The sequence below is a fragment of the Lentzea sp. NPDC036949 genome, assembly GCF_055608075.1.
This window is the reverse complement of record NZ_JBVJRA010000005.1, coordinates 168,727-280,513: the sequence shown is the minus strand read 5'-3', so window position 1 is coordinate 280,513 and position 111,787 is coordinate 168,727. Positions and strand designations below refer to the sequence as shown.

The 111,787-nt window shown below is 71.3% G+C and carries 109 protein-coding genes, 5 pseudogenes and 1 riboswitch (2 of these 115 running past the window's edge); of the genes and pseudogenes, 63 read left to right on the top strand and 51 right to left on the bottom strand.

What is annotated here, in order from left to right:
- A protein-coding gene (locus ACZ7CD_RS16830) for a DUF4231 domain-containing protein (protein ID WP_470379191.1) crosses the window boundary here: on the top strand, window positions 1–369 show its 3' end. The gene continues 834 nt to the left of window position 1, outside the view; only the last 369 of its 1,203 coding nucleotides appear in the window; its start codon lies off the left edge, out of view; the stop codon is at window positions 367–369.
- Entirely contained in the window at window positions 366–782 is a 417-nt protein-coding gene (locus tag ACZ7CD_RS16825; protein WP_360386813.1) for an SLATT domain-containing protein, read from the top strand. The genes ACZ7CD_RS16830 and ACZ7CD_RS16825 overlap by 4 nt, the downstream gene beginning before the upstream one ends.
- Window positions 783–1,051: 269 nt before the next feature.
- On the opposite strand, the gene ACZ7CD_RS16820 is transcribed toward ACZ7CD_RS16825, so the two are convergent.
- Window positions 1,052–1,735, bottom strand: coding sequence for a DUF2306 domain-containing protein (locus ACZ7CD_RS16820; RefSeq protein ID WP_470373297.1), 684 nt, complete (start codon window positions 1,733–1,735; stop codon window positions 1,052–1,054).
- 91 nt (window positions 1,736–1,826) lie between these two features.
- Between ACZ7CD_RS16820 and ACZ7CD_RS16815 the strand changes: the two genes are divergently transcribed.
- The 6 genes from ACZ7CD_RS16815 to ACZ7CD_RS16790 all read left to right on the top strand — a co-directional run bounded on the left by ACZ7CD_RS16815 (window position 1,827) and on the right by ACZ7CD_RS16790 (window position 11,463).
- Window positions 1,827–2,042 (top strand): RNA-binding S4 domain-containing protein, encoded by a 216-nt coding sequence (locus tag ACZ7CD_RS16815; RefSeq protein WP_360386817.1) that lies wholly within the window; start codon window positions 1,827–1,829, stop codon window positions 2,040–2,042.
- Window positions 2,043–2,418: 376 nt separating this feature from the next.
- Window positions 2,419–3,921 carry a sugar transferase gene (locus ACZ7CD_RS16810; protein ID WP_360386819.1) on the top strand — a complete coding sequence of 501 codons (1,503 nt, stop codon included), beginning with the start codon at window positions 2,419–2,421 and terminating at the stop codon, window positions 3,919–3,921.
- A 67-nt stretch (window positions 3,922–3,988) separates the two neighbouring features.
- Window positions 3,989–4,846, top strand: a complete 858-nt coding sequence (locus tag ACZ7CD_RS16805) for a COG1361 family protein (RefSeq protein ID WP_470379190.1) — start codon at window positions 3,989–3,991, stop codon at window positions 4,844–4,846.
- A gap of 277 nt (window positions 4,847–5,123) precedes the next feature.
- Window positions 5,124–9,089, top strand: coding sequence for a DUF4082 domain-containing protein (locus tag ACZ7CD_RS16800; protein WP_360386824.1), 3,966 nt, complete (start codon window positions 5,124–5,126; stop codon window positions 9,087–9,089).
- Window positions 9,090–9,106: 17 nt separating this feature from the next.
- Complete coding sequence (locus ACZ7CD_RS16795; RefSeq protein ID WP_470379189.1) at window positions 9,107–10,264, top strand: glycosyltransferase; 1,158 nt, start codon at window positions 9,107–9,109, stop codon at window positions 10,262–10,264.
- Between the two features lie 2 nt (window positions 10,265–10,266).
- Window positions 10,267–11,463 carry a glycosyltransferase family 4 protein gene (locus ACZ7CD_RS16790; RefSeq protein ID WP_458434445.1) on the top strand — a complete coding sequence of 399 codons (1,197 nt, stop codon included), beginning with the start codon at window positions 10,267–10,269 and terminating at the stop codon, window positions 11,461–11,463.
- Window positions 11,464–11,475: 12 nt separating this feature from the next.
- Here the strand turns inward: ACZ7CD_RS16790 and ACZ7CD_RS16785 are convergent.
- Both ACZ7CD_RS16785 and ACZ7CD_RS16780 read right to left on the bottom strand, forming a co-directional pair.
- Window positions 11,476–12,297, bottom strand: a pseudogene (locus ACZ7CD_RS16785) (APH(3'') family aminoglycoside O-phosphotransferase).
- A gap of 60 nt (window positions 12,298–12,357) precedes the next feature.
- On the bottom strand, window positions 12,358–13,821 hold the full coding sequence (locus ACZ7CD_RS16780; RefSeq protein WP_470379188.1) for an oligosaccharide flippase family protein: 1,464 nt from the start codon (window positions 13,819–13,821) through the stop codon (window positions 12,358–12,360).
- 245 nt (window positions 13,822–14,066) lie between these two features.
- On the opposite strand from ACZ7CD_RS16780, the gene ACZ7CD_RS16775 reads away from it, so the two are divergent.
- Window positions 14,067–15,014, top strand: a complete 948-nt coding sequence (locus ACZ7CD_RS16775; RefSeq protein ID WP_360386834.1) for a right-handed parallel beta-helix repeat-containing protein — start codon at window positions 14,067–14,069, stop codon at window positions 15,012–15,014.
- Between the two features lie 17 nt (window positions 15,015–15,031).
- Here the strand turns inward: ACZ7CD_RS16775 and ACZ7CD_RS16770 are convergent, their stop codons facing one another.
- Both ACZ7CD_RS16770 and ACZ7CD_RS16765 read right to left on the bottom strand, forming a co-directional pair.
- Window positions 15,032–16,414 carry an O-antigen ligase family protein gene (locus tag ACZ7CD_RS16770; protein WP_360386837.1) on the bottom strand — a complete coding sequence of 461 codons (1,383 nt, stop codon included), beginning with the start codon at window positions 16,412–16,414 and terminating at the stop codon, window positions 15,032–15,034.
- Between the two features lie 4 nt (window positions 16,415–16,418).
- A complete protein-coding gene (locus ACZ7CD_RS16765) occupies window positions 16,419–17,189 on the bottom strand; it encodes a GumC domain-containing protein (protein WP_360386839.1) in 771 nt (256 codons plus the stop codon).
- An 88-nt stretch (window positions 17,190–17,277) separates the two neighbouring features.
- Here ACZ7CD_RS16765 and ACZ7CD_RS16760 point away from each other — a divergent pair, with 88 nt between their 5' ends.
- From ACZ7CD_RS16760 to ACZ7CD_RS16750, 3 genes are read left to right on the top strand one after another with little or no spacing between them, the layout of a single operon-like run.
- Complete coding sequence (locus ACZ7CD_RS16760) at window positions 17,278–18,411, top strand: glycosyltransferase family 4 protein (RefSeq protein WP_470379187.1); 1,134 nt, start codon at window positions 17,278–17,280, stop codon at window positions 18,409–18,411.
- A 27-nt stretch (window positions 18,412–18,438) separates the two neighbouring features.
- A complete protein-coding gene (locus tag ACZ7CD_RS16755) occupies window positions 18,439–19,704 on the top strand; it encodes an MFS transporter (protein ID WP_470379186.1) in 1,266 nt (421 codons plus the stop codon).
- A complete protein-coding gene (locus ACZ7CD_RS16750; RefSeq protein WP_470379185.1) occupies window positions 19,701–20,681 on the top strand; it encodes a hypothetical protein in 981 nt (326 codons plus the stop codon). The genes ACZ7CD_RS16755 and ACZ7CD_RS16750 overlap by 4 nt, the downstream gene beginning before the upstream one ends.
- Window positions 20,682–20,712: 31 nt before the next feature.
- Here ACZ7CD_RS16750 and ACZ7CD_RS16745 read toward each other — a convergent pair whose 3' ends face one another.
- Window positions 20,713–21,429: a polysaccharide deacetylase family protein gene (locus ACZ7CD_RS16745; RefSeq protein ID WP_458433383.1), complete on the bottom strand. Its 717-nt coding sequence runs from the start codon at window positions 21,427–21,429 to the stop codon at window positions 20,713–20,715.
- A 44-nt stretch (window positions 21,430–21,473) separates the two neighbouring features.
- Here ACZ7CD_RS16745 and ACZ7CD_RS16740 point away from each other — a divergent pair, with 44 nt between their 5' ends.
- From ACZ7CD_RS16740 to ACZ7CD_RS16725, 4 genes are all read left to right on the top strand, one after another.
- On the top strand, window positions 21,474–22,424 hold the full coding sequence (locus ACZ7CD_RS16740) for a glycosyltransferase family 2 protein (RefSeq protein WP_470379184.1): 951 nt from the start codon (window positions 21,474–21,476) through the stop codon (window positions 22,422–22,424).
- Window positions 22,421–23,248, top strand: a complete 828-nt coding sequence (locus ACZ7CD_RS16735) for a glycosyltransferase (protein ID WP_470379183.1) — start codon at window positions 22,421–22,423, stop codon at window positions 23,246–23,248. The genes ACZ7CD_RS16740 and ACZ7CD_RS16735 overlap by 4 nt, the downstream gene beginning before the upstream one ends.
- Before the next feature lie 65 nt (window positions 23,249–23,313).
- Window positions 23,314–24,642 carry a glycosyltransferase family 4 protein gene (locus ACZ7CD_RS16730; protein ID WP_470379182.1) on the top strand — a complete coding sequence of 443 codons (1,329 nt, stop codon included), beginning with the start codon at window positions 23,314–23,316 and terminating at the stop codon, window positions 24,640–24,642.
- Window positions 24,642–25,937, top strand: a complete 1,296-nt coding sequence (locus tag ACZ7CD_RS16725; protein ID WP_360386859.1) for a UDP-glucose dehydrogenase family protein — start codon at window positions 24,642–24,644, stop codon at window positions 25,935–25,937. Before ACZ7CD_RS16730 ends, ACZ7CD_RS16725 begins: the two co-directional genes overlap by 1 nt.
- Window positions 25,938–25,952: 15 nt before the next feature.
- Here ACZ7CD_RS16725 and ACZ7CD_RS16720 read toward each other — a convergent pair whose 3' ends face one another.
- From ACZ7CD_RS16720 to ACZ7CD_RS16710, 3 genes are all read right to left on the bottom strand, one after another.
- On the bottom strand, window positions 25,953–26,576 hold the full coding sequence (locus ACZ7CD_RS16720) for a PIG-L deacetylase family protein (RefSeq protein WP_470368627.1): 624 nt from the start codon (window positions 26,574–26,576) through the stop codon (window positions 25,953–25,955).
- Between the two features lie 100 nt (window positions 26,577–26,676).
- Window positions 26,677–27,444 (bottom strand): enoyl-CoA hydratase/isomerase family protein, encoded by a 768-nt coding sequence (locus tag ACZ7CD_RS16715; RefSeq protein ID WP_360386865.1) that lies wholly within the window; start codon window positions 27,442–27,444, stop codon window positions 26,677–26,679.
- A 10-nt stretch (window positions 27,445–27,454) separates the two neighbouring features.
- Entirely contained in the window at window positions 27,455–28,411 is a 957-nt protein-coding gene (locus ACZ7CD_RS16710) for a magnesium transporter CorA family protein (protein WP_470379181.1), read from the bottom strand.
- A 69-nt stretch (window positions 28,412–28,480) separates the two neighbouring features.
- Here ACZ7CD_RS16710 and ACZ7CD_RS16705 point away from each other — a divergent pair, with 69 nt between their 5' ends.
- A complete protein-coding gene (locus ACZ7CD_RS16705) occupies window positions 28,481–29,800 on the top strand; it encodes a serine/threonine-protein kinase (protein ID WP_360386871.1) in 1,320 nt (439 codons plus the stop codon).
- 79 nt (window positions 29,801–29,879) lie between these two features.
- Here ACZ7CD_RS16705 and ACZ7CD_RS16700 read toward each other — a convergent pair whose 3' ends face one another.
- Window positions 29,880–30,065, bottom strand: coding sequence for an MbtH family protein (locus tag ACZ7CD_RS16700; protein ID WP_470379180.1), 186 nt, complete (start codon window positions 30,063–30,065; stop codon window positions 29,880–29,882).
- Window positions 30,066–30,292: 227 nt separating this feature from the next.
- Between ACZ7CD_RS16700 and idi the strand changes: the two genes are divergently transcribed.
- Window positions 30,293–30,877, top strand: a complete 585-nt coding sequence (gene idi, locus ACZ7CD_RS16695) for an isopentenyl-diphosphate Delta-isomerase (RefSeq protein ID WP_360388326.1) — start codon at window positions 30,293–30,295, stop codon at window positions 30,875–30,877.
- Here idi and ACZ7CD_RS16690 read toward each other — a convergent pair.
- Both ACZ7CD_RS16690 and ACZ7CD_RS16685 read right to left on the bottom strand, forming a co-directional pair.
- Complete coding sequence (locus tag ACZ7CD_RS16690; RefSeq protein WP_470368888.1) at window positions 30,863–31,849, bottom strand: ribonucleotide-diphosphate reductase subunit beta; 987 nt, start codon at window positions 31,847–31,849, stop codon at window positions 30,863–30,865. The two genes, idi and ACZ7CD_RS16690, sit on opposite strands and share 15 nt — an antisense overlap.
- 53 nt (window positions 31,850–31,902) lie before the next feature.
- Window positions 31,903–35,268: a ribonucleoside-diphosphate reductase subunit alpha gene (locus ACZ7CD_RS16685; RefSeq protein WP_470379179.1), complete on the bottom strand. Its 3,366-nt coding sequence runs from the start codon at window positions 35,266–35,268 to the stop codon at window positions 31,903–31,905.
- A gap of 103 nt (window positions 35,269–35,371) precedes the next feature.
- Window positions 35,372–35,581, bottom strand: a riboswitch (cobalamin riboswitch).
- 63 nt (window positions 35,582–35,644) lie between these two features.
- Here ACZ7CD_RS16685 and ACZ7CD_RS16680 point away from each other — a divergent pair.
- Window positions 35,645–35,812: a hypothetical protein gene (locus ACZ7CD_RS16680; RefSeq protein WP_360386879.1), complete on the top strand. Its 168-nt coding sequence runs from the start codon at window positions 35,645–35,647 to the stop codon at window positions 35,810–35,812.
- On the opposite strand, the gene ACZ7CD_RS16675 is transcribed toward ACZ7CD_RS16680, so the two are convergent.
- Complete coding sequence (locus tag ACZ7CD_RS16675; RefSeq protein WP_360388331.1) at window positions 35,778–36,326, bottom strand: LysE/ArgO family amino acid transporter; 549 nt, start codon at window positions 36,324–36,326, stop codon at window positions 35,778–35,780. The genes ACZ7CD_RS16680 and ACZ7CD_RS16675 overlap by 35 nt on opposite strands.
- Before the next feature lie 99 nt (window positions 36,327–36,425).
- Here ACZ7CD_RS16675 and ACZ7CD_RS16670 point away from each other — a divergent pair, with 99 nt between their 5' ends.
- From ACZ7CD_RS16670 to ACZ7CD_RS16650, 5 genes are all read left to right on the top strand, one after another.
- Window positions 36,426–37,283 carry a LysR family transcriptional regulator ArgP gene (locus ACZ7CD_RS16670; protein ID WP_360388334.1) on the top strand — a complete coding sequence of 286 codons (858 nt, stop codon included), beginning with the start codon at window positions 36,426–36,428 and terminating at the stop codon, window positions 37,281–37,283.
- A gap of 134 nt (window positions 37,284–37,417) precedes the next feature.
- Entirely contained in the window at window positions 37,418–38,125 is a 708-nt protein-coding gene (locus ACZ7CD_RS16665; protein WP_360386882.1) for a DUF998 domain-containing protein, read from the top strand.
- Complete coding sequence (locus ACZ7CD_RS16660) at window positions 38,050–38,460, top strand: type III secretion system chaperone family protein (RefSeq protein ID WP_360386884.1); 411 nt, start codon at window positions 38,050–38,052, stop codon at window positions 38,458–38,460. The genes ACZ7CD_RS16665 and ACZ7CD_RS16660 overlap by 76 nt, the downstream gene beginning before the upstream one ends.
- Window positions 38,460–39,026: a TIGR03086 family metal-binding protein gene (locus ACZ7CD_RS16655; protein WP_458433376.1), complete on the top strand. Its 567-nt coding sequence runs from the start codon at window positions 38,460–38,462 to the stop codon at window positions 39,024–39,026. The genes ACZ7CD_RS16660 and ACZ7CD_RS16655 overlap by 1 nt, the downstream gene beginning before the upstream one ends.
- 20 nt (window positions 39,027–39,046) lie before the next feature.
- Complete coding sequence (locus ACZ7CD_RS16650; protein WP_360386889.1) at window positions 39,047–39,376, top strand: condensation domain-containing protein; 330 nt, start codon at window positions 39,047–39,049, stop codon at window positions 39,374–39,376.
- Window positions 39,377–39,695: 319 nt separating this feature from the next.
- On the opposite strand, the gene ACZ7CD_RS16645 is transcribed toward ACZ7CD_RS16650, so the two are convergent.
- Together ACZ7CD_RS16645 and ACZ7CD_RS16640 are read right to left on the bottom strand one after the other, a co-directional pair.
- Complete coding sequence (locus tag ACZ7CD_RS16645) at window positions 39,696–40,391, bottom strand: class I SAM-dependent methyltransferase (protein ID WP_470368625.1); 696 nt, start codon at window positions 40,389–40,391, stop codon at window positions 39,696–39,698.
- Window positions 40,379–41,053 (bottom strand): NAD-dependent protein deacetylase of SIR2 family, encoded by a 675-nt coding sequence (locus tag ACZ7CD_RS16640; RefSeq protein WP_360386894.1) that lies wholly within the window; start codon window positions 41,051–41,053, stop codon window positions 40,379–40,381. Before ACZ7CD_RS16640 ends, ACZ7CD_RS16645 begins: the two co-directional genes overlap by 13 nt.
- Before the next feature lie 181 nt (window positions 41,054–41,234).
- Between ACZ7CD_RS16640 and ACZ7CD_RS16635 the strand changes: the two genes are divergently transcribed.
- Window positions 41,235–42,917 (top strand): cellulase family glycosylhydrolase, encoded by a 1,683-nt coding sequence (locus tag ACZ7CD_RS16635; RefSeq protein WP_470379178.1) that lies wholly within the window; start codon window positions 41,235–41,237, stop codon window positions 42,915–42,917.
- Between the two features lie 60 nt (window positions 42,918–42,977).
- Here ACZ7CD_RS16635 and ACZ7CD_RS16630 read toward each other — a convergent pair whose 3' ends face one another.
- Window positions 42,978–44,459, bottom strand: a complete 1,482-nt coding sequence (locus ACZ7CD_RS16630) for a glutamate-cysteine ligase family protein (protein WP_360388337.1) — start codon at window positions 44,457–44,459, stop codon at window positions 42,978–42,980.
- Window positions 44,460–44,851: 392 nt separating this feature from the next.
- Here ACZ7CD_RS16630 and ACZ7CD_RS16625 point away from each other — a divergent pair, with 392 nt between their 5' ends.
- The gene (locus ACZ7CD_RS16625) at window positions 44,852–47,662 is read left to right on the top strand and encodes an AfsR/SARP family transcriptional regulator (protein ID WP_470368624.1); all 2,811 of its coding nucleotides are present in this window, start codon (window positions 44,852–44,854) and stop codon (window positions 47,660–47,662) included.
- On the opposite strand, the gene ACZ7CD_RS16620 is transcribed toward ACZ7CD_RS16625, so the two are convergent.
- From ACZ7CD_RS16620 to ACZ7CD_RS16590, 7 genes are read right to left on the bottom strand one after another with little or no spacing between them, the layout of a single operon-like run.
- Complete coding sequence (locus ACZ7CD_RS16620; protein WP_360386902.1) at window positions 47,643–48,440, bottom strand: carbohydrate ABC transporter permease; 798 nt, start codon at window positions 48,438–48,440, stop codon at window positions 47,643–47,645. The two genes, ACZ7CD_RS16625 and ACZ7CD_RS16620, sit on opposite strands and share 20 nt — an antisense overlap.
- A complete protein-coding gene (locus ACZ7CD_RS16615; protein WP_360386904.1) occupies window positions 48,437–49,243 on the bottom strand; it encodes a carbohydrate ABC transporter permease in 807 nt (268 codons plus the stop codon). The genes ACZ7CD_RS16620 and ACZ7CD_RS16615 overlap by 4 nt, the downstream gene beginning before the upstream one ends.
- Window positions 49,243–50,457, bottom strand: coding sequence for an ABC transporter substrate-binding protein (locus tag ACZ7CD_RS16610; protein ID WP_360386907.1), 1,215 nt, complete (start codon window positions 50,455–50,457; stop codon window positions 49,243–49,245). Before ACZ7CD_RS16610 ends, ACZ7CD_RS16615 begins: the two co-directional genes overlap by 1 nt.
- A complete protein-coding gene (locus ACZ7CD_RS16605; RefSeq protein WP_360386909.1) occupies window positions 50,454–51,182 on the bottom strand; it encodes an amidohydrolase family protein in 729 nt (242 codons plus the stop codon). The genes ACZ7CD_RS16610 and ACZ7CD_RS16605 overlap by 4 nt, the downstream gene beginning before the upstream one ends.
- Window positions 51,179–51,922, bottom strand: a complete 744-nt coding sequence (locus ACZ7CD_RS16600) for an amidohydrolase family protein (protein WP_360386911.1) — start codon at window positions 51,920–51,922, stop codon at window positions 51,179–51,181. Before ACZ7CD_RS16600 ends, ACZ7CD_RS16605 begins: the two co-directional genes overlap by 4 nt.
- Before the next feature lie 34 nt (window positions 51,923–51,956).
- Window positions 51,957–52,598, bottom strand: a complete 642-nt coding sequence (locus ACZ7CD_RS16595; RefSeq protein WP_360386914.1) for a 4'-phosphopantetheinyl transferase family protein — start codon at window positions 52,596–52,598, stop codon at window positions 51,957–51,959.
- The gene (locus ACZ7CD_RS16590; protein ID WP_360386917.1) at window positions 52,599–53,417 is read right to left on the bottom strand and encodes a metallophosphoesterase family protein; all 819 of its coding nucleotides are present in this window, start codon (window positions 53,415–53,417) and stop codon (window positions 52,599–52,601) included.
- Between the two features lie 659 nt (window positions 53,418–54,076).
- Here ACZ7CD_RS16590 and ACZ7CD_RS16585 point away from each other — a divergent pair.
- A pseudogene (locus tag ACZ7CD_RS16585) lies at window positions 54,077–54,475 on the top strand (transposase); the annotation flags it as partial.
- Between the two features lie 372 nt (window positions 54,476–54,847).
- On the opposite strand, the gene ACZ7CD_RS16580 reads toward ACZ7CD_RS16585, so the two are convergent.
- From ACZ7CD_RS16580 to ACZ7CD_RS16550, 7 genes are all read right to left on the bottom strand, one after another.
- Complete coding sequence (locus ACZ7CD_RS16580; protein WP_360386920.1) at window positions 54,848–56,023, bottom strand: histidine kinase; 1,176 nt, start codon at window positions 56,021–56,023, stop codon at window positions 54,848–54,850.
- Window positions 56,024–56,035: 12 nt separating this feature from the next.
- On the bottom strand, window positions 56,036–57,781 hold the full coding sequence (locus ACZ7CD_RS16575; RefSeq protein WP_458433371.1) for a sodium/solute symporter: 1,746 nt from the start codon (window positions 57,779–57,781) through the stop codon (window positions 56,036–56,038).
- Window positions 57,778–58,179, bottom strand: a complete 402-nt coding sequence (locus ACZ7CD_RS16570; protein ID WP_360386926.1) for a DUF485 domain-containing protein — start codon at window positions 58,177–58,179, stop codon at window positions 57,778–57,780. The genes ACZ7CD_RS16575 and ACZ7CD_RS16570 overlap by 4 nt, the downstream gene beginning before the upstream one ends.
- Window positions 58,176–59,087: a LytR/AlgR family response regulator transcription factor gene (locus ACZ7CD_RS16565; protein ID WP_470379177.1), complete on the bottom strand. Its 912-nt coding sequence runs from the start codon at window positions 59,085–59,087 to the stop codon at window positions 58,176–58,178. The genes ACZ7CD_RS16570 and ACZ7CD_RS16565 overlap by 4 nt, the downstream gene beginning before the upstream one ends.
- A 312-nt stretch (window positions 59,088–59,399) precedes the next feature.
- Window positions 59,400–59,687, bottom strand: coding sequence for a hypothetical protein (locus tag ACZ7CD_RS16560; protein ID WP_360386932.1), 288 nt, complete (start codon window positions 59,685–59,687; stop codon window positions 59,400–59,402).
- A gap of 397 nt (window positions 59,688–60,084) precedes the next feature.
- Complete coding sequence (locus ACZ7CD_RS16555; protein WP_360386935.1) at window positions 60,085–62,571, bottom strand: DEAD/DEAH box helicase; 2,487 nt, start codon at window positions 62,569–62,571, stop codon at window positions 60,085–60,087.
- 10 nt (window positions 62,572–62,581) lie between these two features.
- The gene (locus ACZ7CD_RS16550) at window positions 62,582–63,931 is read right to left on the bottom strand and encodes a glutamine synthetase family protein (RefSeq protein WP_360386938.1); all 1,350 of its coding nucleotides are present in this window, start codon (window positions 63,929–63,931) and stop codon (window positions 62,582–62,584) included.
- A 375-nt stretch (window positions 63,932–64,306) separates the two neighbouring features.
- Here ACZ7CD_RS16550 and ACZ7CD_RS16545 point away from each other — a divergent pair, with 375 nt between their 5' ends.
- Complete coding sequence (locus ACZ7CD_RS16545; RefSeq protein ID WP_245816540.1) at window positions 64,307–64,822, top strand: MarR family winged helix-turn-helix transcriptional regulator; 516 nt, start codon at window positions 64,307–64,309, stop codon at window positions 64,820–64,822.
- Window positions 64,823–64,921: 99 nt separating this feature from the next.
- On the opposite strand, the gene ACZ7CD_RS16540 is transcribed toward ACZ7CD_RS16545, so the two are convergent.
- Together ACZ7CD_RS16540 and ACZ7CD_RS16535 are read right to left on the bottom strand one after the other, a co-directional pair.
- A complete protein-coding gene (locus tag ACZ7CD_RS16540) occupies window positions 64,922–66,271 on the bottom strand; it encodes a pyridoxal phosphate-dependent decarboxylase family protein (protein ID WP_360386942.1) in 1,350 nt (449 codons plus the stop codon).
- A 42-nt stretch (window positions 66,272–66,313) separates the two neighbouring features.
- Window positions 66,314–68,428 (bottom strand): glycosyl hydrolase family 95 catalytic domain-containing protein, encoded by a 2,115-nt coding sequence (locus tag ACZ7CD_RS16535; RefSeq protein WP_470379176.1) that lies wholly within the window; start codon window positions 68,426–68,428, stop codon window positions 66,314–66,316.
- Between the two features lie 289 nt (window positions 68,429–68,717).
- Here ACZ7CD_RS16535 and ACZ7CD_RS16530 point away from each other — a divergent pair, with 289 nt between their 5' ends.
- From ACZ7CD_RS16530 to ACZ7CD_RS16515, 4 genes and pseudogenes are all read left to right on the top strand, one after another.
- Window positions 68,718–69,404, top strand: coding sequence for an energy-coupling factor ABC transporter permease (locus tag ACZ7CD_RS16530; RefSeq protein WP_360386948.1), 687 nt, complete (start codon window positions 68,718–68,720; stop codon window positions 69,402–69,404).
- Window positions 69,401–69,682 carry a PDGLE domain-containing protein gene (locus ACZ7CD_RS16525; RefSeq protein WP_360386950.1) on the top strand — a complete coding sequence of 94 codons (282 nt, stop codon included), beginning with the start codon at window positions 69,401–69,403 and terminating at the stop codon, window positions 69,680–69,682. Before ACZ7CD_RS16530 ends, ACZ7CD_RS16525 begins: the two co-directional genes overlap by 4 nt.
- A pseudogene (gene cbiQ, locus ACZ7CD_RS16520) lies at window positions 69,679–70,317 on the top strand (cobalt ECF transporter T component CbiQ); the annotation flags it as partial. The gene ACZ7CD_RS16525 and the pseudogene cbiQ, both read left to right, overlap by 4 nt.
- Window positions 70,306–71,094 (top strand): energy-coupling factor ABC transporter ATP-binding protein, encoded by a 789-nt coding sequence (locus ACZ7CD_RS16515; protein WP_470379287.1) that lies wholly within the window; start codon window positions 70,306–70,308, stop codon window positions 71,092–71,094. The pseudogene cbiQ and the gene ACZ7CD_RS16515, both read left to right, overlap by 12 nt.
- On the opposite strand, the gene ACZ7CD_RS16510 is transcribed toward ACZ7CD_RS16515, so the two are convergent.
- Window positions 71,073–71,588 (bottom strand): TetR/AcrR family transcriptional regulator, encoded by a 516-nt coding sequence (locus tag ACZ7CD_RS16510; RefSeq protein ID WP_360386953.1) that lies wholly within the window; start codon window positions 71,586–71,588, stop codon window positions 71,073–71,075. The genes ACZ7CD_RS16515 and ACZ7CD_RS16510 overlap by 22 nt on opposite strands.
- A gap of 78 nt (window positions 71,589–71,666) precedes the next feature.
- Between ACZ7CD_RS16510 and ACZ7CD_RS16505 the strand changes: the two genes are divergently transcribed.
- Window positions 71,667–72,083 (top strand): nuclear transport factor 2 family protein, encoded by a 417-nt coding sequence (locus ACZ7CD_RS16505; RefSeq protein ID WP_470379175.1) that lies wholly within the window; start codon window positions 71,667–71,669, stop codon window positions 72,081–72,083.
- Here ACZ7CD_RS16505 and ACZ7CD_RS16500 read toward each other — a convergent pair.
- A complete protein-coding gene (locus tag ACZ7CD_RS16500) occupies window positions 72,054–72,806 on the bottom strand; it encodes an RDD family protein (protein ID WP_470373312.1) in 753 nt (250 codons plus the stop codon). The two genes, ACZ7CD_RS16505 and ACZ7CD_RS16500, sit on opposite strands and share 30 nt — an antisense overlap.
- 19 nt (window positions 72,807–72,825) lie before the next feature.
- On the opposite strand from ACZ7CD_RS16500, the gene ACZ7CD_RS16495 reads away from it, so the two are divergent.
- Window positions 72,826–73,833: a stage II sporulation protein M gene (locus ACZ7CD_RS16495; RefSeq protein WP_458433365.1), complete on the top strand. Its 1,008-nt coding sequence runs from the start codon at window positions 72,826–72,828 to the stop codon at window positions 73,831–73,833.
- A gap of 11 nt (window positions 73,834–73,844) precedes the next feature.
- On the opposite strand, the gene ACZ7CD_RS16490 is transcribed toward ACZ7CD_RS16495, so the two are convergent.
- The 6 genes from ACZ7CD_RS16490 to ACZ7CD_RS16465 all read right to left on the bottom strand — a co-directional run bounded on the left by ACZ7CD_RS16490 (window position 73,845) and on the right by ACZ7CD_RS16465 (window position 79,371).
- On the bottom strand, window positions 73,845–75,134 hold the full coding sequence (locus ACZ7CD_RS16490; RefSeq protein WP_458433364.1) for a DUF58 domain-containing protein: 1,290 nt from the start codon (window positions 75,132–75,134) through the stop codon (window positions 73,845–73,847).
- A 1-nt stretch (window position 75,135) separates the two neighbouring features.
- Entirely contained in the window at window positions 75,136–76,098 is a 963-nt protein-coding gene (locus ACZ7CD_RS16485) for an AAA family ATPase (RefSeq protein WP_458433363.1), read from the bottom strand.
- Complete coding sequence (locus ACZ7CD_RS16480) at window positions 76,095–77,126, bottom strand: DUF4350 domain-containing protein (protein WP_470368614.1); 1,032 nt, start codon at window positions 77,124–77,126, stop codon at window positions 76,095–76,097. Before ACZ7CD_RS16480 ends, ACZ7CD_RS16485 begins: the two co-directional genes overlap by 4 nt.
- Window positions 77,123–77,722, bottom strand: a complete 600-nt coding sequence (locus tag ACZ7CD_RS16475) for a DUF4129 domain-containing protein (protein ID WP_470379174.1) — start codon at window positions 77,720–77,722, stop codon at window positions 77,123–77,125. The genes ACZ7CD_RS16480 and ACZ7CD_RS16475 overlap by 4 nt, the downstream gene beginning before the upstream one ends.
- Entirely contained in the window at window positions 77,709–78,686 is a 978-nt protein-coding gene (locus tag ACZ7CD_RS16470) for a DUF7847 domain-containing protein (RefSeq protein WP_470379173.1), read from the bottom strand. Before ACZ7CD_RS16470 ends, ACZ7CD_RS16475 begins: the two co-directional genes overlap by 14 nt.
- An 82-nt stretch (window positions 78,687–78,768) precedes the next feature.
- Window positions 78,769–79,371 carry a uridine kinase family protein gene (locus ACZ7CD_RS16465; protein ID WP_360386979.1) on the bottom strand — a complete coding sequence of 201 codons (603 nt, stop codon included), beginning with the start codon at window positions 79,369–79,371 and terminating at the stop codon, window positions 78,769–78,771.
- A 37-nt stretch (window positions 79,372–79,408) separates the two neighbouring features.
- On the opposite strand from ACZ7CD_RS16465, the gene ACZ7CD_RS16460 reads away from it, so the two are divergent.
- Both ACZ7CD_RS16460 and ACZ7CD_RS16455 read left to right on the top strand, forming a co-directional pair.
- The gene (locus ACZ7CD_RS16460) at window positions 79,409–80,758 is read left to right on the top strand and encodes a replication-associated recombination protein A (protein WP_360386981.1); all 1,350 of its coding nucleotides are present in this window, start codon (window positions 79,409–79,411) and stop codon (window positions 80,756–80,758) included.
- Between the two features lie 58 nt (window positions 80,759–80,816).
- Entirely contained in the window at window positions 80,817–81,452 is a 636-nt protein-coding gene (locus ACZ7CD_RS16455) for a maleylpyruvate isomerase N-terminal domain-containing protein (RefSeq protein WP_470379172.1), read from the top strand.
- Between the two features lie 258 nt (window positions 81,453–81,710).
- On the opposite strand, the gene ACZ7CD_RS16450 is transcribed toward ACZ7CD_RS16455, so the two are convergent.
- On the bottom strand, window positions 81,711–82,289 hold the full coding sequence (locus ACZ7CD_RS16450) for a GNAT family N-acetyltransferase (RefSeq protein ID WP_360386986.1): 579 nt from the start codon (window positions 82,287–82,289) through the stop codon (window positions 81,711–81,713).
- A gap of 300 nt (window positions 82,290–82,589) precedes the next feature.
- Here ACZ7CD_RS16450 and ACZ7CD_RS16445 point away from each other — a divergent pair, with 300 nt between their 5' ends.
- Genes ACZ7CD_RS16445 through ACZ7CD_RS16415 form a run of 7 tightly spaced genes read left to right on the top strand, consistent with a single transcriptional unit; the run spans window position 82,590 to window position 88,966 of the window.
- Window positions 82,590–82,994: a DUF948 domain-containing protein gene (locus tag ACZ7CD_RS16445; RefSeq protein WP_360386989.1), complete on the top strand. Its 405-nt coding sequence runs from the start codon at window positions 82,590–82,592 to the stop codon at window positions 82,992–82,994.
- Window positions 82,991–83,260 (top strand): hypothetical protein, encoded by a 270-nt coding sequence (locus tag ACZ7CD_RS16440; RefSeq protein WP_166046713.1) that lies wholly within the window; start codon window positions 82,991–82,993, stop codon window positions 83,258–83,260. Before ACZ7CD_RS16445 ends, ACZ7CD_RS16440 begins: the two co-directional genes overlap by 4 nt.
- Before the next feature lie 56 nt (window positions 83,261–83,316).
- Window positions 83,317–85,986 carry an alanine--tRNA ligase gene (gene alaS / locus ACZ7CD_RS16435; protein ID WP_360386992.1) on the top strand — a complete coding sequence of 890 codons (2,670 nt, stop codon included), beginning with the start codon at window positions 83,317–83,319 and terminating at the stop codon, window positions 85,984–85,986.
- Window positions 85,973–86,461, top strand: a complete 489-nt coding sequence (gene ruvX / locus ACZ7CD_RS16430) for a Holliday junction resolvase RuvX (protein ID WP_458433357.1) — start codon at window positions 85,973–85,975, stop codon at window positions 86,459–86,461. The genes alaS and ruvX overlap by 14 nt, the downstream gene beginning before the upstream one ends.
- Window positions 86,458–87,663, top strand: coding sequence for an endolytic transglycosylase MltG (gene mltG, locus ACZ7CD_RS16425; protein WP_360386998.1), 1,206 nt, complete (start codon window positions 86,458–86,460; stop codon window positions 87,661–87,663). Before ruvX ends, mltG begins: the two co-directional genes overlap by 4 nt.
- Complete coding sequence (locus ACZ7CD_RS16420) at window positions 87,663–88,481, top strand: shikimate dehydrogenase (protein ID WP_470379171.1); 819 nt, start codon at window positions 87,663–87,665, stop codon at window positions 88,479–88,481. The genes mltG and ACZ7CD_RS16420 overlap by 1 nt, the downstream gene beginning before the upstream one ends.
- A gap of 17 nt (window positions 88,482–88,498) precedes the next feature.
- Entirely contained in the window at window positions 88,499–88,966 is a 468-nt protein-coding gene (locus tag ACZ7CD_RS16415; protein ID WP_470379170.1) for a DUF6985 domain-containing protein, read from the top strand.
- Between the two features lie 3 nt (window positions 88,967–88,969).
- On the opposite strand, the gene ACZ7CD_RS16410 is transcribed toward ACZ7CD_RS16415, so the two are convergent.
- The 3 genes from ACZ7CD_RS16410 to ACZ7CD_RS16400 are packed head-to-tail and all read right to left on the bottom strand — an operon-like array spanning window position 88,970 to window position 91,381.
- Window positions 88,970–89,356, bottom strand: coding sequence for a hypothetical protein (locus ACZ7CD_RS16410; RefSeq protein ID WP_360387007.1), 387 nt, complete (start codon window positions 89,354–89,356; stop codon window positions 88,970–88,972).
- A complete protein-coding gene (locus tag ACZ7CD_RS16405; RefSeq protein ID WP_470379169.1) occupies window positions 89,353–90,696 on the bottom strand; it encodes a sensor histidine kinase in 1,344 nt (447 codons plus the stop codon). The genes ACZ7CD_RS16410 and ACZ7CD_RS16405 overlap by 4 nt, the downstream gene beginning before the upstream one ends.
- A gap of 10 nt (window positions 90,697–90,706) precedes the next feature.
- The gene (locus tag ACZ7CD_RS16400) at window positions 90,707–91,381 is read right to left on the bottom strand and encodes a response regulator transcription factor (protein WP_458433353.1); all 675 of its coding nucleotides are present in this window, start codon (window positions 91,379–91,381) and stop codon (window positions 90,707–90,709) included.
- A 103-nt stretch (window positions 91,382–91,484) separates the two neighbouring features.
- Here ACZ7CD_RS16400 and ACZ7CD_RS16395 point away from each other — a divergent pair.
- Window positions 91,485–91,976 (top strand): annotated as a pseudogene (locus tag ACZ7CD_RS16395) (phosphatase PAP2 family protein); the annotation flags it as partial.
- Window positions 91,977–92,195: 219 nt separating this feature from the next.
- On the opposite strand, the gene ACZ7CD_RS16390 reads toward ACZ7CD_RS16395, so the two are convergent.
- From ACZ7CD_RS16390 to ACZ7CD_RS16380, 3 genes are read right to left on the bottom strand one after another with little or no spacing between them, the layout of a single operon-like run.
- Entirely contained in the window at window positions 92,196–92,462 is a 267-nt protein-coding gene (locus ACZ7CD_RS16390) for an HPr family phosphocarrier protein (protein WP_360388343.1), read from the bottom strand.
- A 33-nt stretch (window positions 92,463–92,495) separates the two neighbouring features.
- Window positions 92,496–93,860: a PTS transporter subunit EIIC gene (locus ACZ7CD_RS16385; protein ID WP_458433352.1), complete on the bottom strand. Its 1,365-nt coding sequence runs from the start codon at window positions 93,858–93,860 to the stop codon at window positions 92,496–92,498.
- Window positions 93,857–94,612, bottom strand: a complete 756-nt coding sequence (locus tag ACZ7CD_RS16380; protein WP_360387019.1) for a GntR family transcriptional regulator — start codon at window positions 94,610–94,612, stop codon at window positions 93,857–93,859. Before ACZ7CD_RS16380 ends, ACZ7CD_RS16385 begins: the two co-directional genes overlap by 4 nt.
- Before the next feature lie 111 nt (window positions 94,613–94,723).
- Here ACZ7CD_RS16380 and ACZ7CD_RS16375 point away from each other — a divergent pair, with 111 nt between their 5' ends.
- The 7 genes and pseudogenes from ACZ7CD_RS16375 (at window position 94,724) to aroQ (ending at window position 99,264) form a co-directional block, all read left to right on the top strand.
- Window positions 94,724–94,960 carry a PTS sugar transporter subunit IIB gene (locus ACZ7CD_RS16375; RefSeq protein WP_360387022.1) on the top strand — a complete coding sequence of 79 codons (237 nt, stop codon included), beginning with the start codon at window positions 94,724–94,726 and terminating at the stop codon, window positions 94,958–94,960.
- Entirely contained in the window at window positions 94,957–95,412 is a 456-nt protein-coding gene (locus tag ACZ7CD_RS16370) for a PTS sugar transporter subunit IIA (RefSeq protein ID WP_470368607.1), read from the top strand. The genes ACZ7CD_RS16375 and ACZ7CD_RS16370 overlap by 4 nt, the downstream gene beginning before the upstream one ends.
- A 146-nt stretch (window positions 95,413–95,558) precedes the next feature.
- Entirely contained in the window at window positions 95,559–96,011 is a 453-nt protein-coding gene (locus ACZ7CD_RS16365; protein WP_458433351.1) for a prepilin peptidase, read from the top strand.
- A 13-nt stretch (window positions 96,012–96,024) separates the two neighbouring features.
- Window positions 96,025–97,224 carry a chorismate synthase gene (gene aroC, locus ACZ7CD_RS16360; RefSeq protein ID WP_470379168.1) on the top strand — a complete coding sequence of 400 codons (1,200 nt, stop codon included), beginning with the start codon at window positions 96,025–96,027 and terminating at the stop codon, window positions 97,222–97,224.
- Window positions 97,221–97,746: pseudogene (locus ACZ7CD_RS16355) on the top strand (shikimate kinase); the annotation flags it as partial. The gene aroC and the pseudogene ACZ7CD_RS16355, both read left to right, overlap by 4 nt.
- A 25-nt stretch (window positions 97,747–97,771) precedes the next feature.
- The gene (aroB, locus tag ACZ7CD_RS16350) at window positions 97,772–98,836 is read left to right on the top strand and encodes a 3-dehydroquinate synthase (protein ID WP_470379286.1); all 1,065 of its coding nucleotides are present in this window, start codon (window positions 97,772–97,774) and stop codon (window positions 98,834–98,836) included.
- Entirely contained in the window at window positions 98,833–99,264 is a 432-nt protein-coding gene (gene aroQ / locus ACZ7CD_RS16345; protein WP_458433349.1) for a type II 3-dehydroquinate dehydratase, read from the top strand. The genes aroB and aroQ overlap by 4 nt, the downstream gene beginning before the upstream one ends.
- Before the next feature lie 4 nt (window positions 99,265–99,268).
- Here aroQ and ACZ7CD_RS16340 read toward each other — a convergent pair whose 3' ends face one another.
- On the bottom strand, window positions 99,269–100,201 hold the full coding sequence (locus ACZ7CD_RS16340) for a hypothetical protein (RefSeq protein WP_470379167.1): 933 nt from the start codon (window positions 100,199–100,201) through the stop codon (window positions 99,269–99,271).
- 29 nt (window positions 100,202–100,230) lie between these two features.
- On the opposite strand from ACZ7CD_RS16340, the gene ACZ7CD_RS16335 reads away from it, so the two are divergent.
- Window positions 100,231–100,608, top strand: a complete 378-nt coding sequence (locus ACZ7CD_RS16335) for a VOC family protein (protein WP_470368603.1) — start codon at window positions 100,231–100,233, stop codon at window positions 100,606–100,608.
- Here ACZ7CD_RS16335 and ACZ7CD_RS16330 read toward each other — a convergent pair.
- Entirely contained in the window at window positions 100,594–100,998 is a 405-nt protein-coding gene (locus ACZ7CD_RS16330; protein WP_458433346.1) for a B-4DMT family transporter, read from the bottom strand. The two genes, ACZ7CD_RS16335 and ACZ7CD_RS16330, sit on opposite strands and share 15 nt — an antisense overlap.
- A 35-nt stretch (window positions 100,999–101,033) precedes the next feature.
- On the opposite strand from ACZ7CD_RS16330, the gene ACZ7CD_RS16325 reads away from it, so the two are divergent.
- The 4 genes from ACZ7CD_RS16325 to ACZ7CD_RS16310 all read left to right on the top strand — a co-directional run bounded on the left by ACZ7CD_RS16325 (window position 101,034) and on the right by ACZ7CD_RS16310 (window position 103,982).
- Window positions 101,034–102,110: a M24 family metallopeptidase gene (locus ACZ7CD_RS16325; RefSeq protein WP_360387049.1), complete on the top strand. Its 1,077-nt coding sequence runs from the start codon at window positions 101,034–101,036 to the stop codon at window positions 102,108–102,110.
- Between the two features lie 30 nt (window positions 102,111–102,140).
- A complete protein-coding gene (efp, locus tag ACZ7CD_RS16320; RefSeq protein WP_360387052.1) occupies window positions 102,141–102,710 on the top strand; it encodes an elongation factor P in 570 nt (189 codons plus the stop codon).
- Window positions 102,710–103,129 (top strand): transcription antitermination factor NusB, encoded by a 420-nt coding sequence (gene nusB / locus ACZ7CD_RS16315; RefSeq protein ID WP_360387054.1) that lies wholly within the window; start codon window positions 102,710–102,712, stop codon window positions 103,127–103,129. Before efp ends, nusB begins: the two co-directional genes overlap by 1 nt.
- 244 nt (window positions 103,130–103,373) lie before the next feature.
- Window positions 103,374–103,982, top strand: a complete 609-nt coding sequence (locus ACZ7CD_RS16310; RefSeq protein WP_470379166.1) for a dihydrofolate reductase family protein — start codon at window positions 103,374–103,376, stop codon at window positions 103,980–103,982.
- Here ACZ7CD_RS16310 and ACZ7CD_RS16305 read toward each other — a convergent pair.
- Window positions 103,961–104,644: an HD domain-containing protein gene (locus ACZ7CD_RS16305; RefSeq protein ID WP_470379165.1), complete on the bottom strand. Its 684-nt coding sequence runs from the start codon at window positions 104,642–104,644 to the stop codon at window positions 103,961–103,963. The genes ACZ7CD_RS16310 and ACZ7CD_RS16305 overlap by 22 nt on opposite strands.
- An 85-nt stretch (window positions 104,645–104,729) precedes the next feature.
- On the opposite strand from ACZ7CD_RS16305, the gene ACZ7CD_RS16300 reads away from it, so the two are divergent.
- Window positions 104,730–105,545 (top strand): sigma-70 family RNA polymerase sigma factor, encoded by an 816-nt coding sequence (locus ACZ7CD_RS16300; protein WP_470379164.1) that lies wholly within the window; start codon window positions 104,730–104,732, stop codon window positions 105,543–105,545.
- A 135-nt stretch (window positions 105,546–105,680) separates the two neighbouring features.
- Here the strand turns inward: ACZ7CD_RS16300 and bldD are convergent, their stop codons facing one another.
- Window positions 105,681–106,169 carry a transcriptional regulator BldD gene (bldD, locus tag ACZ7CD_RS16295; protein WP_030471611.1) on the bottom strand — a complete coding sequence of 163 codons (489 nt, stop codon included), beginning with the start codon at window positions 106,167–106,169 and terminating at the stop codon, window positions 105,681–105,683.
- Window positions 106,170–106,426: 257 nt separating this feature from the next.
- Here bldD and pyrR point away from each other — a divergent pair, with 257 nt between their 5' ends.
- The 6 genes in view from pyrR to carB are tightly spaced (at most 1 nt apart) and all read left to right on the top strand, a layout consistent with a single transcriptional unit that may run on beyond the window.
- A complete protein-coding gene (gene pyrR, locus ACZ7CD_RS16290) occupies window positions 106,427–106,999 on the top strand; it encodes a bifunctional pyr operon transcriptional regulator/uracil phosphoribosyltransferase PyrR (RefSeq protein WP_360387067.1) in 573 nt (190 codons plus the stop codon).
- Window positions 106,996–107,928: an aspartate carbamoyltransferase catalytic subunit gene (locus ACZ7CD_RS16285; RefSeq protein ID WP_470379163.1), complete on the top strand. Its 933-nt coding sequence runs from the start codon at window positions 106,996–106,998 to the stop codon at window positions 107,926–107,928. The genes pyrR and ACZ7CD_RS16285 overlap by 4 nt, the downstream gene beginning before the upstream one ends.
- Complete coding sequence (locus ACZ7CD_RS16280) at window positions 107,925–109,205, top strand: dihydroorotase (RefSeq protein ID WP_458433341.1); 1,281 nt, start codon at window positions 107,925–107,927, stop codon at window positions 109,203–109,205. The genes ACZ7CD_RS16285 and ACZ7CD_RS16280 overlap by 4 nt, the downstream gene beginning before the upstream one ends.
- The gene (locus tag ACZ7CD_RS16275; protein WP_470373318.1) at window positions 109,202–109,708 is read left to right on the top strand and encodes a PH-like domain-containing protein; all 507 of its coding nucleotides are present in this window, start codon (window positions 109,202–109,204) and stop codon (window positions 109,706–109,708) included. Before ACZ7CD_RS16280 ends, ACZ7CD_RS16275 begins: the two co-directional genes overlap by 4 nt.
- Window positions 109,705–110,817 carry a glutamine-hydrolyzing carbamoyl-phosphate synthase small subunit gene (gene carA, locus ACZ7CD_RS16270; protein ID WP_360387079.1) on the top strand — a complete coding sequence of 371 codons (1,113 nt, stop codon included), beginning with the start codon at window positions 109,705–109,707 and terminating at the stop codon, window positions 110,815–110,817. The genes ACZ7CD_RS16275 and carA overlap by 4 nt, the downstream gene beginning before the upstream one ends.
- A 1-nt stretch (window position 110,818) precedes the next feature.
- Window positions 110,819–111,787, top strand: partial view of a carbamoyl-phosphate synthase large subunit gene (gene carB, locus ACZ7CD_RS16265; RefSeq protein WP_470379162.1) — the 5' portion only. It continues 2,334 nt past the right edge of the window; the window shows 969 of its 3,303 coding nt (coding positions 1–969); it begins with the start codon at window positions 110,819–110,821; its stop codon lies beyond the right edge, outside the window.

Genomic DNA, 111,787 nt, shown 5'->3' with positions numbered 1-111,787 from the left:
TTCCACGAGCTCGACGCGGAGGCGGAGTCCGAGCAGAACCGGTACCGGCTGCTCGCGGTCCTCGCGATCGCCGGCGGGCTCACGACCACGGTGTTCGGCGCGCTGCAGACGTGGCTGAACGAGACGCCGTGGCCCGGTGTGCTCGTGGTCGCCGGTGGCGCGTTCGCCGCGGCGATCACGATCGTGGCGCGCAAGCGGGAGTCGCTCGACAGGTACCTGACCGCCCGTGCCCGCGCGGAACGGTTGCGGGCGCTGTACTTCGCCCACCTCGCCGCTCCCGCTCCCGGCACGCAGGAGGAGCGGCAGGACCGGGTGGCGGACCTGGAGGCCGCGGTCAGCGACCGCAAGCACGAGGTGGTGCGGACATGAGCGACGAGCAGCGCCAGGCCCAGTTCGTCGAGGCGTACCTGCGGCACCGGTTCTCCGACCGCCTCGACCACTTCGAACGCGGCCGCAGGCGGTACTCCAGCGCTCGCACGTGGACGGTGGCGATCGCCGCCGCGCTGTTCATCGCGGCCGCCGCAGCGGCCGCGGCCGGGATGGCGGACGGACCGCGCCGCGCGGTGTGGGGCTTCGCGGCCACAACCCTTGCGGCACTTGCCACCGCGGTCACCGCGTACGAGGCGACGTTCGGCTTCCGCCGGCTGGCGCGGGAGAACGCCGCGGCATCCGTTGCGCTGCAACGGCTCGCCGTGGACGGTCCCACGCCCGACGACGTGGACGACGAGCGCCTCGTCGCATTCGTGACCGAAGTGGAGTCCGTGCTCAGGTACGGGCGCTGATTCCCGGTAATTGATCAAAAACAGCCGCGGAAAGCGTTTTCGCGTTTTGCACGCTCCGTGGACGATCGATTACGGAAAGCACTAGTTCTGGTGTTTCGGTGATCCCGTTGTCATGATGACCACATCCCCCGATGCGGAAGCAGGCACGACATGACTTGGGCGCGTACCCCTTTGGCTGAGCCTGACACCGGCACCTTCGCCGAGGCCAAGGCTGCGGAGAAGGAGCACAGCACGATCCAGAACAGCAAGGCCGCGCGCACCGTGGCGTGTCACGCGACCGACGCCCTGGACTGCGCCGACCTGCTCGAGATGCTCGGCCTGTCGGCCGTGGAGGGCAAGGCGCGGGTGTAGCCCCGCGACTGGATCCACCACTCGGCGACCAGCAGGTTCACCACGAACGACAGCCAGTTCGCGGTGGCGAAGACCAGCAGCCCGTCCGCCTCGGGCAGCAGGCCGCCGAGCAGCAGTCCCCACAGCCTGCCGGTCACGGCGGCGCCCGTCAGCGCGAACCCGCGGATCATCCAGATGCGGTGAGCGCCGAACTGGCGCCGCCGTGCCGTCCGCAGGCCCAGGACGGCGCTCGCGAACCACAGGACGGACAGCAGCGCCAGCGGCCCCGAGGACGCCAGCCCGTAGAACGACAGCTGCGCGCACACGACGCCCAGCAACGACGACGGCAGGACCGCGCCGAAGTACACGCGGCCCAGCACCCGGTGCACCCGCGGGTGCCTGGCCCGCAGCCGCGGCCAGAACTGCGAGACGCCCGCGAGGACCGCGACCGTTCCGGTGAAGATGTGCGCGACAAGCAGGCCGTAATGCACCGGCCCGTGCAGTTCCGGCCGCGCCTGCGCCACGTCCAGGGTGACGTAGGCGCTCGCGGCGAACGCCGTGATGCCCACCGCGACCAGTCCCGACACCGCCAACCAGGCGGTGTACCCCCACGAAGTTTTCATGACCGTGAGCCTGTCAACGACGTCACCCGTTCGCCCTGGTGCGCGCCCCCGAGCGAGCAGTGGGGACGGCCCTACTGGGATGATGCGGCTCATGCGGACGGTGGAGATCTCGGAAGAGCCGATCAGGCTAGGACAGTTCCTCAAGCTGGCCCAGCTCGCGGACGACGGCGCGCACGCGAAGGAGCTCATCGAGGACGGAGAGGTCCACGTCAACGGTGCCGTGGAGCTGCGCAGGGGTGCGCAGCTGCGCGCGGGTGACGTGGTGGTGGTCGGCCGGGAAGAGGTGCGCATTTCCGTTCGGCCGTAGGTGATTGCTCCGTTCGGCGGTAATACAACGCTCAAAACAGGTCGAAGCACCAGAGTCTGAAGACCTTTTTCCGACCATCGGCTCATGCCGCGCGTGACATTTGTGTCCGTTGTGGACTTGGCCAATCGTCTTGTGGCTGCTCGGTTTCCAGATGGTGAGACGCACGTCACGTCCGCCATTCGGGCGCGGAGGAAACTTTTTTCCACAGCCTGTAACGCGGACGCCGGAGCGGGCGAATCACGGTTTGCAAGCTCCGGGATTTCCGGCACCGCCCTGTGGGAGGGGCTGTGCGGTCTGCGCGGAGCACCAAAGGTCCTCGGGGTGACCTGCGCACCTGCACGTCCGGAATCACCGCTGAGCCGGGGAGATCACAACGATGAGTGAGCAGGTCCGCTCTGCCCGTGACGCTGTGCACGGGCGGGGCTCGACGCTCAGTCCTGAACGCAGCCACGAACACAGACAGACGCACCCGCCGATCGCACGGTGGGAGACGCGCTACCGCTACGCCGTCATCACGGCCGACGTGCTGACGACGGTGCTGGTCGTCGTGGCGGTGGGCGCCGTCATGCACTCGCGGCACGCCGCCTTCGGCCCGCTTTCCCTTGCCCTGCTGGACATACTCACAGTAGTCGTCGTGGTCGGCTCGCTCACCCTCAACCGGGTCTGGACGCCGGCCGTGCTCGGTCAGGGGGCCGAGGAGTTCCGGCGGCTCGGCCGGGGCTTGTTCGGGGCGGTGGTCGCACTCGGTCTGGGTGCGCTCGCCGTCGACATCCCCGGCGCCCGCCTGTGGGTGTTCGTCGTGGTGCCCGCCATCGCCCTGGTGGCCTTCCCCCTGCGCTACCTCCTGCGCCGGCCGCTGCACAGCGGTCGCGGTGAAGGCAGGTTCATGCTCTCCGTCCTGGCCGCGGGCAACCTGGAAACGGTCGAGGACCTCATCCACCGCACCCGCCGCATGGCCCACCTGGGCTGGCGCGTGGACGCGGTCTGCACGCTCGACGGCCGCGGCCGCGTCGGTCCCGACGTCGACGGCGTGCCCGTCGTGGGCCAGCTGCGCGAGCTCGCCGACCAGGTCCGCCGCGGCGGCTACCGCATCGTCGCCGTCACCCCCGACGCCTACTGGACTCCGCGCAGGCTGCAGCAGCTCGCCTGGGCGCTGGAGGGTTCCGGCACCGAGATGGTCGTCTCGCCGGGCCTGATGGAGGTCGCCGGTCCTCGCCTGCACATGAGCGCCGTGCTCGGCATGCCGCTGCTCCGGGTGAGCGAACCGGCGCTGACCGGGTTCCGCCGCCTCGTCAAGGGCGTCGTCGACAAGGTCGGCGCGTTCCTCCTGCTGCTCCTGCTCGCACCGCTGATGTTCGCGGTCGCGGCGTTCGTGATGATCGACAGCCGCGGTCCGGTGTTCTACCGCCAGAAGCGCGTCGGCAAGGACGGCGTCCCGTTCACGATCATCAAGTTCCGCACGATGGTCACCGACGCCGACGCGTTGCGCACCAGGCTCGCCGCGGCCAACGAGGGCCACGGACTGCTGTTCAAGATGAAGAAGGACCCGCGCATCACCAAGGTTGGCTCGTTCCTGCGGCGCTACTCGATCGACGAGCTGCCGCAGCTGCTCAACGTGCTCACCGGCGCCATGTCGCTGGTCGGCCCCCGCCCGCCGTTGCCGGAGGAGAGCGCGAGGTACTCCTCCGACGTGCGGCGCCGGCTGCTCGTCAAGCCGGGGCTGACCGGGCTGTGGCAGGTGAGCGGGCGCAGCGACCTCTCCTGGGAGGAGTCGGTGCGGTTGGACCTGCGCTACGTCGAGGACTGGTCCCTCGCCCTGGACGCGGTGATCCTGTGGAAGACGTTCAGGGCCGTCTTCGGCGGCCACGGCGCGTACTGAGGTGCCCAAGGCCTCCGGGGGGAGGGGAGTGGATCGGTCTGGAACAACGACGAGCCGGAGGAGAACAATGTTTCGGCGAACGCTGGCGATCACGACGATCGCCGGACTGCTCGGCGCCGCTGCGGCGGTGCCGGCCACGGCGGCCCCGCCCGAGGTGGAACTGACCTCGAGCGCGGCCGTGGTGCGACCGGGCGAGCAGTTCACGGTGACGGTGAAGCTCACCAACATCAACGGTTTCACGGTCCTGCAGCCCTCTGCCAGGTTGTTCGGCGCCCCGCGGGCCATCGCGGAGTACACGACCCTGGTGGGCTGCACCGGTGCGGCCAGCTGCACGACGCTGACCGGACCCAGTGGCCCGACGGGCTACCGCGCGGCACTGGCCGAGGCGCTCGGCGGCTACCAGTCCGCGACCGTCACGTTCACCCTCGCGGTGAAGCAGGACGCGGTCGGCGGTACCGGCACGCTCCAGGCGCAGCTGTCCGGCAGCAACTACGCGACGTTCCCCGTGGACGGTCCACAGTTGACCGTCCACACGGAAGCGGACCTGCAGGTGGCCAGGGTCACCGGTACGCCCCGGCTCGGAATCCTGGTGCCGCGCATCGACTTCACCGTCGACGTGACCAACCACGGCCCGAACGCGTTGCTCAGCGGCGTGGTGACCACGACGTTGCCGCCGGGCATCACCGGGGTGAACGGCACGTGCACCGCCAGTGGCAACACGGTGGCCTGCCCGGTGCCGCGCCTCGAACCCGGTGCGAGCACGAAGCTCGCGTTCTCGGTCCCGGTGCGGCTGCTGAACATCGGGCTGGACTACGAGTTCCGCGCGGCCCGCACTGGTTCGGACCCGATCGACCCGAACACGGGCAATGACGCCGCGAGTACACAGTGCACAGTCGTCAGCCTGGTCCTGGTCAGCTGCCGGTAGTTGATCGCTCCCCGTCAATGCGTTGTGACACAAGTGATTCCGCTGATCGGACTAATCACGACCGTTGGGCCGCTCAGCGGAATTCCTTGTAACGAACGCAGGTATCGTCCCGAAGTTCACTGTGGAGAGTCGCCCTGGGCTGGTGGGAGAGCCGGTTGGAGGTGCGGCGGCGGTGTGCTCGTGGCAACCATCGTCTGGGGCAGCAAGCAGGAAGAAGAGGTAGACGCCCATGTCCTTGTCCGATCCCAGGAGTCGCCTGAGATCAATGGGTGCGAAAGTGACAGCCGCAGCGGTGCTGGCCACCGCTGTGGTCGTGCCGGCCGTGGTGCTCGCCCCGGCCGCGCAGGCAGCGCCGTGCGACGCACCGGTGGTGAACAAGGTCGCGTGCGAGAACACCAGGACCGGTGACGCGAACTGGTCGCTCAACTCGCTCGACGACTCGATCGTCGGCTACACGACCGACATCAGCTCGACTCCTGGCGGACAGGTCAAGTTCAAGGTCAAGACGGACGCGTTGTCCTACCGGATCGACATCTTCCGCCTCGGCTACTACGGCGGTGCCGGCGCCCGCCTGGTCAAGCAGCTCGACCGCACCACCCCGCAGAGCCAGCCGGTCGACTGCCTGCCCGACTCGGCCGTCGCGCTGGTCGACTGCGGCAACTGGGCCGTCTCCCTCACCTGGGACGTGCCCTCCGACACCGTGTCCGGCCTCTACTACGCCGTGCTGCACCGCAACGACACCGGCGGTGAGAACGAGATCGCGTTCGTCATCCGCGACGACTCCAGCCGGTCGAAGATCTTCTTCCAGACCTCCGACGCCACCTGGCACGCCTACAACCGCTACGGCGGCAACAGCCTCTACTACGGCTCCGGTCCCGGTGACGGCGGCTCGGCCTACGCGGTGAGCTACAACCGCCCGATCGCGAACACCGGTGACGAGAACTTCATCTTCAACGCCGAGGTGCCGATGCTGACCTGGCTGGAGAAGAACGGCTACGACGTCAGCTACACCACGAACGCCGACACCGCTCGCCGCGGCAACCTGATCCTCAACCACAAGGTGTTCATGGCCGTCGGCCACGACGAGTACTGGTCGAGGGAACAGCGCACCGCTGTGGAGAACGCACGGGCCGCCGGCGTGCACCTCGCGTTCATGACCGGCAACGAGGTCTTCTGGAAGCACCGCTGGGCCCCCAGCCTCGGCTCCTCGCCGACGGACTGGCGGACCGTGGTGACCTACAAGGAGACCAAGGCCAGCGCCAAGATCGACCCGAGCCCTGAGTGGACCGGCACCTGGCGCGACCCGCGGTTCACCACCTCGCCCAACGGCGCGAACCCGGAGAACGCCCTGCTGGGCCAGATCTTCACGGTCAACGGCCGCCGCGACGACTCCCTGGTCGTCCCCGCCGCCTACGGCAAGATGCGGCTGTGGCGCAACACCCCGCTCGCGTCCATGACGACCGGCGCCTACTCCTTCAAGCCGGGCACCCTGGGCTACGAGTGGGACTCCGTCGAGGACAACGGCTTCCAGCCGCCGGGCGTGGCGCAGCTGTCGCGCACGACGGTGACGATGGACGGCCAGTACGTCCTGCAGAACCACGGTGACCTCTACAGGAGCGGCACGAAGACGCACGCGTTGACGCTGTACAGGCACTCCTCCGGCGCGCTGGTCTTCGGCGCGGGCACCGTGCAGTGGGCGTGGGGCCTGGAGGACGAGCACGCGTTCCGCACCGACGAGCCGACCTCGGACGTCCGGATCAAGCAGGCGACGGTGAACCTGCTGGCGGACATGGGCGTCCAGCCCACCACGCTGGAGCCGAACCTCTTCGCCACGACCGCGAGCACCGACACCGCACCGCCGTCGGTCGCGTTCGGCACCACGAACTCGCCGACCGTCGGCACCGGCTACACGTTCAACGGCACGGTGATCGACTCGTCGGGCCGCGTCGCCGGCGTCGAGGTCTCGGTCGACAACGGCGCCACCTGGCACCCGGCCAACTGGACCGCGGGCACGGCGTCGTGGAACTACACGCACACCTTCTCGGCCGCCGGTCCCAAGACGCTGAAGGTCCGCGCGGTCGACGACTCCGCGAACCTCTCGGCCGCGGTGAGCCGCGACGTCACCGTGCTCGCCCGCGACTGCCCGTGCACCATCTGGACGGAGAACGCCACCCCGGCGGTGCCGTCGACCAACGACGGCGGCGCGATCGAGCTCGGCGTGAAGTTCCAGTCCAGCGTGAACGGGTACGTCCGCGGTGTCCGGTTCTACAAGGGCACCGGCAACACCGGCGTGCACACCGGCTCGCTGTGGTCGGCCGGCGGTGAGCGGCTGGCCACCGGCACGTTCGGCGCGGAGACGGCGACCGGCTGGCAGACGCTGACGTTCCCGACCGCCGTGCAGGTCTCGGCGAACACCACCTACGTCGCGTCGTACTTCGCGCCCAACGGCCGCTACGCCGGTGACGCCGACTACTTCACGAGCGCGGCGGTGGGCCTGGAACCGCTGTCGGCGGCCAAGGGCGTCTCCGGCAACCCGAACGGCGTGTTCCGCGGCGGGTCGTCCGGCTTCCCGACCGACAGCTACCGCAACGCCAACTACTGGGTCGACCCGATCTTCGCGCTCGACCCCGGTCCGGACACCCGCGCCCCCGGCACGCTGTCCACGGACCCGCTGAACCAGCAGGGCAGCGTCTCGCTGACCCCGGCGGTCAGCATCACCTTCGACGAGCCGGTGACGCCGAGCTCGGCGCAGATCCTCGTCAACGGCCCCAACGGCGGTGTGTCCGGCACGATCTCGGTGGCGGCCAACAGCATGAAGGCCACCTTCACGCCGAACAACCCGCTGTTGCCGGGCACGACCTACGACGTGTCCGGGAAGGCGACCGACCTGTCCGGCAACACGCCGAGCCCGACGCTGTGGTCCTTCACCACCGGTACCCCGCGCGGCGCCACGTGCCCGTGCACGGTGTGGGACGACTTCGCGGCGCCCGCCGTCAACGCGGTGAGCGACACGGGCGCGGTCGAGGTGGGCACCAAGATCCGCTTCGACGGCCGCGGCCAGGTGCTGGGCGTCCGGTTCTACAAGGGCTTCGGCAACTCCGGCACGCACACCGGTTCGCTGTGGTCGGCGAGCGGGCAGCGGCTCGCGACCGGCACGTTCAACGGGGAGACGGCGAGCGGCTGGCAGACGCTGACGTTCGACCAGCCCGTCGACGTGCAGGCGAACACCACCTACGTGGTGTCCTACTACGCGCCGAACGGCCGCTACTCCGCCACCAACGGCAGCTTCAACTCCAGCCACGACTACTACTCGCTGCACGCGCTGAAGTCCGGTGTGGACGGCCCGAACGGCGTGTACCGCTACGGCACCGGCGGTGGTTTCCCCACCGGCACGTACAACTCGACGAACTACTGGGTCGACGTGATCTGGCGCAACGGCGCGAACGGCGACAGCACGCCGCCGATCCTGACCGCCAGGACGCCCGCGCCGGGAGCCACCGGTGTCGCGCTGAACACCACCGTCACCGCCACCTTCAACGAGCCGGTCGACGTGGCGTCGGCGCAGCTCTCGCTCAAGGACCCCGGTGGGGCCGGCACCTCCGGCGCGTTCGCCGTCTCCGGTGACGGCAAGACGGTGACCTGGACGCCGGACGCCCCGCTCGCACCGGGTACGCAGTACGCGGCCGAGCTGCGGATCCTGGACGTCAACGGCAACGCCACGACCAGCCCGGCCACGTGGTCGTTCACGACGACCTCGGCCGCGACCTGCCCGTGCTCGTTGTTCAGCGCCGCCGCCCTGCCCGCGGTGACGTCGTCCAACGACAACAACGCCTACGAGCTGGGCGTGCGGTTCACCGCGGCGGTCAACGGCCAGGTGTCCGGCGTCAAGTTCTACAAGGGCGCGGGCAACACCGGCACGCACACCGGGTCGCTGTGGGCGTCGAACGGCACCAGCCTCGCGACGGGCACGTTCGTGAACGAGACGGCGACCGGCTGGCAGACGCTCGTGTTCGACACCCCGGTGCCGATCACCGCCGGCCAGACGTACGTGGCCTCGTACACGACGACCGTCGGCCGCTACTCCGCCGACGCCGGGTACTTCAACCGGTCGGCGGTCAGCAGTCCGCCGCTGGCCGCGGCAGCATCTCCGAACGGTGTGTTCCGCGGTGGCACGGGCTTCCCCGGTGACACCTTCGGCGGTGCGAACTACTGGGTGGACGTCGTGTTCACCCCGGGAAGCTGACACAGGAGTTGATCTGAGTGACGCCACGACCGCTGGTCGTGCTGTTCTCGGGAGTGACGTGGGACGGCGTTCGGGGTTCCGAACGCCAGCTCACCGAAGCTCTCACGGCCCACGCGGACGTGCTGTGGGTGGACCCGCCGGTCTCACCCGTGACGCCCCAGCGGTACCGGGGCATCGGCAGCACCCGCCGGTCGTGGCGTCCCTCCGTGCGCGAGGCCCTCCCCGGCGTCACGCGCCTGACCCCGATCGCGCTGCCGGGCCTCACCAGGCCCGGCATCCGCGCGACCACGTGGCCGCTGGTGCGGGCCCAGGTGAAGCAGCACCTCCCGCGCAGGCCGCACGCCGTCATCGCGTGCTCCTTCGACGACGTGCTCGGCCGCTGGGACGCGCTGAACGTGTTGTACGGCACCGACGACTGGGTCTCCGGTGCCGCGTTGATGAACCAGGACGCGTCCCGGCTGCGCGCGCAGGAGAAGGCGGCACTGGCCCGCACGGACGTGGTGCTCGCGGTGACACCGGAGCTGGCCGCGCGCTGGCGTGAGCTCGGCGCGGACCCCGTGGTCGTGCCGAACGGCTGCGACACGGCGGCCTACCGCGGCATCGAGTCCGTCGTCCCCGCCGGCCTGCCCGACGGGTTCCCGGACGAGGTCGCCGGTGTGGTCGGGCAGCTGACCGACCGGATCGACATCCGGTACCTCGAAGCCGTGGCGGACACCGGGATCGGGCTGCTGCTCGTCGGACCGCGCGACCCGGCGTGGGAGCCGGAGCGGTTCCCCGCCCTCGTCGCCCGCCCGAACGTGCACCACCCCGGCGCGGTCCCGTTCGCCGAGCTGCCGAAGTGGTTGCGGCGCATGGACGTCGGGCTCACCCCGTACGCGGACACGGCGTTCAACCGCGCCTCGTTCCCGTTGAAGACGCTGGAGTACCTCGCTGCCGGGCGCTCTGTCGTCGGCAGCGCACTGCCCGCGACGCTCCGGCTCGCTGCCGAGTCGCCCGACGTGGTGGCGGTGGGGGACCCGGTCGAGCTCGCCCGCGCGGTGCTGACCGCGCTCAGGGCGCCGCAGGACCCCGCGCGCCGGCAGCGCTTCGCCGAGCAGCACTCGTGGCAGGCCCGCGCGGCGGTGGTGGCCGGCGCCATCGGCCTGCGCGTCGCGGAAGGTTCCCGGCAGAGGTGAGCATGCGGGTCGTCGTCTACCCCCACAGCATGGAGCTCGGGGGCTCCCAGCTGAACGCGCTCCAGCTCGCCGCGGCCGTGCGCGACCGCGGGCACGAGGTGGTCGTGGTGTCCGAACCGGGGGAGCTGGTGCCGCTGGTCGCCGCGCACGGCCTGGAGCACGTCGAGATCCCGTTGCGGCGCAAGCGCCCCGACCGCCGGGTGGTCTCGACGATCAACCGGCTGGTGCGCTCGCGCGGCATCGACGTCGTGCACGGCTACGAGTGGCCGCCCGCGTTCGAGGCCCTGTACGGCGCCGGGATCCGCCGCACGGCCGCGCCGATCGCGACCGTGATGTCGATGTCGGTGGTGCCGTTCTTCCCGCGCTCGATCCCGTTGATCGTGGGCACCGAGCAGATCCGCCAGGAGGCCGTGGCCGCCGGGCACCACCGCGTGACGCTGCTGGAACCGCCCGTCGACACCGACGGCGACCACCCGGGGTTCGCCGACGGCGGGTTCCGCGCCCGGCACGGGCTCACCGACGCGCCGCTGGTCGTGGCGGTGTCGCGGCTCGTGCCGGACCTGAAGCTGCCGGGCCTGCTGGCCGCGTGCGACGCGGTGGCGGAGCTCGACGACGCCCAGCTGGCCATCGTCGGCGACGGTCCGGCGCGGTCCGAGATCGCCGAACGCGCGGAGAAGGCCAACGCGCGCGCGGGCCGTCGTGCGGTCGTGTTGACCGGTCAGCTCGCCGACCCCCGGCCCGCGTACGCCGCCGCCGACATCGCGGCCGGCATGGGCGGCTCTGCGCTGCGCGCGCTGTCGTTCGGCAAGCCGTTGGTGGTGCTGGGGCTCGACGGGTTCAGCGAGCTGGTCACCGAGGAGAGCCTGCCGGGGTTCCTGTCGGGCGGTTGGTGGGGTTTTGGCGGGGACGGGGTGCCGTCGCTGACGGCTGCTCTGCGGCGGCTCGTCGAGTCACCGCGGCTGCGCGCCGAGCTGGGGGAGTTCGGGCGCAAGCTCGTGGTCGACCGGTTCAGCCTGCGCCGTGCCGCCGAGCTGCAGGAGCAGGAGTACGAGATCGCCGCGCGCACGGCCGGCACCGACCTGCTGGACGTCGTGCGCTCCACGAGCGGTCTGGCGGCGTACAAGGTGCGCCGCAAGGTCGAACGGTTGCGCGGCCGCGTCGCCGTGGACGACGCCAACGCGGCCGCGACCCGCCGCTGACCGGACCGCGGGCTACCCCCAGGTGAGCGGGTCCAGGTGGAGGTAGAACCGCTGCCGGTCGACATCGAGCGCGATGCCCTAGCCATCGGCGAAGGCGTCGTCGGCGGCGATCGCCCGGTCCTCGTCCTCCCACGTCTCCCTGGCGTTGGCGAGCAGCAGGCCGATGTCGGCGTACCGGTCTGCCCGGCCGAGGCGTCCGAGGTCGATGAAGCCCGCGACGCCGGCCGTGCCGGGGTCGAGGATGATGTTGGGCAGGCACAGGTCACCGTGACAGACGACGGTGTCGGCGGCTTCCTGCTCAAGGCGGCGGTCGACCTGCACGGCAAGCCTCGCGAGCAGTTCTGCAGGAGCCGCCTGCTGCTGCTCGACCGGCAAGAACTCCGGGTTGACCGCACCCCGCGCGACGACGTCCCGGGCGACGGCGAACATCTGCCCCAGGTCCCGGGTGAACGGGCAGTCGCCTGCGGGCAACGCGTGCAACCCGCGCACGGCCTCCGCGATGGACGGCCACGCCCGCCGAAGCGCGTCGGCCGGCATGCTGTCGGCGGGCACCCCGCGGACAGCGCTGGTCACCAGGCAGGCGGCGTCGGCGTCGGCGACCCATTCGAGCACCACCGGGCCCGGGACACCGCTGCTGCTGAGCCAGTCGACCCGGTCCCGTTCCCAGGCCAGGAGGTCCTGCTGCTCTGCGGGTACGCACTTGGCGTACCGCGAGCCGTCGGCACTGCGCAGGACACGAGCGCCCGACTCCCCACCCGTGACGGGCTCCCACGTGCCGGGAAGCCGCCGGACGAGCAGGGACTCCCACTCGGGAACCGGTGACCTCCCAGCCATGAAGATCATCCTAGCCAGCGCCCTCCACCGGATCACCGCGCGCAACGCGGTCGGGAGCGGTCAGCCGAGGTGTTTGACGAGGTTGCGCAGCGGCCACACGACGGCCAGGTGGACGGCACCGCCGAGGCCCGCGCCGAGCAGCAGCTGGAGGACCGACGGTTCGGTGAGCCACCGGACGACCAGCACCACCGCGGCCAGCAGCGCGCAGCCGAGCGCCGGCCGTGCGACCGCCGCGAGCAGCACGCGCAGGCGCACGCCGGTGCGGGTCACGGCGAGCGTGTACGCGGGCAGCACCAGGAACACCGCGATCAGCGCGTGCATCGCCGACACCCCGCGGATGCCGTCCCACATCGCCCCCAGCGGCAGCAGCGCGACCAGCACCACGAGCCAGCCCGCCTGCAACCACATCGTGCGGGAGGGCAGGTTCAGCGCGACGAGGTAGTCGTAGGCGAGCTCGGTGACCACCCGCACGATCGCGAGCACCACCAGGAACTGCAACGCGGCGGCCGACCCGGCCCAGTTGTGCCCGTACAGCGTCGTCACCGTCGGCAGCGCCAGCAGGCCCAGCAGCGCGCACACCGGCAACGCGCCGGCCATCAGCAGCGTCGTGAACCTGGCCAGCAGCGCCTCGCGTTCGGCCGGCGAGTCCTGGACGCGGGCGAACGCGGCCAGCGACACCCGGCGGATCACCACCGAGAACATGTTCACCGGCCAGCTCGACAGGTTGAACGCCTGCAGGTACAGGCCCAGCGCCACCGCGCCGAGCAGCGAGCCGGTGATCACGAAGTGCACGTTCAGCATCGCGAACACGAGCAGGCTCGCCCCGGCCAGCGGCAGGCCGAACGTCATCAGCTCACGGGCCTGCCTGCGGTCGAAACCGGGCTTCGGCCACAGCGCGACGAGCCGGAACAACAGGATGGCCGACAGCGCGTTGCCGACGAGCCTGCCCCACGCGAGGCTCCACGCCCCGTGGTCGGCCAGCGCCAGCGCCACGGTCACCCCGGTCGTGAGCACCAGGTTCGACATGTCGACCGCGAGCCGGGCGCCCTGGCGGAACTCGCGGTTGGTGAACTGCGCGGCCGCGGCCGTCGCGCCGTCGATCAGCACCGACAGGCACAGCAGCCGCACCACACCGGTCGCGTCGGGTGCCCCCAGCGCCTCGGAGAACGCGGGCGCGGCGAACCAGCACAGGGCGTAGAGCAGGCCGCTGGACGCGATGGAGATCGTCGTGACGGTCGGCGCGATCTCCCTCGGGTCGCCGGGCCAGCGCACCAGTGCCAGGCTGACGCCGAGCTCGTTGATCGCGAGCAGAGCGCCGAGAGCGACCAGCGCGACCGCGAAGACACCGAAGTCCTCCGGCACGAGAACCCGCGCGAGGAGGATTCCTGTGAGCAGCGTTCCAATTTTGCCGAACACCGTGTTCAGGAAGCTCAAGCCGAGTGCGCGGCGGACCTTTCCGCCTGAAGTGGATTTCGCCAGGTGGTCGGCGTCTTTTGTGGTGGTGATCGGTTCTTCGCCGGTCATGCGTACTCCCCGCGCAACGGGTCATCAATTATTCCTATGGCTCGGGAAATTGGTTGCGGGGGTTTGGCAACCGCCGGGCCATGGGGTAAGAAGTGCCGTGCTGCCGCGAAGTCGCGGTTGGACGGACGTGGGTGACATTGGTCGGTGTCCGCCGTGTACTGCACAATGATCACGCGAAGGAATTCTTCATGAGAACTGCCCGTGATAGGGCCGTGACCTGTGGGAACAATGGTCGGCCGGCACGGTTGTCCGTTGTTGTGGTGATCGCGGCCGCGCTGGCGCTCGCCGGCTGCAAGGCCGGAGCGGGAGCGGAGGAGGGCGACCCCACCGGTGCCGCGCCGACGTCCACCGAGACGTCCTCGCCGGCCCCGGCCAGCTCCAGCAGCGCCGCACCCAGCAGCACCCAGTCGTCGGTCGCGCCGCCGCTGCCGACGACCACGACGCCCAAGCCCCCGTCGACCCCCACACCGCCCGCCGCGGGGGGCTGGCCCGGTCCCGACAACACCGGCTGGGCGCACACCGGCGTCAAGCTCGCCCCGCTGCCCTGCAAGGGCGGCGAGTACCTGATCGACAAGGCCGGCACGGTCATCGACGGCAAGCAGATCCCCTGCTCGGTGCGCGTCACCGCGAACGACGTCAAGATCACCCGCAGCCAGGTCAGGGCGACCGGCCAGTGGGGCGTCTACCTCGTGGACAAGTTCACCCGGCTCACCGTGCAGGACGTCGAGATCATCGGCTCCGACGACTGCGAGTACGGCGTCGGCTACGGGGGCGTCACCTCGGTGCGCATCAACATCAGCGGCTGCTCGGACGGCGTGAAGATGGACACCGGCGCGAGCCTGGTCGACTCGTGGATCCACGACCTGAGCAAGGGTCCCGGCGACCACAACGACGGCATCCAGATCACCGGTGGCTCCAACATCACCATCCGCCACAACCGGATCGAGAACCCGAAGAACCAGACGTCGGCGATCCTCGTCGGCGGTGAGTTCGGCTCGCCGTCGAACATCCTGATCGCGAACAACTTCCTCAACGGCGGCAACTACACGATCTACCTCGACCCCAAGGGCACCAACCGGGTCATCCGCGACAACGTCTTCACGAAGGGCTTCGTCTACGGCCCTGCCCGGCTCGACGGCCAGGTCGAGTGGGTGAACAACACCTACGAGGACGGGTCGGCCGTCAAGAACTGACCGGCTCGCGGCAGCGCTCACGGCGACGTCCCCTCCCGCACAGCGCGGGAAGGGGACGTCGCCGTCTGCGGCAGCGGAGGCACCGGCGCCGAGGCCATCGTCGCGGCCGCGGCCTTCTGCATCCGCAGCAGCGCGCCGGCGCACCCGAGCAGCACGAACATCAGCCCGCTCGCGATCTTGAACGCGAACGTGTCGTACGTGGCGCTGGAGACGCCGAGCATCGCGATGCAGGCGAGCAGCGACTGGCACAGGTCCCGCACGTGCGGGTCGGTGCTCAGCCGCCGGGCCGCCGCTGCCGCGTAGATGCCGGCGATGAACAGGAACAGGAACGCGAGCATGCCGACGAGGCCGTTCTCCACCAGCGAGCCGAGGTACTGGTTGTCGATCGGCCCGTACCTGGTGGGCAGGTAGGTGCCGAACCCGCGGCCCAGCCACAGGTTCTGCTCGATCGTGGCCTCGGTGCTCGCGTAGTCGTCGGTGCGGCCCTGGATGCTCGGGTCGTTGGAGATGTTGCGGAACAGGCTCAGCAGCGTGCCGACCAGGCCGGGCACGAACGCGCGCAGCACCGTCAGGAAGCCCAGTGCGGCGAGGATCGTGTGCAGTTGCTGCTTGGCGGGCCACGTCGGCAGCAGGATGATGCCCGCCACCAGCAGGCCCAGGATCGCCGAGCGGGACAGCGACACGACCGCGCCCATCGCGAGCATCAGCACGCAGAACCACCAGCGGCGGCTGGGTTGCCTGCGCTTCTTCGTGCGGAACGCGTAGTGCGCGGCCAGCGGCACGGCGAGACCGCACACGACGCCGAACTCGATGGGGTGGCCCGCCGTTCCGCCGGGGCGGCGGAACGCGGCACGGGCCAGCACGGCCTCACCGGTGCCGACCGAGCGCAGGCCCGGCACCATCGCCATGTACTTGGTGAGGTCGAAGCCGGTGAAGAACTGCATCATGCCGATGACCGCCATGATCGTGCAGGCGATCACCACGAACTTCAGCACCCTGTCGAGGCGGTCCAGGGTGCGGACGCCGTCGATGATCAGCAGACCGGCCGCCATCAGCGAGACGATCGTGACGAAGCTCAGGTCGGCCGACTTCAGCTCGTCGTAGGGCATGTGCCGCAGGGTCACGTACCCGTAGGTCGCGATCTGCGACGAGGCGAAGAGGAAGATCGCGGTGCGGACACCGCTGCGCCCCTTCGCCATGCCGAGGTTGTCGACCATCTGCGCGCACAGCCAGCACATGCCGAGGCCGAAGCCCAGCAGCATCGACGGCCGGATGTCGAGCGGGATGCCGGCGAGCACCAGCCGGGACGGCACGAGCACCAGCACGGCGATGTAGACCACCGAGAGGGTGGCGCCGTCGGTTCGGGTGAGCGTGCGGGGGTGGACGGGTGTTCTCGGCATCGGCTCAGCCCGGCCGGGCGATGCGCACCGTCGGGTTCGCCTCGTTGGAGAGCTTGTGGTGCTGGGGCGCGGCCGGGGTGGCGCGCCGCTCGCCCTCGTCGGACGGCCACTTCGGGTCGTCCGGCTTCCTGGGCTCCGGCTTGCGCGCCTCGGGCTTCTTGCGGCGCAGCATGAAGCTCTCGATCATGTACGCCGACGTGAGGCTCGCCGCGAGGCCCAGCGCGAGTGCCGCGCCCGCCGCCCGCAGCTTGCCGCCGACGAGCAGTGTCGCCTCGGTCGGCGCGACGACGGTCTCGACGTTGATGAACGTCGACTCCGGCGCGCCGAGCTTGCGCTGCCGCTCGACGAGCTCCTGGCTCAGCCGCTTGAACGCCCCGTCCACGGTGGCACGCGCGGCCTCCGGGGTCGGCGCCTTGCAGACGACCTGGACGAAGGGACCGCGCAGACCGCCGTCGCCCGCCTCGCACTCGATGTCCGGGTTGTTCCGGGTCAGCTGCGCGTAGACCGCCGGGTCGAGCAGCACCTGGGTCAGCAGCTGCGCCGTGGTCGTGAGGCTCGCGTCGAACGCCAGCAACGGGTTGATGATCCCGGAGGGCTTCGACGGGTCGAGCGTGGCGCCGGCCTTCGGCACCGTCAGCAGGTCCGTGCCGGTCGACTCGTACTCCGGCGGCACCGATGCGAACACGACCCCCGCACCACCGAGGGACAGCAACAGCACGGGCAGAGCGACGTACCACCGGCGGAGGAGGACCTTGATGGTCTTCCAGAAATCCATGCTCACCTCAAGTCGCGGGGCAGTCGCCTGTACGAAACGGTAATCGCGTCGCCCCGGCTCCCCGTTACCCGCCGCTATGGTGTGCCCCATGCGCCTCGGATTCGCCTGCGCGTGGGACCCCCGTCCGGAAGGGACGTGGTCGCACACCCCCTGGAACCTCAGAAACGCGTTGCGCCAGCGTATCGAGGTCGTCGACGTCGGGTTGACCTACCCCGGGGCGGTGCGCGCCGCCTTCAAGGCCGTCAACGCCCGGCGCGTCGACGGCCGCTGGGTGTCGATGTGGAAGCACTCCGCTCTCGCACGCCGTTACGGGGAGCGGAGCCTCGACCGGAGCCTGCGCGCCAACCCGTGCGACGTGGTGCTGCAGATCCAGGACCTCGCACCGGTCAGCGCGCCGTTCCTCATCCTCCAGGACCTGAGCTACGACGTGCTTTTCGACCACATGGACGAGAACGGGCGACTTGTCCACTTCCCGTCGCTGGCACGCGGTGACCTGGAACGGCTTCGCGACCGCCAGCGCGGGATGTACGAACGCGCCGCCGGGGTCGTGGCGATGAGCCGGTGGTTCGCCGACCACCTGGTGAACGTCTCGGGTGTGCCACGTGAACGGGTGCACGTCGTGAACCCCGGCGCGTCGGCCGCGTGGACCGGTCAGGAGGTGCCCGAAGAGGTGCGGCAGCGCCGGATCGATGGACCGCGACGGCGGCTTCTCCTGGTCGGCAAGGACTTCTTCACCAAGAACGGCCCGCAGGTGCTCGGCGCCGTCGCCCGGCTGCGGGCCGAGGTCGACCCCGGGATCACGCTCACGGTCGTCGGCCCCGCCCAGTGGCCGCTGCCGGGGGAGGTCCCGCCGGGTGTGACGTTCCTCGGGCGCCAGCCGATCGACGCGATGGCGGGCATCTACGACGACCACGACGTGTTCGTCATGCCGTCGCGCTTCGAGGGCTTCGGCATCGCGCTCGTCGAGGCGCTGGCCCGCGGCCTGCCGTGCGTGGCCCGCAAGGCCTTCGCCATGCCCGAGATCGTGGAGGACGGCCGTAACGGCGCCCTCGTCGCAACCGATGACCCAGCAGAGCTGGCTGGCGCTGTCGCACGCCTGCTCGCGGATGACACCGTGTTCACTCGAACGGCCGCCGAGGCGGCTGCCGTTCGCGAGCACTACTCGTGGGAACGCGCAGCTGACGAGGTTGTCGCGGTCGCGCGGCAGGTGGTCCGCACCTAGGTTCCCGCAGCGGAGGAGAGACGCTCGATGTACCTGGCCTCCGCGCGCACCAAGCCGGTCGAGGCGGCCGGCGGCACCGGCGTCGCCGGGAAGGTGCCCGGCACGGTCGTCGCACTGGGCGCTGTGAGCCTCCTCACCGACGTGTCCGCGGAGATGGTCACCGCGTTCATGCCGGTTTACGTGCTCTACGTCCTGCAGCTCGGGTATGTCCAGTTCGGACTGCTCGACGGTTTGTACAGCGGTGCCACCGTCCTTCTCCGGTTGGTCGGCGGCCACCTGGGTGACCGGCTGGGCAAGTACCGGGCGGTGGCGCTGGCGGGGTACGGGATCTCGGCACTGTCCAAACTGCTCTTCCCGTTCGCCGGCGCCTCGACCGCCGCGATCGGTGCCGTCGTGGCCACGGACCGCGCGGGCAAGGGCCTGCGCACCGCGCCGCGCGACGCGCTGATCTCCCTGGCCACCCCGGCGCCCGTGCTGGGCAGGGCGTTCGGCCTGCACCGGGCGATGGACACGTTCGGCGCGATGCTCGGCCCGCTGGTGACGTTCCTCATCATGATCCAGCTCGGCGCCGACCCGAGCCTGGTCTTCGGCGTGAGCTTCTGCTTCGCGCTGGTCGGCGTGATCGTGCTGGTGACGTTCGTGCCCGGCCCGCCGCGCACCGCCGTCGCCGCGCCCCGGCCGGAGATCCGCTGGCGTGATGGTCTGCACCTGTTGCGCGGCAAGAGGTTCCGCGGCGCGTCGGTCGCGGCCACCGTGCTCGGGTTCGCCACGATCAGCGACGCGTTCGTCTTCGTCGTGCTGCAGAAGACCGCCGGGGTGCCGACGAGCCTGCTGCCGTTGCTGCCGCTGGGCACCGCGCTGGTGTTCCTGCTGGCCGCGCTGCCGCTGGGGCGCGTGGCCGACCGGTTCGGCCGCTGGCGGATGTTCGCCGTCGGCCACGTCGCGTTGCTGGGCGTGTACGCGCTGCTCGTCCTCGGCGGTCGCGGAATCGCGGTGGTGTGCCTGGTCCTGCTGCTGCACGGCCTCTTCTACGCCGCTACCGACGGTGTGCTGATGGCGCACGGAGCGGAGCTGGTGCCCGAGTCGATCAGGGCGAGCGGGCTCGCGATCCTGCAGACCGGCCAGGCCGTCGCCCGGCTGCTCTCGTCCGTCCTCTTCGGAGTGTTGTTGACCTTCCTCGACATGCGCTGGGCCGTGCTCGTGGCCGCCGTCGCGCTCCTCGCCGCACTCGGGACCGCGCTGGTCCTCACCGGCCGCGGCCGCACCAGCGCCGACGCGGAGGTGGCGGCGTGACCGCGCTCGCCCGGCACCGCGTCGCCATCGGCATCGCCGCCATCGTGCTGGTGCTGCTCGGCGGCGGCGGGTTCGTCGCCTGGACCGTGGCCGAGCGCGACGACGCGCGGGCGAGCGCCGCGCCGCCGGTGCAGGGCGGACTGCTGTTCGTCGACCTGGAGAGCTACGACGGCCAGGTCGACCAGGTCGCGCTCGCCGACCCCGGCGGCAAGCGCACCCCGACCGCGCTGCGGTGCCAGCGGGTCTACGTGGCCGCGGGGACGACGGTCTGCCTGCGGCTCGCGGGCATCGGGCCGTCCTACGAGGCCGCCGTCCTGGACGCGGACGGCGAGGTGCTCCGCACGGTCGCGCTGCCGGGCACGCCGAGCCGGGCGCGGGTCTCCCAGTCGGGCAAGGTGGTCTCCTGGACGACGTTCGTCACCGGCGACTCCTACTCCGTGCCGGGCGGCTTCTCCACCAGGACCGGTGTGCTGGACCTGGCCTCCGGCACGCTCGTCGAGTCGCTGGAGACCTTCCGGTCCACCGTCGGCGGCCAGGTCATGACCGCCGCGGACATCAACTTCTGGGGCGTCACGGTCGCCCAGGACGACCGCACGTTCTACGCGACGATGGCCACGGCCGGCCGCACGTGGCTGATGAAGGGCGACCTGGTCGCGCGGACGATGACCGACGTCCGGCAGACCGCCGAGTGCCCGTCGCTGTCACCGGACGGCACGAAGGTCGCCTACAAGAAGCGGACCTCGCGCACCGGGCCGTGGCGGCTCGCGGTGGCCGACCTGCGCACGAACGCCGAGACCGTCATCGAGGGCACGACCGGCATCGACGACCAGGCCACGTGGCTGGACGGCGACACCCTGGCCTACGCCGCGACGAACGGTGACGAGAAGCGCTCGTCGATCTACGAGGTGCGCGCCGACGGTTCCACCGCGCCGAAGGTGCTGATCACCGCCGCCGCGTCCCCGGTGCCCGTGCGGTAGCCCCTGGCGCCCTCGGCGGTGAGGTTCACCGTCAGGAGCGGAACCAGGCCCGCTTCACCGGCCGGCCGTGCGCGAGGGCGTCGCGCAGCGAGACGCCCTTCAGGCCGCGCTCGGCCAGGCCGGTGCACACCAGCCGGGCGAGCTCGCCGCGGTCGAACGTCGGAGCGGGCCCGTCGTCGACGCCGTCCTCCGGTCCCGCGTAGCCGTCGTGCATCAGCACGACCGCTCCACTGTGGACCTCCCGCAGCGTCCGCTCGGCGATCGTGGCGGCCGGGTCGTCCTCCCAGTCGAACGCCGCCACGTCCCACACCACGGAGTCCATGCCGGTGGCGCGGATCGCCGCGTACGTCGCCGGCCGCTGCGCGCCGTACGGGGGGCGGAACCAGCGCACCTCGGTGCCGAGGACGTCCTCCAGGAAGTGCTTGCCGTCGGCCGTGCGGGCGCGCACCTCCTTGGGTGCCAGTGTGGTGAGGCGCACGTGGTCGACGCCGTGCAGCGCGATCTCGTGGCCAGCGGCCTGCACCTCGGCGAGCAGTCCCGGGTGCTTGCGCGCCCGGCCCGTCAACACGAAGAACGTTGCCGTGCAACCGGAGTTCGCCAAGGATTCCAGCACCCGTTCGGTCGCGCCCGGCTGCGGCCCGTCGTCGTAGGTGAGCACGACGTGCGGTTGCGGCGAAGAGACCTGTCGCACTGAGCCGATCGGAGCAGTGAGCGGCAGGACGAGGCGCCGGGCGAGGCGACGGATCATGCCGTCACTGTAACGACTCCAGACGGGCTCTCGATCCAGTTGACATGACGAGTGGCTCCGACCTGGTGAGTCTGTCGATCTTGATGGTGTCCTACAACGCCGCCGACCACCTCGAAGCCACGTTGCGTTCGCTGCAGGGGTCTGCGGCGCCGTCGGACCCGTTCGAGGTCCTGGTGACGGACAACGGTTCCGCGGACGGCGCGGCCGAGGTGGCCGAGCGGTTGCTGGGCACCGGCGCGGTCGAGCGCATGCACCGCAACACCGGCTTCGGCTTCGCGGTCAACCGCACGGCGAAACGCGCCAGGGGCGACTACTTCCTGTTGCTGAACCCGGACGCGCACCCGAGGCCGGGCGCGATCGACGCGGCGCTGACGGTGCTGAGGGCACGGCCGCGCACGGGCATCGTCGGTGGGCGCTGCGTCACACCCGACGGGGAGCTCGACCCGCGCAGCTGCTTCGGCCGCATCACCGCCTGGAGCCTCACGAGCGGCATGCTCGGCCTGTCCAGCGCCTTCCGCGGCTCCGCGTTCTTCGACCCCGAGTCGCTGGGCGGCTGGCAGCGCGACGACCAGCGCCCGGTCGACGTCATCAGCGGCGGGTTCCTGCTGATCTCCCGCGAGACCTGGGAACGGCTCGGCGGGTTCGACGAGACCTACCGGATCTACGGCGAGGACCAGGACCTCTGCCTGCGCGCCGCCGCACTCGGCTTCTCGCCGTGCATCGCACCGGCCGCGGAGTTCGAGCACGCCGTCGGCGCCTCCTCCGCGCACCGGGTGAACCGCGACGTGCTGGTGCTCACCGGCCGGGCGACGGTCGTGCAGCGCCACGTGCCGGCGCGGCGGTACGGGCTCTTCGCGCTGCGGGCAGGCGTGGCGTTGCGCGCCGCGGCCGAACGGGTGCTGCGCAGGGGCCCGCGCTGGAGCGAGGTGTGGCGCCGCCGCGCGGAATGGGCCGGCGGCTGGGGCGCCCGCACCGACGTGGCGGGGTCCGCGTGACGCGGCCGGTCGCCGGTGTGGTCATCCCGGCGCACAACGAGGAACGCGGCATCGCGCGGTCCCTGTCCTTGCTGGGCGGGGAGTTCGACGTCGTCGTCGTGGCCAACGCGTGCACCGACGCCACCGCCGGCGTGGCCCGCGCGGCGGGCGTGAAGGTCGTGGAGACCCCGGTGGCGGGCAAGGTGCACGCGCTCGCCCTGGGTGACGAGGTGTGCGCCACGTTCCCGCGGGTGTACCTGGACGCGGACGTCGACCTGACCGCCGAGTCGTTGCGCGCCATGGTGTTCGAGCTCACCTCCGACGACACGGCCCTCGCGTGCGCGCCGGTGCCCGAGCTCGACCTCACCGGCTGCTCCCGCGTCGCCGCGGGTTTCCACCGCACCATCGCGCGGCTGCTCGCCCAGCGCCGCGGGCTGTCCGGCACCGGCGCCTACATGGTCACCGAACGCGGTCACGCCCGGATCTTCCCGATGCCCGACGTCGTCAACGACGACGGGTACGTGCAGCGCAGGTTCTCCTTGGCGGAGAAGAAGATCGTCCCGTCGGCGCGCGCGGTCGTGCGCCCGGCCAGGACGGTGGGGGCGCTGGTGCGCCGCCGGGCCAGGGTGCGGCTGGGCAACCGGCAGCTGGACGCGCTCGGTCACACCGGCCACGAGCCGCCGCTCGCCCTGGGGCAGCTGCGCGGCCTGGTCCGGTCGCGCGAGGTCGCACGACTCGACGCGCTGTGCTTCCTGTCGGTGCTCGCCGTGGAGAAGGTGCTCGCCCGCTGGCGCCACCTGACCGGTGTGACCGGCGAATGGTCCACCGACCGCACCACGAGGTAACGCACACCCGTTGGTGGAACGACTACCTGAGCGTTGGCCCGGTCCCCCGGTGAGAGGTCTTAGCTGTGAGCGCACCGCACGTGTTGATCATCGTGCAGAACCTGCCCGTGCCGTTGGATCGGCGGGTGTGGCTCGAATGCCGTGCGCTGACAGCGGCCGGCTACGAGGTGTCGGTCATCTGCCCCAAGGGACCGGGTGACCCCGCCTACCAGCTCCTCGACGGGGTGCACCTCCACAAGTACGCCCCGCCACCGCAGGCGGAGGGTGCTCTCGGCTACGCCTGGGAGTTCCTCTACTGCTGGGTGCGCACCGCGGTGCTGAGCGTGAAGGTGCGCATGCGCCGCCGGTTCGACGTGATGCAGGCGTGCAACCCGCCGGACACGTACTGGGCGCTCGCGCTGCTGTGGCGGCTCGGCGGCGTGAAGTTCGTCTTCGACCACCACGACCTCAACCCCGAGGTCTTCCTGTCCCGCTTCGGCGAGCCGGCCGGGTTCGCAGGCAAGCTGCAGTACCGGGTCCTGAAGTGGCTGGAGCGGCGCACGTTCCGCACGGCCGACCGGGTGACCTCGACCAACACCTCGTACCAGAAGATCGCGTGGACCCGCGGTGACGTGCCGCCCGAGCGCACGACGGTGGTGCGTTCGGGCCCGGACACGACGGTCATGCGGCCGGTCGAGGGCGTGGACGAGCTGCGCCGCGGCGGCAAGCACCTGGTCGCCTACCTGGGCATCATGGGCCCGCAGGACGGTGTCGACGGCGTGCTGGAGGTGGCCCGCAGGGTCGTGTTCGACCACGGCCGCAGCGACGTCCGGTTCGCCCTGCTCGGCTTCGGCGACTGCCTGGAGGACCTGCGGAAGCAGTCCGCGGCCTGGGGTCTCGACCCGTACGTCGAGTTCACCGGCCGGGTCGGTCCCGAGCAGATCACCCGCTACCTGTCCACGGCCGCCGTGGGACTGGGGCCGGACCCGTTGTCGCCGCTGAACGACGTGTCCACCATGAACAAGACCATGGAGTACATGGCCTACGCGCTGCCGGTGCTGTCCTACCGGCTGACCGAGAGCGTGGTGTCGGCGGGCGACTGCGCCGTCTACGTCGAGCCGGGTGACGTGGAGGCGTTCACGTCGGCGCTGCTCGACCTGCTCGACGACGCGGAGCGCCGCGGCCGGCTCGGCTTCGAGGGCCGCCGCCGCTGCGAGGCCGAGCTCGACTGGCGCCCGCAGGCTGAGGCGTACGTCTCGGTCTTCGACGGACTCACCGGATTCGTGTCGCGCGGGCCCTTCCCGGACGGTAGACCTGACCTGGCCGCCGGTACCGACCAGTGGGGCAACAAGATGATCGACGTGAGCGACGACGCCGTTCTCCGCGCGTTCGCCGTGAACCGAACGGGAGAATGATGTTCGTCAGAAGGATCGCTGTCGTCGGCACCGGCTACGTCGGCCTGACCACCGGTGCGTGTCTCGCGTCACTGGGGCACCGCGTGGTGTGCGCGGACGTCGACGAGGCCAAGGTCGAACGGCTCTCGCGCGGCGAGGTCGACATCCTCGAACCCGGTCTCGCGGACCTGGTGAGCGGCGGCCTGGCCTCTGGCCGGCTCTCGTTCGTCGTCGGCGCGTCGGCCGCGGTGGCCGACGCCGAGGTCGTGTTCCTCTGCGTGCCGACGCCGATGGGCGTGGGCGGCATCGCGGACCTGCAGGCCGTCGAGTCCGTTGTGGACGAGACCCGCGACCTGCTGCCGTCGGGCTGCGTGATCGTGAACAAGTCGACGGTGCCGGTGGGCACCGCGGTCCGCACGGCCGAGCTGCTGCGCCGCGACGACGTGGCCGTCGTGTCGAACCCGGAGTTCCTGCGCGAGGGCTCCGCCGTGCACGACTTCCTGAACCCGGACCGCATCGTCGTCGGCTGCGACCAGCAGGACGCGGCCGAGCGCGTGGCCGCCCTGTACGCCCGCCTGGGCGCGCCGACCGTGCTGACCGACGCGGCCTCCGCCGAGCTGGTCAAGTACGCGGCGAACTGCTTCCTCGCGATGAAGCTCTCGTACGTCAACGCGGTCGCGGAGCTGTGCGAACGGCTCGGCGCGAACATCACCGACGTGACCGAGGGCATGGGCTACGACAAGCGCATCGGCCAGTCGTTCCTCTCGCCCGGTCCCGGCTGGGGCGGCTCCTGCCTGCCCAAGGACACGCACGCGATGCTCCAGGCCGCGGACGCCGCGGACTTCGAGTTCCGGCTGCTGCGCGCCACGATCGACACCAACGAGCGCCAGCGCACCCGGATGGTCGAGAAGGTCCGCCTGGCGGTCACCGGCAAGCGCGGCGGCTCCCTCTCGCACGTCCGCCTCGGTCTGCTCGGACTCACGTTCAAGGCGGGCACCGACGACCTGCGCGACTCGCCGGCCCTGGCCGTGGCGGCGCTGCTCAAGCAGGCCGGTGCCGAGCTCGTGGGCTACGACCCGGCACTGAGCGGCGGCACCGACCTCGGTGCGGTGTCCGTTGTGGACGACGCCTACCAGGCGGCGAAGGACGTCGACGCGCTCGTGGTGCTCACCGAGTGGCCGGACTTCCGCTCGCTCGACTGGGCCCGCCTCGCCGAGACGGTCCGCCAGCCGGTGGTCGTCGACACCCGCAACATCCTCGACCCGGACGTCATCCGCAGGGCGGGCTTCACCTGCACGTCCCTCGGCCGCCGCTGAGGTCCTCCCCGGACCTCAGCGCGGCAGGTCCGGCCCGCAGTTCGTCACGCCGGCGAACAGGTCGGTCTCCGGCAGCGGGGCGTTCGTGGTGTCCAGGTCGCGGAAGTAGTGCTCCTGGACCGCGAACGCCCCTTCCGCGTACCGCCCCGGGTAGCACTGCACGGCCTTGCGCTTCACGTCGGCCACGTCGTCGATGTCGATCGTCGTCGCACCCCCGCCGGCGGTGAGGTAGAGCTTGGCGGGGATGCCGGTGCGGTAGACCGCCGACTTCGCCACCCGGACCGCGTGCACGTGGTCGCGGTGAGCGCCGTGGTGCGTGACCACGACCTGCGGCCGGTAGCGCTCGACCAGCGCCGCGACCCGGCCGGCGGCGATGTTCACCGGGATGGCGCAGAACCCGCCCTGCCCCACCTCACCGTCCTCACCGGAGTCGAGGTAACCGAGCGCCTCCAGGTCCGTGACGCCCAGTACGTCGGCAGCGGCCTGCAGCTCCGGGTTCTGCGCAGGGCCGGTGCAGGTGACCAGGACCGTGCGGACGCCCTGGCGGGAGTACAGCGCCAGCGCGCCGCCGGTGGTCGCCGACTCGTCACCGGAGTGGGCGTGCAGGACGAGGAGGGTGCGCGGTACGGGTAAGTGCACGCCGGGGAACGTACCCGAGGACCGGGTCGTGGCCCGGTCGCCGCGCTGGAGCGCTGTTCCCCGGGGCCCTGCCCGGACTCCGGCTCCACCGCGACCCGCGTCAGCGGCCGATGAACGTCGCCCTGCCCGGCCCGTCGGTCAGGAAGCTGTGCACGGCGTTCGGCAAGTCCTCGGTGTCGAACAGGGCCGCCGCGATCGTCGTCACGTGCGCGTCGGCCTCCGGGACGCCACCGTGTTCGAAGTGGGCGAGCACCTGCTTCGTCGCCGCGTGCGCCTGGGTCGGGCCCACGGCCAGGCCGTGCGCGAACCGTTCGGCGGCCAGCGCGAAGCCCTCGTCGGGCAGGACGCGGTTGACGACGTTCCAGCGCTCCAGCGTCTCGGCGGAGTACAGGTCGCCGGTCATGACGAGCTCCTTGGCGCGGCCGACACCGGCGCGGGCGGCCAGGCGCTGGGTGCCGCCCATCGTCGGGGTGAGGCCGACGACCTTCTCGACCAGGCCGAAACGGGCGCTCTCTGCGGCGAGGACCAGGTCGCAGGCCACCGCCAGCTCGAACGCCCAGGTGAGGCAAAGGGAGTGGGCGGCGAAGACGGTGGGGATCGGCAGCGCGGCCAGGCGCTGGGGGAGCAGCATCATGCGGTCGAACAGGGCCTGGGCGTCGGAGCGGTACTCCTGGGCGGCGAACAGGGAGACGTCCACGCCGCCGGAGACGACCCTGCCGGCCGCGTTGACCAGCAGGCAGCGGGCGTCGCCCAGCTCGTCGAGGGCGTCGTGGAACTCGGCGTCCAGCTCCAGGGTGTAGAGGTTGAGCGGGGGTGCGTCGATCGTGATGATCGCGAGCTCGTGCTGACGGGTCAGGTGGATCTTCACGGGTGCAGCCTCACAGCCAGTCGCGGCGTTTGAACATCAGGTACAGGTAGTAGGAGAGGGCCAGGATGCCCGCGGTGGCCACCCAGAAGCCCCACCGCTGGTCGTAACCGGGGTACGGGACGTTCATGCCGTAGAAGCCGGAGATGGCGGTCGGGACGGCGATGATCGCGGCCCAGCTCGTGACCTTCTTCATGATCGAGTTCAGGCGGTTGCCCTGGACGGCCACCTCGGCCTCGCGCAGGTTCGTCACGAGCTCGCGCAGCGACTCGGTCAGCTCCGCGGTGAACAGGGTGTGGTCCTTCACGTCCAGGTAGTACGGCATCAGCTCGTCGGAGACCAGCGCGTGCTCGCGGTGGACGAGCGAGCCGAGGATCTCGCGCATCGGCAGGGCCACGCGGCGCAGCTGGACCAGGGCGCGGCGCAGCTTGAGGATCTTGCGGCCCTGGTGGGGGCGTTCCGCGTAGATGCTGTCCTCGACGTCCTCGACGTGGTCCTCCAGCTCCTGCGCGGCGGCGTGGTGGCCGTCGACCACGTCGTCGAGCAGGCCGTGCAGCAGGAAGCTGACCCCGGCGGAGGCGAGGTCGGCGCCCGCGTCCCAGCGGCGCAGCACGCCGTCGAGCGGGTAGGACTCGTCTTCCCGGACGGTGACCAGGACCCGCGGGAGCACGAACACGTCGACCTCGGTGGTCCTGACCTCGTGCTCGGCGTAGGTGACGGCGTGCATCGCGAGGAACAGGTGGGTGGGGTAGCGGTCGACCTTCGGGCGCTGGCGCTCGGCGAGGGCGTCCTCGATCGCCAGGTCGTGCAGGCCCAGCTCGTCGCGCAGCAGGCGGACGTCGGGCTCCGAGGGCGCGCACAGGTCGAACCACACCACGGCCGAGGGATCTTCCAGCAGGTGTGCGACGTCGGCGACCGGGAAGTCCTGGTCGACCAGTTCGCCGTTGCGGTACAAGCGGGTCCGGCCCATGGGTGACAACGATACGTAGATCCGCTCAGATGTGAGGTTCCGGCCCGAGTTCCCGCTACCCTCGAACCGGTGAAGGTGGACCAACCTCAGCGCATCGGCGACTACCTGCTGCTGGGCAGGCTCGGTCGTGGCGCCATGGGAACCGTCTACCTGGGCCAGAGCAGTGACGGAAGGCAGGTCGCGGTCAAGGTCGCGCGGGCAGAGCTCGCTGACGACCCGCGGTTCCGCGAGCGGTTCCGGCGCGAGGTGCAGATGGCGCGGGCGGTGGGCGGTACCGGAACGGCGGCCGTGCTCGACGCCGACACACGGGCACCGCGGCCGTGGATGGCGACCGAGTACGTGCCCGGCCCGACGCTGCAGGAGGCAGTCGAACGGCACGGGCCGCTGCCGGAGCACCACCTGAGACGACTCGCCGAGGGCCTGGCCGACGCGCTCACCGCGATCCACGGCGCCGGGCTCGTGCACCGCGACCTCAAGCCGGCGAACGTGCTGCTCGGCGCGGACGGCCCGCGGGTCATCGACTTCGGCATCTCCCGCGCGATGGAGCACACGGCGCTGACCGAGACCGGCATGGTCTTCGGCACGCCGGGGTTCCTGTCGCCGGAGCAGATCACCGGCCAGGAGGTCGGCTGCCCCAGCGACGTGTTCGCGCTGGGAGCGGTGCTGGTCTACGCGGCCACCGGCAGGGGACCGTTCGGCGAGGGCCCGACGGCGACGCTGCTCTACCGGGCCGCGCACGGCGAGCCGGACCTCGACGGGCTGCCCAAGTCGTTGCGGCCGCTGGTGCAGCGGTGCATGCACCGCGACCCGGCCAAGCGCCCGGAGCCCACCGAGGTCACCCGGCTGCTGGCGCAGGTCGCGAAGCCGCCGACGACGAAGCTGCCCGCCCCGATGACCCCGGCCGCCGCCACGTTCTCGACGTCGCGGATCGTGCCGTTCAGCTGGGGCGTGGTGAACCTGGCCGCCGCGCTGCTCGCCGCCGCCATCGCCGACCCGGCCGCCCAGGCGAACGGGGCGACGCAGCTGCTGGCGCTGGCCGCGTTCTGCGTGCTGGTGGTGCGGGCCGCGCGGTTCTTCGGCGCGTCCGCGCGCCGCAAGGTGGTCGTGGAGATCAGTCGCGAGGGCATCGCCACCACCCGCAACGGCAAGTTCCACCAGTACTGGTGGTACGAGCTGGCGCGCGTGCGGGTGGTGCCGCACAAGAAGCGCCCGTGGGTCGTGGTCTGGCTCAAGGACCCGGCGCCACGCCGGTTCTTCGGCGCCCACCACGGCGGGGTGCGGGTGTTCCCGATCGCCCACGAGCGCTCGCGCCGCCGCCGTGACCGCGAGGTCGCCGAGCTGCGCGCCGCACTGGCCTGGTACCTGCCGCGCTCCTACGACGGGCGCTGATCGGTCCACCCGCAGGTGGTCGTCACGGTGTCCGGTACGCCGGGTGGTGACGTGGACCACATCAGGGTCGCGGGTGCGACTAGGCGGCCATCGGCAGATCGGCGCGGAGCACGGCGACGAGGTCCTCGCAGGACTGCCGGCTGGCCACGCCGTGCACGACCTGCCAGCCGGCGGGCACCTGCAGCACCGCCGGCCAGATCGAGTACTGGCCCGCCGGGCTGACCAGCACCAGGAACATGGTGTGAGCCGAAGCGAACGGGGTCATGCGTCCAGGGTGACGTGGACCACCTCGGGCGGCGCTCGGCGCGCGCTCAAGTCGCCGCCGGGTTGCCGCTGCGCGGAGTCCTCACGGCCACCGGGTGTCGGCGTGCCACACTGCTGCGCGCCGCGTTGCCCTGCCGCCCGCAAGCCACCCACGTTCCCTCGACGACAACGATGTCGGCGCCCAGGTTCCGGTGCCCCGCCCGAGTGTGGTTACGTGTGGTCGTGACTGTGGAACAGGTGGTCCTGCTCGGCGAGGACGGTTCGGCGATCGGCGTCGAGGACAAGGCTGTCGTGCACCACGCGGACACGCCGCTGCACCTGGCGTTCTCCAGCTACGTCTTCGACTCGGCCGGCAACACCGTGCTCACCCGCCGGGCGCTGCACAAGAAGACGTTCCCCGGCCTGTGGACCAACACGTGCTGCGGCCACCCCCTGCCGGAGGAGGACATGGCCGAGGCGGTGCGGCGGCGGCTGCGCGACGAGCTCGGCATGGACGTCGGCGTGCCCGAGCTGGTCCTGCCGGCATTCCGCTACCGGGCGGAGATGGACGGTGTCGTCGAGAACGAGATGTGCCCGGTGTTCCGGGTGCTGTCCGACGCCGAGCCGGTGCCGAACCCCGACGAGGTCGACTCGACCGAGCGCGTGCCGTGGAGCGTGTACGCCTCGAGCGTCCTGGACGGGACCCGGCCGGTGTCGCCGTGGTCCCGCCTGCAGGTCGCCGAGCTCGTGGAGCTCGGGCCCGATCCGCTCGCGTGGCCGGTGGCGGACCGGGCCGGGCTCCCTAAGGCCGTGGTGCTGTCACCACTGCAGTGAGCCGCCGTTCTGGTACTCGATGACGCGGGTCTCGAAGAAGTTCTTCTCCTTCTTGAGGTCCATCATCTCCGACATCCACGGGAACGGGTTCTCCGCCGGCTCCCACACGGGCTCGAGCCCGAGCTGTGCGCAGCGGCGGTTCGTGATGAACCGCATGTACTGCTCGCACAGCTCGGAGTTCAGCCCCAGGATGCCGTTCGGCATGGTGTCGCGGCCGTAGGCGATCTCCAGCTCGCAGCCCTCCGCGAGCATGGTGCGCACCTCCGCCTGGAACGCGTCGTCCCACAGGTGCGGGTTCTCGAGCTTGATCTGGTTGATCGCGTCGATGCCGAAGTTCAGGTGGATCGACTCGTCGCGCAGGATGTACTGGTACTGCTCGGCGACGCCGACCATCTTGTTGCGCCGCCCCAGGGACAGGATCTGCGCGAACCCGGTGTAGAACCACATGCCCTCGAACACCACGTAGAACGCGACGAGGTCCTTGAGGAACGCCCGGTCGCGGTCGGGTGTGCCGGTGCGGAATCCCGGGTCCTCCAGGTGCCGGGTGAACTGCAACGCCCACGCGGCCTTGTCCGTGATGGACGGGATCTCCCGGTACATGTTGAACAGCTCGCCCTCGTCGAGGCCGAGCGAGGTGCAGACGTACTGGAACGTGTGGGTGTGCACGGCCTCCTCGAACGCCTGGCGCAGCAGGTACTGCCGGCACTCGGGGTTGGTCAGGTGCCGGTACACGGCGAGCACGATGTTGTTGGCCACCAACGACTCCGACGTGGCGAAGAAGCCGAGGTTGCGCTTGATCATCAGGCGCTCGTCCGCGGTGAGGCCGTCCTTCGACTTCCACAGGCCGATGTCGGCCTGCATGGACACCTCGGTCGGCATCCACGCGTTGTTGCAGCCGGCCAGGTACTTCTCCCACGCCCAGTGGTACTTCAGCGGCAGCAGCTGGTTGACGTCCGCACGACAGTTGATCATCGCCTTGTCGTCCACGCCGACCCGCGCGGCACCGGCGTCGATGATGTGGTCGGTCACTGGCAGGCCTCGCAGTCGGTGTCGGTGGTGGAGCAGGCGACGGGGGAGACGGCGTTGAGCTTGCCGTCGGTGCCCTGCAACGTGGACTTCTCCACGTGCGTCGCGCTCTGCGTCCGCAGGTAGTACGTGGTCTTGAGCCCGCGCAGCCACGCCAGCCGGTAGAGCTCGTCGAGCTTGCGGCCGCTCGGCGCGGCCAGGTAGAGGTTGAGCGACTGCGCCTGGTCGATCCACTTCTGCCGGCGCGAGCCCGCCTCGACCAGCCAGGCGCTGTCGACCTCGAACGCCGTGGCGTACAGGGCCTTCAGGTAGGGCGGCACCCGGTCGATCGCACCGAGGCTGCCGTCGTGCAGCTTGAGGTCGGAGACCATCTGCTCGTCCCACAGCCCGCGCTGCTTGAGCGCCCGCACCAGGTGGGGGTTGACGACGGTGAAGTCGCCGGACATGTTCGACTTCACGTAGAGGTTGCGGTACAGCGGCTCGATCGACTGGTTCACGCCGGCGATGTTCGCGATGGTCGCGGTCGGCGCGATGGCCATGACGTTCGAGTTCCGCATGCCCTGCCGCACCTTGGCCCGCAGTGCGGCCCAGTCCATCGTGGACCCGCGGTCCTGCTCCAGCTCGTCCGCGGCGCGGTGCCGCGCGAGGATCTCGACCGAGTCGATCGGCAGGACGCCCCGCGACCACAGCGACCCGTCGAACGACCGGTACGCGCCGCGTTCCCGGGCCAGGTCGGCGGACGCCTCGATGGCGTAGTAGCTGATCTCCTCCATGCTGCGGTCCGCGAACTCCACGGCCTCCTGCGACGCCATCGGCGTGCCGAGCGTGAACAGCGCGTCCTGGAACCCCATCAGCCCGAGACCGACCGGCCGGTGCCGCAGGTTGGAGTTCCTGGCTTCCGGGATCGTGTAGTAGTTCACGTCGATCACGTTGTCGAGCATCCGCACGGCCGTGCGCACCGTCTTGCGGAGCCGGGCGTGGTCGATGCCGTCCTCGGTGACGTGCCGGGCGAGGTTGACCGACCCCAGGTTGCACACCGCGACCTCGTCGACCGCGGTGTTCAGGGTGATCTCGGTGCACAGGTTCGACGAGTGCACCACGCCGCTGTGCTGCTGCGGTGACCGCAGGTTGCACGGGTCCTTGAACGTGATCCACGGGTGGCCGGTCTCGAACAGCATCGTGAGCATGCGCCGCCACAGGTCCACGGCCTGGACCCGGCGGAAGACCTTGATCCCGCCACCGTCGGCCTTGGCCTCGTAGGCGCGGTACTTCTCGGCGAACTCGGCGCCGAACGCGTCGTGCAGGTCCGGCACCTCGTCGGGGGAGAACAGCGTCCACGTGCCGCCCGCGCGGACCCGGCGCAGGAACTCGTCCGGCACCCAGTTCGCGGTGTTCATGTCGTGGGTGCGGCGGCGTTCGTCGCCGGTGTTCTTGCGCAGGTCGAGGAACTCCTCGACGTCGATGTGCCAGGTTTCGAGGTAGGCGCAGACCGCGCCCTTGCGCTTCCCGCCGTTGTGGGCGAGGCCGGCCGTGGTCAGGTAGGACTCGTCGGTCTCGACCTCGAGGTCGAACACCTCGGGGACCACCTCGGTCTCCCGCACGTCGCGGACGCGCGAGAACACCATGCCCCGGTGCTCGACCCAGTCTGGCTCGGTGGTCGGGCGGCAGCCGGCGAGTTCGGCGATGCCCTCGACGGCGGGAACCCCGACGTCGAGGTCCTCGCCGGCAGAGGGGATGCCGAGGCGCAGCAGCTGGTAGCGGGCACCCGCGGCGAGCGACCGCGACGTCGTGGTGAAGTGGACCTCGACGCCGCGGGAGGCACCGCCGCTCGACTCCAGCAGGCCTTGCAGGAGCTTCCGGGTCTGGGCGTGCGGCAGGTGGGAGAACCTGCGGGCGATCCGCTTCCGGCGGTCGTCGTCGTAGAGGTCCTCAGGCGTGAACGGGAACGCGGAGGCACCCACCTCGGGTTCGGAGGCCCAGTGGATCCACACGCGGGTGTCGTCGCGGCCGTTCTCCCGGAAGGGGACACCGCGCGCCGACAGGTGCTCGCGGACGAAGTCCAGGTGCGCGTCCAGCCCGGGTTTCCCGGAGACACCCCACCGCACCCCGTCCTCCGACAGGTGCCCGCCACCGAGCAGGACGCCGTACAGACGAGCATCGTCCTCGCTGAAACCGGCGACGGGCACGACCTCCCGCGGAACCACCCTGGCGACGAGGTCACCCTTCTCCAGCCGACCGGCGTCCACCCACTCCGGCCGCACCTCGTCGCCGGCGAGCTGCTTGAGCGTCCGCGCGTTCTCCTGGCCGAGCGGCACGCCCCTGACGGCGTACAACGGGTGTCCGGCGGTGACCCTGAGGGGTGCGGCGGAGTGCTCGACCTCCACCTCGACCATCGGGTCGACCTGGTCGTAGAGCATGACGTCGGTGACCTCGCGGTAGGTGCCGCTCACCCCGAGCACGAGGTCGCCGGCCACGACGTCCCTGATCGCCTTGACGCCGTCGGCGGTGTGGACGCCGGTGTCCGGTGCGAAGCACTGGTTCACGGCCACGGCCGTGTCGTTCGCGATCTTCAGGAACGGCACCACGCCCTGCGACGTGCCGTTGGTGCCCCTGATGTGCGCGCCGATGCCGCGCACCGGCGTCCAGTCGTTGCCCAGGCCGCCCGCGAACTTCGAGAGCAGCGCGTTGTTGCTGATGCCGTGGAAGATGCCGCCGAGGTCGTCGGCCACGGTGGTCAGGAAGCACGACGACAGCTGCGGCCGGGTCGTCCCGGAGTTGAACAGCGTCGGTGTCGAGCACATGAAGTCGAACGACGACAGCAGCTCGTAGAACTCGACCGCGCGGGCGTCGGGGTCGTCCTCCTCCAGGGCGAGGCCCATGGCCACGCGCATGAAGAACGCCTGCGGCAGCTCGTAGCGGCGGCCGTCGCGGTGCAGGAAGTAGCGGTCGTACAGGGTTTGCAGGCCCAGGAACTGGAACCGGAGGTCACGGGACGGGTCCAGCGCCGATCCCAGGCGGGCCAGGTCGAACGAGGTCAGCCGGGGGTCGAGCTGGCCGCAGTCGACGCCGTGCCGCACGAACGAGGCGAAGTACGACGGGTAGCGCTCGGTCATCTCGGCGTGCGACAGCGGGACGCCGCACGCCTCGGTGCGCAGCCGGTCCAGCAGCAGGCGGGCGCTGACGCAGGAGTAGTCCGGGTCCTGCTCGACCATCGCGCGGGCGGCCATGATCGGCGCCAGGGCGAGCTCGGCGTCGGTGATGCCGTGGTACAGGTTCCGCTTGGTCTCGGTCAGCACCGCCTCGGCCGATGCGTTCGGAAGATCGGCACAGGCTTCCTCGATGACCACTGAAAGGCGGTCGGGCACGCTCTCTCCTCGCGAGCTGGGCCCAGGAGGAAAAGCGCATGCGCGCACCGTTCACCGGTGCACACAGCCGCCCTCCCTCGGGGCACCGTGTCGTGCGCGCAGGCTTGCGCGCACCCCGGTGGCAGGTCTTCGGACTCGTGGGCGTCGAACTCGCGCCTACCGGCCGTCGCTTCCCAGGTCTCGCGACCCAGTGCTTCGTTGACGGCTTTCGTTCCCACTCACCGCTGCGGGGCAGTCCCGGACTCGCACCGGGTTCCCTCTTGCCTCACCGGCCCGTTGTCCGGGCCGGTGAACCACCAGTGCGGCAGATACTACATGTGGTGGTGGGTCCTTGATCACCACCCAACATGCGTGTCCCCTGGGTAGGGTGGTCGGCGTGGGTGAGGTTCGGCCGCGGGTCTTCTACGGTGCTCTGCTCAGTGCGGGGCTCGCCTCCGCGTCGCTGTTCGCGGGAGCCGCGGCGCCGGTGACGAGCGGCGTGCTGGCCGGCTGCGCGGTCGCCGCGCTGGTCACGTCCCGGCGATCAGCGCGACCCCGAGGCTGATCATCACGGCGGCGATCACGCCGTCCAGCACGCGCCACGCGCGCGGCTTCGCGAACAGCGGGCTGAGCAGCCGGGCGCCGAACCCGAGCGCGGCGAACCAGGTGATGCTCGCCGTCACCGCGCCGACGCCGAAGAGCCAGCGGCCGGCGGCGATCGACCCGAGCAGCAGCACGGTGTCGAGGTAGACGTGCGGGTTGAGCCACGTCAGCGCGATCGCGGTGAGCACGGGCCGGTGCCGGGCGCCGGTGTCGGCGTGCAGGGCCTGCGGGCGCAGTGCGCGCCGCGCGGCCAGGAACCCGTACCCCAGCAGGAAGAGCCCGCCCACGACCGCGGCGACGGTGACCGCCTGCGGCCACCGGGTGACGATCGCGCCGAACCCGGCGACGCCCACGGCGACCAGGACCGCGTCCGACACGGCGCACACGGCGACCACCTTCGCCACCGCCTCGCGGCGAAGTCCTTGGCGCAGCACGAAAGCGTTCTGGGCGCCGATCGCGACGATCAGGGTCATCATGGTGCCGAAGCCGAGCAGCAGGTCTGTCACGCGGTCCACGCTATTGACGCGTTCTTGATGAGGCCAGCTGAAGATTCTTACGTACCATTAGCGCTCGTGATGGACCTCGACCTGGTGCGCACGCTGCTCGCGGTGGTGGACAGCGGCACGTTCGACGCCGCCGCCACCGCGTTGCACGTCACGCCTTCCGCTGTCTCGCAACGCATCAAGGCGCTCGAACAGCGCACGGGCCGGGTCCTGCTGGTCCGCGCCCGCCCGGTGCGGCTCACGCCGTCCGGTGAGGTGATCGTCCGCTACGGTCGGCAACTGCTGGCGCTCGACCAGGACCTCGGGGCGGCGCTCGGCGAGGACGCGGTCGTGCGGGTGCCGATCGCGGTGAACGCCGACTCGCTCGCCACCTGGTTCCTGCCCGCGCTGCACCGCGTGCCGCCCGAGCTGCGGATCTCGTTCGACCTGCACCGCGAGGACCAGGACCACACGACGGCGTTGCTGCGGCAGGGAGCGGTGATGGCGGCGGTGACGTCGTCGCGCGACCCCGTCGCCGGCTGCTCGGTGCGCAAGCTCGGCCACATCCGCTACGCCGCGATGGCCGCCGAGTCCTTCGTGAACCGGCATGCGGCCGGGCCGTTGAAGTCGTGGCTGCCGGACGCCCCGGTCGTGGTGTTCGACCGCAACGACGACCTCCAGGACCGCTTCGTCCGCACCCTGACGCGGGGCCGCGGCGCGTCCGAGCACCGCCACCACGTCCCGTCGTCCGAGGTCTACGTGCGCGCCGTCGCCACCGGCCTGGGCTGGGGCATGGTGCCGCCGCAGCAGGTGCTCGACGGCCTGGTCGACCTCGCTCCCGGCCGCACGGTCAGCGTCCCGCTGTACTGGCAGCAGTGGAAGCTCGACTCGCCCGCACTCACCGCCGTGGCCGAGGCGGTGGTGGCCGAAGCCGCGCAGGCGCTGCGCTGAGTCCCCGGGGTGGGGCGACGCGCCGCCGAACCGGGCTCGCGCTCCCGGCCGGGAACCTGTCCGGCGCCTGAGAGCACCCTGTCGGCTTCCTGAACCCAGGAACCCCGGGGGTTCACCCGCTCGTTGACCGGTTTGTGCTGATTCCTCGCCTCGCCGCCACCGGCGGTTCGCTCGCGGTCGTCGCGACCGTCGCCATGGTGGGCCTGCTCGACCTGACCGTCGGCGCGCTGCACCGCACGATCAGCGAGTACGCCCTGGGCGACTACCGCCCGGTGTTCGACGTGGCCGTGCTGCTGCTGGTCGCGGGCTCGGCCGGCATCCTCACCGCGCTGGTCCACAAAGGACTGACCCGGTGGCGGTCGGCGGGCTCGGTCGCGTTGCTGCTGTGGTCGTTCGGCCTGCTGCTCGTGGTCGTGTTCCCGAAGACGAACTGGGCGATGGGCACCAACCAGCTCAGCGGCAGCATCCACCGGTTCGGCAGCATGGTCGCGTTCGTGAGCCTGCCGGTCGCGGTCGTCCTGCTGGCCCGGCCGTGGCTGCGCGACCACGTCTGGGGGCGACACGCCAGGTGGACGATGGCGTCGGGTTTGTTGAGCGTTGTCGCATTCATGCCGCTGCTCTACGCCATTGTGCTGGGTGCGGTGTCGGACGTCCGGTGGTGGAACGTGTTCCCGTTGGGCTACATCGAGAGGATCTTGCTCGCCGCCGAGGTCCTGGCCGTGCTGGTCGTCGGGCTGTGGGCGATCTCGGCCAGTAGGGTTGCGCCATGGCGAGTTGGGGAGACCTCGCGGATTACGTCCGCGCCGAGTACGACGTCATCAGCGACCAGGGCGAGGAACTGAGGATCCTCTTCACCTTCGGGGACGTGGAGGAGGGCGACGACGACCGCACGCAGGTCGTGATCATCGTCCGGGAAGTGCTCGACAACATGCACGAATGGGTGCAGATCGCCTCCCCGTGCGGGCTGGCCGCGCAGGTGGACCTCCGCCGCGTGCTGGAGGAGGTGGGCAACTCCACCGTCGCCTGCGGCCTCGCGATCATGGGGGAGCACGTCGTGGTCCGGCACTCGTTGCCGCTCAAGGACCTCGACATCCACGAGTTCACCGACCCGCTGCACCTGCTCGCCGGCACGGCGGACACGCTGGAGGAGCAGTTCTGGGGAGGGGACGGCTACTGATGTTCGACCTGGCACCTGCCACCGACCGCCTGGCGGAGGTGGTGCGCGGGGTGACCGACCGCCACCTGTCGGCACCGACGCCGTGCCCGGAGTACGCGGTCGGCGACCTGCTCGACCACGTCAACGGCCTGGCCGTGGCGTTCACGATGGCGGCGCGCAAGACACCGCTGCGGGGCACCCCCTCCGGCGACGTGGCGCGGCTGCCGCTGGACTTCCGCGAGTCGGTGCCGGCCCGCCTGGCCGAGCTCGCGCAGGCCTGGCGCGCACCGCAGGCGTGGGAGGGCATGACCGCGGCGGCCGGCGTCGACCTGCCCGGCGAGGTGGCTGCGGCCGTGGCGCTGGACGAGGTCGTGCTGCACGGCTGGGACCTCGCACGTGCCACCGGGCAGCCGTTCGAGGTCGACGAGGACCTGCTCCAGGTCGTGCACGGCTTCGTGTCGTCGGTCGGTCCCGGCAACCGCGACGGCTCGCTGTTCGGAGCCGTGGTGGAGGTCGGCTCGACCGCGCCGCTGCTGGACCGTGTCCTGGGACTCAGTGGCCGCGACCCCGCCTGGAAAGTAGGTTAGGCTCCCCTAACGTGAGAGCGATGACGGTGCAGGTTCGGGCGGGGCTCGGCGTCGGACGCCTGGCCGCCGCACTGGCTTCCCTGGTGGAACTGCACCCCGAGCTGTGCCGTTCGGGCTTCGCGCACCACGAGGTCACCGACCCCGCCGCCGCCACGGCCGCCGCACTGGCCGAAGCGGAGGCGGGGCTCGACCTGCGGGCGGGTGTGCTGATGCAGGCCGTGTGGCTGGACGCCGGACCCGAGCGGTCGGGGCGGATCGTGCTGGTGCTGCACGACGTCGTGGCCGACCGGATGCCGCGCGTGCTGCCGTGGCTGGTGCAGGCCTGGAAGCAACCCGCGCTGGTCGGCTAGTCCCGATCTTGTCGGACCCGCTGAGTACGGTGAGACGCAGGGGATCCCGACTCGGGGGTACCCCTGCGTGAGCGCGGCCCGGACCCGCTGGGTCACCCGTCGGTGGTGCACCGGGGGAGCGTCCGCGCCGGCGTGCCCGTCCGTGCCGAGGGGGCCGGTCCGCCGCAGCGCGTCCAGCCTGGCCGGGTGCGATCGACCGGCCGGGTGCGTCCAGTCTGGCCCGGTGCGATCGACTGGCCGGACAGCACGGCCACGCCACCCGTCACCGTGACCGCCCGCGCCGCGGGTCGCGTCCGGACGCGGCAAGACCCCGCCCGGCCTAGGTCCGCTGCGCCACGAACACGTGCTCGCGCCCAGGCCGGTCGGGCGCGTCCCGCACGTCCGCCACCCGGAACCCGCACCCCATCAGGCTGTCCACGACCTCGTCGTGCGACCGGAACCGCAGCGTGGAGTCCGAGGCGAGCTCGGTCCCGTCGGGGAACCGGTAGGTGTGCCGGAACGACACGAACGGCAGCCGCACCTCCAGCACCTCCAGCCGCTCGGTCACGCCGCCGACCGCGCGGTCCGGCCGGTCCGCCCACTCCTCCCAGGCCCGGGACTCCGGCCTGCGCGTCTCGAACACGAGGTGCCCGCCGGGGCGCAGGGCCGCGTGGACGCCGCGCAGCGCCGCCTCCCAGTCGGTGCCGAGGAACACCTGCGCCACGTTGCCCGTCATGACCGCGAGGTCCACCCGCAGCGGCGGCAGCGAGGTCGCGTCGCCGTGCAGCCACGTCACCCGCGAGTCCTTGGCGCGCGCCAGCTCCAGTGACGCGAGGGCCGGGTCCACCCCGACCACGTCGAGTCCTGCCTCGGCCAGCAGCACCCCGAGGCACCCGGTGCCGCACCCGACGTCGAGCACGCTCGCCGCGCCGAGCTCGGCCGCGACCGCCAGGTAGAGGTCCAGGTCGGTGCGCCGGCCGTCGAACGCGTCGTAGACGGCCGCCAGGCGCGGGTCGGAGAAGATCAGGTCGGGCATCTCGCGTCCTCGTTCCCCGTCACGAACGGGCGGAGCAGTGCGATCAGCTCGTGGTCCGGCCGCCCGTTCAGCTCGTCCTCCGCCACCCGCCGGGCGATCCCGGCGAGGAAGTCCGCGACCTGCACCCGTGCGTCGTGCTGCGAGTCGGCCAGGGTCAGCTCCGCCAGCCGCGGCGCAGCCTCCTTCAGCCGCCGGATGCGGTCCTCGGTCAGCGACAGCTGCTGGTCGTGCACGATCGACACCGGGCCGCGCCACTGCGCCACGGCCCGCAGGATCGCCGGGAACAGCGGGTCCAGGGCGCCGCGCGGCCCGCGGGCGCGCAGCAGGTCGTTGTAGTGCTCCAGCGGGCCGGTGACCGGCCCGAACTCCGCGCGCACCCGTGCGGCCAGGAACCGCCGCTTGTCCACCAGCTGCACGCGCGCCCGGCCGGCCAGCGGGCCAGACGGGTCCAGGAACCACAGCAGCACCCACCGGTTCTTCTGCCGCAGCAGGTGGTTCGCCTTGTACTCCAGGGCCGGCGACCTGATCATCGACCGCAGCTCGGCGACGCACGCGCCGGCCTCCTCGCGGGACAGCCGCACGGCCGCGTGCGCGAAGACCGCCGTGACCCCGCCGACGAGCTTCTCGCCCTCGGAGCCCGACTCGTCGCAGGCGATCTCCATCAGGACGCCGCCGTGGCCGTGGTTCGCATCAGGGGTCGAGGATGCCCCACCCGCGCGGTTCCGGTCGCCCGAATTTGTTGACAGCGGCGGTGGTCCGGTGCTGTGATTCAACGCACAACATACAGGAAACCTTCTTAACTAAATCGCCGCCGCGCCCTGTACCCCTGCACAGGAGGCACCTGTGGCCAGATCCCTGTTCTTGGTCGTCCCAGCCGCACTGGCGCTCAGCGTCCCCGCCGTCGCGGTCGCCGCCCCGGTCCAGCACCAGGCGGAGAACGCGACGATCACCCACGGCGTGGTGGAGTCCAACCACGCCGGCTTCACCGGCTCGGGCTTCGTCAACTACGACAACGAGGCCGGCAGCTCGGTGGAGTTCACCGTGACCGCCGCCGCTGCCGGCCCGGCGACCCTGACCTTCCGGTTCGCCAACGGCCAGACGGCCGACCGCCCGATGGACATCTCGGTGAACGGCGCACTGGTCGCGGACGAGCTCGCGTTCCCGAGCACGGGCGCGTGGACGTCCTGGACGACCCGCTCCACCGCCGTGACCCTCACCGCGGGCACCAACAAGATCAAGACCGTCGCGACCACGTCCAACGGCGGCCCGAACCTGGACCGCGTCGACGTCGACCAGCAGTCCGGCACGCCGGACACCACGGCCCCGTCGGTCCCCGGCGGCCTGCGCTCGACCGGCACCACGGCGACCTCGGTGTCGCTCGCGTGGGACGCGTCCACCGACAACGTGGGCGTGACCGGCTACGTGCTGTCGAACGGGCAGACCGCGACCGGCACCACCCACACCGTGAGCGGCCTGACGCCGGACACCTCGTACACCTTCACCGTGCGGGCGCGGGACGCGGCGGGCAACCTGTCCGGCGCCTCCGGTGCCGTCACGGTGCGCACGCAGCCCGGAACCCCCGGCGGCACCCGGCCGCACGACGTCAACGGGCTGCTGCGCGTGTGCGGCGTGCAGCTGTGCAACCAGTACGGCAAGCCGGTCCAGCTGCGCGGCATGAGCACGCACGGCATCCAGTGGTACCACCGGTGCTCCAAGTCCCAGTGGTGGGACGCGCTGGTCAACGACTGGAACGCGGACTTCCTCCGCGTCGCCATGTACGTCCAGGAGGACGGCTACGAGACCGACCCCCGCAAGTTCACCGACCTGGTGCACGGCTACATCGAGGAAGCCACCCGCCGCGGCATCTACGTCCTCGTGGACTGGCACCAGCTCGACCCCGGTGACCCGAACTACAACCTGTCCCGCGCCAAGACGTTCTTCACCGAGATCGCGACCAGGCACAGGGACAAGACCAACATCATCTACGACATCGCCAACGAGCCGAACAACGTCTCGTGGGCGCGGGTGAAGTCCTACGCCGAGCAGATGATCCCGGTCATCCGCGACATCGACCCGGACAGCCTCATCGTCTCGGGCACGAACGGCTGGTCGACGTTCGGCCATTCCGACGGCGACAGCCCGTCCGAGGTGCTGAACAACCGGGTCAACGCCACGAACTTCATGTACTCGTTCCACTTCTACGCGCAGGCGCACCAGGACTCGTACCTCAGCGTCCTGGACCAGGTGTCGAGCCAGGTCCCGGTGTTCGTGACCGAGTTCGGCACGCAGGCCGCGTCCGGTGGCGGCAGCAACGACTTCACCATGTCGCAGAGGTACGTCGACCTCATGGCCCGCAAGAAGATCTCCTGGGCCAACTGGAACTACTCCGACGACGGCCTGACGGGCGCGGTGTTCAAGACCGGCACCTGCTCGGGCACCACGTTCGCGGGCACCGGTGTGCTGAAGCCGGCCGGGGTGTGGGTGCGGGACCGCATCCGGACGCCCGACGACTTCCCGACGAGCTGATGCCGGACGAGCTGATCCCGGTGAGGTGAGTGAGGGGGCGTGGCCGGTGCCACGCCCCCTTCACGACGACAACGGCCAGGTGTGGACGGGTTCGTTGGCGTGCATGAGGTCCACGTAGGTCCGCAGCATCGTGCGCAGCGCGTCCGCCCGGTCCAGGTGCGAGTGGTCGTAGTGCCGGTGGAACTCCCTGGCCTGCCAGGTCGCGCCGTTCACACCGCTCAGGCACCGCTGCTCGATCACACCCAGCAGGCGGTCGCGCTCGGCCGAGTCGACGCCCCACCGGATCAGCCCCTCGTGGGCGAGCGGCAGCAGCCGGCGCAGCACCAGCTCGACCACCGGCACGGTGCCGACGCCGGGCCAGTACATCTGCGCGTCCATGCCGTTGCGCGCGGCGGCGTTGAAGTTCTCCTCCGCCGCCTGGAAGCTCATCTGCGACCACAGCGGACGCTCGTCCTCGGCCAGCGCGCGCACGAGGCCGAAGTACAGCGCCGCGTTCGCCAGGGTGTCCACGATGGTCGGACCCGCGGGCAGCACCCGGTTCTCCACGCGCAGGTGCGGCCGGTCCCGCACCACGTCGTACACCGGCCGGTTCCACCGGTAGATCGTGCCGTTGTGCAGCTTCAGCTCGCTCAACGAGGGCGTGTCGCCCTTGTCGAGCACCGCGAGCGGGTCCTCGTCGTCGCAGATCGGCAGCAGCGCGGGGAAGTAGCGGACGTTCTCCTCGAACAGGTCGAAGATCGAGTTGATCCACCGCTCGCCGAACCACACCCGCGGCCGCACGCCCTGCGCCTTGAGCTCGTCGCCGCGCGTGTCGGTCGCCTGCTGGAACAACGCGATCCGCGTCTCCCGCCACAGCTCCTTGCCGAGGAAGAACGGCGAGTTCGCGCCCACCGCCACCTGCACGCCGGCGATGGCCTGCGCGGCGTTCCAGTAGGCGGGGAACTGCTCGGGGCTCACCTGCAGGTGCAGCTGCGTGCTCGTGCACGCCGCCTCCGGCACGATCGAGCTGGACGTGAGGTGCAGCCGCTCGACGCCGTCGATGGAGATCTGCAGGTCCTCGCCCCTCGCCGCCAGCACCTGCTCGTTCAGCAGCGCGTAGCGCGGGTTGCCCGACAGCAGGTCCGGCGTGATGTGCCGGGACCGCAACGTCGGCAGGATGCCGTTGACGACCATGTGCGCGCCGACCCGGCGGGCCTTCTCCTCGGCGTCGTTGAGGCTGCGGCGCACCGTCTCCTCGAACGCCGTGATGCCCCCGCCGGCCAGCCGCCGCGGCGCCACGTTGATCTCGATGTTCCACTGGCCCAGCTCGGTCACGAAGTCCGGGTCGTCGATGACCTCCAGCGCCTCGTGGTTCTTCATCGCGGGATCACCCTGCTCGTCGATCAGGTTGATCTCGATCTCGAGGCCGGTCATCGGCCGCTCGAAGTCGAACCGCGCCTCGCGCAGCATCCGCGCGAACACGTCGAGGCACCGCCGGACCTTCGTCCGGTACCGCGTGCGGTCCTCGCGCGTGAACTCCTGCTTCGCGACGTCCTCGCCCATGGTGGCCTCCCGGCGGTCGAGGGAACACCTCACCACTCTGCACCATGGTTGATCAATCCGACACTCAGGGGAGCGTTCCCGCGCACCAGGTGGGACGCCGGACGCCCGCCGTGTCGCGGCCCCGATGACCAGCCTTCCATTGTCCCGAATTCCGGGGTGGATTTCCCGGCGGTCCGCGGAGAAAGCCGGCGGTCGTTCAGGCGCCCATTTTCATTCGGCCCCTTACCTGGTTGCGAGTTGTCCACTTTTTGACCCTTTTGTGGGCTGTCCTCGCACCGTGTCGGCGGTGCTACCGTGCGAAGTCAGCGACGAGAGCCGGGTGGGGAGCCTTGGGGAACATCGCGAGGTTCGGCATTTTGGGACCGTTGTGCGTCACGCGGAACGGCAGGGCCGTGAAACTGGGGGGACCTCGGCAGCGGACGTTGCTCGCCGCGTTGCTGGTGCGGGCGGGCAAACCGGTGGGGCTGAGCGGCATCGTGGACGCGCTGTGGGGGGAGAACCCGCCGGCGAGCGCGGTGGCGAACGTGCACACGCACGTGAACCGGCTCAGGAGCGCGTTGAAGGACGTCGGGCTGGACGGGCTGCTCGTCACCGACGGCAGCGGGTACCGGTTGCTGGTGGAGCCGGACCAGCTCGACAGCGCGCGGTTCGAGGCCTCTGCCGGGCAGGCCCGGAGCGCACTGCGCGCCGGGGACGCGCTGAAGGCGGTCGAGCTCTGGCAGGAGGCGTGGGACTGCTGGCGGGGCGCGGTGCTGGAGGACGTGCCGCGGGCCGGGTGGCTCGAGACCGAGGTCGTGCGGCTGGAGGAGCTGGCGGCCGCCGCGCGGGAGGACTGCGCGGACGCGCGGCTCGCGGCCGGGCAGTACCGGGCGCTCGTCACCGAGCTGTCGGCGCTCGTGCGGGAGCAGCCGCTGCGGGAGGGGCTGTGGCGGCGGCTGATGCTCGCGCAGCACCGGGCCGGGCGCCGCGCCGAGGCGCTGGAGACGTACCGGGCGGTGCGGGAGGTGCTGGTCGAGGCGCTCGGCGTGGAACCGTGCGCGGAGATCCGGGAGCTGCACCGGGAGGTCCTGCGCGGCGAGGGACCCGTGGTGGTGCGACCGATGCAGCTGCCGCCCGGCGCGCAGGACGTCACCGGGCGCGCCACCCAGACCGCGCGGCTGCGCCGGTTGCTGACCGGGCGGGCCGGTGCGGTCGCCGCGATCACCGGCAAGGCGGGCGTGGGCAAGACGACGCTGGCGGTGCGGGTCGCGCACGAGGTGGCCGGGCACTTCACCGGCGGACAGCTCTACGTGCGGCTGGGCGGCACGCACGCGCCGCGCGACCCGGCGACCGTGCTGGCCGAGCTGCTGATCGCGTGCGGGGTGCACCCGCACGCCGTTCCGGAGGACCGGGAGGCCCGCGCCGCGCTCTACCGGTCGCAGCTCGCGGCGCGGCCCGTGCTGGTCGTGCTCGACGACGCCGCGAACATGGCGCAGGTGCGGCCGTTGCTGCCGGGCACGGCGGGGTCGGCGGTGCTGATCACGAGCCGGGCGCAGCTGGTCGACGTCGACACCGCGCACACCGTGCACCTCGACGTGCTCAGCACGGAGGACGCGGTGCGGGTGCTCGCCTCGATCGCCGGTCGGTCCCGGCTCGCCGCGGAACCCGACGCCGCCAGGGCGGTGGCCCGCTACTGCGGCAACCTCCCGCTGGCGCTGCGGATCGCGGGCTCCCGGCTGGCCCGCAGGGCGCACTGGACGGTCGGGCGGCTCGCGGAACGGCTGGCCGACGAGGGCACCCGCCTCAACGAGCTGTGCATCGACGACCTGGAGGCGCGCGCCAGCCTCGCGCTGAGCTACGAGGCGCTCGGACCCGCCCAGCGACGCGCGTTCCGGTTGCTGAGCCTGCTCGACGTGCCGGACTTCCCCGCCTGGGTCGCGGGGCCGCTGCTCGACGTCCCCGTCGCGGACGCCGAGGAGCTCGTCGACGGCCTCGCCGACGCGCACCTGCTCGAACCAGCGGGCCACGGCCGCTACCGGTTCCACGACCTGCTGCGGGTCTTCGGCCGCGAACGCGCGCAGCAGGACGACCCCGGCCGCACCGCGGCGCTCACCCGCGCGTTCACCGCCTGGCTCGACCTGGCCGCGCGCGCCGAGTCCGGGCTGCCGAGCCGGTTCCTCAAGGTGCGGCTGGAGGTGCGGGACGCGCGCCTGCCGGGGGACGTCACCGCCCGGCTGCTCGCCGACCCGCTGGCGTTCCTGGAGGCCGAACGCGACGCGCTGGTCGCCGTCGTCGAGCAGGCGCTCGCGCTGGGCCTGACCGCGCTCGCCGCCGACACCGCCGGGGTGCTGACGACGTTGTTCGACCTGCGCAGCCACTACGACCTGTGGCGGCACACGCACGAGCTGGTCCTGGCGGCCGCGCAGGAGAGCGGCGACGCCCGGCGCACCGCGGTCCTGCACCAGGGGCTCGGCGCGCTGGCGTTCTACCGCGACCGCTTCGGCGAGGCGCGCACGCACTTCACGCGGGCGCAGCACCTGTTCCACGACCTCGGCGAGGTGCCGGGGCAGGCCTACGCCAACCTGGGCCTGGGCAGCGTCGACCTGTTCCACGGCCGCCACGACGAGGCCGCCGCCCTGCTCGCGCGCGCCAGGGCCGGCTTCCACCGGTGCGCCGACGCGTTCGGCGGTGCCTTCGCCCTGCAGGGGCTCGGGGTGGTGCGGCGCAACCAGGGCCGCCTCGACGAGGCCGCGGCGTTCCTCGACCGCGCGCTGGCCGCCTTCGCCGAGCTCGACTCGGACTACGGGCGGGCGTGCGTGCTGTTCAGCTACGGCCTGCTGCACAACGCCCGCGGCGACCTCGCCGCCACCGAGCACGCGATGCCGGCGGCCGTCGGCCTGTTCCGCGCGGCGTCCTGTCCGCGCGACGAGGCGCTGGCGCTGCACGTGTTCGCCGCCATCCACGCCCAGCGCGGTGACGCCGATCGCGCGGCGGCGCTGATGGCCCGGTCGCAGGCCGCGTTCTCGCCGCAGGACGAGAGCGTCGGCAAGGCCGAGACCCTCTACAGCCTCGGCTGGGTCGCCCACCGCGACCGCCGCTTCACCGAGGCGCAGGAGTGCTTCACGCGGGCGTTGCGGCTGTTCGAACGGTTCGACATGCCGCTGCACCAGGTCCGCACCCGTGCCGCGCTGCACAGCACGGGCCTCACCGGCCCCGGCCGGTGAGCGCGCTGACCAGGTGCCGTTGCAGCAACCAGAACACCACCAGGCACGGCAGCGCCGTGGCGGTCGCGGCGGCCATCAGCTCGGCGATGTCCAGCCGTGTGGAGTCCATCGTGGACAGACCGAGGGTGAGCGTGCGCATGTCCGTGGAGTTCGTGACCACCAACGGCCACAGGAAGTCGTTCCAGTGCCACAGGAACACGAACACCGCGAGCGTGGCGAGCACCGGACGGCACAACGGCAGCACGATGTGCCAGTAGGTCCGCCAGTCGCCGGCGCCGTCGACCCGCACGGCGTCGAACACCTCGCCCGGCAGCGCGCGGATGAACTGCCGCAGCACCAGCACCGCCTGGGCGTTGGCGAGCGTCGGCACCACCAGTCCCCACCAGGTGTCCACCCACCCCAGTGACGCGACCAGCAGCAGCAACGGCACCAGCACCGCGTGGAACGGCACCATGAACGTCGACACGATCGTCCACAGCAGCAGGTCCCGGCCGCGGAAGCGCTTGCGGGCGAACACGTACGCGGCCATCGACGCGGACAGCAGGACCACCACCACCGACACCAGCGCGTAGACCAGCGTGTTGAGCGTCCACCGCACGAAGTCCTCGGCCGCGAGCACCACGGCGAAGTTCCGCAGCGTCAGCGACTCCGGCAGGGCGTGCGGCAGCGTCGGGGAACCGGGTGGTGACAGCGCGACCACGACCATCACGGCGAACGGTCCCAGCGCGAGCAGCGTGACCACCGCCAGCACCACGACCGGCCACCGCGAGCGCCTCACGGGTCCCCGCCGAACACCCGCCGCTGGGTCAGCGCCACCAGCAGCACCACGGCCCACAGCACGACCCCGGCCGCCGCCGCGTGCCCGAGGTCGAACAACCGGAACCCGTACTCGTACACCACGTACGCCAGCACCTGGCTGGCCCGCATCGGCCCTCCCTCGGTCAGCACGAAAACGGTGTCGAAGACCTGGAACGCGCCGATCGTCTCGACCACCACCACGAAGAACAACACCGGGCGCAGGAACGGCAGCAGCACGTGCCACACCCGTTGCCACGCGGTCGCCCCGTCCACCCTGGCCGCGTCCAGGCAGTCGGACGGCACGTCCTGCAGACCGGCGAAGAGCACCAGCACCGCGTAGCCGGACCCCTTCCACACGCTCACGACGGCGAGCGCGGGCAGCACCAGCGACGGGTGGGACAGCACCCCCAGCGGCTCGAACAGCCACCGCCACACCACGGCGGCGAGCACCGGGCTGGTGGCGTACGGGGCGAGCAGGGCGGCGCGGAACCAGCCGCGCGCCCACGTGACCCGGTCGAGCAGCACCGCCGTTCCCAGCGCCACCAGCACGGTCAGCGGCACGCACAGCGCGACGTAGCCGAGCGTGGTGCGCAGGCTGGCCGTGAACGTCCGGCTCGCGGCCAGGTCGCGGTAGTTCGCCAGCCCGACGAACGTCCAGCCGCCGCCCGCGTCGTGGTCGGTGAGGCTCAGCCCGGCCGCCCCCAGCACCGGGACGACCCGGAACAGGCCGAAGAGCACCAGCACCGGCAGCAGGAAGAGCAGGGTCGTGACCGCGCCGCGCATCAGCGGCCGAGCAGCCCGTCGACCTCGGCGGCGGCGTCGGCGAGCGCCTGCTCCGGGGTGCTCCTGCCCAGCAGCGCGGCCTGCAGGTGCGGGGCCAGCAGGCCCATCACCCTGCGCGCCTGCGGGTGCGGGTCACCGGCCGACGCGTAGGGCAGCGCGTCGAGGAAGCTCCTCGCCAGGGCGTCCTGCGGCGGCGCCACCTCGGCCCACGGCGCGAAGAAGTCCGACCGGGCGCACAGCGCGTCGACGACCTCCCGCGAGCTCAGGTGGGCGAGCACGGTCCTGGCCGCCGCGGTGTCCTTCGCGGTGCGCACCAGCGCCAACGCGCCGGGCTGGCCGAACGTCGCCCGCACCCGGCCCTGCAACGGCGGGCCGACCGCGGTGTTGTCCGCTCCGATGCCCGCCGCGATGGCGCGGGCCTCCGCGGCGGTCGTCACGTGGCTCATCGCCGCCTTCCCCAGCGCCACCGGGTCGTCCCTGATGTCGCTCTTGCGGGTCGTGACGTCCGCGGGCAGGCCGCCCGCCGCCGCGAGGTCGACGAGGAACCGCAGCGCCGCGACGCCCTCCGGGGAGGAGAACGCGCTGCGCCGGCCGTCCGGGCTGAACACCGTGCCGCCCGCCTGCCACAGCAGCGGGTAGAAGGTGATGTTGAGCGTCTCCTCGGCCGACCCGGCGTAGTCGAGCACCGGCACGCCCCTGGCCGCGAGCCGCGGCGCGGCCGCCCTGACCTCGTCCCACGTCCGCGGCAGTTCCGTGATCCCCGCCTGCGCGAACAACGCGCGGTTGTAGACCGTCGTCGTGACGGTCTGGTACAGCGGCACGCCGTAGACCTCGCCGTTCACCGTCAGCGCCGAGACCGCCGACGGCCGGAACGCCGTCCCGCTCGCCGCCACCACGTCGCCGACCGGCTGGAGCGCCCGCTGGGCGGCGTACTGCGGGATCATGTCCGGCTGCAGCAGCACCACGTCCGGTCCGCTGCCCGACAGCAGCGCCGTGCCGATCTTCTCCTGCCGGCCGGCCCACGGTTGCAGTTGAATCCGCAGGTCGATGTCGTGCGACGACTCGAAGCCGCGCTCGACCTCCTGCCAGAACGCCCTGCTCGCGGTCTCGTCGTCGATGACCGGGTACAGCCACACGGTCACCGTCCGGCCGGTCACCGGTGCGCCGCAGGCCGTGAGGGCGAACGCCAGTGCCGCGGCGAGCAGGCGCCTCACGCCGGAATCCCGAACAGGCCGGCGGCGTTGCGCCACATCACGTGCTCGTGCTCGCGTTCGCTCAGGCCCGCGTCCACGACCACGCCGAGCGCGATCGCCGGGTCGACCAGCGTGCTGTCGGTGCCGAAGAGCACCTGCTCCACCGGCACGCGGTCCAGGGCGTAGCGGAAGCGGTCGCGGTCGGTGATCGAGCAGCACGGTTCGAGGTAGAGCCGGTCGCTGCGGACCGCCGCTTCGACCGCCGTCCGCCACGCCGGCCCGCCCATGTGCCCCGCGATCACCCGCAGCCCCGGCACCTCCTCCAGCACGTCCACGAGACCCAGCACGCTGTCGTCCCAGGTGTGCACCAGCACCGGCAGCCCGGCGGCCGCAGCCATCCGCAGCGCCTCCCGCGTCGGCGTGGACGTGAGCGGCAGCGCGGGGTAGGTGGTGTGGATCTTCACGCCCACGAACCGCTTCGCCGGGGTGTAGCGCTCCAGCTCGCGTGCGGCCTCGTCGAGCTGGTTGGGGTTGATGACGACGTATCCGAGCAGACGCGGTTGTTCGGCCAATGCCTCGGCCATCCACCTGTTGCCGCTCACCATGTCGTAGGTGACCGCCTCGGACGCGGACACGATCTGCCGGTCGATGCCGTAGCGGTCCATGAGCTTGATGTTGACGTCGACGGCGCCCACGTCCGTCGAGAAGAACCACGGTCCCGCGTGCCCGTGCACGTCGATGATCATCGGGCGTCCTCCAGCCACGCCGTGGCCGTGCCCCCGGCCACCTGGTGCCACTCCTCGGTGCCGAGGCCGGACATGCGCAGACGCAACGCCGACGGCATGACGTCGTGCACCGGCGCCCGCGAGCCGTACGCGAGGTGGTGCGCCCCGACCTCGCCCGCGATCCGCTCGATCGAGTCGGGTCCGACCAGCATCCGGGTCGAGGCCACGAACCCCGGCTCGCGACGGGCGAGTACGACGAAGTCCGCCACCTTGTAGGCGTGCACGTCCAGGAAGCACACCCGCGTGCCGCTGAACGCGGGCCAGTAGCGGCTGATGTCGCCGCTCGTCAGCAGCACCATGCCGTGGGCCGACGCGAGGCCGACGACGTGCTGCAGACCCGGTGACTCCGGCTCCACCCATTGCTCCGGCGGGAACACCCGCAGCAGCCGCACACCCTCGGCCGCAAGGCGCGCTATCTCCGTCTCGGCCGTCAGCGCGTCACGGATGTCCACTGTGCCCACGGGGACATGACCCGTCTGTTCGATCGCCTTGCGCATCTCGTCGTTGCCCGAGCACGCGTCGAACAACCCGCCCCGCAACGAGCACACCAACCCGCGCGCGATGCCGTGACGAGAGAGCTGCTCACCCACGGCCTCGATGGACGCGTCGACGTCGCGGGTGGGCACAGCGCCGAAGAGCACGTCGACGTCGAGCGCGATCTCGTGCCGCTCGTGCGGGACGTGGGGGAGGGGAGCCACCATGACCGGCAGCCTGGTGGCCGCCCCTACACGAGCCCTACACGGCGGGCACCGCGATCGCGGTGACCAGGACGTCGCCCTGCACCAGCCAGCGGCCGCGGAAGTCCGCGATCGGGGTGTCGGGCAGCAGGATCCGCGAGTGGAACGTGCCGTCCGGGTCGAGCGTGATGTCCGCGTCCTCGAACCCGAGCCACCGCCGCGTGACCGGGAACCACGCCTTGTACGTGGTCTCCTTCGCGCTGAACAGCAGCCGGTCCCAGCAGATCTTCGGGTCCTCCGCCCGCAGCCCGGCCATCCGGTCCAGCTCGGCCGGCACCGCGATGGCCCCCAGCACCCCGTCCGGCGCGGGCCCGTGCGGTTCGGCGTCGATGCCGATCGTCAGGAAGTCCGCCGTGCTCGCCAGCGCGGCCGCCCGGTAGCCCAGGCAGTGCGTGAGGCTGCCGACGACGCCCTCCGGCCACAGCGGCTCGCGCTTGGGCCCCGGCAGCACCGGCGCGGGCGCGACACCGAGCCGCGCCATGGCCTGGCGCGCGCACCAGCGCGCGGTGCCGAACTCCGCGCGGCGCTTGGGCACCGCGTTGCCCAGCAGCGCCTCCTCCTCGGGGAAGAGGCCGGCCGGCTGCTCGTCGTCGAACCGTTCCACCGCCGCGATCGGCGGGGGGAGGAGTTGTTCCAGCACCTATGACTCCCGCAACACGTCGTGCAGCTTGGCCCCGGTCACGCCGCGCGGTCGCCACTCGCGCGGGTAGCCGAGGGAGACCTCGTCGAAGCGCACGCCGTCGTAGACGGTCGTGCGGGGGATGTGCAGATGGCCGTAGACCATCTCGACGGCGTTGAACCGCGTGTGCCAGTCGGCCGTCGCCGTGGTGCCGCACCACAGCGCGAACTCGGGGTAGCGCAGCACGAACGTGGGGTCGCGCACGAGCGGGTAGTGGTTGATCAGCACGGTCGGCCCGCTCACCTCGGCGAGCCGTCGCGCGGTCTCCTCCACCCGAGCCCGGCACCAGGCCTCGCGCGACGGGTAGGGGTCGGGGTGCAGGAAGTACTCGTCGGTGCACACGACGCCCGCCTCGTGCGCGATGGCGAGGGCGGACTGCACGTCCGTGGCACCCGGTGGCCTGAACGAGTAGTCGTAGCCGATGAAGAGGGGACAGACGGTGACCGGCCCGCCGTCGCCGTCGAAGACCGCGTACGGGTCCTCCGGGGTGAGCACGTCGAGGCTGCGGCAGAGTTCGACGAGCTGCTTGTAGCGCACCTCGCCGCGCGCCTGGTTCTCGTCGTCCTTCGTGGTCCAGAGCTCGTGGTTGCCTGGGGACCAGATGACCCGGCCGAACCGGGGGCGCAGCGTCCGCAGGGTCCACTCGATGTCGCCGAACTTCTCACCCACGTCCCCGGCGACGATCAGCCAGTCGGCCGGGTCCGGTGCGGTGATCGCCGCCACCACGTCGCGGTTGTCCTGGTAGGAGACGTGCAGGTCGCTGGTGGCCAAGAGCTTCACACCTCGACGGTAGCCGTGGCGTCAACGCGAGGAGATCAACCTGAACCGAAGAGACCACCCGTTCGTGTCCTGAGTAACACGACCGGTTATCCGTTCGTCGCAGACAGTGCGCCACTCGTCTCAACAGGGCGAGCCGCAAGTCGCCGACCTTGCCCCGCTCATCGCTGCCGACGGCCCGCGCACTTACCTGTCCACCTGCACCGTTCCTACCGTGAGCGCTGTCACCTGACGGAAAAGTCCTGGCGGAGGACCACACCATGACCGACTCCCAGTTCGCCCGCACGCCGGACCCGCGACTCGCGCGCGGAGTCCCGCAGCGGCAGGTCCCCCAGGGTCAGGTCCCCGCGCGCCCGGTGCCCGCGCGCCAGGCCCCCCAGGGTCAGCTGCCCCAGCGCCCGCTGCCGCCGCGCCAGGGCCAGGTGCCCCGCTACGGCCAGCCGGTCGACCCGCGCCTGGCCGCCGCACCGTCGTTCCGCCGCACCGTCGGCGCCGAGATCGCCCGCCACGCCCAGCAGCACCAGGCCTACGCCGTCCCCTCGCGCCGCAGCACGGCCGAGGAGACCGCGCTGGCCACCCTGCTGCGCTCCCGCCAGCGCGCCGAGTCCGCCCGCCAGGACACCCGTTCCGCCGACACCTCCGTCCCGCGCCAGGACTCCTGGATGCGCGCCGGCGTGTGGCCGGAGCAGACCGCCGACCCCGGCCGCGGCGACGTCATCGAACAGCTCTCGTCCCGCCTGGTCAGCCCCAACCTGTGGGCCGTCGTCGAACCCCTCATCCCACCCGCGAAGGTCCGCCGCCAGGGCGGTGGCCGCGGCCGCGTCTGCAACCGCACGGTCTTCACCGCCATCGTCTTCGTGCTCTCCTCCGGCTGCGCGTGGCGGCACCTGCCCGCGTCCTTCGGCGTGACCGTGCCGACCGTGCACCGCCGCTTCCAGGAGTGGACCGACCTGGGCCTGTGGACCCGCCTGCGCCGCGCCGTGGCCGAGGGCGCCTGCGGCACCGACGAGGTCGACTGGATCCGCGCCGTGCTCGACGCGGCGGACCGCCGGTCGGCGAAGGCGGCCGGCTGAGGCGCCGTCCCCCTGCTCGCGCCGGGGTCACCCTGAGGAAGGGTGGCCCCGGCGTTGTGTTGCGCTCGCCCGGTTCGTGCGCCCTGCCGAGCACTGACCGCTCATCGCACCGTGACCGGCCGACCGGTGTCCGCTCAGTGCGTTGTCGCTGTCGCCTCCGCGATCATCTGGCGCGCGTGGGTGATGAACCGCGTGGCTTCCGGCATCGTCAGCACCACCGCGTCGCCCGCCGGACCGAGCACCGCCACTCCAGACCGCTCATCGCACCCGTGACCGCTCATCGCACCCGTGACCGCTCATCGCACCACGACCGCTCATCGCACTCATGGCCGCTCCCGCGCCACTTCACCGCATCCCGCGTCACATGCCGTTGATGCCCGCCTGGTACTTCGGCACCCGCACGGTGATCTTCGTGCCCAGTCCGCACGCCGTCTCCACCACGAGCCCGTACTCGTCCCCGTACACCCGCCGCAACCGCTCGTCGATGTTCCCGAGCCCGATCCCCGCGGACTCGTCGACCTGACCGGCGAGCGTCCGCCGCAGCTCGTCGGGGTCCATGCCGATGCCGTCGTCCTCGATGGTGATCTCGGCCTCGGCACCGCTGTCGTTCGCGTAGATCTGGATGTGGCCCGGCTCGACCTTGCCCTCCATGCCGTGCCGCACGGCGTTCTCGACGAGCGGCTGCAGGCACAGGAACGGCACGGTCACCGGCAGCACCTCGGGCGCCACCTGCAACGTCACCCTCAGGCGTTCGCCGAAGCGGGCGCGTTCGAGGGCGAGGTACTGGTCGATCGAACGCAGCTCCTCGGCCAGCGTCGTGAAGTCGCCGTGCCGCCGGAACGAGTAGCGGGTGAAGTCCGCGAAGTCGAGGAGCAACGTACGCGCGCGCTCCGGGTTGGTGCGGACGTACGAAGCGATGGCGGACAACGAGTTGTAGATGAAGTGCGGTGAGATCTGGGCGCGGAGTGCGCGCACCTCGGCCTCCACCAGGCGCGTCCGCGAGCGGTCGAGCTCGGCCAGCTCCAGCTGCCCCGCCGCCCACCGGGCCACCTGGTTCGTCGCGCGGACCAGGCCCGCGGAGGCCTCGCGGGAGTAGGCGGCCAGGGTCCCGACCACGCGGCCCTCGACGGTCAGCGGGGCGACGACCGCGCAGTTGATCGGGCAGTTCGGTTCGGTGCAGCCGATGTCGAACGCCTGGGTGCGGCCGGTCAGGAACACGTCCTGCGCCTGCGCCATCGCCTCCGCGGCGTGGTGCTCGGACACGCCCTCCCACGCGACGACCTCGGTCTCGTCGGTCAGCGCGAGCGCGGGGGTGTCGAGCAGGGTGCGCAGGTGGCGCGCGGACCTCTTCGCCGCGTCCGGGACCAGGCCCGCGCGCAGCGGGGGAGCGGCGGACCAGGCGGTGTGCAGGGTCTCGTAGGTCACGCGCTGGGCCTCGGTCGACAGCGACTGCCGGCTGCGCGTGCCCCGCCACAGCACGAGCACCGCCGCCCCGCCGACGATCAGGATCGCCGCGGCGGTGAGGAGGTCGTGCATCTCAGTTCACCTCTAGCTTCGCTCGTCGCCGTGGGAAGACGAACCTGAGCCGTCCAGCCCGAGGTTCTCGGGCGCGTGGAGCTTGACCATCGTGCGCTGCACCCCCGGCGGCACGTGCCGCTGGGTGAGCAGGGAGACCACGTACATGACCCCGAAGCCCAGCGGCACCGTCCACGCCGCCGGACGGGACAGGAGCGTCTCGTACCGGGCGTCGCCGGTGTCGGTGAACATCGTGACCAGCCCCGCGGTCAGGGCGGGCAGGCCGCCCGCGAGCATGCCCGCGATGGCGCCGGCGGTCGTGATCCGGGTCGACCAGATCCCCAGCATCAGCAACGGGCACAGCGACGACGCCGCCACCGCGAACGCCAGGCCCACCATGTCCGCCACCGGCATGCCCGTCGACACGAACGTCATCGCCAGCGGCACGATGCCCGCGAGCACCGTCGAGATCCGGAACCCGCGCACGCCGCCGAGCCGCAGCACGTCCTGCGACAGGACACCCGCCAGCGACACCACCAGCCCCGAGGACGTCGACAGGAACGCCGCGAACGCGCCACCGGCCACCAGCGCGCCGAGCAGCTCGCCGCCGAGACCGTCGATCATCCGCGTCGGCAGCACGAGCACCACGGCGTCGGTCTGCCCGGTCATCAGCAGCTCGGGCGTGTACAGCCGGCCGAGCGCCCCGTACACCGGTGGCATCAGGTAGAACACCGACAGCAGGCCCAGCACGATCAACGTCGTGCGGCGCGCGGCCGTGCCGTTCGGGTTGGTGTAGAAGCGCACGATCACGTGCGGCAGCCCCATGGTCCCCAGGAACGTCGCGATGATCAGCGAGTAGGCCGCGTACAGCGGGAACTGCTGCCCGCTCGACTCCGGCAGCGACCACGTCTCGTTGGTGTTGTGCCCCATCGTGGACACGTGCGGCACGGTCGAGCCCTGCGGGAACGTGAGCTTCGAGCCCTGTCCGACGCGGTGGTGGCCGGCGGTCAGCACGTGCCCGCCGCCCTCCACGCGCTGCCCGTCGACCTCGCCGGAGCCCCGGACGGTGACGGCCTGCTCGGCGTGCACCACCGTCTCGTTCCGGAACACGACCTCGGTGTCCTGCCGGAACGACGGGAACTCCGGTGCGGTCAGCGACTGGGCGCCGTGCACCTGCCACGCGACGACCAGGAACACGACCGGCACGGTGATCGCGGTGAGCTTGAGCCAGTACTGGAACGCCTGCACGAACGTGATCGACCGCATCCCGCCGGACATCACGTTGACCGTCACGACCGCCGCGACGACCAGCGCGCCCACCCAGTCCGGCGCCCCGGTCACCGTGTTCAGCGTCAGCCCCGCGCCTTCGAGCTGCGGCAACAGGTACAGCCAGCCGATCGCCAGCGCCAGCGCCGACGCGACGCCCCGCACACCGCGCGAGCGGAAGCGGGCCTCGGCGAAGTCCGGCAGCGTGTACGCGCCGGAGCGGCGCAGCGGTGCGGCGACCATCGTCAGCAGCACCAGGTACCCGGCGGTGTAGCCGACCGGGAACCACAGCATGTCCGGCCCGTAGGCGAAGATCAGCCCGGCGATGCCCACGAACGACGCCGCCGACAGGTACTCGCCGCCGATCGCCGAGGCGTTCCACCACGGCGACACCGTGCGCGACGCGACGTAGAAATCCGACGTGGTGCGGGAGACGCGCAGCCCGTACGTGCCGACCAGGATCGTGCCCAGTGCGACGACCAGCACCGCCACGACGGCGTACCCGCTCGTCATGGCCGTTCGACCAGCTCCGCGAACTCGCGCTCGCTGCGTTCGGCCTGCCGCACGTAGAACCAGCCGGCCAGCAGCAGCATCGGGCCCGTCGCCACGCACAGCAGGAACCACGGCAGCCCGAGCCCGAAGATCCGCATCTTGCCGATCTGCGGCTCGATCGCGAACAGCAGCGGCAGCAGTCCCAGCGTCCCGCACACCACGAAGCACACCGACAGGCCCAGCCTGCGCTGGGCGCGGATCAGGGTGCGCATGTAGACAGCGCCGAGCTCGCTCTGCTCGTTGATCTCCCTGGTGCCCGGGTACGGCCGCCGGGCCCGCGGCGCCCTGGTGCGGGGACTCGTCACCACCACGCGCTGGACCGGCCGCGGGGGCGGCTGCCCCGGTGGCGGTGTCGTCACGACCCCAGCCCGTTGCGCGGGTGCGCGGTGGCCGCGGGCGCGGCCTGACCGGACACCGGCGCCGGCCGGGCGCGGCGCACGAGCAGCTGCCGCAGGTGCCGGGCGTGCCGGCGGCTCACCGGCAGCACCGCGCCGCCGATCGTGACGCTGAGGTGCCCCTCCTCCAGCCGCAGCTCGTCGATGTGGCCGAGCGAGACGAGGTGGCTGCGGTGGATGCGCACGAACCCGGCGCTGCGCCAGCGCTCCTCGAGCCCGTTGAGCGCGGCGCGGACCAGCCCGCTGCCGGTCGCGGTGTGCAGCCGGGCGTAGTCGCCGTGCGCCTCCACGTACCGGATGTCAGCGAGCCGGATGAAGCGGGTGACGCCGCCGAGCTCGACCGGGATGACCTCGTCACCGACCTCGGGCGGGGTGGCGTTGGCCGGTTGCGCGGCCGCGGGCGGGGCGGCCTCCGCGGGGTTCTTCGAGTCCCAGACCTCGTGCACGATCCGGTGCACCGACTCGGCCAGCCGCTCCTGGCGCACCGGCTTGAGCAGGTAGTCGAGCGCCTTGAGCTCGAACGCCTCGACGGCGGGCTGCTGGTGCGCGGTCACGAACACGACCGGTGGCGGCTGCGCGAACCTCGACAGCACGCGGGCGAGGTCGAGACCGTCCAGTCCCGGCATGCGGATGTCGAGGAACACCGCGTCGAGCGGCTGGCCCGCGTCCATCGCCCGGTGCAGCACCCGCAGCGCCTTCGTGGCGTCGGTGACGGCTTCGACGTGCGCGATGCGCGGGTCCGAGCGCAACAGGTAGGTGAGGTCCTCCAGCGCGGGTGCCTCGTCGTCGACGGCGAGCACCCGCAGGGACCATTCGAGGCTGCCACGTCGATCCGGTCCCTCGCACAGGGGGCACGGCAGACCTGAGGTCATTCGAGATCGAGTCCAAACTGTGTACGGCCGATCCTCACGTGGCGCGACTGGACCACGCTCGGTCAACGCGCGCCTGGTGAGCCGAGGGCGTCGGATACGCGATCATGCCTCCTCACGGAGGGTGAGTCGCCGCGGGGGTCCGGTTGCCCGTCGTGCGCACGGCAAGCACCCCCTCGACCCCAGAAAGCCCAATTGGCGCATCATCCGACAGGTCGAGGAGGTACGGGAACCCTCCGAACGGGTGCGTCTGGCCCCTGTCATCGGCGCCGTCGTCACCCACCGTGCAGTTGCCTGGTCACGCGAGCGGCGGCCTCAGGACTGCCGGATCGCCCTCGGCTGGGCCGCCAGCGCGTCACCCAGCGTGATTTCCAGCTCGATGAACGACTCCTCCGCACGCCGCGCCGCCACGCTCACCGAGGCGGCAGCGGCCGGCCCGACGAGTCTGCGGGTGGGCGCGCGCAACGCCTGGATCGCCTCGGACCACTGGTTCGAGAGCTTGGCCAGTCCGCTCAGCGTGTCGACGAGGGCTTCGGTGTTGTCCGGCGGCGACGCGACGATCTCCGCCAGCCGGTCGCGCAGCGAGTCCAGTGCCGGGTCCACTTCACTCCTCCCGTGGTGGTGCGCCAGTGGGCGGCTGCGGCTGCCGAGAACGAGCGCGAACTAATTCCCCCATGGGCAACACCATATCTCGACCGCGGAGGTGCGGCGCAATGATGTTGCCCCGACCGGACCACCCGGCCAATCAAGCCGTCATAGCGCCCCGGTGGAGCCGTCGTCTCAACTGGCCAGCGGTTATGCCCGATCGCTGAAATGCATCGGGTTTCAACGTTTAGCGGGTGCAGAATCCAGGTAACCCCGGATTCTGCGCATTAACGCTTTTGTCGTGGCCGCTGTCGCGCGCACCCAGGCCGGAGAACGACGAAGAGTCGTTCGAATTCGTACGGGATTCGCGAAACGGTCCGCGGCCCGGTTCCGCGACCGGGGCGCGGGGACGGCCTCAGAGCCGGCCGACGTCGGTGATGGTCAGCGCCGCCTCGCCCAGCTCGTCGGACTCGGCCAGGTCGACCTCGGCGTTGAAGCCCCAGTCCTTGTCCCCGGCGGGGTCCTCGAAGATCTGCCGGCACACCCAGCGCTCCTGCTCGACGTTGATGATCAGGAACGCCGGGCCGCGCGCGTTGGGGCCGGTGCCGATGTCCGAGTGCTCCTCGAAGTACGGCTCCAGGGCGTCCATCCACTCCTTGGCCGTCCAGCCGGACTCGTGGTCCAGCTCGCCCAGCGAGTACCAGTCGCGCTTGGCGGCGAGCTCGACGCGGCGGAACAGGGCGTTGCGCACGAGCACCCGGAACGCGCGGGTGTTGCGGGTGACGGCGGGCGGCTGGTCCACGCGGACCTCCTGCACCGTGCCGTCGGGGTTGGTGAGCTTCTCCCACTCGTCGATCAGCGACGAGTCGACCTGGCGGACGAGCTCGCCCAGCCACGAGATCAGGTCCTGCAGCTCCTCGGTCTTGGCCTCCTCCGGCACCGTCTGCGACAGGGCCTTGTAGCCGTCGGCCAGGTAGCGCAGCACGAGGCCCTCCGAGCGGGCCAGGCCGTAGAACGAGACGTACTCGGTGAACGTCATCGCGCGCTCGTACATGTCGCGCACGACGGCCTTGGGGGACAGGTGGTAGTCGCCGACCCACGGGTGGCCGCGGCGGTAGGTGAGGAACGCCGCCTCCAGCAGCTCCTCCAGCGGCTTCGGGTAGGTGACGTCCTCCAGCAGCTCCATGCGCTCGTCGTACTCGATGCCCTCGGCCTTCATGGCGCCGATGGCCTCGCCGCGGGCCTTGTGCTCCTGCGCGCCCAGGATCTGCCTCGGGTCGTCCAGCGTGGACTCGATCACCGACAGCACGTCCAGCGCGTAGCCGGGGGCCTCCCGGTCGAGCAGCTCGATGGCCGCGAGCGCGAACGGCGACAGCGGCTGGTTCAGCGCGAAGTTGAACTGCAGGTCCATCGTGAGCCGGAAGTCGCCGCCGGAGCGTTCCACGACACCGGCCGCGACCAGGGCCCGGTACATCGCCAGGGCGCGCTTGATGTGCTTGAGCTGCTTCGGGCGGTCCTCGTGGTTGTCCTCCAGCAGGTGCCGCATCGCCTGGAACGCGCCACCGGCCGGGCGGCCGATCACGTTCAGCAGCATCGCGTGCGAGACCTGGAACGACGACGTCAGCGGCTCCGGCTCGGCGCCCACGAGCCGTTCGAACGTCGACTCGCTCCACGACACGAACCCGTCGGGCGCCTTCTTGCGGACGACCTTGCGCTTCTTCTTCGGGTCGTCGCCCGCCTTCAGCAGCGCCTTGCGGTTCTCGACCTCGTGCTCGGGCGCCTGCACCACGACCGTGCCGACCGTGTCGTAGCCGGCGCGACCGGCCCGGCCGGCGATCTGGTGGAACTCGCGGGCCTTGAGGATGCGGGTGCGGGTGCCGTCGTACTTCGCCAGCGCCGTGAACACGACCGTGCGGATCGGCACGTTGATGCCGACGCCGAGGGTGTCCGTGCCGCAGATGACCTTGAGCAGACCGGCCTGGGCGAGCTGCTCGACCAGCCGCCGGTACTTGGGCAGCATGCCCGCGTGGTGCACGCCGATGCCGTGCCGCACCAGCCGCGAGAGCGTCTTGCCGAAGCCGGAGGAGAACCGGAAGTTGCCGATGAGGTCGGCGATGGCTTCCTTCTCCTGCTTGGTCGCCACGTTGACGCTCATCAGCGACTGCGCGCGTTCCAGCGCGGCGGCCTGGGTGAAGTGCACGACGTAGATCGGCGCCTCGCGGCCGTGCAGCAGGTCCTCGATCGTCTCGTGCAACGGCGTGAGGACGTACTGGAAGTTCAGCGGCACCGGGCGCTGCGCCGAACGGACCACCGCGGTCGGGCGGCCGGTGCGCCGGGTCAGGTCCTTCTCGAAGAACGCGACGTCGCCCAGCGTCGCCGACATCAGCAGGAACTGGGCCTGGGGCAGCTCGATCAGCGGCACCTGCCACGCCCAGCCGCGGTCGGGCTCGGAGTAGAAGTGGAACTCGTCCATCACGACCTGGCCGACGTCCGCGGCCGTCCCGTCGCGCAGCGCGATGTTCGCGAGGATCTCCGCGGTGCAGCAGATGATGGGCGCCTGGTCGTTCACCGAGGCGTCGCCGGTCATCATGCCGACGTTCTCCGGCCCGAACACCTCGCACAGCGCGAAGAACTTCTCCGAGACCAGCGCCTTGATCGGCGCGGTGTAGAAGCTGCGCTGGTTGCCCGCCATCGCGACCAGGTGGGCACCGATGGCCACCAGGCTCTTGCCCGACCCGGTGGGCGTGCTGAGGATGACGTTCGCCCCCGAGACCAGCTCGATGACCGCCTCCTCCTGCGCGGGGTACAGCGCCAGGCCGCGTTCGGCGGCCCACCCGGAGAAGGTGTCGAACAGTTCGTCTTCGTCGGCGATCGAGGTGAGCCGGTCCGTGAGTGCAGTCATCGCGGGTGAACTATAGGTGGTACGCGTACTCGGTGAACTCCCAGTCGGTCACGAACCGCTGGAAGCGGGCCACCTCCTCCCACTTGAAGTCCACATAGGACCGGACGAAGTCCTTGCCCAGCACCTCGACCATCGCCGTGTCCTCCTCCAGGTAGGCGAGGGCGTCCGGCAGCGTGGCGGGCAGCGTCGGGGCCTTGGACGGGTCGTAGCCGTAGCCCGCCGAGGGACGCGGCGGGTCGATCCGGTCGCGGATGCCCAGGTAGGTGGCGGCGATGAGGCCCGCGATGCCCAGGTACGGGTTCGCGCTCGCGTCGCCCAGGCGCAGCTCCAGCCGGGTGGTCTCGCCCCGCTCGGCCGGGACCCGCAGCATCGAGCTGCGGTTGTCGAGGCCCCAGTCGATCAGCCACGGGGCGAGCGAGTCCGGGCCGAACCGCTTGTAGGAGTTGACCGTCGGGTTGAGCAGTGCGGCCAGCGCCGGTGCGTGGGTGAGGATGCCGCCGATCGCCCAGCGCGCCTCGTCCGACAGGCCGTGCGAGGTGCCCGCCGCCTGGAACGCGTTGCGGCCGTCCTTCTCGTGGCACGACAGGTGCAGGTGGAAGCCGGAGCCGCCGCCGTCGTTGAACGGTTTGGCCATGAACGTCGCCAGCCGCCCCTCGCGCCGGGCGAGCTCCTTCACCGAGGTCTTGAACCGGAACGCCCGGTCGGCCGCGTCCATCGCGGGGGAGTGCACGAGGTTGATCTCGAACTGCCCGCCGGCGTACTCGTGGTTGCCGCCGGTGGTCTGCAGGCCCGCCGAGCTCAACGTCCGGAGAGTTCTCAGCAGGTGACCGTCCGAGTCTCCGCGGCGGCCGGTCGCGTACACGTTGCCCGGCTCGTCGCAGTACGGCCGCCACCCGTTCGGGCGGTCTTCGTCGGGTTCGCAGAGGAAGTACTCCAGCTCCGGCCCGACCACCGGCGAGAGACCCGTGGTCTCGAACACCTCCAGCGCCCTGCGCAGCACCTGGCGGGGTGACTCGTCGACGGGTCGCTCGTCGGCCGGGCTGAGCGCGTCGCCGATGCACCACGCGACCCCCGGCTCCCAGGGGATCGGCAGCAGCGTGTCGAGGTCGGGCACCACGATCACGTCGGGCAGCCCCGCGTCGAGCACCCCGCCGTTCTCGGTGGTCTTGCCGCCCGGCGTGGTGCTGTAGACGGCCCGGCAGAACGACAGCCCGCGCTGCGTCACCGCAGGTAGGTGTTCGACGAGGACGTCGCGCCCCCGGTCCGTGCCGAGCAGGTCGGGGAAGACGACGCGCACCACGTCGATGCCGTCGTCGCCGAGTCTTGCCGCGAGCTCCCGTGTCACCTGTTCACCGACCACGTCGAACTACCTTTCCTGGCCCAGTGCGTCGCTGGCGCGGAAGGGGACAACGTTCGAGGTGCGAGCGCTGTCGACCCGTCCGTGGAGCGCAGACCGTGCTCGGTCTCAGCTGGGGGCTCCGCACTCATCGTCCACCACTGGGCAACAGTCCGTAACTGGACGGGTGACGACCGTCACGGGACCATGCGCGATGTGACATCGTGATCACAGCGCGAGCAGACTCGTGCCGGATCGAAACCACCAGGTCGAAGACATACTTCGGAACCGCAAGTATTGTGCCGGGAACACCTGAGCTCGAGCACGGGAGACTTTGAGTTGTCTGGTCACCACACGATTGCCGAGACCGAGAAGGCCGTCCAAGCCAAGCTCGGTGCGGTGCCACTGCGTCGCGAGCAGATGGCGGCGGTGTCGAACATCCACCGCGCCGCGACCGCGATCCGGCAGCACCTCGAGAACTCGGTGCTGCGCACCAGCGATCTGACCTGGACCGGCTTCGTCGTGCTCTGGGTCGTGTGGATCTGGGGCGAGATGGAGACGCGGTACGTCGCCGAGGAGGCCGGCATCTCCAAGGGCACCCTGACCGGCGTCGCCAAGACGCTGCAGTCGCGGGGCCTGCTGGAGCGCATGGGCCACCCGACCGACGGGCGCCTCGCGGTCCTGCGCCTCACCCCTGAGGGTGAAGAGCTGATGGCCGACCTCTTCCCCAAGTTCAACGAGGAGGAGGTCTTCGTCTCCGACCCGCTGGAGTCGTCGGAGGCGCAGTCGCTGGCCGAGATGCTGCGCCGGATGGTGACGCACCTGGAGGCCAACGGCGAGCAGCGCCGGCTCGACCTGCGCGGCGACACGCCGTTGCCGCCGCGCCGCTCCGGCCGCCGCGCCAAGCACGGCTGAGGACCTGCGCGCCCGTTGGGCGACTCACCGGGGGTGGGTCGCCCACTTCGGCGTTCCCCCGCTGTCCGACCCGGAGCGCAGGCCGCTTGACCTGCACCGTCAGAGCAGGCTGAGCACCCGCGCGTGCAGCGTGTCGAGGTACTCCTCGGACTCCGGCTTCATCAGCACGCTGCGCAGCACCCGCGCCCCGTCCGCGTCCGCCGCCACGCCGGGGTGCCGTGCTGCGAACGCCTCCTTCGACGCCCGTGCCACGCTCAGGAACACCGGGTCGACGGCGGCGTTCATGCCGGTCTGCATCACCCGGTGCGCCGCCGCGTCCACGGCCGAGAGCGTCAGCGGGCTGGTCCGCGGGAAGTACGTGACGATGTCGAGCTCGGGCTCCTGGTAGAGCTCCAGCTGCTCCGACTCGCGGATCAGCCCCGCCCACCGCACGGCCGCGCGCCGTCCGGCCGCCAGCACCTCGCCCAGGCCCTCGCGGGTCAGCGGGAGCAGCTTCAGCGTCAGCCACAGCCCCGCGGCGGCCGCACCGGCACGGGAGCACTCCAGGCTGATCTCACCGAGGTGCAGCTCGTCGGACGTGAAGTACGTGTAGGGCGAATCGTGCAGGTAGAAGCGGCCCACGGACGGGTCGCGGAACAACACCGCACCACAGCCGTAGGGCTGAAGACCGTGCTTGTGCGGATCGACCACGACGGAGTCACACGATCCGATGGCCTCCCACGGCTCCGGCGCCAGGTCCGTGCCCGCGAGCAACGCGAAGAACCCGCCGTACGCACCGTCCACGTGCACCCGCACGTCGTAACGCCGTGCGATGTCCAGCACGAGATGCACCGGTTCGATGGCACCCAAAGCGGTGGTTCCCGGCGTGACCACGACCGTTCCGACCTTGCCGCCGCGCAGCAGCGCTTCGAGAGCGTCCAGGTCCATGCGCCCGCGACTGTCCACGGGCACGGGGAACCCCTCGACACCGAGCACACCGCACATGCGCGAGTGTGTGTAGTGCGCCTCGGAGGAGTACGCGACGCCACGGCCCGGATGCAGCGACCGGGCGACGAACAACGCCTCCAGGTTGGCGATCGTGCCGCTGGAGGTGAGGTGGCCGAGGTGCTGCTCGCCGTAGCCGAACATCCCCGCGAGACCGGCCACGACCTCGCGTTCCATCGCCGCGGTCGCCGGGCCGCCGTCCAGCGCGTGGTTGTTCGGGTTGATCAGCATCGCCGACAGGTAGCCGACGACGGCGGCCGGGTGCGGCGGTTTCAGCATCTGGCCCGCGTAGCGCGGGTGGAAGAACGGGTAGTTGTCGCGCAGCCGGTCCTGCAGCTCGGCGAGCGCCGACCCGAAGAGCGCCGGGTCGACCTCGACGGACGAGTGGGGTGTGAAGGTGCCGTACTCGGCGGTCCACTTCTCGTGGTTGGTCAGCGCCTCGTTGAGCCAGTGCTGAAGATCCACCGCACACCCCACTCGTCCGATCCGGTTGTTCGAATTCGGACGTTACGGCAGACCCCAGCGCGAAGACGAGCCGTTGGCCGTCACATCGCGCGCTACGACGTTCGGACGAGTGCCCTTGCGACTGACGATGGCCGTCTGCCCACGCCGCAACGGCACGACGATGGCCGAACCCTGCTGCTTGTGGTCCAGTCGCCGGCCCCACGGGTCGCGCACGTCGATGTCACCGGTGATGCCGTGGTCGAGCACCAGCGGCGCACCGGCCTCCGAGTGCACCCGCACCCAGTCGGTGCGCCCGCCCGATCGTGACGCGTCGACCAGGAACGCGCCCTGGGTGCGCAACGACGAGATGGACGCGTCGGCCCACGTCTGCGAGACGGACGGGAAGACGCGCACGACGTTGTTGTGCGACTGGACCATCATCTCCAGCACGGCCTGGCCGGACATGAGCGGCGACTCGATCGCGAGGTTGCTGCCCTCGCGGTAGAAGGAGTTCTCGGTGAGCACCGCGTTGGACCCGACCGGCTTGCGGTCGAGGAAGTGGCGCAGGAACGCCAGCGCCTCCTCCGGCCGCCCCATCGCCGAGGCCATCGCGGACGCGGCGCCGTAGCTGTAGCCGGCCCAGGCCTCGCGGCGCGACACCCAGTGGTCGAACGTCCGCGCGATCAGGTCGCGGTGCTCGGCCACGTCCCACGTGAGCTCGCGCAGCGGGTAGAACCACAGCAGGTGCGAGAAGTGCCGGTGCGAGTCGGTGAGCGCCACGTCCTTGCCGATCAACGCGCCGTCCGGACCCAGGTGGTAGGGCACGAGCCGGGTCAGCACGTCCCGCCAGCGCGGGTTCTCCTCGATCGACAGCAGCGTGCGCACGCCCCAGCGGATCAGCGAGAGGTCGTAGGTCGTGTCCGTGGCGTTGGCGTACTCCGGGGACCGCGTCTCCGGCAGGTGCAGCCTGCCGTCGGTGCCCTCGACGAGGAACCGCGCGTAGTAGTTGACGGCCTTGGTGAGGATCGGGAAGAGGACGTCCCTGAGGATCTTCTCGTCCATCGTGTGCCGGTAGCCCAGCCACACGTTGTGGCACGCCCACAGAAGATTGCCCGTGTGGTCATTCGGCGCCACGCCGGGCACACCGCAGTAGCGCGGCCCGGAGCGCAACGTGCGGTCGCCGGGGTGGCAGATCGCGTACGAGTCCCCGTCCCGGTAGGCGGGGTTGATGTTGCGTTCGAGGTTGTGCTCGTAGCGCTTCAGCGTGGTCGTCACGGCGTCGAGCTCGTGGTGGTTCGAGCCGTTGACCAGCGGGTACGAGATCTGGACGTTGAGGTTCCACCACACGGCCGTCCAGCTGTTGCCCTGCTCGGGGAACCACGGCCCCCACTCGCTGATGACCGGCGCGTCGGCGCGGGTGGCGGCGGCCATCTTGTAGAGCTGCAACCAGTAGAAGCGCTGCACGAGCTTGTCCGGCACCGACACCAGCGACTTGGCGAAGTACGCGTTCCACCAACGGCGGTGCTGCAGCAGCAGTACCTCGAACGGGATCGCCAGCGCCGTGCGCACCTCACGGATCGCGTCAGACGTGTGCGTGTCCGCGGGATGCGTGTACGCCACATGGGCCGCGAACCGGCCGCCGCGGGCCGACCAGGCCGTCGTGTAGCCACCGCCCGCGTGCAACGGCTGCGCGGCGTACGAGACGCCGTTCGCGGTGCCCAGCGCCGGCGCGGGGTTCGCGGTGTAGTCGGCCGGCCTGCGGACCTGGCGGGTCGTCGAGGACTCCAGCGGCTGGAACCCCCAGGTCACGTCACCGCGCACGGACGCGAGGAACGTGCTGCGCGCGTTGTGCACCAGCATCGTGAAGGTGGCACTGCCCTGCGTGGTGGTCACCGAGCCGGTCAGCTCCGCGTTCCACAGGTCGAGCGTCCAGTCCACGGCCGTGATCGCGCCGGCGAACCGCAGCGTCAGGTACCCGATCGGCAATCGGGACAGCCCGATCGCGGCCTCCCAGTGTTCGCGCTGGTCCTGCACCTCGGAGTGGCTGAGCATGAGCTTCAGCTCGTCCGGCGTGCGCCCGGCGTAGACCTGCACGCCCAGGAAGCCGTTCGCGAGGAACGGGCTGTCGCCCCAGTTCTGCGGCAGCCGCCGCCACTCCATCCGGGCGTCGCGGACCACGTCCCGGTGGACGTTGTGACCCGATGTCTCAGGGGCGGTCGGCGCTGCGACCGAGGTGCCCGAGCCCAGTGCCGACGCACCCACGGCTGCGCCTGTTCCGTACAGAAAGGTTCTACGCGACAGCTCTGTCACTGTTGGTCCCTCCGTGCCGTGGCGGCGGCGGAACGGATCTAACCGCAGAAGTCATCCGATGACTAGCGACGCTGTGACGATCACCGCGCTGTTGCCCCCAAATCGTTGTTGCACAGTCCTAGCCACAGCAGAGGTCCGGCAATTAGCGTGACCGCACATGTCAGCCATTGCCATGCACATGAGCGACGGCCTGCTGAACGCGCCGACGTCGGTCGCGTTCCTGGTCGTCGCCGCGGTGGGTGTCGGGGTCGCGCTGGTGAAGGCCCGCGCCGACCTGGACGACCGGACCGCCCCGATGGCCGGGCTCGTCGCGACCTTCATCTTCGCCGTCCAGATGATCAATTTCCCGATCCTGCCGGGTGCGTCCGGGCACCTGCTCGGCGGTGCGCTCGCGGCGATCCTGGTCGGCCCCTGGGTCGGTGCGCTGTGCGTGACGATCGTGCTGGTGGTGCAGGCGCTGCTGTTCGCCGACGGCGGGCTCACGGCGCTGGGCACCAACGTCACCAACATGGCCCTGATCGGCACCGCGGCCGGGTTCGCGGTGGCGGTGGCGCTGCGGGGGCTCGCGAACCGGGGCAAGGGCGGGCTCGCGGTCGTCGCGTTCGTGTCGGCGCTGGTCAACACGCTGCTCGCCGCGACGGGGTTCGTCGTCGAGTACGCGATCGGCGGGCAGGGCGGGGTGGAGATCGGCCAGGTCGCACTCCTCATGCTCGGCTTCCACGCGCTGATCGGCGTCGGTGAGGGTCTGATCACCGCCGCGACCGTCACGTCGGTCGCCGCGATCCGCCCTGACCTCGTGCACCTGCTCAAGGGCACCCGCTCGCCGCTGGAGGTCCGGTCGTGAAGAGGTTCTTCCTCGGGTTCGCGGTGGTGTCGCTGCTGATCGCGGGCGTGCTGTCGTACTTCGCCTCCGGCGACCCGGACGGCCTGGACAAGACGGTCGAGGACACCGGCATCGCCGAGCACGCGCAGGAGCACCCGTTCGCGGGCAGCGCCTTCGCCGACTACGCGCTCGGCGGTGACGACCGGTTCACCGGCCTCGCGGGCGTGCTCGGCGTGGTGGTCGTGCTCGGACTGTCGTTCGGGCTGTTCTGGCTGCTGCGCAAGAAGACGAAGGCATGAGCGGGAGCCACCACGTCCTGCACCACGCCGGTGACTCACCGGTGCACCGCCTCGCACCCCACGTGAAGATCCTCGTGGCGTTCGCGGCGGTGCTGGGCGTCGTGGCCACCCCGCGCACGTGGTTCCCCGTCTTCGGGCTCTACCTCCTCGTGCTCGTCGCCGTTTGGGCGGTAGCACGCGTCTCACCGTGGTGGTTCCTCAAGCGCGCGGTGATCGAGGTGCCGTTCGTGGTGCTCGCGTTTCTGCTGCCGATCTTCGGCGCGGGCCCGCGCACCGACCTCCTCGGCGTCTCGGTCTCGGTCGAGGGCGCGCTCGCCGGGTGGAACATCCTGGCCAAGGGCACGCTCGGCGTGCTGGTCAGCCTCACGCTGGCCGCCACCACCGCACCCGGTGACCTGCTCAAGGGCCTGCAGCGGTTGCGCGTGCCCGCGTCGATGATCATGATCGCCACGCTGATGCTGCGCTACGGCGAGGTCGTGGCCGGCGAGGCGAAGCGGATGCGCGTCGCCCGCATCTCCCGCGGCGACGACCCGCGGTTCCTGTGGCAGGCCGGTGCGCTGGCCCGCTCGGTCGGCACGCTGTTCATCCGGTCCTACGAACGCGGAGAGAGGGTGCACCTCGCCATGGTGTCGCGCGGCTGGACCGGCCGGCCGGGAGGTTCGGCCACGATCGTTCCCGAGACCCCGGCCGCCGCGGCGGTGCAGGTCTCCAAGCTCGCCTTCGCCTACCCGGACGGCCACCAGGCGCTGTTCGGCGTGGACCTGCGGGTCGAGCGCGGCGAACGGGTCGCGGTGCTCGGCCCGAACGGCGCCGGCAAGACCACGCTGGCACTGCACCTCAACGGCGTCCACTCCGGCGGCTCCGGCACGGTTGCGATCGCGGGCCTCGAGGTCAGCGGGGCGAACCTGCGCGAGATCCGCCGCCGCGTCGGCCTGGTCTTCCAGGACCCGGACGACCAGCTGTTCTGCCCGACCGTGCGCGAGGACGTCGCGTTCGGCCCGCAGAACTTCGGCATGTCCGATGTGGACGAACGGGTGCTGGGGGCGTTGCGGGCGGTCGGGATGGAGGCGGTCGCCGACCGCTCACCCCTGCACCTGTCCGGCGGTCAGCGCCGCCGCGTCGCGCTCGCCACGGTGCTCGCGTGCGACCCGGAGGTCCTGGTGCTGGACGAGCCGTCCGCGAACCTGGAACCCGTGGCCCGCCGCGAGCTCGCCGAACTGCTGCTCGGCCTGGGCCGCACGATGCTCGTGGTCACCCACGACCTGCCGTTCGCGCTGCAGACCTGCCCGCGCAGCGTCCTGGTCGACGACGGCGTGGTCGTCGCGGACGGACCCACCCGCGAGCTCCTCGCCGACGCCGACCTGCTCGCCCGCCACCGCCTCGAACTGCCCTACGGCTTCCGGCTCGACTGAAGCCCGCTGGTCACGATCTCCAGCAGCAGCGCGGGGTTTGCCCCCTCGTGCAGGCTCTGCAGCATCCCCTTCATCAGCGCCACCAGGTCCTTCGTCGTCACGTCCGCGCGCACCGCACCGGCGGCCTGAGCCCGTTCCAGCAGCCCGCCGAGCGCCGCGTGCAGCCGGTCCCGCAGCTCGGACGGCACGGTGATCGCGTCGGACAGGTCCCGCTTCGCCGCCGCCTCGTCCGCCATCCGCCCGAGGAACGCGAACAGCGCCGCGCCCGGATCGCCGGCGGGGGCGGCGGCCGACTCGACCATCGCCGAGACGCGCGCGTCCGTGACGGCCTGGAACAGCGCCTGCTTGGTCGGGAAGTGCCGGTAGACGGTGCCGGGCCCGACCCCGGCGTGCGCGGCGATCTCGTCGAGCGGCACGTCGATGCCCTTCGACGCGAACAGCTCCCGTGCCGCCGCCAGCACCTTCTCGCGGTTCCGCGCCGCGTCGGCCCTCATCGTTGCCAACCGGGGCGTGCGTTCCGTATCGTCATAACCGGGGTCACCGTTCCGATTCTAGAGATGGGGGCAGGACAGATGGCACGCACACCGGCGGAGATCGTCGAGCACGTCCGCAGGCAGGTCGCGGGGGAGCAGGGCCACGACTCGTTCGCGGACCTGTTCACCGAGGACGGCGTGATGGCCTACCAGTTCCCGGCACCGTTCCAGCAGCCGGAGATCAAGGGGCGCAACGAGATCCGCGCCTACTTCGACAAGATGAGGGGCGCGCGGGTCCGCGAGAAGATCGAGGTCCAGCACGTCGAGGCGATCACCCGGCTCACCGACGACCCGGACGTGGTCGTCGCCGAGATCACGCACAGGGGGTGGTCGAAGGTGAAGCAGGACCACTACACCTTCACCGCCATCGCGGTCATCCACCTGCGCGACGGCGAGATCGCCCGCTACGACGACTACATGAACCCGCTACTGCTGACCGAGCTGCTGGGCGCCTGACGCCCGGCCGCGCCGCTCGGCCAGCACGGCGGCCAGGTACGGGTACGGGTGGACGTGCTCGGCGCGCGGCGACCGGACGGCGGCACCCACGTCGTCCGCGAGCCGCGCCCCGAGCTCCAGCTGCGCCCTCTCGCCGAGCTCGTGGTAGCGGCCCAGGTACTGCCGCGCCGCGAGCACCAGCTCCTCCGGCAGCTGCGACAGGTCGAGGCCCCGGGCCCACTCGGCCAGCGGTGCCGGCATCTCCACCGGCGTCACCGCCTGCTCCGGCACCCGCGTGTGCACCACGACGGTGCCCGCGAGGTAGTCGCCGACCCGCTTGCCCTGCGCGGAGAACAGCGACACGAACAACGCCACCGCGCCGCCGAGGCCCAGCGCCCAGAAGTCGACGAAGAACCCGGTGAGCGCGCGCACCAGGGCGTGGCGGAAGCGGATCGAGCCGCCGTCGTCGCGCACCACCCGCAGTCCCATGACGAGCTTGCCCAGCGACCGGCCGCGCGTCAACGACTCCACCGCGGCCGGGTACCCGACCAGCACGGCGATCGTGAGCGACAACGCGAGCGCCGACTGCAGCGCGTCGTCGAAGCCGATCGGCGACAACAGGAACACGCCGAGCAACAACAGGAACTGCACGAGCACGTCGAACGCGAACGCGACCGCCCTGCTGGCCAGCCGCGCCACGCGCAGGTCCAGAACTACCGCTTCACCGGTGACGAGATCCCCCACGCGGATAGTGTGACCCATCGTGGATCTGGACGTGTTCATCGAGCGCAACCGCGCGTCGTGGGAGCGGCTCGACCAGCTGGTCGGCAGGTCCGGCCGGTTGACCGGGCCCGAGGCCGACGAGCTGATCGAGCTCTACCAGCGCGTCACCACACACCTGTCGACCGTGCGCAGCCAGACACCGGACGTGGCCACCGTGGAACGTCTCTCCACTTTGGTCGCGCGTGCGCGCGCTGCGGTGACGGGCACGCACACGCCCGCATGGCGCATCTTCACCCGTTTCTTCACACACCGGTTCCCGGCCGCCGTCTACCGCGGATGGCGCTGGTGGGTTCCGGCCGGGGTGGCGTTCTACCTGCTCACCGGTGTCATGGCGGCCTGGATCGCGACGAACCCGGACGTGCAGGCGCTGATCGCCGCACCCGACGAGCTGCGCGAGATGACCAGGGCCGGCGGCGGTTACGAGGCCTACTACTCCAGCGACCCGGCGGGCTCGTTCGCGGCCAAGGTGTGGACGAACAACGCCTGGGTGGCCGCCGCGTGCCTGCTGCTCGGCGTGCTGTTCGCGCTCCCGCCGATCTACCTGCTCTTCACCAACGCCGTGAACCTCGCCGTCGGCGTCGGCCTGATGTTCGGCGCCGGCCGCGGTGAGGTGTTCCTGGGGCTGCTGGCACCGCACGGCCTGCTGGAGCTGACGGCGGTGTTCGTCGCGGCGGGCATCGGCATGCGGCTGGGCTGGCAGGTCATCGACCCCGGCCCGCGCACCCGTGCTGCCGCGCTCGCCACCGAGGGCCGCGCGGTGGTGGCAGTGGCGCTCGGGCTGGTCGTGGTGCTGCTGGTGTCCGGTGTGCTGGAGGGGTTCGTGACGCCGTCGGGGTGGCCGACGTGGGCGCGGGTCGGCATCGGCGTGGCCGCCGAGGTGCTGTTCCTGCTGTACGTCTTCGTGATCGGGCGGCGGGCGGCGCTGGAGGGCGAGACCGGGGACGTGGACGCGGGCGAGCGCGAGGACGTCGTGCCCACGTCCGTCTGAATCTTGCTTGCCTAGAGCTTGCCCGCCGCCTTCAGCGACAGGTAGCGGTCCGCGAGCGCGCGAGGCAGGTCGTCGGGCAACGCGTCCACGACCTCGACACCGTGCCGTGCGAGCAAAGCGGTGAGACGGCGGCGTTCGGCCAACGTGCGTTCCGCGGCGGCGGCGTTGTAGACGGCTTCCAGGTCACCGCGTCCGGCGGCCATCGCGTGCACCGCCGGGTCGGACACCGACGCGATGAGCAACCGGTGCCGCGCGGCCAGAGCCGGCAGCAGCGGCAGCAGGCCGTGCTCGATCGACGGTTCCAGCGACGTCAGCAGCACGACCAGCGACCGGCGCGCGGCACGCCGCAGCACCTCCGCGACCGCGCCGCGGGCGTCGAACTCGACCAGCTCGGCCTCCAGCGGCGCCATCGCGGCGACCAGGGCCGGCAGCGTCGCGCGCGGCACCGAGGCCCGCACCTTGCCGCTGTGGGCCAGGAAGCCGACCTGGTCGCGCGCCTGAACGGCGAGCGCGGACAACAGCAGCGCCGCGTCCATGGCCGTGTCCAGCCGGGGCAGGCCACCCAGCGAGCCCTCGACCCGACCGGCCGCCGTGCGCGCGGTGTCCAGCACGATCAGCACCTGCCGGTCGCGTTCCGGCCGCCACGTGCGCACCACGACGTCCGATGACCGCGCCGACGCACGCCAGTCGATCGACCGCACGTCGTCGCCGATCACGTACGTCCGCAGCGAGTCGAACTCCGTGCCCGCGCCGCGGATCAGCGACGCCCGGCGGCCGTCGAGCTCCCGCAGGCGTTCCAGCAACGGCGGCAGGTGCTTGCGGCTGTGGAACGGCGGCAACGCGCGCACGGTCCACGGCACCTCGTGCGACCCCTGCCGGGCCGCGATCCCCAGCGGGCCCAGAGAACGCACGGTCACGCGATCCGCCGTGCGGTCCCCTCGGCGCACCGGCCGGAGCTCGAACGTCAGCGTCCGCGACCCGCCGGCGGGCACGTCCACGGCCACCCGGTCGGCCACCACCCCCGCCGAAGGCGCCCACGCGTCCCGGAGAACGCCGCGCAACCGACGACCGGGGTTGTGCACCGTCAACTGCACCGAGCACAGCTCGCCCGTGCGCACAGACGTCGCTCCCGCGCGTGAGAACGTCAACCGCCGGACGCCCGCCGCCAGCACGAGATCGGCCGCCACACACACGACCAGCACCGCGAGCACGACGAGAATTCCTTGCCACGACGGCAAGACCAGCCCGACGACGAACACCCCGATGAGCGCGAGCAGCGCCGCGCGGCCCGTGAGCGCCACGTCAGCGCGGCACCGGAACGGCCCCGAGCACGCCGTCCAGCACGCCGTCCGCCGTCACGCCCTCCAGCTCGGCCTCCGGGCGCAGCTCCAGCCGGTGCCGCAACGCGGGCCTCGCCAGCGACTTCACGTCGTCCGGCGTCACGTAGTCACGTCCGGACAACCACGCCCACGCCCGTGCGGCAGCGAGCAGAGCCGTTGCGCCACGCGGAGAAACGCCCAGGCGCACCGCGGGGGACTGGCGCGTCGCACGGCACACGTCCACGACGTACGCGATCACCTCGGGCGCGACGGTCAACGCGCGCACGGCCGCGGAACCAGCCTCCAGGTGCTCCGCCCCGGCCACCGCCGACAGGTGCGAGAGGTCGCGCGGGTCGAACCCGGACGCGTGCCGGGTCAGCACGTCGATCTCCTGCTCCCGCCCCGGCACCGGCATGGTGACCTTGAGCAGGAACCGGTCGAGCTGCGCCTCGGGCAACGGGTAGGTGCCCTCGTACTCCACCGGGTTCTGGGTGGCCACGACGATGAACGGCGCCGGCAGCGGCCGGGTCTTGCCGTCCGCGGACACCTGCCGTTCCTCCATCGCCTCCAGCAGCGCCGACTGCGTCTTCGGCGGCGTGCGGTTGATCTCGTCGGCCAGCAGCAGGTTCGTGAACACCGGGCCCTCGCGGAACGAGAACGTGGCGTTGTGCGCGTCGTGGACCAGCGACCCGGTCAGGTCGCCCGGCATCAGGTCCGGCGTGAACTGCACCCGCGTCGTCTCCAGGTCCAGTGCCTTCGCCATGGCCCGCACGAGCAGCGTCTTCGCCACGCCGGGCACGCCTTCGAGCAGCACGTGCCCCCTGCACAGCAACGCGAGGATCAGCGACGTCACCGCGGCGTCGTTGCCCACCACGGCCTTGCCGATCTCCGTGCGCAACGCCACCAGCGCCGTGCGTGCTTCCTCGGTGGTGACCACTGCCGTCATCCCTTGCGCACCTCGTTCTCCAAAGCGTCCAGCTCGTCGGCCAGCGCGACCAGCCCCCGGTCGTCCACCGGCCCGTCGTCGTAGAGCAGCGTCCGCACCTGCGGCACCGGACGCGAAGTCCTGCGGGCGATCTCCTCGGACGGGTCCGCACCCACCGGCACGCCCAGCAGCGGTGCCAGCCGGTCGCGGGTCGCCTGCCGCAGCACCGCCGCCGCGTGGCCCGCCGCGTGCGAGGACCGGTACAGCCGGGCCCTGCCCTCCACGGTCTCGGCGGCGCGCACCACGACCGGCAGCCGTTCTGGCACCACCCGGCCGAGCCTGCGGGCCCGCCACAGCGCGACCACCACGGCCGCGATCCCCAGCTGCAGCGCCGCGAACAGCCATCCGGCCGGGACGAGGTCGGACAGCGCCTTCTGCTGCGAGCGGTCCGCCGCGGCCGGCAGGTACCAGACCAGCCGTTCGTGCTGGCCGAGCAACGCGAGCGCGAGCGCGGCGTTGCCCTCCTCGTCGAGGTCGTCGTTGGTGAAGACGCCGCCGAACCCGATCATCGTGACCGTGCCGGTGCGCACCAGCGTCGAGTCGTAGCAGCTCTGCTCGCCGGTGTAGGTGAACCCGCCGGTCGTGACCGCACCGGCCCGGTCCGCGAGCGGGCAACCCGGCTGGCGGGTCTCGACCTCCACGCGGCCCAGGTCGCTCGCCGGTGCCACGAGCACGGTCGCCGCGGCCGCCTCGCTCAGGCCGGCCAGTCGTGCCGGGTCGATCAGGTTCGGCTGCGCGACGAACAGCGTCGCACCGTCCACCGTGGACACGTCGTCGGTGAGCTCGACGCGCACCCCGTTCTGCCGCAACAGCTCCGCCAGCGCGTGGCTGCCCTGCGGCTGGAACGAGCGGGGGTCGAGCGAGCCGCCCTCGCCGCTGCCGCGCAGCACCGTGATCACGACGGCCGTCGCGAGGATGATCACGCCGATGAGCAGCGGTCCTCTGGCAGCGGACCAGATCCGCCCCGCGTCGGGGGAGACCGCCGTCATCCGCGCACCCGGTCGTCGACGGAGACCAGCTGCCGGTAGCCCTGGTCCGTGGCGGTCCGGCCGCCGTACCGGACGTCGTCGAACTGCACCGCCGCGCCGCGCAGGTCGTCGGCGAGGCCCGGCAGCGCACGGCCCGCCTCGGCGGCCACCTCGGCGACGGTGCGACCGGCCCGCGCGTCGAGCACTCCCCGTTGTTCCAGCTCCCGCACCACGGCGCGGAACCGTTCGCGGACCGCCTCGGCCAAGTCGCCGGCGGCGGCCGCGCGGTCGGCCGCGGCCCGGTGCTCGGCCGCGGTCATGACCGCGTCGCCGAAGACCTGCGCACCCGACCGCAGCGCGCGGCCGGTGCGCCCGGTGCGCAACCGGACGACGACCACGACGAGCACCACCACCGCCACGATGATCGTGACGGCGGTGATGCCGCTCATGCCGCCGGCACCCGCGAACAGCTCGTCCAGCTGCTCCAGCACCCACCGCAGGGCGCGTTCGACCGGGTTCGGGTCGTCGGAGACGTACGCCGGGTCGCTCAGCTCCCGGACGGCGGCCTCGCGGGCCTCGTCGCGGTCGAGGTCGACGGGTACGTCAGAGACCGCCATGCCCCGCGGCCCGCTGGAGCTCGATGTCCATGCCCTCGGCGCGCATCCGCCGGTCGACGTAGACCAGCACGGTCACCGCCGCGGTGAACGGCAGCGTGATCGTCGAGGCGATGATCGCGCCGATGGTCGTGAACACCAGCGACCCGATGCTCAGCGCGGCCGTGGGGTCGCCGGAGAAACCGGTCGTGGCCGACCCGAGCAGGGTGAACGGGATGCTGATGATCCAGTTGATGATCGCGCTGATCAGCGCGGCGAGCAGCAGGACGCCGAACGTCCGCCACCACGCGCCCCGCACGAGGGTCCGCGAGCGGCCGAACGCGGTGCCCACGCCGCAGCGCTCCAGCACCAGCGCCGGGGTGACGAGGCCGAACAGCACCCACAGCCAGACACCGGGGACGACGCAGAGGATCGCGCCGGCGGTGACGGCCAGGCCGTAGAGCAGCGTCGCGCCCAGCAACGGCAGCAGCCGCGGCTTGAACTCGTCCCAGGCCTCGGCGAACGTGACCGGCTGGCCCAGCACGGCGCGGCCGACGACCACGGTCACGAAGCCGGAGAGGAACACCGTGCCGACCACCAGCAGCAGCACGCTGAGCAGCGTGCCGGTGAAGAAGCCGACGAGACCGCTGGTGAGCTGGTCCACCGCCTCCTGCTGGGTCATGGTGTTCGGGTCGAGCGTGGCGACCGAGGTGAGGTCGTCGAGGAACGGCAGCTGCACCAGCAGGCCGAGGACCTGCGTCACCGCGGCGACGACGGCGGCCGCGCCGATGATGAGCTTCGGGTGCTTGCGCATGGTGCTGACGGCACCGTCGACGATCTCGCCGATCGCGAGCGGGCGCAGCGGGATCACACCGGGCTTCATCGACGGCTGCGCGCCCGGCGGCGGCGGCGCGTTGTAGCCGTGCGGAGGCTGGTGCGGTTGCTGGTGGGGCTGGTCGGGTGAAGACCAGCCGGGCGTGTCGGACATCGCGGCTTACCCCCGGTCGTGGTGTTGGCGGAATCCTGCCAGAAGCGCGCTCGCGGTACAGGCGGACCGCGGAGCGAGTCGATCACGAATTGGCAGTGGTCCCGAGCTCGGCACGGGCGCGGTGAGGGCTCATCGCGCGCATGCCCGCGTCAGTGCAACGGCGCACCACCACCGGTTGTTGACGCAGGAGCCGCAACCCGCGGCGGACCAGCACCGGCACCGGCTTGCGGGCCTCGGCCACGTCCCTGGCGAACCGCCGGGCGAACGTCACCGGCGCGCTGGGCGCGAGCACGATCGCGTCCCTGAGCACCCCGGCCTTCCGCGCGCCGTCGACCAGCAGGTCGGCGAACAGTCCTTCCGCGACGAACGCGGGCGCGTCGCCCAGCTCGATCGTCTGCCAGCCCGTTCTGCGGTCCTCGCCGATGGAGTACACCGGCGCCTGGACCGTGCCGGTCGTGGAGAGCTCGACCACGGCGGCCAGTGCGGCGCCGGCGTTCCACGACCCGACGTCGTCCCAGTCGGCACGGCCGTGGTCGTCGCGGGGGAGCAGCGGGTCGTCGCCGTCGCGGTAGAAGTCGTCGAGGCGCAGCACCGGCCAGCCGAGGTGGGCGGCCAGCGTCGACTTGCCGGAGCCGGACGGGCCGGCCAGCAGGACGGCCCTGGGAGCGGGCACTGGGATGGGCACGAGGGGCAATCCTCGCACACGGGTTAGGCTCGAACGCATGAGCGAAGGTCTGTTCGACGAGGGCCTGTTCGGCGCGACCGACGAGGAGAAGGCCGAGCGCATCGCGGCCAACGCCCCGCTGGCCGTGCGGATGCGCCCCGCCTCACTCGACGAGGTCGTCGGACAGGACCACCTGCTCGGTCCCGGCGCGCCGCTGCGCCGCCTGGTCGAGGGCGCCACGCCCGCGTCGGTGATGCTCTACGGCCCGCCCGGCACCGGCAAGACGACGCTCGCCACGCTGGTGTCGAGGGCGACCGGCCGCCGGTTCGTCGCGCTGTCGGCGTTGTCCGCGGGCGTGAAGGAGGTCCGCGCGGTCATCGACGAGGCCCGGCGCCGGCTGGTCCGCTCGCGCGAGTCGACCGTGCTGTTCATCGACGAGGTGCACCGGTTCTCCAAGACCCAGCAGGACGCCCTGCTCGGCGCGGTCGAGGACCGGATCGTGCTGCTCGTCGCGGCCACCACCGAGAACCCGTTCTTCTCCGTGGTGTCCCCGCTGCTGTCGCGGTCGCTGGTGCTGCAGCTCAGGTCGCTGACCGACGAGCACGTGCGCACGGTCGTGGAACGCGCGGTGGCCGACGAACGCGGCCTGGGCGGTTCGGTCGTCGTGGAACCCGACGCGCTGGCACACCTGGTCCGGCTGGCCGGCGGTGACGCCCGCCGGTCGCTGACCGCGCTGGAGGCCGCGGCGGACTCGGCGCTCGCGTCCAACGACGGCGTGATCACCCTGTCGCTGCTGGAGTCCACTGTGGACAAGGCTGCGGTGCGCTACGACCGCGACGGCGACCAGCACTACGACGTGACGTCGGCGTTCATCAAGTCGATCCGCGGCTCGGACGTGGACGCCGCGCTGCACTACCTGGCCCGCATGATCGAGGCGGGCGAGGACCCGCGGTTCATCGCGCGCCGCCTGGTGATCCACGCCAGCGAGGACGTCGGCATGGCCGACCCGACCGCACTGCAGACGTGCGTCGCCGCCGCCCAGGCCGTGCAGCTGATCGGCCTGCCCGAGTGCGCCCTGAACCTCGCCCAGGCCACCATCCACCTGGCGACCGCGCCGAAGTCCAACGCCGTGACCACAGCGATCTACGCCGCGATCGAGGACGTCCGCAAGGGCGCCACCGGTGCGGTGCCCGCGCACCTGCGCGACGGCCACTACGCGGGTGCGGCCAAGCTCGGCAACGCCCAGGGTTACCGCTACCCCCACGACGTGCCGGAAGGCGTGCTCCAGCAGCAGTACGCGCCGGACGACCTGGTGGGCCGCGACTACTACGAGCCGACCGGCCGCGGCGCCGAACGCGCCGTCGCCGACCGCCTGCCCAAGCTGCGCAGGGTCGTGCGGGGCGGGTGATCCGCGAGTGCGGCGGAATCGGTGCCCGCCAACGGGATCCGGCGGTAGCGTCGGACGCATGACGATCACCGACGACTTCCTGGCCACCGCGCGCCAGGTGCTGACGTTGCTGCGCACCCCTCAGGTCGCCGACCACTGGAACGACCCGAGCGCGCTGCCGGAGTTCGGCGTCAGCGGTCTCGCCGGCCACATCGCTTACCAGGTCCTGCCGTTGCCGGACATGCTGGAGGCGCCGGCGGAGGACGTGCCCACCGTCCCGCTGATGGAGCACTACGCGCGCGCGGGCTGGACCGAGCTCGACGTCGACTCCGAGTTCCACACGCGCATCCGCGACGGCGGCGAGCACGTGGCCTCCGGCGGCCACGCCGACCTGTGCGACCGCTTCGGGCAGACCGTGGCGGCACTGCCGGAACTGCTGGCGGCGGCCGGCAACCGCCCCGTCCGCATGCCGCACTGGGGCCCGTGGGCCGTGCTGCTGGACGACTACCTGCCCAGCCGCGTGATGGAGTTCGTCGTGCACGCGGACGACTTGGCCGTGAGCGTCGGCGTGGACACCCCGGAGTTCCCGCGCCACGTGCACGAGACCGTCATCGACCTGTTGTCGCGCTTGGCCCTGAACCGCCACAGGGGCATCGACATCGTGCGCGCGTTCAGCCGCGGGGAACGCGCCCCGCAGGACATCACCGCGTTCTGAGCAGGTTGCCCGATGCTGTGCCTTCAACGCCCCGAGGTCCCGCCCCTGGCTCTACTGGCGTCTGCAAGTACCACCAACTCAACATCAACAAGCACTTTTCTACTGCCAACAGCGCCGCCAGCCGTCCGCGGACCTGGAGTTGGTTCGACGGATGGCGAACAGGTTGGTGGTAGTCAGCGGCGATTCAATCATGTGTTGGTGGTACTTGCAGGCGCCTGAACAGCAAGGAGGGGGCGGGCGAGACTGCTGGACAGGTGCTCAGCGCTTGCACACCATCAGCACCGCGACCTTGTTCGGCATCATGACCTCGTCCTTGACGACGAACCCGCCGGCCTCGAACGAGCGGATGGCACGCGTGTTGCTGATGTCCGGCTCCATCACGATGCGCGTGCAGTGCGGATCGGCCTCGAACAACGCATCGGCCAGGTGGGGGAGCAACGCGCGCACGAGCCCGCGGTCGGTCATCGCGAGCTCTCCCACCGCCAGCCGCAACCCGAGGTCGTGCGGCCGCACCGGGTAGCAGCTGCCCACCACGTCCCGCGCCGCGCGGTAGACCTCCGCGTAGATCACCGGCCGTCCGTGCCACCCGACCAGCACGGGCCGCACGTCGTCCCCGGCGAGCTGCCCGCGCAGCTCCTCCTCCCACCCCGGCAACGACCACGCCTTGCGCCAGTAGGCCGCCACGTGCGGCGCCTGGTGCCAGCGGTGCACGAGGTGCAGGTCGTACCCGTCGGGCCGGACGAGCCGCACCTCCCAGGGCGCGCTCAGCCCGGGAACCGGCGGCGCGCCCGCCGTGGCCTGCCGCCGGTACGAGTCGAGGTGGGACACCGGCTTCACAGGGCCTCCAGCGATAACCAACTAAGGGTTGCCTTACTTCATCCGCGCAGGGTCGCCGTGTCAAGCCCTGTGTGACCGCAATTTCACAGGCAGTGACGGCGCGCGTCAATGTGGTCCCAGCATCTCATTTGGGTCGAACCGACCGTGGCCGCCGCGCCGCTCCCGCCCGCGGTCCGCCTCACCCGCCCCTTCTCCCCGCCACCCCATGAAGATCAACAAAAGGTGCCGCCCGATCAGGTGTCGGACCCACCCGGTAATCTCCTCGCCAACCAAGCCAAACGCCGGTCACCAGGAGGATCCGTGTCGCCAGGGCAGATCGCAGCGCTGGTCGCCGCCGGTGCGTTCGTGCTGCTCGTGCTCGTGCTGGCGATCGTGGCGGTCAAGGCAGCGCGGTTCTTCGACGAGGCCACGGTCGCGATGCGCAAGGCGCACGAGAACACCGACCCGTTGTTCACCGAGGCCAACACGACGTTGACGCACGTGAACACGCAGCTGGAGCGGGTCGACGGGATCACGGCCAACGCCCGCGCGGTCACCGGCAACGTCTCGGCGCTCACCAGCCTGTTCACCGCCACGCTGGGCGGTCCGCTGGTCAAGGCCGCCGCGCTGTCCTACGGCGTGAGCAAGGCCGTCAAGGCGCGCCGCCGGGCCGCCGAGCAGCCGAACAAGCACACCAAGCGCCGCCTGAAGCGAGGTGCGAGGTGAGCCGCCTCTTCTGGTTCGGGCTGGGTGCCGCGGCCGGGCTCTTCGCCGCGAAGAAGGCCGCCGAGGTCACAAAGCAGGCGACTCCCGCTGGTATCGGGGCTAACGTGGGTGAAGGCCTGCGCGAGCTCGCCGGCGCCATCGGGTCCTTCGGGGCCGAGGTGCGGGCGGGCATGGCCGAACGGGAGCAGGAGTTGCAGGAGACCGTGGAGCGGCAGACGGGGTTCACGCCGGGGCGTCGAGCGCCCAGGGCGAACGGGAAGCACTGACCGTTCGCCTCCGAAGCGCGCCCTGACCACTCCCCGCGACACACCGAGGAACTCCCGTGCAGACCCACGAGATCATCAAGCGTTTCCGCGAGCACTTCGAACGCAACGGGCACAAGTACATCCCGTCGTCCTCGCTGCTGCTCGACGACCCGAACCTGCTGTTCGTCAACGCCGGCATGGTGCCGTTCAAGCCGTACTTCCTCGGCGAGGCCCCGCCGCCCGCCTCGCGGATGACGAGCATCCAGAAGTGCGTGCGCACGCCGGACATCGACGAGGTCGGCAAGACCACGCGCCACCTGACGTTCTTCCAGATGGCCGGCAACTTCTCGATCGCCGACTACTTCAAGGAAGAGGCCATCCGCCTCGCCTGGACCCTCGTCACCGGCTCGGTCGACGAGGGCGGCTACGGCTTCGACCCCGAGCGCATCTGGGTCACGGTCTACCAGGACGACGACGAGGCCATCGAGTTGTGGCAGAAGATCGCCGGCCTGCCGACCGAGCGCATCCAGCGCCGTGACGGCAAGGACAACTACTGGGACATGGGCGTGCCCGGTCCCGGCGGCCCCTGCTCGGAGATCTACTTCGACCGCGGTCCCGAGTACGGGCAGGAGGGCGGGCCCGTCGTCGACGAGGACCGCTACCTGGAGATCTGGAACCTGGTCTTCATGCAGGACGTCCGCGGCGAGCTGAGCCCCAAGGAGGGCCACAAGCCGGTCGGGTCGCTGCCGAACAAGAACATCGACACCGGCATGGGCGTCGAGCGCGTCGCCTACCTGCTGCAGGGCGTCGACAACGTCTACGAGACCGACCTCGTGCGCGCCGTCATCAACAAGGCCGAGGAGCTGTCGGGCCGCAAATACGGTGCCAACGAGGTCGACGACGTGCGCTTCCGCGTCATCGCCGACCACGCCCGCAGCGGTGTGCTGCTGGTCGGCGACGGCGTCACGCCCGGCAACGAGGCCCGCGGCTACGTGCTGCGCCGCCTGCTGCGCCGCATCATCCGCAGCAGCCGGCTCCTCGGCGTCACGGAGCCGGTGCTGCAGCAGTACGCCGAGGTCGTCCGCGACTCGATGGGCCCGGCCTACCCCGAGCTGGTCAGCGGGTTCGCCCGCATCCAGCAGGTGGTGAAGGCCGAGGAGGACACGTTCCTGCGCACCCTCGACGCCGGCTCGCGGATCTTCGAGAACGCCGCCGCCGAGGTGAAGTCCGACGGCCGCGCCACGCTGCCCGGCGACCGCGCCTTCCAGCTGCACGACACGTACGGCTTCCCGATCGACCTCACCCTGGAGATGGCCGCCGAGGCCGGCCTGTCCGTGGACGAGGACGGGTTCCGCAAGCTGATGGCCGAGCAGCGCGCCCGCGCCAAGGCCGACGCCGCCGGCAAGAAGACCGGCCACGGCGACCAGACGGTGTACCGCGAGCTGCTGGAACAGGGCCCGACCGAGTTCACCGGCTACTCCGAGCTGGCCTCCGAGGCCACGCTGCGCGGCATCGTCCTCAACGGCCAGCGGGTCAAGAGCGCCAAGGAGGGCGACATCGTCGAGGTCGTCCTCGACCGCACGCCGCTCTACGCCGAGTCCGGTGGCCAGGAGTCCGACGCCGGCACGATCGTCACCGGCAACGCCGAGCTCGAGGTGCTCGACGTGCAGAAGGTCGCCCGCAAGCTGTGGGTGCACCAGGTGCGCGTCGTGAACGGCGAGGTCAGCGAGGGCGAGCACGTCGAGGCCCGCGTCGACCCGGAGTGGCGCGTCGGCGCCCGCCAGGGCCACTCGGGCACGCACGTCGTGCACGCCGCCCTGCGCCAGGTGCTCGGCCCGTCGGCCCTGCAGAGCGGTTCGTACAACAAGCCCGGCTACCTGCGCCTGGACTTCGCCTGGACCGGTGGCCTGTCCGCCGAGGCCCGCAGCGAGATCGAGGAGGTCTCGAACCTCGCCGTGCGCAAGGACCTGCCCGTCGCCGTGGTCTACACCGACATGCAGGGCGCCCAGGACATGGGTGCCGTGGCCCTGTTCGGCGAGACCTACGACGAGACGGTCCGCGTCGTCGAGATCGGCGGCCCCTGGTCGCGCGAGCTGTGCGGTGGCACCCACGTCGAGCACTCGTCGCAGATCGGCCCGATCACCCTGCTGGGCGAGTCCTCGGTCGGGTCCGGCGTGCGCCGCCTGGAGGCCTACGTCGGCATCGAGGCCATGCGGTTCCTGGCCAAGGAACGCGCCATCGTGCAGAACCTCGCCGACATGCTGAAGGTCGGCTCCGACGGCCTGCCCGAGCGGATCGAGTCCCTGGTCGAGCGGCTGAAGACCGCCGAGAAGGAGCTCGAGAAGGTGCGCGCCGCCCAGCTGCTCGGCAACGCCGGGTCGCTGGCCGACAAGGCCCTCGACGTGCGCGGGCTGTCGCTGGTGGCCCTCGGCCTGGAGGGCGTGTCGGGCAACGACCTGCGCACCCTCGGTGGCGAGGTCCGCAACCGGCTGGGCGCCAAGCCCGGTGTGGTGGCCCTGTTCTCGGTCGACGGCGACAAGGTCAGCTTCGTGGTGGCCACGACGGCCGCCGCCCGCGACCTGGGGCTGGCCGCCGGCAAGCTCGTCCCGGTGTTCGGCCCGGCCATCGCCGCCCGCGGTGGCGGCAAGCCGGACCTCGCCCAGGGCGGCGGCACGAACCCGGCCGGCGTCCAGGAGGCCATCGCGGCCCTCACCGGCGAACTGGACAAGGTGCTTGAGCAGCGCTGACGTCGCCGGCGTCGACGATCCGGGCCTGGGTCGCAGGCTCGGCGTCGACGTCGGATCGGTTCGCGTGGGAGTGTCCCTGAGCGATCCGGGTGCGTTCCTGGCGACTCCGCTGGTCACCCTGCAGCGGGACGAGAAGCGCGGCTCCGACCTCACGGAGCTCGTACGTCTCGTGGCCGAGCATGACGTGGTCGAGGTCGTGGTCGGCCTGCCGAAGACCCTCGCCGGTCGGCACGGTCCGGCAGCCGAGGCGGCGACCGCGTACGCTGCCGCCTTGGCCGCGCGCGTGGCCCCGGTGCCGGTCCGGTTGAGCGACGAACGGCTGACGACCGTCGTGGTGAGCCGGGTGCTGGCGCAGCGCGGTGTGAAGGGCAAGAAGCAGCGTGCCGTGGTCGACCAGGCCGCCGCGGTCGAGATCCTGCAGTCTTGGCTGGACGCACGGGCACGAGCGGTATCCGCCCGAAAGGATGAGGCGTGAGCGACGATCTCGGGTTGTTCGATCGCGACGTCGACGAACGACGTGCCGCGAAGAGGGACAACAGCGCAGCCCGCAAGGCGAAGAAGCGCAAGAAGACCGTGCTGTGGCTGGTCGTCGCGCTGATCCTCGCCGTGGGCATGGGCGGTGCCTACTACGGCTACAGGGAGCTGCGCGGCATCGGCTCGTTCGAGGACTACCCCGGCGCGGGTGAGGCCGACGCCATCGTCGAGGTGAAGGACGGTGACGTGGTGAGCGTCATCGCCACGAGCCTCTACGAGGGCGGCGTCGTCGCCTCGCCGCGCGCGTTCACCGAGGCCAGCAAGAACGACGCCCGCGTGACGACCATCCAGCCCGGCTTCTACCTGATGAAGACGAAGATGTCGGGCGCCACCGCGGTCGCGAAGATGATCGACCCGAAGACCCGCGTGCCCGCCGTGCAGATCATCGGCGGCGTGAAGCTCGCGGACATCAAGGTCGGCGACAAGACCGTCAAGGGCATCTTCTCCCAGCTCGCCGACGCGAGCTGCACGGAGAAGGACGGCGTGAAGAAGTGCCTCACGCCTGAGGAGATCCGTGCTGCCGCCGAGACCACCGACCCGGTCGCGCTGGGCGTGCCCGACTGGGCGGTCACCGACGTGAAGCGCGCGGAGCCCGCCTTCCGCCTCGAAGGCCTGATCATGCGCGGCGTCTACCAGGTCAAGCCCGGTTCGTCCGCGGTCGAGCTGATCCGCAGCGTCGTCGTCGCCTCCGCCCAGAAGCTCCAGAGCATCGGCATCCCCGGCGGCACCGTCAACACCGGCTTCCGCCCGTACCAGGTGCTGGTCATGGCCTCCCTGATCGAGAAGGAAGCCATCGAGAAGGACTTCGGCAAGGTCTCGCAGGTGATCTACAACCGGCTGAAGAAGCCGATGCCCCTGCAGTTCGACTCGACGGTCAACTACAAGCTCAACCAGCCGCACATCCGCACGTCGGACTCCGACCGCAACGCCTCGGGCCCGTACAACACCTACGTCACGCCCGGTCTGCCGCCGACCCCGATCGGCTCGCCGAGCGTCGAGGCGGTCCAGGCGGCGATCAAGCCGGAGCCCGGCAACTTCGAGTACTTCGTGAAGTGCGACAAGAACGGTGACTCGTGCTTCTCGGTCACCTACCAGGAGCACCAGGTGAAGGACCAGAAGGCGCGAGCAGAGGGCGTCTACTAGTGCGCAGGGCGGCCGTGATCGGGTCTCCGATCACCCACTCGCTGTCCCCGGTCCTGCACAACGCGGCGTACGCGTTCCTCGGGCTCGACCTGGAGTACGGCCGCGTCGAGTGCGACGAGGCCGGGGTGCCCGCGCTGGTGTCCTCGCTGGGCCCGGAGTGGGTGGGCCTGTCGTGCACGATGCCGACGAAGCGCGCGGCGCTGGCCTTCGCGTCCTCGGTGACCGACCGCGCGGTGGCCGTCGGTGCCGCGAACACGCTGGTGCGCACCGGCTCCGGCTGGCACGCCGACTGCACCGACGTGGACGGTGTCATGGGGGCGTTGCGGGAGAAGGGTTTCCCCGGCGGCACGCGCGGTGTCGTGCTCGGTGCAGGCGGCACGGCCACGGCCGCGCTGGCGGGCCTGTCCGACCTGGGCGTGCGGTCGGTCTCCCTGGTGGTGCGCGATCCTTCGCGTGCGGGGGAGGCCGTCGCGTGCGCCGCCCGGCTCGGTGTGGCGGTCGACGTGCTGCGGCTGTCCGAAGTGGACCTGGGCGGGCTGGCGGCGGCGTCGGACGTGCTGGTGTCGACGGTGCCGGCCGAGGCGACCGCGGCGCTGGCGGCGGAGCTGGCACAGGCGCCGTTCGTGCTGGACGTGATCTACCACCCGTGGCCGACGTCCGTCGCGGTGGCCGTGGAACGGGCCGGAACGGCGTTGGCGACGGGCCTGGACATGTTGCTGCACCAGGCCTTCGGGCAGGTGGAGCAGTTCACCGGCGAGGTGGCGCCGCGGGACGTGATGCGCAAGGCGCTGGCAGCGGAGCTCGCGGCCCGTTCCTGACCGCTAGCATCGACGGGGTGGACATCCCCGGTCTCGGTCCGGTCACCGCGGACACCGAAGGCTACGGCCTGATCAGCGCACCGGTCGCGGTGCGGGTGCTGGGAACGACGGCGCCGGTGCGGCTCGACGGGTGGTACGAGGACGACCCCGGCAAGGACGAGTGGCACGCGGCCGTCCGCGCCTTCCTCGCACTGGACGAGCGCGCCAGGGACGCGGCGGCAGCGGCGGTGTTCGAGTACTACCGGGAGCGGGCCGAGGCCGTGGCCGAGGAGGACCTGCTGCCGATCGACGAGCCCGCGGACGTCTGGGCGCACGTCGACCTCAGCCGGAGCGTGCCGACCGTGCTGCGCGACGACGAGGAGGGGCCGGTGTACGTGTCGATCGAGGCCGAGTGCGCCTGGGAACCGGAGCACGGCCTGCAGCTGGTGTTCCGCGGCGGCACCGAGGTCACCAAGGCCGGTCCGTACGACGGCCACCTGACCTAGGTCCTAGGGGCAGTCGAACCCGCTGGGCAGCCCGTTCACCGACGCCCCGTTCGCGTACGCCGTGCAGAACAGCTGGTAGGCCGCCAGCCTCGTCAACGGCAGCATGTCGGTGGGCAGCAGGATGAGGTTCGAGACGGTCAGCACCGGCTGCGCCGTCTTCGGCACCTCCGTCCGCAGCCCGAGCTTCGCCTCCTCGTCGGTCAGCCCCGCGATCAGCGTCGTGATCGCCGTCGTGTTGTCCACGTGCCCGGTGTGCGACCGCGTGCGCCGCACCAGGTCCGTGCCGTCGGAGGACACGAAGTAGACCGTCATCTCGCGCACGGACACCGTCGGTGCCGCCGGGCCGGGCAGCACCGGCGTCGGCCGCACCCCGCACCCGGCCAGCGTCACCAGGGCAGCCGCAACGTGAAGACCGCGCCACCGGACGGCGCGTTGGCGGCCTCGATCGTGCCGCCGTGCAGGCGCGCGTTCTCCCATGCGATCGCCAATCCCAGCCCGCTGCCCTCGGAACGGGAGCGGGCCGTGTCTGCCTTGTAGAAGCGGTCGAAGATGTGGGGGAGTGCGTCCGGTGGGATGCCGGGGCCGCTGTCGGCCACCTCGATCACGCCGGGGCGCACGGACACCGTCACGGGGGCGCTGCCGTGCCTGAGGGCGTTGCCGACGAGGTTGGCCACGACGACGTCGAGCCGACGGCGGTCCACCCGTCCCGTCACGCCGGCGGGCAGCGACGCCTCCACCGACGAGGTCCAGCCCCGTGCGGCCAGGCTGTCGGAGACGGCGGTGCCGATGTCCCACTCGTCGAGCTCCAGCACGTTGCGGCCCTCGTCGAAGCGGGAGATCTCCATCAGGTCGTTGACCAGCCTGGTCAGCTTGCGGGTCTCCGCGGACACCAGCCGCGCCGCGACCGCCGTGTCCTCCGGCAGCGCGTCGGCGTCCTCGTCGAGCACGCCCGTCACGGCGTTCATCGCGGTCAGCGGTGTGCGCAGCTCGTGCGACACGTCCGCCACGAACCGCCGGGACGCCGCCTGGGAGGCCTCCAGCTGTTCGGCTGCCCCGTTGAACGTCCGCGCGAGCTCGGTCAGCTCGTCGGCGCCGCGTTCCTCGACGCGCGTGTCCAGCCGCCCCGCGCCCAGGGCCCGTGCCGCCGCGCCCAGCCGCCGCACGGGCCGCAGCACCCCCTGGGCGGTCAGCAGGGCCAGGCCGAGCGCCAGCGGCAGCACCAGGGCCACGCCGAGCCACGCCGCCTGGGCGAAGCTGTCGATCGCGCGTGCCGAGCCGCCCAGCGAGCTGTACGCCCACACCTCGACACCCGTGGGTTCGCCGGACGGTTGCAGCAGCGGGATGCCGATCACCACGTACGGGTCGGCGCGGTCCGTCCGCCGTTGCCACTGCACGGTCCTGCTGGTCTTGAGCGTCTCGCGCAGCTCGGCGGGCACGAAGTCCAGCGCGCTCCCGGACCGCGACCGCATCCCCTGGTACACGACCACGGACGAGCTGCGCAGGTACGTCGCCATGTCGTCGAGGTCCTGCTGGGTCGGCGGCACGGCCACGCGGGGCGCGTAGTCGCGGACCTCCTCGACCAGCGGGTTCATGAACCCGTCCTGCGCGTCCGACAGCAGCAGGCTGCGGGCGTTGGCGTACGACAACCCGGCGGCGGCGACCGCACCCAGCAGCGTCAGCAGTGCGAACGCGGCCATCAAGCGCGGTTTGAGGCCGCGGAGGAACTTCACGCGCACGACGTCAACGAGGGCCGAAGCGGTAGCCGAAGCCGCGGACGGTGTGGATGTAGGCGGGCTCGGAGGGCACGTCCTCGATCTTGGCCCTGACCCGCTGCACGCACGCGTCGACCAGCCGCGAGTCACCGAGGTAGTCGTGCTCCCAGACGGCTTCGAGGATCTGCTGGCGGGTCAGCACCCGGCCGGGCGTGCGGGACAGCTCCAGCACCAGCTTCAGCTCGGTGGGCGTCAGCGCGACCTTCACGTCGTCCTTGCGCACCTCCAGGCCTGCCCGATCGATCACCAGCGAGCCGTGCCGTTCGGCGTTGGCCGGCTCGGAGACCGTCCGCCGCAGCACCGCCCGTATCCGCGCCTCCAGCACCCGCGGCTCGACCGGTTTCACGACGTAGTCGTCCGCACCCGCCTCCAGGCCCGCGACCACGTCGAAGTCGTCGCCGCGCGCGGTGAGCACGATGATCGGGACCTCGGCCTGGCCGCGCATCCGGCGGCACGTCTCGAAGCCGTCGATGCCCGGCAGCATGATGTCGAGGACCACGATGTCGGGGCGGGTCTCGCGGAGCCGTTCCACGCCCTCCTCGCCCGTAACGGCCGCGCGGACGTCATGTCCCTGGCGGCGCAGCGCCAAACCGAGCCCTTCGCGCACCGCGGGGTCGTCCTCGACCAGCAAGACCATCGCCACGGACGCCATTATCCGCGGGTCAGGGGGTTCCGCGCCGCTTCTGTAGCGCAACCATGACATTGCGGGGACGTTCCCATCGCCCGGCCTGCGCAGCATCGGACGCATGGCCGGAAGTTTGCTGGGATTCCTCATCACGTACTTCGCGCTCGTGTGGACGTCGTCCGGGCAGAAGGCGGAGAACGCGGCGTTGCCCGAACTGTCGCTGCAGCGGTCGTGGGCGTCCGACGTGGACATCGCGATCGTCGTGGCCGCCGTGCTCGTGGTGCTCGTCGCCCGCAGGAGGTCGTTCCCGCCGCTGCTCGTGCTGGGCGGGTCGGTGCTGCTGGCGCAGGTGCTGAAGCTGCACGTGCTGGTCAGGCCGCCGCTGGACGACGAGGCGGTGCTGGTGCACAACAGCTTCCCGAGCGGGCACACGACGGCGGCGGTGGCGGCGGTGGTCGCGGTCGTGCTCGCGGTGCCGAAGAGGTTCGCGCTGCTCGTGGCGGTGCCGGGAGCGCTGGGCGCGGGAGCGGTGGCCGCGGAGACGGTGTCGCTGGGCTGGCACCGGTTCAGCGACACGCTCGGTGCGGCGCTGCTGGTCACGACCCTGGGCTTCCTGGTGCTGCGCAGGTGGACCGCGGGACTGCTCGTGCCGCCCGCCGTCGCCGCGGGCGGGGCCTGGCTGCTGGTGGCGACGGCGGCCACGCCCTCGACGCTCTCGGGCGTGGTCACCGCGCTCGTGGTGCTGCACTTCGGATGGGCCGTGAGCGGCCTGCCGGTGCTGCCGGCAGACCGCTCACGGCCCGGGTCCTCCGACCTGGCCGACGCGGCCGGCTCAGTCGTCGTGGTCGGTGGCGATCAGCTCCGCGATGGCGTCCAGAGCAGCGTCCGCTCCGTCCCCCTCGGCGCTGAGCACCACCTCGTCACCGTGCATGGCGCCGAGGGTCATGAGTCCCAGCACACTCGCCGCTTCCACGGCTTCGCCGCCGTCCTTGCGGATGGTGACCGGCACCGGCTGGTCGGCGGCGGCCTTCGCCAGCAGGGCGGCCGGTCGGGCGTGCAGTCCGACCTTGCTGGCCACGGTGACCCGTCGCTCGGCCATGATGGTTCCTCCCGGTAGAGCTGGTTGTCCTGGTTACTGCTCGCGCTGGGCGCGCTTCTCGCGCACCGCCGTGCTCTCCCGCGCCGCCGCGTTCTCCCGCGCCGCCGCACTCTCGCGCACCGCCGCGTTCTCGCGCACCGCGGTGTCGCCGCTGCCGCCGACGACGCTCTCGTCGGCCTCCGGCGACTCGTCATCATCGCGTCCCGGCGTCTTCAGGTTCCACTTGGTGATGACCCACCGGAACAGGAAGTAGTAGATCGCCGCGTACACGAGACCGATCGGGATGATCAGCAACGGCCTCGTCGCGATGTTGAAGTTGAGCAGGTAGTCGATCGCACCGGCGGAGAAGCCGAAGCCGTCCTTCACACCCAGCGCGTTGGTGATCGCGAGCGAGGTGCCCGTGAGGACCGCGTGGATGACGTACAGCGGCCAGGCGACGAACATGAACGCGAACTCGAGCGGCTCGGTGACACCCGTGATGAACGAGGTGAGGGCCGCGGAGCCCATGATGCCGGCGATGATCTTCTTCTGCGACGGCCGTGCGGTGTGGATGATCGCCAGCGCCGCGGCGGGGAGCGCGAACATGAAGATCGGGAAGAAGCCGGACATGAACGTGCCCGCGGTCGGGTCACCGGCGAAGAACCGCTGGATGTCACCGGTCTTGGTGGCGTCGCCGACCTTGTACTCGCCGAAGACCTGCCACACGAACGTGTTCGGGATGTGGTGCAGGCCCAGCGGGATCAGCAGGCGGTTGACCGTGCCGTAGATGCCGGCACCGACGATCGTGCTGCCGGAGACGAACTCGCCGATGGCGAGCAGGCCCTTGTTGAACCACGGGTAGATGAGGCCCATGACGACCGCGACCGGGATCATGACGCCCGCGACGATGATCGGCACGAACCGGCGGCCACCGAAGAACGCGAGGTACGGGGGCAGCTTGATGCGGTGGTACTTCTGCCACAGCACGGCGGAGATCAGACCGACCACGATGCCGGTCAGCACCGAGTAGTTGATCTGCTGCTGCTTGGCGGGGTCTGCCGCGACCTCCAGCACCAACGGCGACATCGCCTTGAAGACGGCCTGGGTGACCACGAAGCCGACGACGGCGGCGAGCGCGGTCGAACCGTCACCACGACGGGCGAACCCGATGGCGACACCCACCGCGAACAGCAGCGGCAGGTTGGCGAACAGGGCGTCGCCCGCGTTGCCGATCACGGCGGCGACCTGGTTCCAGCCCAGACCGTCCTTGCCGAGCAGGTCGGGCTGGCCGAGACGCAGGAGAAGTGCGGCGGCGGGCAGCGAGGCGATCGGCAGCATGAGGCTGCGACCGAACCGTTGCACACCCGCCAGGCCCTTGATCCCGCGACCGCCGGTCGCCTCTGGGGCGCTGGCGCTCATGTGGTACCTCCCTTGGCGGAGTTCGGTCCGGAACCCGGGACGGTCCGGTCCAGTTGCATGGTCACCTGGTAGAGATCGCCCCGGTACCAGGACGTCACGTCTTCGGTCGGCCGGCCCTGCGAGCTGGCGACCCTGCGGAACACGAGCAGCGGGCTGCCCTTGCGGACGTCGAGCGCCTTCGCGGTGTCCCCGTCGGCGGTCTCGGCCCACACGGTCTGCCGCGCGTGGTCGAGCTGGACCCCGTAGCGGGCCGCGATGATCTCGTAGAGCGACCCGGACAGGTCGCACCGGTCGAGCTCGGGCAGCACGTGCGGGCTGTACCAGCCGCGTTCGAGCGCCAGCGGCGCCCCGTCGGCCCTGCGGAGCCGGACGATCCGGTAGGCGGTCTCGTCGGCGTCGAGCCCGAGCGCCGCCTTGCCACCGGGCACGCCCTCACCGCAGCTGATGACCTCGGTGCTCGGCTCCAGCCCGCGCGTGACCATGTCCGAGGTGAACGAGGTCAGGTGCAGCTGCAGGTCGTAGCGCCGCTGAGCGGTGAACGTGCCGCGCCCCTTCGCCCGCGTGAGCAGGCCTTCCGCGACCAACTGCCCCACCGCGGCCCGCACCGTGATGCGGGAGACCCCGAACCGGTCGGCGAGGTCGCGCTCGGACGGGATGGGCGAGCCCGGCGCGAGGTCGTGCTCGGCGAGGCGACGCAGGATCTCGCGCAGCTGTGCGTGCTTGGGCTTGGGCCCGTCCACGATCTCGTGCACCCGCTCACCTCCTCGCTAGTGGTACTTTCCGGTCTAGACCAGTTGGTGCGGGAGAATGCTCCGCGCACAGAGTTGGTGTCAACCGCTGTTACGGGAACGAGAGGTACGAACGTGGCTGACAACAGGCCGGAAGCGATCCTTGCCGCACTGGGCGGAGCCGACAACATCATCGAGATCGAGCCCTGCATCACCCGGCTCCGCTGTGAGGTCAAGGACGGGTCCCTCGTCGACGAGGCGGCCCTGAAGGCCACCGGCGCCCACGGCGTGATCAAGTCCGGCGACGTCGTCCAGGTCATCGTCGGCCCCGAGGCGGACACCATCGCGTCGGACATCGAGGACCTCCTGTGAGCGTCCGCGTCGGCAGCCCCGTCGCCGGTCGCGTGGTCGCGCTCTCCGCCGTCCCCGACCCGGTCTTCTCGCAGGCGATGGTCGGCCCCGGCGTGGCCGTCGAACCGGTCCGCGGTGTCGCGGACGTGGTGTCACCCCTAGACGGCACCGTCGTGACGCTGCACCCGCACGCGTTCGTGGTCGCCGGTGCGGACGGTGCCGCGGTGCTGGTGCACCTCGGGATCGACACCGTCAAGCGCAAGGGCGAGGGCTTCGAGCTGCACGTCGTCAAGGGCGAGCAGGTGCGGGCCGGCCAGCGGATCGTGACGTGGAACCCGGCGGAGGTCGAGGCCGCCGGGTTCGCGCCGATCTGCCCGGTCATCGCGCTGGACGCGGCGGCGGAAGCGCTGGGCGACCCGGCGGTGGACGTCGACGTGGTGGAGAACGACACCCTGTTCGACTGGTCCCGCTGACCTCCCCTGCTGTGGGTCACGCGGGGGCCCCGCGTGACCCACAGGGGAACGCGGGGCCCCCGCGTGACCCGAGAACAGGGGTGTGGATGGACCGTTCACGACGGGCGTGATTTGGTGCCGGGTCGTACGAGCAGGACCGTGGACTCATGACCACGGTCCTGCTCGCGTTCGTCCTCGGGGTGCTGTGGACGGTCGCCGATCTCAGCGACGCGCCGCCCGCGTCGTACGTCCTCGCGGCGTTCGGCGTCGTGCTCGCGGCGGTCGACCTGAGGTGTCAGCGGCTGCCGGACGTGCTGACGGTGCCGCTCGCCGTCGCGCTGCTCGCCCTGCAGTTCCACGGGTTGGGAGCGGCTGTGCTCGGAGCGGTGCTCTTCGGTGGCGCTCATCTCGCGGTGCGGCGGCTGCGCCCGGCGGTGATGGGCGGCGGCGACGTCAAGCTCGCGTTCGGGCTCGGGGCGGCCCTCGGCCCGGCGGGGCTCTTACCTGCGGCGATACTGGCCGGCGCGATCACGCTCGGGCTCGCGGCGGTGCGCCGCAGCCGGTGGGTGCCGCACGGGCCCGGACTGCTGGCTGCCACCTGGGTGTTGACGACGCTGTGAAAGGATTGTGAACGTGCTGCGCTGGATCACCGCTGGAGAGTCACACGGCCCCGCCCTCGTCGCCGTGCTGGAGGGCATGCCCGCCGGGGTGGAGGTGACCACCGACGATCTCGTCGCCCAGCTGGGCCGGCGCAGGCTCGGGTTCGGTCGCTCGCCGCGGATGGGGTTCGAACAGGACGAGGTCGAGATCCTCGGCGGCGTGCGCCACGGCAGGACCCAGGGCGGGCCGATCGCCGTCACCATCGGCAACACCGAGTGGCCCAAGTGGCAGACGGTCATGTCCCCTGACCCCGTCGACCAGAGCCTGCTCAAGCCCACCGGCCGCAACGAGGCCCTGACCCGGCCGCGACCGGGGCACGCGGACCTGCCCGGCATGCAGAAGTTCGGCTTCGACGAGGCCCGGCCGGTGCTGGAGCGGGCGAGCGCGCGGGAGACCGCGGCGCGCACGGCGCTCGGCACGGTGGCGCGGCAGTTCCTGCAGCAGCTGCTGGGCGTGCAGGTCCTCAGCCACGTGGTGTCGATCGGCACGGCCGAGACGCCCGCGGACGCGGCGCTGCCGACGCCGGACGACCTGGCGGCGATCGACGAGTCGCCGACGCGGTGCTTCGACCCGCGCGGGACCGAGGCGATGGTGGCCGAGGTCGAGGCCGTCAAGGAGGCCGGTGACACCGTCGGCGGCGTCATCGAGGTGCTCGCGTACGGGTTGCCACCCGGTCTGGGCTCGCACGTGCACTGGGACCGCCGCCTCGACGCGCGGCTCGCCGCCGCGCTGATGGGCGTGCAGGCCATGAAGGGCGTGGAGATCGGCGACGGCTTCACCTCCGCCCGCCGCTGGGGCTCGCAGGCGCACGACGAGATCGACCGCGGCAGCGGACCGGTCGGCGTCACGCGGCGGTCGAACCGGGCCGGTGGCCTCGAAGGCGGCATCACCAACGGCGAGGTCCTGCGGGCGCGCGTGGCCATGAAGCCGATCTCGACCGTCCCGCGTGCACTGTCCACCGTGGACGTGCGGACCGGTGAGCCCGCCGTCGCGATCCACCAGCGCTCGGACGTGTGCGCGGTGCCGCGGGCCGGTGTCGTGCTGGAGTCCGTGATGGCGCTCGTGCTGGCCGAGGCCGCGCTGGAGAAGTTCGGCGGCGACTCGCTCGACGAGACGCGCCGCAACGCGCACGCCTACCTCAAGGCGCTGGAAGCCCGCTGGGAGGGCATGTGAGCCCGAGGTTCGTCGTGGTCGGGCCGCCAGGAGCCGGCAAGACCACGATCAGCGAGCTGCTCGCCGCCCGGCTGGGCCTGCCGTTCCGCGACGTCGACGCCGACATCGTGGCCTCGGCCGGCAAGCCGATCTCGGACATCTTCACCGACGACGGCGAGCCCGTCTTCCGCGCACTCGAAGAGGAAGCGGTCGCCAAGGCGCTGGCCGAGCACGAGGGCGTGCTGGCGCTGGGCGGGGGAGCGGTGCTGTCCCCCACGACCCGCGAGCGGCTGCGCGAGCACACCGTCGTGTTCCTGAACGTGGGCATGGCCGAGGGGGTGCGCCGCACCGGGCTGTCGTCCGCGCGGCCGCTGCTGTCCGGCGTGAACCCGCGCGCGACGTTCAAGGCGCTGCTCGACGCGCGCCTGCCGCTGTACCGCGAGGTCGCGACGATCGAGGTGGCCACCGACGCCCTCGACCCGGAGCAGGTGGCCGACGCGGTGATCAAGGGAGTTGGGGAATGACCGAGCCGCTGACCGTCGAGGTCAACGCCGAGAAGCCGTACCTCGTGGTGATCGGCCGCGGTCTGCTGGGCGAGATCGTCGTGCACCTGGAGGGCACCGCCAAGGTCGCGATCGTGCACCAGCCGACCCTCGCCGCCACGGCCGAAGTGCTGGTCGACGAGCTGAAGGCGACCGGCATCGACGCGCACCGCGTCGAGGTACCTGACGCCGAGGACGGCAAGGACCTCGCCGTCGCCGGCTTCTGCTGGGACGTGCTGGGCAAGATCGGCCTGTCCCGCAACGACGTCGTGGTCGGCCTCGGCGGCGGCGCCGTCACCGACCTCGCGGGCTTCGTCGCCTCCACGTGGATGCGCGGCGTGCGTCTGGTGAACATCCCGACCACCCTGCTGGGCATGGTCGACGCCGCCGTCGGCGGCAAGACCGGCATCAACACCGACGCCGGCAAGAACCTGGTGGGCACGTTCTACGAGCCCGAGGTCGTCTTCGTCGACCTGGCCACCCTGGAGACGTTGCCGCGCAACGAGCTCATCGCGGGCATGGCCGAGATCGTGAAGGGCGGCTTCATCGCCGACCCGGTCATCCTCGACCTGATCGAGGCCGACCCGCAGGCCGCCCTGGACCCCACCGGCGACGTGCTGGCCGAGCTGATCCGCCGCAAGATCCAGATCAAGGCCGACGTCGTCTCCGCGGACCTGCACGAGTCCTCCCTGCGCGAGATCCTGAACTACGGCCACACCCTCGGCCACGCCATCGAACGCCGCGAGCGCTACCGCTGGCGCCACGGCGCCGCCATCAGCGTGGGCCTCGTCTTCGCCGCCGAACTGGCCCGCCTGGCCGGCCGCCTCGACGACGCGACCGCCGACCGCCACCGCGCCGTGCTGCAGTCCCTCGGCCTCCCGACCTCCTACGACCCCGACGCCCTCCCGCAGCTCATGGAGGGCATGAAGGTCGACAAGAAGAACAAGGCCGGCGTCCTGCGCTTCGTCGTCCTCGACGGCCTCGCGAAACCCGGCCGCCTCGAAGGCCCGGACCCGGCCCTGATCGCCGCCGCCTACTCCGCGGTCGCCGCGGAACCGAAGCCCAAGTCCGGCGGAACGGTGCTGCTGTGAAGGTCCTCGTCCTCAACGGCCCGAACCTCAACCGCCTGGGCACCCGCGAGCCGCTGATCTACGGCAGCACCACCCACGCCGACCTGGTGGAGATGTGCGAGACCGAGGGCAAGACCCTCGGCCTCGACGTCGAGGTCCGCCAGACCAACCACGAGGGCCAGATGGTCGAGTGGCTCCACGAGGCCGCCGACGCCGCCACCCCGGTCGTCCTCAACGGCGCCGCCTGGACCCACTACTCCATCGCGCTCCGCGACGCCTGCTCCCAGCTCACCGCACCCCTGGTCGAGGTGCACATCTCGAACATCCACCAGCGCGAGGAGTTCCGCCACCACAGCGTGGTCTCGGCGGTGGCGAACGGCGTGATCGCGGGCCTCGGCGTGGAGGGCTACCTGCTGGCCCTGCGCTGGCTGTCGCTCAAGCAGGAGTGACCGCTCACGGCTGGTGCTCCAGGTCGAGCACCACCGCCGCGCCGTCAGGTCCACGCATCAGGTAGGCCACGTAGTTCCCGCTGTGCAGCTGCGGGAGCTGGGGATCGGCCTGCCCGGCGAGGTCGCGGGGCAGCGCGGAGAGGGAGTAGTCGCCCGTCGCGATCACGAGGCCGAACCTGTGGTCGTAGCGGACGTCCACGTTGTCCACGGGGTCGGAGTTGCGCACCCACCTGATGTCGTGGCGCGGCGGTGTGCGGGTCGGGCCGGCTGCGCGGGGGCAGGTCACCTCCATCGGCAGGGTCCGCGGGGCCGTGCACAGGTCGAACTTGCGCCCGACGGCGGCGACGACCTGCCCGCGTTCCAGCTCGAACCCGTGCCTGGGCGGGACCGGGGACACGCCCGGCTCGACCGGTCCCACGTCCTCGGCCGTGGTCTCGCGTCCACGCCAGCGCACCTCGGTGACGAAGTCGACGGTCACCACGTCCAGGTCGTCGTGGAACCACAGCGTCATCACGGCGGCACCGAAGACCTTCAGCACGCCGTCGTGCCAGACGGTCCGCATCCCGTCGCGGGGGTCGCCGACCAGCGTCCACACCACGGTGCCGGTGATCGGTGCGGCAGAGCGTTGCGGGCAGTTCGCCGGCCGGGCCACCACCTCTTCCGCGCACGTCGCGAGCTTGTCCGCGACCAGCGAGAAGACCAGGTCGTCAGCAGCCCAGAGCGGCCGGATGTCCTCTCCCGCGAGGAACGTCGTATCGGCGGCGGCCTGCCACGCGTACTGCTCCCCGGCGACCAGCAAGATCACCAGCAGCACCTGCGCCCACGCGACCCGCCTCCGGCGCGGCCGGCGCACACCGATGAAGATGTCCCCGCCGACATCGCGAACCTGCAAGACCACGCCGTTGTCGCGGACATCGCCCGTGACGTCGTTGCGCATGTGTCCACATGATCCCGGAAGGACCACCGATGCTGCACCACGTCGAGCTCTGGGTCCCTGATCTGGCCCGCGCCGAGTCCACGATCGGGTGGCTCCTCCAGCAGCTCGGCTGGACCGAGCACCAACGCTGGTCAGCGGGCGTGAGCTGGAAACTCGGCCGCACCTACGTGGTCACCGAGCAGTCCCCGGCCCTCACCGGGCCACACGATCGGATGAAAGCCGGCCTCAACCACCTGGCCCTGCACGCGGGTGACAGGGCGAACGTCGACCGCCTCACCGAGGAAGCCCGGCACCACGGCTGGCACCTCCTGTTCGAGGACCGGCACCCCCACGCCGGCGGCCCCGGCCACTACGCGGCGTTCCTCGAAAACACGGACGGCTTCGAGGTCGAGCTAGTCGCTGACTGAGGACCGCCGCGCCAGCACCCCGCCCAGCAGCATCCCGAGCCCGGCCGGCGCCAGGATCAGCAGCGCCGTGAAGGCGGCGCCACCCGTCAGCGCCACCCACAGCGCCTCCTGCCCGGTCTGGTCGACCAGCACCGCCGACCCGATCACGCCCAGGGCACCGGCGAACGGCCCGGCGACCAGTGCCGCGATGAACCACTGCATGCCGGGCGACGGGAGCTCGCGCAGCGCGTCGACCGCGCCCCACAGGACCGCCGCGACGATCAGGAGGCCGAGGGCGATCGGGCCCACCGCCGTCGCCTCGGGGCTGCGGACCGCGACGGCGGCGACGCCGGTCTGCACGGCTCCGTGCAGCAGACCCATCCACAACGCACGGGCGATCCAAGGACGCATGCGGACAGCTTAGGACTGGCCGTACGCTGCGAGGCATGTCGTCCTACGCCGCTCGCCGAACCGCACTGCGCCGACAGCTCCAGGACGCGGAGCTGGACGCGCTCCTCGTGACGAACCTGCTCAACGTCCGCTACCTGACGGGGTTCACCGGGTCGAACGCCGCCCTCCTGGTCGACGCGAGCGGCGACGACAAGACCGTCTTCTGCACCGATGGGCGTTATCTCACGCAGTCGGCGAAGCAGGTGCCGGACCTGGAGCGGTCGACCGAACGGCCGTGCGACCTCGCGCTCGCGAAGCGGGCGAAGGGCAGGCTCGGGTTCGAGAGCCACCACGTCACGGTCGACGGGCTGGACGGGCTCGCGCAGGCGGCGGAGAAGGCGGAGCTCGTCAAGGCGGGCGGGCTGGTCGAGAAGCTGCGGCTGGTCAAGGACGACGCCGAGGTCGAGGCGCTGCGGATGGCGTGCGCGGCGGCGGACCGGGCGCTGGCGGCGTTGATCGGGCACGGCGGGCTGCGGGCCGGGCGGACCGAGCGCGACGTCGCGCGTGAGCTGGAGAGCCGCATGCTCGACCACGGTGCGGAGGGACCGTCGTTCTCGTCGATCGTGGCGTTCGGCGCGAACTCGGCGGTGCCGCACCACTCGCCGACGGACGCGACGCTGCACGTGGGCGACTTCATCAAGCTCGACTTCGGCGCGCTCGTCGACGGCTACCACTCGGACATGACCCGCACCCTGGTGCTCGGCAAGCCCGCCGACTGGCAGCGCGACCTGTACGACCTGGTCGCGCGCTCGCAGGCGGCCGGGCGCACCGCGCTCAAGCCGGGTGCGGAGGTCAGCGAGGTCGACCACGCGTCGCGGGAGGTCATCGAGGAGGCCGGGCACGGGGAGGACTTCCTGCACGGCCTCGGGCACGGCGTCGGGCTGGAGATCCACGAGGCACCGGCGTTGTCGAAGGTGGGTGCCGGTACACTTTCGGCCGGTATGGCGGTCACCGTCGAGCCTGGCGTCTACTTGCCGGGGAAGGGCGGGGTCCGCATCGAGGACACCCTCGTGGTGCGCGAAAGCGGACCGGAGCTCCTCACCCTGACCACGAAGGAACTCGTGGTCGTCTGACGCCCAGCCCAACACAGGAGAAATCCCACCGTGGCCACCACGAACGACCTGAAGAACGGCCTGGTGCTGAACCTCGACGGCCAGCTCTGGACCGTCACCGCGTTCCAGCACGTCAAGCCCGGCAAGGGTGGCGCCTTCGTGCGCACGACCCTCAAGCACGTGCTGACCGGGAAGGTCGTCGACAAGACCTTCAACGCGGGCACGAAGGTCGACACGGCCACCGTGGACAAGCGCGGCATGACCTACCTGTACAAGGAGGGCACCGACTTCATCTTCATGGACGGTGACACCTACGACCAGATCCCGGTCCCGGCTGAGACGGTGGGCGACGCCGCCGACTTCCTGCTGGAGAACCAGGAGGCGGTCGTGGCCGTCCACGAGGGCGTGCCGCTGTTCATCGAGCTCCCGACCTCGGTCGAGCTCGTCATCGAGCACACCGACCCCGGCTTGCAGGGCGATCGCTCCACCGGCGGCACCAAGCCCGCTCGCCTGGAGACCGGCGCCGAGATCCAGGTCCCGCTGTTCGTCACGACCGGCGAGAAGATCAAGGTCGACACCCGCGACGGCCGCTACCTCGGCCGCATCAGCGACAAGTCCTGATGGGTGCTCGGAGCAAGGCCCGCAAGCGCGCGGTCGACTTCCTCTACGAAGCCGACCTGCTGGGCACCGACCCGGTGACGCTGCTGGCCGAACGCGTCGGCTCACCGGACGTCCCCCCGGTCAACGACTACACGGTCACGCTCGTCGAGGGCGTCACCGCCCACCGGACGCGCATCGACGACCTGATCTCGGAACACGCCGAGGGCTGGACGCTGCAGCGCATGCCCGCCGTCGACCGCGCGGTGCTGCGGATCGGCCTGTACGAGCTGCTGTGGGCGGCCGACGTGCCGGACGCGGTCGCGATCGACGAGGCCGTCGAGCTCGCCAAGGGCCTGTCCACCGACGACTCGCCGCGGTTCGTGAACGGCGTGCTCGGCCGGATCGCGGTCATCGCCGACCAGTTGCGCGCGGTTCTCTAGCGGTGTGCCGCGCGACGGTGCCGTGACTCATCCGGCAACCGTCCCACGGCACGCCACATGTTCGGAGCACGGCCGCTCGCCCCGGTCCGGGAGCGGGCGGCCGTTCAGCGCACGGGAGCGCGAGGCCCGGTCGCAACGCGACACCGGCACCCGCGGCGACGAACGCACCCGTCAACGCTCTCGATGAGTTCGCGCTGGTTCTGGCGTTGGACGTCACGGGTCAACGGCACCATGATCTTCCCCCATGACCAAGGTGACCTGCGACCTCTCGATCTCCCTCGACGGCTTCGCGGCGGGCCACGACCAGACCGAGGAACGCCCGTTCGGCGACGACGGCGGTGACGGCTGGGGCAGCACGTTGCACGCCTGGTACGACGACCCCGCCGAGCAGCGCCTGCAGCTCGACCGGCTCGCGCAGACCGGGGCGTTCATCATGGGCCGCAACATGTTCGGCCCGGTCCGCGGCGAGTGGGACCGGCCGTGGAACGGCTGGTGGGGCGAGGAGCCGCCCTACCACGCACCGGTGTTCGTCCTCACCCACCACCCGCGCGACCCGCAGCCGATGCAGGGCGGCACGACCGTCCACTTCGTCACCGACGGCATCGAGGCGGCCCTCGCCCGCGCCCGCGACGCCGCCGGTGACCGCAACGTCTCCATCCACGGCGGTGCGACGACCGTCAACCAGTACCTCGCCGCCGGCCTGGTCGACGAGCTGCGCCTGCGGATCGTGCCGGTCACCCTCGGCGCCGGCACCCGGCTGTTCGACGGCGTACCCGGCCTCGTGCTGGAGCAGGTCGAGTCACGCCCCGCCGCCACGTTCACGCACCTGACCTACCGCGTGGTGCGGCCCTGAAGGTTGTGGTCCGGAGACCGCCGGCCGCGCGCCCACCCGCGCCGCTCGCCCTCGTCGATCATGTGCTTCCCCGCGTCCCACAGCGCCGTCGACGCCTCACCGATGACCGCCTTGCGCGCCCGGACGTCGTCCGCCGTGACGCCGGGGGTGCGCCAGGTGCCGCCCCGCGCCATCCAGTTCAGCAACAGGGGTTGGAGTCGGTCCATGGCCTTCGCGAACCGGGCCTCCGGGGTCGCCCGCGCCTCGAACTCGTCCCACAACGCCCGCAGCGCCGTGCCCGTGTCCGCCGGCAGCAGGCCGAACAGGCGGTCGGCGGCGGCCTCCTCGCGTTCGACCTGGGTGGTGCCCGCCGCCGTGTCGTAGAGCGGGGTGTCGCCCGCGTAGACCTCGACGAGGTCGTGCACCACCACGAGCTTGATCGTGTGCCCGACGTCGATCGGCTCGTCGGCGTACTCGGCGAGCACCAACACCATGAGCGCGAGGTGCCAGGAGTGCTCGGCGTCGTTCTCGCGCCGGTCCGCCGCGGCGAGCGGGGAGGCGCGCAGCACCGTCTTCAGCCGGTCCACCTCGACGAGGAACGTGAGGTGGTCGCGCAGCCGGGCGTCGAGGCCTTCCGGCAGCGGCGTGCGGTCGGTGAGGAGGTCTGCGTCAGCGGCGGTCACCGGACCAGCATGTCATCGGCCGGGACGGGCCCCGCCGGGAGGATCTTCCGGACTACGCTCGGGGGACCGGCCACAGGGGGAAGTCGTGATCGCGCAGTTCGAGCAGGAGCGCGCCCGGCTGCGGGCCGTCGCCCACCGGGTGCTGGGGTCGTTCGCCGAGGCCGACGACGCGGTGCAGGAGGCGTGGCTGCGCGTGCAGCGGGCCGACACCGCCGAGGTCGAGAACCCGCGGGGCTGGCTCACCACGGTCGTCGCCCGCGTGTGCCTGAACATGCTGCGGGACCGCCGCGAGCACGCGCACGAGATGCCGGACCCGGTGGTCGACGCCGCCGAGGGGCCGGAGCAGCGGGCGGTCGCGAAGGACCAGGTCGGGCTCGCGATGCTGATCGTGCTGGACACCCTCAAGCCCGACGAACGGCTCGCGTTCGTGCTGCACGACATGTTCGCGGTGCCGTTCGACGACATCGCGCCGTTGATCGGCAAGACGCCCGCCGCCACGCGGCAGCTGGCGAGCAGGGCGCGCAAGCGCGTGCAGGGCAAGCCGCGGCCCGACGTCGACGTGCCTGGGCAGCGCGAGGTCGTGAACGCGTTCCTGCGGGCGTCGTCGGAGGGGGACCTCGAAGGCCTGATCGCGGTGCTGCACCCCGAGGTCACGCTGCGGGCCGGCCGTCTCGACGTGGTCGGCGCGCGTGCCGTGGCGGGACGGGCGAGCGCGTTCCGCAGGCTCGCGGCCACCGCGCGAATCCGCGAGGTGCTCATCGGCGGCGAGGCCGGCTTCGCGACGTGGGTGGACGGCGAGCTGTTCTCGCTCATGGCCTTCACGGTCCAGAACGACCGGATCGTCGCGATCCACGTCATCCAGGACCGCGCGCAGCTCGCCGCGCTGGTGCCCCCGGAGTGATCACGCACCGGAGACGGAACCGGGTGCCGTTGTCACCCGAACGAGTGATGGAGTAACAGCAGTGGCTCCCGCGCCGTCCTGAGGGCGACCAGCAGGACGGCACGGGAGCCACTGTGCGTGAAGACCCGGGGGTGCTCAGTCTTCCTTGGCCGGACGGGCCTCGGGAGGCAGCACGCCCCAGTCGATGAGCTGCTCGGTGAGCTCGCCGGGGGTCATGTCGTAGATGATCGCCAGCGAGCGGAGGTCCTCGGTGCGGATCGAGAGGACCTTGCCGTTGTAGTCGCCGCGCTGCGACTGGATCGTCGCGGCGTAGCGGGCCAGCGGGCCGACCTTCTCGACCGGCAGCTGCTGCAGCCGTTCGAGGTTGATCACGATCTTGGTGGCCGGCTCGGCACCTGAGGGCACGCGGCCCTCCGGCAGGAGCTCGGCGACGGGGACCCCGTAGAAGTCGGCCAGCTCGGCCAGCTTCTGCACGGTCACCGCGCGGTCACCGCGCTCGTAGGAGCCGACGACCACGGCCTTCCAGCGACCGCCGGACTTCTGCTCGACGCCGTGCAGGGACAGACCCTGCTGCTGGCGGATAGCGCGGAGCTTGGCCCCCAGCGCCTTGGCGTAGTCGCCCATGTGGCGGTTCTCCGTTCATTCGCCCCGTCAGCAGTACGGCGGTGCTGCGGGGAGGCTTAGATCGATACGCAGAGTAATGATTACTCGCCGTGGTCGGCAGGTCAAGCTGATCTCAGGACGAGACGCTCGCCACGCGTGCGACACCACTCGGATGGTTGACCGTCCACAGGTGATACGGTGCAGGTCAGCCTAGTTGTCACTAGGTGTCCGACGTCCTTTAAGGACCCGTCCAGTGAGGCGGGGAAGGAGGTCCAGCCGTGGCGTCACGTCAACGTGGCGCGACGGATCCGGCCGGGGATCGCGAGATCCTTTCGGCCGGTGATGTCGCGCGCACTGTCGCCCGAATGGCCCATCAGATCATCGAGAAGACCGCTCTCGATGCACCCAGCGCACCCGATGTCGTCTTGATGGGTATTCCCTCCAGGGGAGCCCCTCTCGCCCGTCGGCTGGCCGCCAAGATCACCGAGTTCTGCGGCAAGTCGGTCGGCGAGGGCACCCTCGACATCACGCTCTACCGCGACGACCTGCGCCGCGGCCCCACGCGGCCGCTGGAGACGACGAAGCTGCCCGACGGCGGCATCGACGACAAGCTCGTCGTGCTCGTGGACGACGTCCTGTTCTCCGGCCGCACCATCCGCGCCGCGCTCGACGCCCTGCGCGACCACGGCCGTCCCCGTGCGGTGCAGCTCGCCGTGCTGGTCGACCGCGGCCACCGCGAGCTGCCGATCCGGGCGGACTACGTCGGCAAGAACCTGCCCACGTCGAAGACCGAGGACGTCGTCGTGATGCTCGAGGAGTTCGACGGCCGCGACGGAGTGGTGCTGAAGTGAAGCACCTGCTCTCCACCGACGGCCTCGACCGCGACCAGGCGATCGCGATCCTCGACACCGCGGACCGGCTGAAGCAGGCGCTGCTCGGCCGCGAGGTCCGCAAGCTGCCGACGCTGCGCGGCCGCACCGTGATCACGATGTTCTACGAGAACAGCACCCGCACCCGCGTGAGCTTCGAGATCGCCGGCAAGTGGATGTCCGCCGACGTGATCAACGTCAGCAGCTCCGGCTCCAGCGTCAACAAGGGCGAGTCGTTGCGCGACACCGCCCTGACGTTGCAGGCCGCGGGCGCCGACTGCGTGATCGTGCGGCACCCGGCCTCCGGCGCGGCGCACCGGCTCGCGGGCTGGCTCAAGCACACCGGCACGTCCGTGGTGAACGCCGGTGACGGCATGCACGAGCACCCGACGCAGGCGCTGCTCGACGCGGCGACGTTGCGCGACCGCCTCGGCAGCCTCGACGGCCGCCGGGTCGCGATCGTCGGCGACGTGCTGCACAGCCGGGTCGCCCGCTCGAACGTGCACCTGCTGACCACGCTCGGCGCCGAGGTCACGCTGGTCGCCCCGCCCACGCTGCTGCCCACGGGCGTGGAGAAGTGGCCGGTCGCGGTGTCGCACGAGATCGACGCCGAGCTGCCCTCGCAGGACGCCGTGATGCTGCTGCGCGTGCAGGCCGAACGCATGACCGGCGGGTTCTTCCCGAGCTCCCGCGAGTACTCGATCGCCTACGGCCTCAACGAGCGGCGCCTGAAGCTGCTGCCCGAGCACGCCGTCGTGCTGCACCCCGGCCCGATGCTGCGCGGCATGGAGATCGCCTCCGTCGTCGCCGACAGCCCGCGGGCCGCCATCACCGAGCAGGTCCGCAACGGTGTCCACGTGCGCATGGCCGTGCTGTACCACCTGCTTGCCCACGAGGAGGAAACCGCGTGAAACCCCTGCTGCTCAAGGGAGTGCGTCCCTACGGCGAGGGGGAACCGCGTGACGTCTTGATCCGTGACGGTGTCATCGCCGAGGGCACGGACGAGAACGCGGAGGTCGTCGAAGGCAACGGCGCCGTCCTGCTGCCCGGCTTCGTCGACCTGCACACCCACCTGCGCGAACCCGGCCGCGAGGACACCGAGACCATCGAGACGGGCTCCAGGGCCGCCGCTCTCGGTGGCTACACGGCGGTCTTCGCCATGGCCAACACCGACCCGGTCGCCGACAACGCCGTCATCGTCGAGCACGTCGCCCGCCGCGGCCAGGAGGTCGGCCTGGTCGACGTCCACCCGGTCGGCGCCGTCACCGTCGGCCTCAGGGGCGAGAAGCTCGCCGAGCTCGGCACGATGGCCAAGTCCAAGGCGAACGTCCGCGTCTTCTCCGACGACGGCCACTGCGTGCACGACCCGCTGATCATGCGCAGGGCGCTGGAGTACTCGAAGGCGCTGGGTGCCGTCATCGCCCAGCACGCCGAGGAGCCGAAGCTCACCGTCGGCGCGCAGGCGCACGAGGGCGAGAACGCGAGCAGGCTCGGCCTGCAGGGCTGGCCCGCCGCCGCCGAGGAGTCGATCGTGGCGCGCGACTGCATCCTCGCGCAGCAGGTCGGCGCGAGGCTGCACGTCTGCCACGTCAGCACCACCGGCACCGCCGACGTGCTGAAGTGGGCCAAGGCCCGCGGCACCAGGGTCAGCGCCGAGGTCACCCCGCACCACCTGATCCTCACCGACGACCGGCTGAGCACCTACGACCCGGTCAACAAGGTCAACCCGCCGCTGCGCACCCAGACCGACGTGGACGCGCTGCGCCAGGCGCTGGCCGACGGCACGATCGACTGCGTCGCCACCGACCACGCCCCGCACGCCGTGCAGGACAAGGACTGCGAGTGGTCCGCCGCCCGCCCCGGCATGCTCGGCCTGCAGACCGCGCTCGGCATCGTCGTCGAGACGATGGTGAAGACCGGCCTGCTGGACTGGCGCGGGGTCGCGCGGGTGATGAGCGAGAAGCCCGCCGAGATCGCCGGGCTGACCGACCAGGGCCGTCCGATCGAGGTCGGCGAGCCCGCGAACCTGGTGCTGGTCGACCCGGACGCGACGTGGACCGTGACCGGGGCGGAGCTCGCGAGCATCGCGGGCAACACCCCGTTCGAGGGCATGGAGCTGCCCGGCGCGGTGACGGCCACCATCTTGCGTGGCCGCGTGACCGCACTCGCGGGGAGGATTGCGCCATGACCCGCGTGCTCCTCTCCGTGGCGGTCCTCGTGTTCTTCGCGCTGTGCGTGTACGGCATGTGGCACGGCTGGAAGCGCCGCCAGCGCCAGCAGGCCGGCCTGCCCGCGTTCCCCGCCCTGCCGCAGGCCCTCGGCACGCCGAGGCTCACGACCACGGGCGTCTACGTCGGAACGACGAACGCCGGCAACTGGCAGGACCGCATCCAGGTCGGCGACATCGGCCACCGCGCGGAGGCCGTGCTGAGCCTGGTGCCGGAAGGCGTCGCAATCGAACGCACCGGCGCCACACCGCTGTTCATCCCCGCCGCGTCCGTCCGGGACGCGCGCACCGACCGCGGACTGGCCGGGAAGGTCATGTTCAGCGAGCAGGGCCTGCTGGTGCTGCGGTGGGAGAACGAAGGCCACCTCTTCGACACCGGGTTCCGCGGTGACGACAAGGACGTTTACGACGAGTGGGTCGCGGCTCTGGGCCACGACCCCATCAACACGGAGGGCAAGGCGTGACGAACGCGGCATTGGTGCTGGAAGACGGTCGCGTCTTCCGCGGTGAGGCGTACGGAGCGACCGGCGTCTCGCTCGGCGAGGTCGTGTTCTCCACGGCCATGACCGGATACCAGGAAACCCTGACCGACCCCTCCTACCACCGCCAGATCGTGGTGCAGACCGCGCCGCAGATCGGCAACACCGGCTGGAACGACGAGGACGACGAGTCCACGAAGATCTGGGTGGCCGGCTACGTGGTCCGCGACCCCGCACGCACCCCGTCGAACTGGCGCTCCCGGCGCGGTCTCGACGAGGAGCTCGCGAACCAGGGCGTCGTCGGCATCGCGGGCCTCGACACCCGCACCCTGACCCGCCACATCCGCGAGCAGGGCGCGATGCGCGCCGGTGTGTTCTCCGGCTCGGCGCTGACCGACGACACGTCGATGGTCGAGCAGGTCAAGGCGAGCGCGCAGATGGTCGGCGCGAACCTCGCGGTCGACGTCACCACCGACAAGCCGTACGTGGTCGAGGCGATCGGCGAGAAGAAGTTCACCGTCGCCGCGCTCGACCTGGGCATCAAGTCCAACACCCCGCGGATGATGGCCGCACGCGGCATCGAGGTGCACGTCCTGCCGCTGACCAGCACGTTCGAGGACATCCTCAAGGTCAGCCCGGACGGTCTCTTCCTCTCCAACGGCCCCGGCGACCCGGCGACGCAGGACCACGCCATCGCCCTGACCAAGGAGGCGCTGGGCCGCGAGCTGCCGCTGTTCGGCATCTGCTTCGGCAACCAGATCCTCGGCCGCGCCGTCGGCCGTGGGACCTACAAGATGCGCTACGGCCACCGCGGCATCAACATCCCGGTGATCGACGTGGCCACCGGCAAGGTCGCCATCACCTCGCAGAACCACGGGTTCGCGCTGGAGGGCACGCCGGGCGAGGAGTTCTCCTCGGAGTTCGGCCGCGCCGTGCTGTCGCACTACTGCCCGAACGACGGCACCGTCGAGGGCGTCCGGCTGCTCGACGCACCGGCGTTCTCCGTGCAGTACCACCCCGAGGCCGCGGCCGGTCCGCACGACGCCGCGCCCCTGTTCGACGAGTTCGTGACCATGATGAACGGCGGCCGCTGACATGCCCAAGAGGACTGATCTCAAGCACATCCTGGTCATCGGCTCCGGCCCGATCGTCATCGGCCAGGCCTGCGAGTTCGACTACTCCGGCACCCAGGCGTGCCGGGTGCTGCGGGAGGAGGGCATCAGGGTCAGCCTGGTGAACTCCAACCCGGCGACGATCATGACCGACCCCGAGTTCGCCGACGCCACCTACATCGAGCCGATCACGGCCGAGTTCGTGGAGAAGGTCATCGCGCAGGAACGCCCGGACGCGATCCTCGCGACGCTGGGCGGCCAGACCGCGCTGAACACGGCGATCGCGCTGCACGAGCGCGGCGTGCTGGAGAAGTACAACGTCGAGCTGATCGGCGCGAACGTCGACGCCATCCAGCGCGGCGAGGACCGGCAGATCTTCAAGGACCTGGTGCGCAAGATCGGCGCCGAGGTCCCGCGCTCGGCCGTCTGCACCACGATGGACGAGGTCCGCAAGACCGTCGCCGAGCTGGGCCTGCCGGTCGTCATCCGGCCGTCGTTCACCATGGGCGGCCTGGGCTCCGGCATGGCCTACACCGCGGAGGAGCTGGAGCGCCTCGCGGCCATCGGCCTGGAGGAGTCCCCGGTCACCGAGGTGCTGATCGAGGAGAGCGTGCTCGGGTGGAAGGAGTACGAGCTCGAGCTCATGCGCGACCGCAACGACAACGTCGTGGTCATCTGCTCGATCGAGAACATCGACCCGATGGGCGTGCACACCGGTGACTCGGTGACGGTCGCGCCCGCGATGACGCTGACCGACCGCGAGTACCAGCACATGCGCGACGTCGGCATCCAGGTCATCCGCGAGGTCGGCGTCGACACCGGCGGCTGCAACATCCAGTTCGCCATCCACCCCGAGAACGGCCGCATGGTCGTCATCGAGATGAACCCGCGCGTGTCGCGGTCCTCGGCGCTGGCGTCGAAGGCCACCGGCTTCCCGATCGCCAAGATCGCC

What these genes read in the sequence shown, in the direction of transcription:
- ACZ7CD_RS16770 (WP_360386837.1), bottom strand. Translation starts at nt 16,414, where the DNA reads ATGCCGAGAACACCCGTCCACCCCCGCACGCTCACCCGAACCGACGGC.
- ACZ7CD_RS16335 (WP_470368603.1), top strand. Translation starts at nt 100,231, where the DNA reads ATGCTGCACCACGTCGAGCTCTGGGTCCCTGATCTGGCCCGCGCCGAG.
- ACZ7CD_RS16325 (WP_360387049.1), top strand. Translation starts at nt 101,034, where the DNA reads ATGTCGTCCTACGCCGCTCGCCGAACCGCACTGCGCCGACAGCTCCAG.
- ACZ7CD_RS16745 (WP_458433383.1), bottom strand. Translation starts at nt 21,429, where the DNA reads ATGATCCGTCGCCTCGCCCGGCGCCTCGTCCTGCCGCTCACTGCTCCG.
- ACZ7CD_RS16755 (WP_470379186.1), top strand. Translation starts at nt 18,439, where the DNA reads ATGTACCTGGCCTCCGCGCGCACCAAGCCGGTCGAGGCGGCCGGCGGC.
- ACZ7CD_RS16390 (WP_360388343.1), bottom strand. Translation starts at nt 92,462, where the DNA reads ATGGCCGAGCGACGGGTCACCGTGGCCAGCAAGGTCGGACTGCACGCC.
- ACZ7CD_RS16605 (WP_360386909.1), bottom strand. Translation starts at nt 51,182, where the DNA reads ATGATCATCGACGTGCACGGGCACGCGGGACCGTGGTTCTTCTCGACG.
- ACZ7CD_RS16765 (WP_360386839.1), bottom strand. Translation starts at nt 17,189, where the DNA reads ATGGATTTCTGGAAGACCATCAAGGTCCTCCTCCGCCGGTGGTACGTC.
- ACZ7CD_RS16565 (WP_470379177.1), bottom strand. Translation starts at nt 59,087, where the DNA reads ATGACCTCAGGTCTGCCGTGCCCCCTGTGCGAGGGACCGGATCGACGT.
- ACZ7CD_RS16740 (WP_470379184.1), top strand. Translation starts at nt 21,474, where the DNA reads ATGACGAGTGGCTCCGACCTGGTGAGTCTGTCGATCTTGATGGTGTCC.
- ACZ7CD_RS16485 (WP_458433363.1), bottom strand. Translation starts at nt 76,098, where the DNA reads ATGACGGCAGTGGTCACCACCGAGGAAGCACGCACGGCGCTGGTGGCG.
- ACZ7CD_RS16640 (WP_360386894.1), bottom strand. Translation starts at nt 41,053, where the DNA reads ATGGAGATCGCCTGCGACGAGTCGGGCTCCGAGGGCGAGAAGCTCGTC.
- ACZ7CD_RS16780 (WP_470379188.1), bottom strand. Translation starts at nt 13,821, where the DNA reads ATGACCGGCGAAGAACCGATCACCACCACAAAAGACGCCGACCACCTG.
- ACZ7CD_RS16820 (WP_470373297.1), bottom strand. Translation starts at nt 1,735, where the DNA reads ATGAAAACTTCGTGGGGGTACACCGCCTGGTTGGCGGTGTCGGGACTG.
- ACZ7CD_RS16815 (WP_360386817.1), top strand. Translation starts at nt 1,827, where the DNA reads ATGCGGACGGTGGAGATCTCGGAAGAGCCGATCAGGCTAGGACAGTTC.
- ACZ7CD_RS16480 (WP_470368614.1), bottom strand. Translation starts at nt 77,126, where the DNA reads ATGACGGCGGTCTCCCCCGACGCGGGGCGGATCTGGTCCGCTGCCAGA.
- ACZ7CD_RS16515 (WP_470379287.1), top strand. Translation starts at nt 70,306, where the DNA reads ATGGTGTCGCGCGGCTGGACCGGCCGGCCGGGAGGTTCGGCCACGATC.
- ACZ7CD_RS16310 (WP_470379166.1), top strand. Translation starts at nt 103,374, where the DNA reads ATGACCAAGGTGACCTGCGACCTCTCGATCTCCCTCGACGGCTTCGCG.
- ACZ7CD_RS16760 (WP_470379187.1), top strand. Translation starts at nt 17,278, where the DNA reads ATGCGCCTCGGATTCGCCTGCGCGTGGGACCCCCGTCCGGAAGGGACG.
- ACZ7CD_RS16510 (WP_360386953.1), bottom strand. Translation starts at nt 71,588, where the DNA reads ATGAGGGCCGACGCGGCGCGGAACCGCGAGAAGGTGCTGGCGGCGGCA.
- ACZ7CD_RS16725 (WP_360386859.1), top strand. Translation starts at nt 24,642, where the DNA reads ATGTTCGTCAGAAGGATCGCTGTCGTCGGCACCGGCTACGTCGGCCTG.
- ACZ7CD_RS16670 (WP_360388334.1), top strand. Translation starts at nt 36,426, where the DNA reads ATGGACCTCGACCTGGTGCGCACGCTGCTCGCGGTGGTGGACAGCGGC.
- ACZ7CD_RS16810 (WP_360386819.1), top strand. Translation starts at nt 2,419, where the DNA reads ATGAGTGAGCAGGTCCGCTCTGCCCGTGACGCTGTGCACGGGCGGGGC.
- ACZ7CD_RS16690 (WP_470368888.1), bottom strand. Translation starts at nt 31,849, where the DNA reads ATGATCAACTGTCGTGCGGACGTCAACCAGCTGCTGCCGCTGAAGTAC.
- ACZ7CD_RS16475 (WP_470379174.1), bottom strand. Translation starts at nt 77,722, where the DNA reads ATGGCGGTCTCTGACGTACCCGTCGACCTCGACCGCGACGAGGCCCGC.
- ACZ7CD_RS16655 (WP_458433376.1), top strand. Translation starts at nt 38,460, where the DNA reads ATGTTCGACCTGGCACCTGCCACCGACCGCCTGGCGGAGGTGGTGCGC.
- ACZ7CD_RS16555 (WP_360386935.1), bottom strand. Translation starts at nt 62,571, where the DNA reads ATGACTGCACTCACGGACCGGCTCACCTCGATCGCCGACGAAGACGAA.
- ACZ7CD_RS16365 (WP_458433351.1), top strand. Translation starts at nt 95,559, where the DNA reads ATGACCACGGTCCTGCTCGCGTTCGTCCTCGGGGTGCTGTGGACGGTC.
- ACZ7CD_RS16455 (WP_470379172.1), top strand. Translation starts at nt 80,817, where the DNA reads ATGACGATCACCGACGACTTCCTGGCCACCGCGCGCCAGGTGCTGACG.
- ACZ7CD_RS16615 (WP_360386904.1), bottom strand. Translation starts at nt 49,243, where the DNA reads ATGCGCGGCGCGGTCACGACCCTGCTCTTCCTGCTGCCGGTGCTGGTG.
- ACZ7CD_RS16660 (WP_360386884.1), top strand. Translation starts at nt 38,050, where the DNA reads ATGGCGAGTTGGGGAGACCTCGCGGATTACGTCCGCGCCGAGTACGAC.
- ACZ7CD_RS16710 (WP_470379181.1), bottom strand. Translation starts at nt 28,411, where the DNA reads ATGGGCCGGACCCGCTTGTACCGCAACGGCGAACTGGTCGACCAGGAC.
- ACZ7CD_RS16575 (WP_458433371.1), bottom strand. Translation starts at nt 57,781, where the DNA reads ATGACGAGCGGGTACGCCGTCGTGGCGGTGCTGGTCGTCGCACTGGGC.
- ACZ7CD_RS16825 (WP_360386813.1), top strand. Translation starts at nt 366, where the DNA reads ATGAGCGACGAGCAGCGCCAGGCCCAGTTCGTCGAGGCGTACCTGCGG.
- ACZ7CD_RS16580 (WP_360386920.1), bottom strand. Translation starts at nt 56,023, where the DNA reads ATGCACGACCTCCTCACCGCCGCGGCGATCCTGATCGTCGGCGGGGCG.
- ACZ7CD_RS16790 (WP_458434445.1), top strand. Translation starts at nt 10,267, where the DNA reads ATGCGGGTCGTCGTCTACCCCCACAGCATGGAGCTCGGGGGCTCCCAG.
- nusB (WP_360387054.1), top strand. Translation starts at nt 102,710, where the DNA reads ATGGGTGCTCGGAGCAAGGCCCGCAAGCGCGCGGTCGACTTCCTCTAC.
- ACZ7CD_RS16675 (WP_360388331.1), bottom strand. Translation starts at nt 36,326, where the DNA reads ATGATGACCCTGATCGTCGCGATCGGCGCCCAGAACGCTTTCGTGCTG.
- ACZ7CD_RS16700 (WP_470379180.1), bottom strand. Translation starts at nt 30,065, where the DNA reads ATGACCCCGTTCGCTTCGGCTCACACCATGTTCCTGGTGCTGGTCAGC.
- ACZ7CD_RS16600 (WP_360386911.1), bottom strand. Translation starts at nt 51,922, where the DNA reads ATGGTGGCTCCCCTCCCCCACGTCCCGCACGAGCGGCACGAGATCGCG.
- ACZ7CD_RS16470 (WP_470379173.1), bottom strand. Translation starts at nt 78,686, where the DNA reads ATGTCCGACACGCCCGGCTGGTCTTCACCCGACCAGCCCCACCAGCAA.
- ACZ7CD_RS16460 (WP_360386981.1), top strand. Translation starts at nt 79,409, where the DNA reads ATGAGCGAAGGTCTGTTCGACGAGGGCCTGTTCGGCGCGACCGACGAG.
- ACZ7CD_RS16530 (WP_360386948.1), top strand. Translation starts at nt 68,718, where the DNA reads ATGTCAGCCATTGCCATGCACATGAGCGACGGCCTGCTGAACGCGCCG.
- ACZ7CD_RS16385 (WP_458433352.1), bottom strand. Translation starts at nt 93,860, where the DNA reads ATGAGCGCCAGCGCCCCAGAGGCGACCGGCGGTCGCGGGATCAAGGGC.
- ACZ7CD_RS16650 (WP_360386889.1), top strand. Translation starts at nt 39,047, where the DNA reads ATGACGGTGCAGGTTCGGGCGGGGCTCGGCGTCGGACGCCTGGCCGCC.
- ACZ7CD_RS16805 (WP_470379190.1), top strand. Translation starts at nt 3,989, where the DNA reads ATGTTTCGGCGAACGCTGGCGATCACGACGATCGCCGGACTGCTCGGC.
- ACZ7CD_RS16645 (WP_470368625.1), bottom strand. Translation starts at nt 40,391, where the DNA reads ATGCCCGACCTGATCTTCTCCGACCCGCGCCTGGCGGCCGTCTACGAC.
- ACZ7CD_RS16630 (WP_360388337.1), bottom strand. Translation starts at nt 44,459, where the DNA reads ATGGGCGAGGACGTCGCGAAGCAGGAGTTCACGCGCGAGGACCGCACG.
- ACZ7CD_RS16275 (WP_470373318.1), top strand. Translation starts at nt 109,202, where the DNA reads ATGACCCGCGTGCTCCTCTCCGTGGCGGTCCTCGTGTTCTTCGCGCTG.
- ACZ7CD_RS16505 (WP_470379175.1), top strand. Translation starts at nt 71,667, where the DNA reads ATGGCACGCACACCGGCGGAGATCGTCGAGCACGTCCGCAGGCAGGTC.
- bldD (WP_030471611.1), bottom strand. Translation starts at nt 106,169, where the DNA reads ATGGGCGACTACGCCAAGGCGCTGGGGGCCAAGCTCCGCGCTATCCGC.
- ACZ7CD_RS16330 (WP_458433346.1), bottom strand. Translation starts at nt 100,998, where the DNA reads ATGCGTCCTTGGATCGCCCGTGCGTTGTGGATGGGTCTGCTGCACGGA.
- ACZ7CD_RS16340 (WP_470379167.1), bottom strand. Translation starts at nt 100,201, where the DNA reads ATGCGCAACGACGTCACGGGCGATGTCCGCGACAACGGCGTGGTCTTG.